The organism is Brucella ciceri (assembly GCF_041930145.1).
GTDB lineage: Bacteria > Pseudomonadota > Alphaproteobacteria > Rhizobiales > Rhizobiaceae > Brucella > Brucella intermedia.
Window position 1 is genome coordinate 53914 of record NZ_JBHEEV010000002.1, and the last position, 115343, is coordinate 169256.

The window sequence follows — 115343 nt, forward strand, 5'->3', positions numbered from 1 at the left end:
TTCCGGCTGAAAAGAAGCAGTTGCAACGCAAGAAGGCTGCTCCGAAGAAGGCTGAAAAGGAAAAAGTGCTGGCGGGCAAGGACGAACCGGCACCCAAAACGACCTCGAAGTCTTCGGCGACCAAGTCCTCGGTGCCGAAGGTGCCGCGCAAGAAATAGTCGGGATAGAAACGGCCCCTCCGGGGCCGTTTTTTCTTGAATCCGTGACGAGCATGGACAAAAACTGAGGTTTTCCTATTCTGGCGGAAGAAACCGGGTGCAACTTGCTTGGACCTTGCTCTAACGTGGCTCCATGCCACCGATTCACCTCAGTCCTCCTGAACATAATCCAGAAGATCAACGCCACATACGATGGTTTCTGCGCGGTTGTATGCGCATTTGCAGCATTCCGGCTCTATTGTTGATGAGTTCATTCATCGGCTTTGCCGGGCTGGCAATCGAAAGCGGAATTACAGTTGTTCAGGCGGTTTTCATGACCCTGACCATCTGGGCTCTTCCGGCCAAGGTCGTTTTGATCGGCGCGATCAGCGCCGGCGTGGCTTTGCCTGCCGCAGCTCTCGCCGTCGGGCTGTCGTCGGTGCGTTTGATGCCTATGGTGGTTGCACTGCTTCCCGAATTGCAGGGTCCGAAGACCCGGAAACTGACGCTGGCGGCCTTGTGTCATTTCGTGGCTGTCACCGCGTGGGTCATGGCCATGGAAGAGTTGCGCAAGATACCGCGTGATATGAGAACCAGTTATTTTGCGGGAATCGGAATGGTGCTGGTGGGAACCAATGCGATCATCGTCGCAATCGTCTATTCGTTATCGACGTCTTTTCCGCCAATCGTTTTTGCTGCACTTTTCATGCTGACGCCGATGTATTTTCTGACATCGCTCTGGCGTTCAGCCAGGGAGCGGGCAGGGCGGGTTGCGATGGTTTCCGGGATCGCTCTGTTTCCCATATTTCATCATCTGGTCCCGGGATATGATCTGCTGATCACGGGTATTCTCGGCGGGCTGATAGCGTTCGGCTTTTATAGGATGCGTCAAATACCAGCAGGAGCGGGTGAATGAACTGGGACAGTTTTTCAACCTGGTGGTGGCCGTTCGTGTTTATCCTGCTGGCGGGAGCGTTGCCGACCTATCTGTTCCGCGTGATGGGAGTGCTGGTTGGCGGGCGGTTACGGGAGGATTCCGAGGCGCTTGTTCTCGTACGATGCATCGCAACCGCGCTGGTTGCAGGCGTTATTGCGCAGCTTATTCTCTATCCCAATGGAGAACTGGCCAACTCGCCGCTGTGGTTGCGCGCTGGTTCCGCCGTAGCAGGATTTGCCGCTTTCATCATGACCGGCAAGCGATTGCTGGTCGGTGTTCTGGTCGCGGAAATCCTGCTGGTGATCGGTCTGCTTACACTTTGAAAGTTTGAGTCATATCAAATTGCTGCGCGGATTTTTTCAGCGTTTGCTGAAAGAACTGCGGCGTCTTCCATCTGTCCCGTATGGGGCTTGAGCGCGACGCCTTCAAAACGCGGGATCACATGGAAATGCAGGTGATAGACGGTCTGGCCGGATGCAGGTTCATTGAATTGCATGACCGTTACCCCATCGGCGTTGAAAGCCGTTTTTACGGCCTGTGCGATTTTTTGCACAACCTGGATAACGTTCGCGAGGGTTTCCGGCTTGGCATCGAGCAGGTTGCGGGAAGGTGCCTTTGGCACGACCAGCGTGTGGCCCGTGCCTTGCGGCATCACATCCATGAAGGCAACGACATCGTCGGTTTCATAAACACGGGTGGATGGAATTTCACCGCGCAGAATCTTGGCGAAGATATTATTGTCGTCGTAGGTAGCGGGCATGCGATTCTCTCCAATGCGGAATGTTTGAATGGATCAGACCGCATCTATTCCTGTTAGGCAAGGTGGATCGGTTCATGCGTCCCTGAATGGGGAGTGTTCATCCAAAGCGCTCTGGATTTGCTCGACTTCGCGACGCTCATGCTCAAGATAATCGCGCACTGCATTCCGAAAACCCTCATGGACAATATAATGCGCCGAATGGGTCGTGACCGGCACATAACCGCGCGCGATTTTATGCTCGCCTTGTGCGCCAGCCTCCACGACACTCAGTTTTCGATCGATGGCAAAATCGATTGCCTGATGATAGCAAACTTCAAAATGCAGGTAGGGATGATCTTCAATGCAGCCCCAGTGCCGGCCGAAGAGCGTGTCACCCCCGATGAAATTGATTGCACCGGCGATATAATGCCCGTTGCGTTTTGCCATGATGAGCAGGATGTCCTCGGCCATGCTTTCGCCGATCAGCGAAAAGAACTGCCTGTTTAGATAGGGCCGCCCCCATTTGCGGCTGCCCGTATCGATGTAGAACGCAAAGAAATCATCCCAGACGGCTTCCGTGAGGTCGCTGCCGGTCAGCCAGTCGATTTCTATGCCGTCCGACAAGGCCTCGCGGCGTTCCTTTTTTAACGCTTTGCGTTTCCGGGATATAAGTTCGCTCAGAAAGTCATCATAGCTTTTAAAGTTGTTGTTTTTAAAGTGAAACTGCTGATCAGTGCGATGGAGAAAGCCTGCGCGCTCCAGTGCGATGATCTCATCGGGCAGTGCAAATGTAACATGCGCGGATGAAACACCGGTCTGGTCCGCCAGTTCCCGCAATCCGCCAGCCAGCGCCAGCCGAACCGTTTCGCTTTCATAAGCGACGTGATTGATCAGGCGCGGGCCGGTAGCTGGTGTGAAAGGCACTGCTGCCTGAAATTTGGGGTAATATCGGCCTCCGGCGCGATCAAAAGCATCCGCCCAGCCGTGGTCGAAGACATATTCGCCCTGGCTATGTCCTTTGAGATAGTTTGGTACCACTCCGATGAGACTGCCCCGATCGTCTTCAAGGCGCAAATGCTTCGGAAGCCAGCCCGCCTTTCGGGAAACCGAGCCCGACTCTTCCAGAGCCAACAGGAAGTTACGGGTAATGAAGGGATTGTAGTTCGCGTCCTGTCGGGAAGCCCCGACAAGACTGCTCCATTCGTCCTTCGTGAATTCGCTGATATTCTCAACGACACGGAGAACGAAGCTTTGCTCATTCCGCGGGTCTTCGTCGTTCACCGCTATTCCTTTGCCGTTATCGCGCATGTTGCGGCGCTCGGCGTGTTGTCGTCAAGCTAACAGGGCGCGTGGATCAAAACCTTCGAACGTGATCTGATCGACATTGAGATCGCTATGCTTCTGCATTTCGCGATCTCGAACGGTCCAACTGATCACCGGCATGTGCAACTTCTTCTGAACGAAAGTGACGAACGGGTTGGGCAGATGATGCACATTATAGGATACGAAGGAAATGCCATGCGCCAGCATGGAGAAATGTCTTTCAAAATCTTCCGTGTGGGTACCTTCGGCGGTAAGCCCTCCCGGGATTCCCGGCGCATCTGCTGCAAAGCGGCGGATCAGGTGGTGATCGAAAGACATGACGGCCGCTTCGCCCTTATAAGACGCCAATTCTTTGGCAACGGCGGCCACCAGACCGTCATCCTTACCTTCTATGCCCTTCAATTCGATGACAAGAGGAACACGGCCATCGACCAGATCAAGCATCTGACGAAGCGTCGGCACGTGATCGGCGGTGCCGCCGACCTTGAGCGCGGTCGCTTCGGCAAGCGTCAAATCGCTGATGTAGCCTTCGCGACCGGCGAGACGCTTCAGCTCGTCATCATGAAAGACGACCACGCCGCCATCACGGGTGAGATGAACATCGCATTCAATGGCGAATCCCGCTTTGGCTGCCGCCTCAAACGCCGAAAGGGTGTTTTCCCAGCGTTCCTTGTTAAGATCGTGCAATCCACGATGAGCGACGGGGCGCTTCTTGATCCAGTCAATGGACGTCATGTCACGCAACCTCGATGATTGCTTCTATTTCGACAGGTGCGTTGAGCGGCAGGCTGGCAACGCCGACTGCGGAGCGGGCATGTTTGCCAGCGTCGCCGAGGACTGCGACGAGGAGATCGGATGCGCCATTGGCAACCAAATGCTGCTCCATAAAGTCGGGCGTTGAAGCCACGAAAGCCGTAATTTTTACAATTCGCTTGATGCGGCCGAGGTCGCCAAGTGCCGCCTTTGCTTGGGCAAGAATGTTGACAGCACAGGCGCGTGCCGCCGCTTGTCCGTGCGCAACTGTCAGCTCGTCTCCGATCTGGCCAGTATGCACCAGCTTGCCGCCTTCGAGTGGAAGCTGGCCAGAAGTGAGCAGCAAAGAGCCGCTTTGGGCAAAAGGAACATAGTTTGCGGCGGGTGCGGCGGCTTCCGGGATGGATATACCCAGATTTTTAAGGCGGCTGTCGATCGTGTCGGTCATTATATTAATCCTTGCTTGCAAAGGTACTTCGCGATCTACCTATAAGCAGAATCGGTGAAGCTTTGGGGAAGGGTGCTTTTTTTGCCTCGCTTCCGCCACGAGTTTTTTTATCATGCTCGTCAACTCATCGGGAGATTCATGTATGCGTTTTTTCAAGAGTGCGGTTGCGGCGAGTGGAACGGCTGCTTGTATATGGGCCGGATTTGCGGTCGCCGCTCATGCGGCCTCGACGGTAACGTTGGTTCCACATCGCGCAGTCTATGATCTGACTCTGGATCGAGCCGATGAAAAATCAGGGATCAGTGGTTTGACCGGCCGCATGGTGTATGAGTTTAACGGATCGGCATGTGAAGGCTACACCACCAATTTCCGTTTCGTGACCCGGATCGATATGGAAGAGCAGCCGCAGCGCGTGACCGACCAGCAGACGACGACGTTCGAAGGAGCGGACGGAAAGAACTTCCGCTTCGTCAACAAGACCTTCGTGGACAAGGAACTGGTCAAGGAAGTGCGTGGCGACGCGAAGCTCGAGGGCGGCAAGACCGTCGTCGAGTTGAGCAAGCCGAAGGAAAACAAGCTTGACCTCAAAGGAACACAATTTCCCACTGGTCATATGGAAGAACTGATCGGCAAGGCGGAAGCCGGGCAGAAGTTCTACCAGACATCGCTGTTTGATGCTTCCGAAGATGCCGACCGGGTGGTTGCAACCACCGTTGTCGTCGGCAAGGAACAGGCGCTGCCGGACGACGAGACCAAGATCATGGGCAAGTTTTCCAAGGATCAGGTCTGGCCGGTAACGATTGCCTATTTCGATGACAAGGAAAAGCAGGACGGCCTGCCCATCTATCGCATCAATTTCAAGCTTTATCGCAATGGAATTACCCGCGACCTTACCATGGATTATGGAGATTTCTCCATGCGGGGAAAACTTGTGAAGCTTGATATCTATGATACGGCAAAACAGGCTGGAACCTGCAAGTAGACGCCTTGGTGGGCATGTTTGTTAGCCCGTTCAGTGCTATATTGTGCAGACGACTTGCATTTTGCGGCGTGATCAGTTAACAGCGCGCCTATTCCACACACGGGATTGGGCTTTTGTCGGGAGAAATCCGGCAAAAACCTCCGGTGGCGAGAAATCGCCTCAGCCCGTGGAGGTTAAACCGGAAAAGGAAAATAAAGATGGCATTGCCTGATTTCAGCATGCGCCAGCTTCTGGAAGCTGGTGTTCACTTCGGCCACCAGACCCACCGCTGGAACCCGAAAATGGCACCATACATCTATGGTGACCGCAACAATATCCACATTCTCGATCTGTCCCAGACCGTTCCTCTGCTGCACAACGCGCTGAAGATCGTTTCGGACACGGTTGCCCGCGGCGGCCGCGTTCTGTTCGTTGGCACGAAGCGTCAGGCTTCGGACATCATTGCCGATGCTGCCAATCGTTCGGCACAGTATTACGTCAATGCACGCTGGCTCGGCGGCATGATGACGAACTGGAAGACGATCTCCAATTCGATCCAGCGTCTGCGCAAGCTCGACGAACTGCTGGCTGGCGAAGCTCAGGGCTTCACCAAGAAGGAACGCCTCAACCTTGAGCGCGAGCGTGAAAAGCTTGACCGCGCCCTCGGCGGTATCAAGGACATGGGCTCGGTCCCGGACCTGATGTTCATCATCGACACCAACAAGGAAGCGATTGCCATTCAGGAAGCCAAGCGTCTTGGTATTCCGGTCGTAGCCGTGATCGATTCGAATTGCGATCCGGACCAGATCGATTACCCGATCCCGGGCAACGATGACGCCGCACGCGCTATCGCCCTGTATTGCGATCTGATTGCCCGCGCTGCCCTCGACGGCATTGCGCGTCAGCAGGGTGCGATGGGCATCGACATCGGTGCACAGGCTGAGGCTCCGGTAGAGCCAGCCCTCGAAGCTCCGGCTGAAGGCGCTTAATCAGCGTATGATTTCATCCATCCGTCATATCTGTGATAGGGCGGGTGGATAATCTCGTTTCATCCCGGTGCGAGATTGTGATTCCTGTAGTGCAACGCTCAGGTCAGGTCGCGATCCAGAAACCAAGCGCCGGTTAAAAGTTGGCACACCCTTTCGGTGTGCCTTCGCTTTCATGAAAGGCGACATCATGAGCATTTCCGCATCTCTCGTCAAAGAACTCCGCGACCTCACCGGCGCCGGCATGATGGACTGCAAGGCAGCACTTGCCGAAACCAATGGCGACATCGACGCTGCCGTTGACTGGCTGCGCGCCAAGGGTATTGCAAAGGCTGACAAGAAAGCTGGCCGCACGGCTGCTGAAGGTCTGGTCGGCGTTGCAGCTTCCGGCAACAAGGCTGTTGTCGTTGAAGTAAACTCCGAAACCGACTTCGTTGCCCGCAACGATGCTTTCCAGGATCTGGTCCGCAAGATCGCCCAGGCTGCTCTGTCGACCGATGGCTCGACCGAAGCTGTGGCCGACGCCAAGATCGATGGCAAGACCGTTACCGAAACGGCAAAGGACGCTGTTGCCACGATCGGTGAAAACATTGGCTTCCGCCGTTCGGCTGCGCTGACCGTTCCGCAGGGCGTTGTCGCGACCTACATTCACAACGGTGTTGCTGATGGCCTCGGCAAGCTGGGCGTTCTCGTTGCAATCGAAACCGCTGGCGATGCAGAAGCTGCAAACGCATTCGGTCGCCAGGTTGCCATGCACGTCGCTGCAATCAACCCGCTGGCTCTGACCGCCGAAGATGTCGACCCGGCTGCTGCCGAGCGCGAAAAGGCGATCTTCATCGAGCAGGCTCGCGAATCCGGCAAGCCGGACAATATCATCGAAAAGATGATCGAAGGCCGCATGCGCAAGTTCTACGAGGAAGTCGTTCTTCTTTCGCAGGCTTTCGTTATCAATCCTGACCTGACGGTTGCAGCTGCCCTCAAGGAAGCTGAAAAGACCATCGGTGCGCCGGCCAAGATCACGGGCTTTGCCCGTATCGCTCTCGGTGAGGGCATCGAAAAGGAAGAAACCGACTTCGCTGCTGAAGTAGCTGCTGCAGCCAAGGGCTGAGCCGGTCGGTTTTTCAGCGCATCTCGCCCGAAAATAGGTTTTCCCTTTTCGGAATGCGTTGATTGCCTGAAAAGGCTTTTGATTACGAAGGGCATCGCGTGACAACGCGGTGCCCTTCGTGTATCGGAACCCGAACACATCCACTTGATCACCATCTGCGGAGAGCATCCAATGCCAGGTCAACCCGCCTACAAACGCGTCCTTTTGAAAGCCTCAGGTGAGGCATTGATGGGCAGCCAGGGCTTTGGCATCGATGTTTCCGTTGCAGACCGTATTGCAAGCGATATCAAGCAGGCACGGTCGCTTGGGGTCGAAGTCGGCGTCGTCATTGGCGGCGGTAATATTTTCCGTGGCGTGGCAGTGGCCTCGAAAGGTGGCGACCGCGTGACGGGCGACCACATGGGAATGCTGGCCACGGTGATCAATTCTCTTGCGCTGCGTACCTCCCTGCACAAGATCGGTGTCGACTCCGTCGTGCTCTCGGCCATCGCCATGCCTGAAATCTGTGAGAGCTTCTCGCAGAGACAGGCTACGGCCTACATGGATGAGGGCAAGGTCGTGATCTTTGCTGGCGGTACTGGAAATCCATTCTTCACGACGGATTCGGCGGCGGCTCTTCGCGCTGCCGAAATCGAGGCGGACGCGCTTTTGAAGGGCACGCAGGTCGACGGAATTTATTCCGCCGACCCGAAGAAAGATCCGAACGCCACGCGTTTCGATCGTCTGACGCACAAGGAAGTTCTCGATCGCGGGCTTGCGGTCATGGATACAGCCGCTGTTGCCCTTGCGCGTGAGAACAACATTCCGATAATAGTCTATTCCATCCATGAAAACGGCGGCTTGGCCGAAATTCTGCAAGGCAAGGGGCGCTGCACGATCGTTTCCGATAATTGATCGGCCCTTGCTGCGTATCGAAGGAGAAAATGCATGAGTGATGCTTTCGACATCAACGACCTGAAACGCCGCATGGAAGGCGCTATCAACTCTTTGAAGCACGATCTTGGTGGCCTGCGCACGGGCCGTGCTTCCGCAAGCTTGCTGGAGCCGATCGTGATTGAAGCCTATGGCTCGACAATGCCGATCAACCAGGTTGCAAATATTACCGTTCCCGAATCGCGCATGCTTTCGGTCTCCGTCTGGGACAAGAGCATGGTGGGCGCCGTGGAACGCGCAATTCGCGATTCAGGCCTCGGCCTCAATCCGATCACCGACGGTACGACGCTGCGCATTCCGCTGCCGGAGTTGAATGAACAGCGCCGCAAGGAACTGGTCAAGATTGCACATCAATACGCCGAGCAGGGCCGCATCGCTGCCCGCCATGTGCGTCGCGACGGCATGGATACGCTGAAAAAGCTGGAGAAAGACAGCCTCATCAGTCAGGATGATAGCCGTGTTCTGTCGGAAAAAGTGCAGAAGCTGACTGACGAAACCATTGCAGAGATGGATAAGATCGTTGCCGTGAAAGAAGGGGAGATCATGCAGGTCTAGGACTTGCATGGTTTTCATTGAAGGAGAGCTTCGCCATGTCCGAACCGCGCCACATCGCCATTATCATGGATGGCAATGGCCGTTGGGCGAAGGCACGCAACTTGCCCCGCAGTGCCGGACATCGGGCAGGTGTGGAAGCTCTTCGCGAGACGGTGCGGGCAGCCGGGGATCGTGGCCTCGGCTACCTGACTTTGTTCGCATTCTCTTCTGAAAACTGGTCGCGCCCGAGTGGAGAGGTGAATGACCTCCTCGGCTTGCTGAAGATTTTCATCCGTCGCGATCTCGCGGAGCTGCACCGCAATAATGTGCGCGTCAGTATCATCGGCGAACGCGAGGAGCTTGCCCCCGATATCAGGACGCTGTTGGTAGAAGCAGAAACGCTTACGCATCGCAATACCGGCCTCAACCTGATCATAGCTTTCAACTACGGTTCCCGCGACGAGATCGTTCGTGCCGTGCGAAGCCTGGCGCGCGACGTTGCCGCTGGCCTGCTTGATCCGGCGTCCATTTCCGCTGAACTGATTTCCGCAAATCTTGATACGGCGGGGATACCCGATCCGGATCTTATCATCCGCACGAGCGGAGAAATGCGGCTGTCGAATTTCCTGCTCTGGCAAGCGGCATATTCGGAATTCCTATTCCTGCCCATTCACTGGCCGGATTTTCGTTCATCGGACCTCGACGCTGCCTATGATGCTTTTCGCCAGCGGGAGCGTCGATTCGGCGGTGTTGAAGTGCGAGCAGGAATTGAAGAACTCGAAGAAGAAATCGCATGCCCTTCGACCAAGGGGGCGGCAGTCTAAAGTGGTTCCTGAGAATCGGAACCACTGAAATGCTCTAGTAAGGCGCAAGCCGGTCCGTCGAAAGGTCTCAATGTCCAATCTGCAAACCCGTATCATTACTGCTATTGTTCTCGGTGCAGCTGCCTTGTGGCTGACATGGATTGGCGGTTTGGGTTTCACGCTGTTTTCGATTGCGATCGGATTGGCCATGTTCCATGAGTGGACCAGCTTGACCGCACCCAAGCAGACCCTTTTTTCTCGAGCATTCGGTTGGGGATGGCTGGTTTTTACGAGTATTCTGCTCGTTATGGACCGCTCTGCGTTGCTGACCATCGGCGTTCTGATAGCGGGCACGCTTATACTTTTGCTCACCCAATGGCGGGCAGGGCGCGGCTGGCCAGCGGCAGGACTATTCTATGCGGGTTTCTCCGCCGTTTCGCTTTCGCTCCTGCGCGGCGACGAACCTTTCGGCTTTACTGCCATTGTTTTTCTTTTCGCTGTGGTCTGGTCCACAGATATCGCAGCCTACTTCAACGGCCGGGCACTGGGTGGGCCGAAGCTGGCGCCGCGCTTCTCGCCGAACAAGACGTGGTCCGGCGCGATCGGTGGCGCCGCTGCCGCGGTGGCCGGTGGCATCCTGGTTGCCTCTCTGGTGGCGGCCCCAGGCAGCTGGCTTGTACCGCTGCTCGCGCTCCTGCTGTCCGTCGTATCGCAGATCGGCGACCTCGCGGAATCATGGGTGAAGCGCCAGTTCGGCGCAAAGGATTCAGGGCGCCTGCTACCAGGACATGGCGGTGTATTGGACCGTGTTGACGGACTCGTAGCTGCTGCCGCACTTTTGTACCTGTTTGGTGCAATTTTCGCCGAGCCAGACGTGCCGTCCGCGATTTACTTCAGTTTCTAAGGGCGCAAGGAATTGTTCAAATTCATTCGGTTTTTTGGCGACCCGCTAGTGTTTTGTAAGGAGCAGTGATTTGCAGGACGCGTTGGCCTTTTTTCTGGGTGGCGAAAGCCTGCTTGTCGGGACCATCATTCCTTTTCTGTTCGTTTTGACCGTTGTGGTCTTTGTCCATGAAATGGGCCACTATCTGGTTGCGCGCTGGTGCGGCATCGGCTCCCAGGCTTTTTCCATCGGTTTTGGGCCCGAATTGATCGGTTTCACGGATAAGCACGGAACGCGATGGAAGATTTCCGCAATCCCGCTTGGCGGCTACGTCAAGTTCATTGGCGATGAGAGTGCCACGAGTTCTCCGGTGGACGTCAATAATGCGAGCCTGAGCGTGGATGAGCAGCGAAGGGCGTTTCACACCCAACCTGTTTGGAAGCGCGCGGCGACGGTCTTTGCCGGACCTGCTTTCAATATTATTCTGACTGTCGTCATCTTCAGTGTGTTCTTCGCGCTTTACGGCCGTCAGATTTCTGATCCGCTTATCGCGGGTGTTCAGCCGGGCAGTCCAGCAGCTGAGGCCGGGTTTGAGGCTGGAGATCGCTTCATCAGCGTCGACGGCGAAAAAATCACCACTTTTTCCGATGTGCAGCGCATCGTATCCGGGCGAGCCGGGGACAAGCTGAATTTCACCGTCGAGCGTGATGGCAAGATGGTTGATCTTCAAGCTGTTCCGGCAATTGTCGAGCGCACCGATCCGCTTGGAAACAAGATCAAGCTTGGTGCTATCGGTGTGGAAACCACTGAAGCTGTAGGCAATTTCCGCCGGATTGAATACGGCCCGCTCGAATCAGTGGCACAAGCTGTCATGGAAACGGGCTATATTATTGGTCGCACCGGAGAGTTTTTTCAGCGCTTTGCGGTCGGCCGTGAGGATAAATGCCAGCTTGGTGGGCCAGTCAAGATTGCCAATATGGCTGGCAAGGCAGCAAGCCAGGGATTTGATTGGCTCATCCAGTTGATGGCGATGTTATCTGTCGGCATCGGGCTTTTGAACCTGTTTCCGCTGCCTCCGCTGGATGGCGGTCATCTGGTTTTCTATGCGGTGGAGGCCATCAAGGGCAGTCCGGTGTCTGCCGCAGCGCAGGATATTTTCTATCGTGCCGGGTTCTTACTTGTTATGGGATTCATGGGGTTCGTACTTTTCAACGACCTGTTTGCCTGCTAGATGACTCTCCGGCTGGCTCAGGTGGTGATCTTGGGGATCGGTGCAGGCTGGAGGTTCCAGCGAGCAAACCGCTATGATGCGTTTCTTCTCCGGCGAGGACCGGGGAAGGTGTTAAACAGAAATGAAGGTTGGGAGTGACTGCTGGAAAAGCTAAGCGATTTGTTTACCATAACACCTAAATCGCGTGGCGCGGATGCCACGCTGGTTGCTTAAGTAAACAGAATTTAACCGTGACGCTTGCTTGTATGGAAAAACCGGGTATGACGGTTGTATCTGTACGTGCTTTTCTGGGTTAATCGCCCCGGGGACAGAAAGAAACGAAGGTTCGGAAAGCCTATGACGGCAAGTTCTAAATTCTTTGGCGCCGCTTCTGCGCTCGCCATGTCAGTGGCTCTTGTGGCTTCGGGTACTGCTGCACTCTCGCTGGCTTCGGTCAATGTTGCCGAGGCTGCTGTCGTTAGCCGTATCGAGGTACGCGGTAATACACGCGTCGACGCGCAGTCCATCCGTGACAATATCGATATTCGTCCGGGCAAGGCCTTCACCAGCGCCGATATTGATGCTGCGGTGAAGCGTCTGTTTGCGATGGGGCTGTTCTCGGATGTCCGCATCAACCAGTCCGGCAGCACCCTCGTCGTCAACGTTACCGAGCGCTCGGTTGTCAACAATGTCCTCTTCCAGGGCAATAAGAAGATCAAGGATCCCGATCTTGCCCGCGCAGTTCAGCTCAAGGCTCGCTCGCCTTACGACGCTGCAACGATGGAAGCGGATGTCGAAGCAATCAAGGGAGCATATGCACATATCGGGCGCAGCGATGCGACTGTGAATGCGCGTACCGTTGATCTCGGCCAGGGCCGTGTAAACGTTGTTTATGAAATCAACGAAGGCTCGCGTACCAAGATTGCGAACGTCGATTTTGTCGGCAATCAGGCTTTCAGTTCCCGTCGTCTGCGTGATGTGATTTCGACCAAGCGTTCGAATCCGCTTTCGTGGCTGACGCGTAACGACGTCTACGACGAAGGTCGTCTTCAGGCCGACGAAGAAACGCTCCGCCGTTTCTATTACAATCGCGGCTATGCGGATTTCCGCGTCATTTCGTCCAATGCTGTGCTCGATCCTTCGACGAACGAATACACGATCACCATCACGGTAGATGAAGGTCAGCGCTATACGTTCGGCAATGTCAGCGTCGAGAGCAACGTGGCTGGTGTCGACGGGCAGGCTCTTGATCATCTGGTCAAGACGCGCTCGGGTAAGCCTTACAGCGCGAAGGAAATCGAGGATTCTGTTCTGGCGGTTACCGAAAATGTCGCTGGAAGCGGTTACGCTTTTGCGAAAGTCGAGCCGCGTGGCGATCGTGATTTCGAAAACCGCACGATCTCGGTCGTTTACAGCGTCGATGAAGGTCCGCGCGCTTACATTCAGCGCATTGAAATCCGCGGCAACGATAAAACCCGCGATTTCGTGATTCGCCGCGAATTCGATGTGAATGAAGGTGATGCCTTCAATCAGGTCATGGTGCAGCGCGCAAAGCGTCGTCTGGAAGCGCTTGATTTCTTCCAGACCGTCAATATTTCGACCGCACCTGGCTCTGAGCCGGATCAGGTCATTCTGGTTGTTGATGTCGTTGAAAAGTCGACCGGTGAATTCTCGATTGGCGGTGGCTATACCACCGGTGGGGAATCACCAGGTGCGCAGGTTGAAGCTGCTATCACCGAGCGTAACTTCCTCGGACGTGGCCAGTATATCCGTATCAGCGCGGGTGCCGGTCAGGACGATATGCGCAATTACGGCCTGTCGTTTACCGAGCCATATTTCCTCGGTTACCGCCTCTCGGCTGGCTTTGACGTTTTCCGTCGTACATACCGCGTAAACGACGACTACGACGTCGAACAGACCGGTGGTACCATCCGTTTCGGCCTGCCGATCACGGATAACTTCTCGGCAGGTATCGCGTATAACCTGGTTCAGGAAAAGTACGATCTTTTCCGGGCGGATGCCGATAACTATTATGCTCCAGCCTTGCTTGAAGCTGCCGAACATAGCCCGTGGTTGCGTTCTTCGATCAGCTATTCGCTGACCTATAACTCCATCGATGACATGAAGAACCCGCATGACGGTCTTTATGGGAAGTTCACGCAGGAGTTTGCTGGTCTGGGTGGTGACGCCAAGTACATCAAGACCACGTTCAAGGGTAACTACTACAAGACGCTTTCTCAGGAAGCCGATATCGTCGGTATGCTGGGCATCGGCGGTGGTTATATCCATGAATTTGGTGATGATGGCGTCCGTATCTTCGACTTGTTCAAGAACAATTCGGACATCATTCGTGGCTTTAAGTTCAATGGTATCGGTCCGTACCAGGATGCTGCGAACGGCAAGCGTTACTGGATGGGCGGTACGACCTACATCAATGGTACGGCTGAAGTTCAGTTCCCGATGCCATTGGTTCCTGAAAGCCTGGGTATCCGTGGCGCCGTGTTCGCAGATGCTGCAACGCTCTATGGCAACGACTCCTCGCAGGGCGGTTCTCCGATCTATGGCGACGACAAGAAGCTTCGTGCTTCGGCAGGTGTCAGCTTGATGTGGGCTTCTCCGTTCGGTCCGCTGCGCTTTGACTATGCGTTCCCGATCGCGAAGGCTGATACCGACAAGGTTCAGAACTTCAACTTCGGTGTTTCGACCAAGTTCTAATAGATTTGCCTTTTCCCGGGGTATAACAACCCCGGGAAAGAAAGTGTTTTGATGGCAGATCCTGTTTTTTTCGCGCCTTCGCGTGAACTCACGATTGGCGATATAGCAGATTTTACCGGTGCAAGACTTCGCGATGCGAAGCTTGCGCCGCGTTCTGTTGCGCGGCTCTCCTCTCTTAAAGATGCAACTGAAGGTTCTCTTGTCTTCGTCGAGGGCAAAAAGAACGCCGATGGACTTTCATCGATCAGTGCGGCCGGGGTTTTGTGTACGGAAGCCGTAGCGGACATAGTACCGTCGCATATAGCTGCATTGGTGACCCGTAATCCTCAGCGAGACTTTGCCTCCGTAGGGCGGATGTTGTTTCCTGCGTCGGTCAGGCCAGTAAGCTGGTTTGGTGAAACAGGTATTTCGTCGGCGGCGATCATTCACCCGACTGCGCATATCGAGGATGGCGCAACCATCGAAGCTGGAGCAGTGATCGGCAAGGGCGTTACCGTTGGTAGCGGTACCCTGGTCGCTTCAACTGCAGTCATTGGGGAAGGTAGCCAGATTGGCCGCAACAGCTATATTGCGCCGGGCGTTACCGTACAATGTGCTTTTATCGGCAACCAAGTTGCGCTTCATCCGGGCGTTCGGATCGGTCAAGATGGTTTCGGCTACGTCCCAGGTCCGGCTGGTCTGGAAAAAGTTCCCCAGCTCGGCAGGGTCATTATTCAGGACAATGTCGAGATCGGCGCAAATACGACGGTGGATCGTGGTTCGTTGAATGACACCGTTATCGGTGAAGGCACCAAGGTCGATAATCTTGTCCAGATCGCACACAATGTGCGGATCGGCCGCTTTTGTATCATTGCCGCACATTGCGGCATCTCCGGCAGCTGCGTTATCGGTGACCAGACGATGCTGGGTGGACGTGTGGGCCTTGCTGACCATTTGATCATCGGTTCGCGCGTGCAGGTTGCTGCGGCGAGTGGCGTTATGAATGACATACCCGATGGTGAGCGCTGGGGCGGTATTCCCGCGCGGCCTATCAAGCAGTGGTTCCGCGATATTGCGAATATCCGCAGCATCGGGCAATCGAGAAAGGAGCAATCCTCTGATGAGTGATGCAAATCAGACCAAGCTGGAAGCAGCAGATATCCAGGACCTTCTGGCAGTGCTGCCGCATCGCTATCCGTTTTTGCTGATTGATCGTATCGTCGACATTGACGGTGACGTCTCTGCGACCGGTATCAAGAATGTGACAATCAATGAGCCGCATTTTACAGGCCATTTTCCTGAAAAGCCGATCATGCCGGGCGTACTGATTGTCGAAGCCATGGCACAAACGGCAGGCGCTATTTCCCTGCTTCAGCGCAAGACCGGGCGCCCGGGCGTGGTCTATTTCATGACTATCGACAATGCGAAATTCCGTCGGCCCGTCATACCGGGTGACAGGCTTTTGCTTCATGTCAAGAAGATCAAGCAACGCGCAAATATCTCCAAATATGAATGCATTGCGGAAGTTGATGGTGTGAAGGTTGCGGAAGCTGAAGTCGCTGCCATGATCAGCACAGCTGAAGAAAACCAGTGAGCATATCAATGAAAGAAACATTTATTCACCCCACCGCTCTCGTAGAGCAGGGCGTGGAACTGGGGCAGGGTGTGTCTGTCGGCCCCTTCTGTCACATTCAGTCTGGCGCCGTCCTTGGCGACAATTCGGAATTGATGAGCCATGTGGTTGTAACGGGCGCGACGACGCTTGGCGAGGCAGCCAAGGTCTATCCGCACGCTGTTCTGGGGTGCGATCCGCAGAACAACAAGCATAAGGGTGGTCCCACCAAGCTGAACATCGGAAAGAACTGCCTGATCCGTGAAGGCGTGACCATGCACAAAGGGTCGGACAGCGCACGGGGATATACTTCGGTTGGCGACAACTGTTCGTTTCTGGCTTACGCTCATGTAGCGCATGATTGCGATATTGGCAATTACGTCACATTTTCCAACAATGTGATGATTGGCGGCCATACGACGATCGGACACCACGCCATTCTGGGCGGTGGCGCCGCTATCCATCAATTCGTGCGTATCGGGCACCACGCTTTCGTAGGTGGCATGGCTGCTGTGGTGAGCGATCTTATCCCATACGGTATGGCGATAGGCGTGCATGCTCATCTTGGCGGATTGAATATCGTCGGCATGAAGCGCTCTGGTATGGAGCGCAAGGAAATTCATAATCTTCGTCATGCTGTCAGGATGCTGTTCGACCGTACAAAGCCGATTCGGGACCGCGCCAAAGACGTTCTAATTGCAATACCGGGCTCCCCGGCTGTCATCGATATGATCGACTTCATCAACGTCGATACCAAGCGTGCCTACTGTACACCTCCGCTTGATGCGGTGCATGGCGGGGCCGGACATGACAGCGGCGAAGATTGAGAAAATCCAGCGTCTCGCAGACTATGCGGGGCGCGTTGCCATTATCGCCGGGAACGGCCTGCTGCCGATCAATGTGGCGGAGGCTCTGGCGACAGCGGGAAAGTCTCCCTTCCTTGTGCCGCTGCGCGGAGAAGCCGACCCGATACTTTACAAGTATGAACATCAGGAAATCTCGATCGTAGAGTTTGCAAAGCTGGTGCGCTCTATGAAAGCTGCGGGAGTGGATCGGGTTGTTCTCGCCGGTGGCGTGACGAGCCGCCCTCATGTCAGCGATTTGAAGCTTGACTGGCCTACGCTGCGGGCGGTGCCTTATGTTCTGCGGGCACTGGGACAGGGCGACGATGCGCTCTTGCGTGCGTTCATAGGGCTGCTGGAATCTTTTGGTTTCAAAGTTGTCGGGGCTCATGAAGTTGTCCCGGATCTGCTTTCCCCATCACCGGCTCAAATTCTGACTCGAGCCGTGCCAGACGCCCGAGAACGCCATAATCTTGAACTTGCGATGGAATCTGCGCTTCGCCTCGGTGATCTCGATGTCGGGCAGGGCGCAATTGCGGTCGGCGGACGTGTGGTGGCTCTCGAAGGAGCGGAAGGCACAGATCAAATGATCGAACGTGTGCGGGAGTTGCGTGCGGCTCGCCGCATACCTCGCCGAGGCGGTGTTCTCGTCAAGATGGCAAAGCCGCAGCAGGATGAAAGAGCCGACCTTCCAACCATCGGGATTTCAACAGTCGAGAATGCCGCCAAAGCGGGATTATCGGGAATAGCGGTTGAGGCAGGCAGGACATTCATTCTAGGCTTCGGTGAAACCATCGCTGCAGCAAACGACAAGGGTCTCTTCATAGAGACAGTCAGTCGCGAGAGAAAGGATGCGCGGACGTGAGCACCAACAGCCGGCCTCTGAAAATAGCAATCGTGGCCGGTGAAGAATCCGGTGATCTTCTTGGTGCTGATCTGATTGATGCACTACGAAATCAGACAGACCGGCTTGTTGATATCGTCGGCGTCGGTGGCGATCACCTTGCGGCCCGGGGCATGAAGTCTTTCTTTGATCCGCACGAAATTGCCCTTATGGGACTGGGAGCAATTCTCAGGAATTTACCGGGGCTGATGCGGCGCATTAGGCAGACCGCGCAACGCATTATTGCGGAGAAGCCAGATTGCGTTCTTCTGATCGATAGTCCCGAGTTCACGCACCGCGTTGCCCAAAGGATCAGAGCAGCGAATGCGTCTATTCCCATTGTAAAATATATAGCGCCGAGTGTGTGGGCCTGGCGACCGCAGCGTGCCCGGGCGATGAAAGCCTATTTTGACCACGTGCTGACCATTCTTCCATTTGAGGTGGAGGTCATGCAAAAGTTGAGTGGACCGAGTGCCACCTATGTCGGGCACCGCCTTTCCAGCTATGAACCGATATTGCAGGCAAGGGCAGAACAAAAAGCACTGGAAGTGCAACGGTCTAATGATTCCCGCAAAACGCTGCTCGTTCTACCAGGGTCTCGCCGTACTGAAATCCAGATGCTGATGGAACCGTTCGGCCAGGCTGTTGGTGAACTTGCTGCCAGAACCGAAAAACTCGATGTGGTTTTGCCGACACTGCCGCGCATCGCGGAAATGGTGCGGGATCTTTCGAAGAATTGGGCGGTCAAACCGCTTATTGTCTTGGGCGATGAGGAAAAGTGGAAAGCTTTTTCCAGGGCCGATGCGGCGCTTGCTGCTTCCGGGACGGTCTCGCTGGAACTGGCTCTCTCACGTATCCCAAGTGTGCTTTCCTATAAGGCGGACTGGTTTGCACGCAAGTTTCTGATGCCTAAGATAACCATCTGGAGCGCGGCTCTGCCGAACATCATAGCCGATGAGCCGGTCGTACCTGAGTATTTCAATGAATTCGTTCGCCCCGGAATGCTTGCTCGCAATCTCGAGCGGCTGATGAAGCCAGGATCGGCACGGCAGGCACAGCTCGACGGGTTCGATAAGGTTGCTTCGATCATGGCTACCGAGCAGCCGTCTGGCGAGATCGGTGCGCGGGTCGTTCTTGAGCTGGCAGGCAAGAGCATTTCCAGTTTAAATTGAATCGGTGGAAGTGTTCTGTCGCAACCCAACATTCGCGCTTTTGCTGGAAATGATTGTGTCCAAGACCTGACTACCTGCTGCGAGCAGGCATGAAAAAAACCCGGCTGTTGCAACCGGGTTTTCTTATGCGGATCTGATATTTATTTGCGCTTTGCGAGCGGTACGTAGTCGCGTTCGGCGGCGCCCGTGTAGAGCTGGCGCGGGCGACCGATCTTCTGCTGCGGATCTTCGATCATTTCCTTCCACTGTGCGACCCAGCCAACGGTACGGGCGAGTGCAAAGAGAACCGTGAACATTTCGGTCGGGAAGCCCAGGGCCTTCAACGTGATGCCGGAATAGAAGTCGATGTTCGGGTAAAGCTTCTTTTCGATGAAGTATTCATCCGTCAGGGCAATCTTTTCCAGTTCCATCGCAACGTCGAGCAACGGATCGTCCTTGATGCCGAGTTCGCCCAGAACTTCATGGCAGGTCTTCTGCATGATCTTGGCGCGCGGATCGTAATTCTTGTAGACGCGGTGACCGAAGCCCATCAGACGGAACGGATCGTTCTTGTCCTTTGCACGGGCGATGAATTCAGGAATGCGGTCGACGGAACCGATCTCAGCCAGCATGTTGAGCGCGGCTTCGTTAGCGCCGCCGTGCGCAGGGCCCCAGAGGCAGGCAACGCCGGCAGCGATACATGCAAATGGATTGGCGCCCGACGAACCGGCAAGGCGCACGGTCGAGGTCGAGGCGTTTTGCTCGTGATCCGCGTGGAGAATGAAGATGCGGTCCATCGCGCGCGCCAGAACCGGATTGACCTTGTAATCCTCGCATGGAACACCAAAGCACATGTGCAGAAAGTTTGACGCGAAATCGAGATCGTTTTTGGGGTACATGAACGGCTGGCCGATATGGTACTTATAGGCCATGGCAGCGAGCGTCGGGACCTTGGCGATCAGACGGATCGACGCAACCATACGCTGATGCGGGTCGGTGATGTCGGTCGAGTCATGATAGAAAGCCGACATCGCGCCGACACAGCCGACCATCACGGCCATAGGATGGGCATCACGGCGGAAGCCCGTAAAGAACTTCGTCATCTGTTCGTGAATCATCGTGTGGCGCGTCACACGATAGTCGAAGTCAGCCTTCTGGGTTGCCGTTGGCAGTTCGCCGTACAGAAGCAGGTAGCAGGTTTCCAGAAAATCGCCGTGTTCGGCAAGCTGATCGATTGGGTAACCGCGATAGAGCAGGGTGCCTTCGTCACCGTCGATGTAGGTGATTTTGGATTCGCACGATGCCGTGGAGGTGAAGCCCGGATCGTAGGTGAACATCTGGGAATTCTTGTAGAGTGGACCAATATCAACGACGTCTGGTCCGACAGTGCCTTGTCGTACAGGCAGGTCGAATGTTTTGCCTTCTAGTGTAAAGCTGGCTGTCCTATCTGACATCGTGTTTCCTTTCATGTCCACTTTGCCGCCCGCACGACGGCAGAATTGTAATCGTCGTTATAATTTGTCTTTTATCTCTTGGAATGGTCCCGCCCCTGTGGGGACCATTAGCGTTCACGCATTATCCTAACGATTTTGCCCGTCAAACTATCCCAAACGGTTCGCGATGCAATGCGTAATTTGAACTATTTACGCCGGTTTTGTCACGTCAGCGTGAATGTTCCCACCTTAACCGATTTGATCGCGAATACGCCCGAGCGACTCCTCACGGCCAAGGACGGAAAGCACGTCGAACACGCCCGGAGAGGTGGCTCGACCGGTCAATGCTGCGCGTAGGGGCTGTGCGATCTTGCCGAGTTTCAGCCCGGTTTTTTCCGCGTGAGTCCTCACGACCGCGTCGAGAGATTCGGCAGTCCATTCGGTTGCAGCTTCCAGATCCGGCAGAACAGACTTGAGTACAGCGCGGCCCTCTTCATTCAGGAGGGAGGCTGCCTTCTCGTCAAGGTCAAGGGGACGAGCAGCGAAGATGAATTTCGATCCGTCAGCCAGTTCCACAAGAGTTTTGGCACGATCCTTCAGGCCGGGCATGGCGGCAAGCAACTGTGCGCGGCGCTTATCGTCCAGCGCATCGGAAATTTCCTTGCCGCCTTCAATCTCCGGAAGAACGGCTATAAGCGCATCATAGAGCGCGTGATCGTCGCTGGCGCGCATATAGACGCCGTTGATCGCCTCCAGCTTCTGAAAATCGAAGCGGGCCGCACCCTTGTTGACGTCCTTGACGTCGAACCATTCGATCATCTGTTCGGTCGACATAATCTCGTCATCGCCGTGACTCCAGCCGAGGCGCACGAGATAGTTGCGCAGGGCCGCGGGCAAATAGCCCATCGCACGGTAGGCATCGACACCCAGAGCGCCGTGACGCTTGGAGAGTTTTGCGCCGTCAGCGCCATGGATCAGCGGGATGTGCGACATCTGTGGCACGTCCCAGTTCATTGCGTTGTAGATGACTGTCTGCCGCGCGGCATTGGTCAGATGATCATCGCCGCGAATGATATGGGTCACACCCATGTCGTGGTCATCGACAACGACTGCATGCATGTAGGTGGGCGTGCCATCGGAACGTAGGATGATGAAATCATCGAGATCCTTGTTCGGGAAGCGGACATCGCCCTGCACGGCATCCTGCACGAGAGTTTCGCCTTCCTGCGGCGCCTTGATGCGAATGACCGGCTTTACGCCTGAGGGTGCTTCTGACGGATCGCGATCACGCCAGCGACCGTCATAGCGCGGTGGACGACCTTCGGCGCGGGCTTTCTCGCGCATTTCTTCCAGTTCTTCCGGCGTTGCATAGCAGTAATATGCCTTGCCAAGAGCAACCAGCTCTTCCGCTACTTCGCGATGGCGAGGCGCGCGCTCGAATTGCGAGATGGCTTCGCCGTCCCAATCCAGCCCCAGCCAGGTCAGTCCATCGAGAATGGCAGCCGTCGCGGCATCGGTAGAACGTTCCCGGTCGGTGTCTTCGATACGCAGCAGCATCTTGCCGCCGTTATGCTTGGCGTAAAGCCAGTTGAACAGGGCAGTGCGCGCACCACCAATGTGCAGATACCCGGTGGGCGAAGGGGCAAAACGGGTAACGACCGGTTTCGGCATGATAGCTCCACTATGTCGTGCGCCATTCCAGAGCAGCGGCGAATGCCGGAGACACAGGCGCGAACTTGAATTCCAATGCCTGCGCGAGGCAACTCGGCAGGTAATCGCGGTTCTTTGTACGAACTCACTCGATTTCGGCTGCGGTTCATGTAGCATAGGCAGCAACGTGCGCAAGGGCTTCGCAACCCTTTCGCACCGATGAGCCGTTGTTCTTTCGGGGTACTTTGGCGGTTTAGGCCAACTTTTGCGGTCAGGCGGGGGCATGACAGGCATCAGGGAAGCGAGCGAGGTAAACGAACGGGCACTTGTCAGAAGCATGCCTGATGGTTCGCTGCGCGCCTTATTTCCGGAGACTTCGCCTCCAGGTGAATTCGAAGTAGACTTACCACCCGTCAAGCCTTCGGGATTGAGCCTGCGTGAACGGCTTTTGTCTATATCTTCGGTCGCAGGCAGCCAGATCAAGGCTGCGATGGAAACAGAAGCCGGACGCGGCGTACTCTTCCTCCTGCTTCCGGTTTTTGCCGGTATTGGCGCGATAATCTATTTCACGCTTTCATTCGAACCTGCGTGGACTCCGCTTCTGTCCATGCTCGCGATTGCCCTCAGCTTGCGAATTGCGACGCGCAAGCATTTTGCGGTTGCCCAGGGCACAACCTTGGCTATCGCTCTGATCGGCGGGCTTATGGTCGGCAAATGGGAAACGGAACGTCGCGCCACGTCGATGTTGGGCTCAGACGTGGCGACGCGTGTGACGGGCCGGGTCGTTGCGCTTGAATATCAGGATAATGGTAGTTGGCGGATAACACTTGAGGTGCTTCAGACCGAGCGCCCCAAGCTTCGATTTCCGCCGAAGCGCGTTCGCATCAATGCCAGAGATATACCGGCGACAACAGCGATTGGCAGCGGATTGTCCGGTTTTGCGCGATTGCGCATTCCGTCTGGCGCCGTCCGCCCTGGAAACTATGATTTCTCTTTTCACGCATATTTCAATGGCATTGGCGCCAACGGGTTCTTTCTTGGGACGCCCAAATTAGCGATTGTTCCCCCGCCAGATGAACTGACAGCGGAAATGTCCCAGTGGATTGCCATGCTACGGGTCCGGGTTTCTGAACGGATCGAGGAAGTGATTGGAGGGGAGGATGGTAGTGTCGCTTCGGCGCTCGTGGCAGGCACCCGCGCCGGGATCAGCGAGCAAACCAACGACGATCTGCGCAAGGCAGGGCTTGCACATATTCTTTCAATCTCGGGTTTGCATATGGCGCTCGCCGCTGGCGTCGTCATGTTGACGCTACGATCCGCCTTCGCGCTGTTTCCCGCTTTCAGCGTCCGGCACCCGGTGAAGAAATACGCGGCTTTTCTCTCCCTACTAAGCTGTACCTTCTACCTTGCCATGTCCGGTGCGGACGTTGCTGCGCAACGAAGCTATGTAATGATTGCGATTATGCTTGGAGCATCACTGGTCGATCGCGCTGCCATCAGCATGCGCAATCTGGCCATAGCGGCGCTCGCGATGATCGCTCTTTCGCCGCATGAGATTTTGGGGCCGAGTTTTCAGATGTCGTTCTCTGCAACCGCTGCGTTGATCGCCGGTTATGCCTGGTGGAGTGAACGCAATGCGAACAGGCGTGTCGGCATAGAGAAGCGTAGGAAGCCTAGCGACGGCTTTGCTCGGCGGATATTAAAGCTAGTCGCGGCAGCGGCAGGCACCTCGCTCATTGCCGGGTTGGCAAGCGGCATTTTCGCCGCCTATCATTTCAACAACACCGCGCCATTGGGATTGGTGGGAAATGTGCTTGCTGAACCCGCAATAGCCTTGCTTGTGATGCCGTTTGCTGTTTTCGGCCTGGTGCTGATGCCTTTGCAGCTTGACTGGGTGCCTCTGCAAATAATGGGCTGGGGCATTTTCGCGGTAAGGCACATTGCTGCCTTCGTCGCTGCCTGGTCGCCGGATGGTAATCCAGGAACCATGCCCGCGCTTACTCTTGTTTTCTGGACCATTGCGCTGGTTCTGGCGGTTGTGCTTTCCACCAGACTGAAGGTACTGGCGCTCCCATTTGTCGTCCTGGGCCTGGTGGTTTTTTTAAGGGAACCATTTCCCGATATCGTCATATCCGAAGATGCCAAGCTGGTAGGCGTCCGATTGGAGGACGGAAGGCTTGCGGTTAATCGAAATCGACCTTCCCAGTTCACAATCGACAATTGGAAAACTGCCTATCTGGTCAAGGAAATGATCCCGCCGCTTTCGGTTAAAAAAGAAGAGCTGGCCGCGTCCGATGGTTTTGAGTGTGTTGAGGGAGTGTGCACGATTACCCTGCGTGATGGTCGCACGCTTGCCTATACTGCAGAACCGGCAATGCAGGAAATTGCGTGCAATATCGGGGATGTGGTCATCCTGGCTGTTCCGGGCAAGGATGCCACATGTCGTCGCTCAACGATTACCAGCATCAGTAAACGCGATCTGGCGCTGAAAGGAGCCGTAGAAATCAGACTTGGACAACAACGCGATGAAAGCCGCTCTCCCAAAGCGGCAACGGGAAAATCGCATGAAACTGCGAGGCTCGACAAGAAGCAGCCGACACCCGATTTGCGTCCGGACGACCGAATTACATACGCTGTTGATGTTCCAAGCCGTCCCTGGCATTTGCATCGCATTCATTCGCGCGCGGCACGCGGCTTGCCCGAACGAGAATACAAGCCCAAATCCGCTTCCACTCGAAACGTAGCAGACTGTTCATCGGGCGCGGACGACGCTACAACGCGCTGCAATTGATTTCGAGCGGTCTCTCGCTTCTATTCAATCCAAACCGCTCGATTCAGTTTTGTCATGCGCATCACCCGAAACCGGTTCCCGCTTTCGGAAGACGTGCTCTAGTAACGGCGGATGAGACCGACGAGCTTCCCCTGTACGCGAACACGGTCAGGGCCGAATATCCTCGTTTCATAAGCGGGATTAGCCGCTTCCAGAGCGATGGAGGCACCCTTACGGCGAAAGCGCTTCAAGGTCGCTTCTTCATCATCGACCAGAGCTACCACGATCTCACCGGGATTTGCGGAATCTCCGCGTTTGATGATCACCGTGTCTCCGTCGAAAATTCCGGCATCGATCATTGAATCCCCTTTGACCTCCAGCGCGTAATGCTCGCCCGCGCCGATCATTTCTGGCGGTAGACTGAGGGAGTGGGTCTGGTTCTGAATGGCGGAGATCGGCACACCCGCAGCTATTCGTCCCATTACCGGTACGGATACCGTAGCCGACGTGTCGTCATTGGTAGCTACAGGGGCAGGGCGAGCTGGTGGAGGGGGTGGCGGCGCTTTGCCAAGACTACCTTCGATCACGCTGGGGGCGAACTTCTTTTGCGCATTGAGCCCAGGAGCGATTGAATCCGGCAACCGCAACACCTCAAGCGCACGCGCCCTGTTGGGCAGGCGGCGGATAAAGCCACGCTCCTCCAGAGCAGTGATCAGACGATGGATACCCGATTTTGAAGCCAGATCGAGCGCTTCCTTCATCTCGTCGAAAGAGGGAGGAATGCCCGTTTCCTTCAGACGTTCGTGAATGAACAGCAGAAGCTCGTGCTGCTTACGGGTCAACATGCGCGACACCCTCCCGGCCAAGAATCGAGAAAAACAAAACCAGAACGAACACTATATGTTCCAGTCTTGTTCTGCAATGGTTTTAAAATCGTTAATGCTAAGAACAAGGAAAGAAGGGATGTTCCAGCGCTGCATTCCCGCCACCGGAGTGAGTGGGGCGACATTCTGAATAATATATATCGCACCGGGGCTTAGGGTGAATTCCTCATGTTCGGATGAGGCGTTGCCGCTATAGCATCAGAACTCGGCAATCATCGCCACTAGCGGCAGCGGGAGCGTTCTCATCCCTGATGATAAGCGCTTTTGAGCGGACGAGGGCGGACAACATGGACGAATCCTGCAACGGAAAAGGCGACGCGACCAGCATTCCATCCGGTCGTGATTCGATGGTAGCCCGGATATAGTCGCGGCGATGATCGTTAGCTGGCAGGGCAACACCCAGCTTCGCCGGACGGATGCCGGCTTCAAGGCTGGTGCCGGCGAGCTTCGCGACAAGCGGCCGGAGAAAAACAAGGCTGCACACCAGGCTGGAAACAGGATTGCCGGGCAAGCCGATAACATGGACGATCTTGCCATTCACCTCGATTCGTCCATGCATCAGCGGTTTGCCAGGCCGCATGGCGATCTTCCAGAAATCGAGGTTGATGCCCAGTTTCTGCAGCGCGCCATGGACAAAGTCCCTGTCACCGACCGAAGCTCCGCCGATTGTGACCAGAACGTCGACGCCGCTTTGCAGGCTATCTTCTATTGCCTGCTCTATTTTAGCGGGATCATCGGGAATGATCCCCTTATCTTGAGAAGTCCCGCCGGCTCGTCTTACGATCTCGGCAATTCCAACACTGTTCGATGCAACGATCTGGTCTTTTCCGGGTATCTCGCCCGGTGCAACAAGCTCATCGCCGGTAGCGATAATGGCTACAGTGGGCTTTTTGAATACGTCGATTTTCGCATTGCCGCTGGCCGCTGCCAGCGACAGTGCAGCGGCATCCAGTTCACGGCCTGATGGAATGACTATATTGCCCGGCGAAAAGTCCAGGCCTGCGCGGCGTATATGCCGTCCCGGTTCCATGCCTTTATGGACGATCAACCGGTTGCCTGAGCGCTCGGTGTGCTCCTGAATGACGATTGTGTCGGTACCGTTGGGAAGCGGCGCGCCGGTGAAAATGCGGACTGCCTGTCCGCTTCTTAATTCGCCTTCGAAGCGATTGCCCGCCGCCGACTCGCCGATGATATCGAACTCGGCAGGATAGGAGATGTTGTCCGGCGCGATCAGGGCATAGCCGTCCATCGCCGAACCGTCAAAAGGCGGCTGCAGAAAATGTGCCAGCACGGGTGTTGCAACGACACGTCCACCAGCATCTGACAATGCGATCTGCTCAGTGCCGTGCGGCTCAGCCGACTTCAGAATGCGGGCCAGTGCTTCATCGACCGGGAGAAGGGACATGGCGTTTCCTCTCGAACTGAATTTCTGCCCCGTCTAAACCATAAAAAACGATTGGCAGAATTGATCCAAAGCAAAGTCAGCAGCATATCTGGAAAAAGCAGTTTATGCCGTCCAGTCGCCTGATTTGCCGCCGCTCTTTTCGATAACGCGAATGCTGCCGATCTCCATATGCTTGTCGACCGCCTTGGCCATATCATAGATCGTGAGGCAGGTAACTGAAACGGCGGTGAGCGCTTCCATTTCTACGCCGGTGCGTCCCTTCAGCCTGGCGAGTGCACGAACGCGCAGGCCGGGCAAAGTGTGGTCCGGTTCGATTTCGACCGCGACTTTGGTCAGCATCAATGGATGGCAGAGGGGAATAAGGTCCGAGGTCTTTTTCGCTGCCATGATGCCAGCCAGACGCGCAGTGCCGATGACATCACCCTTGGCTGCATTGCCTTCCAGAATGAGCGCCAGCGTTTCCGGCTTCATTCTGACCGATCCTTCGGCCACAGCCTGACGTTCTGTCTCGTCCTTGCTCCCAACATCCACCATGTTGGCAGCGCCACTCTGGTCGATATGGGTGAGTTTGGAGACCATCGGTCAGGCCTTGCCGGTCAGAAGTTCGCGGGTCGCCGCTGCAACATCTGCCTTGCGCATCAGGCTTTCTCCGATGAGGAACGTCCCGATCCCCGACTTTTCCAGTCGCAGACAATCTTCGTGTGTGAAGATGCCGCTTTCCCCAACCAGCAAGCGGTCGGAGGGAGCCATTTTCGACAGGCGTTCGGAGACAGCGAGATCGACCTCAAACGTTCGCAAATTGCGGTTGTTGACCCCGAGCAGACGCGACGACAGTTTGAGTGCGCGTTCCATCTCGGTCTCGTCGTGTACTTCGATGAGAGCATCCATACCAAGCTCGAAAGCGGTTTCTTCGAGCGCTTTCGCCAGATCGTCATCGACGCTGGCGAGGATGATCAGGATGCAGTCCGCGCCCCAGCTGCGGGCTTCATGCACCTGATAGGTATCGAACAAAAAGTCTTTGCGAAGTGCCGGCAGGCCACATGCGTTGCGGGACGCCGTCAGAAATTCTGGCGCTCCTTGAAAGGACGGCGCGTCGGTCAGCACGGAAAGACACGCCGCACCACCAGCCTCGTAGGCCTGTGCAAGGACGGGCGGATCGAAATCAGGACGAATAAGGCCTTTCGAAGGGCTCGCCTTCTTGATTTCGGCTATCAGGGCGAATTCCCCAGCCGCGCGTTTCGCTTCCAGTGCCTTGAGAAAACCGCGGGGTGCTTCCTGATCCTGAGCGCGTGCTTTCAGATCTGCCACGCTACGCTCGGCCTTGGCGGCGGCGATTTCGTCGCGTTTGTAAGCCTCTATCTTGCGCAGAATATCGGTAGACATAACTTGATCCTTTCCGTCAGGCGGTGTTGTCGTTCGAAACGGCAATCACCTTCTGCAAAACACCAAGTGCGGCACCGCTGTCGATGGATTGCGTCGCCAGTTCGATGCCTTCTTTCAAATCTTTCGCCTTGCCAGCAATGACGAGCGCCGCGCCCGAATTGAGCAACACGATGTCCCGATAGGCATTTTTATCGCCTTCAAGTACACCCAGCAGAGCCTTGGCGTTCACGGCAGCTTCGCCGCCTTTCAGTTCCGCAGGATCGCAACGGCGAAGCCCGACTTCTTCCGGCGTGATTTCAAAAGTACGGATTTGACCCTTCTCAAGAGCCGCAATCTGCGTTGTGCCTGCGGTGGTCATTTCGTCGAGACCATCGCCATAGACAACCCATGCCGCTTCGGAACCCAGTTCCTTGAGCACTTCGGCCAAAGGTACGAGCCATTGAGGCGCGAATACTCCGACGAGTTGACGCTTGACGCTGGCCGGATTGGAAAGAGGTCCAAGCAGATTGAAGATGGTACGCGTGCCGAGTTCGACCCGTGAAGGGCCGACATGGCGCATGGCGGAATGGTGCATCGGTGCAAACATGAAGCCAAGGCCAGCTTCGGTGATGCTGCGGCCGATCGTGTTTGCACCGGCTTCGATATTGATGCCGAGCGCGGCGAGCGCATCGGCGGCACCTGAACGAGAGGAGAGGGCCCGGTTGCCATGCTTGGCCACAGGGACGCCGGCGCCAGCCACGACAAACGCCGAGCAGCTTGAAACATTGTAGGAGCCGGACTGGTCGCCACCGGTTCCGACGATATCGATTGCATTGTCGGGAGCGGAGACTCCCAGCATGCGGGACCGCATGGAGGCGACAGCACCAGCGATTTCCGGTACTGTTTCACCGCGTACACGCAACGCCATCAGCAATCCACCTATCTGCGATGGCGTCGCCTGGCCAGACATCATGATGTCGAAAGCGGCCCTGGAATCTTCCAGCGAAAGCGGCTCTCCAGCAGCAGCTTTCGCAATATAGGGTTTTAGATCAGCCATTTTGGATGCCCACCGTCCCTAAAACGCCAAAGCGTTGTTGATGACGGTCTGATTTATCTTAACGGGGTACTGCTTCTGCAATTCACCGACGAGCTGTTCAAGGATGTCATCCGAGAGTGATGTCGCCAGATATTTCTGCTGCTGTTCCGGAATGGCTTCCGGGCCAGCTGCGGCAGGTTCGGTAACTTCCGTAACCTTGAACAGGATCTGGGCATCATCCGAAGGTGCGGCAGCGCTGCCAGTGAAACCATTTGCTCCGCGGAAAATCTGCGCTGCGGCAGCGGTTCCGGTATCGGCATCATTGGTGGTGCGGACAACACCGCGCTTGGTTTGCTTTTCGACACCCAGTTCGGAAGCAATCATGTCGAGTGTCGCGCCGCCATCGAGACGCTTCTTCAGTTCTTCCACACGCTGGTTGAGGCGCTTGACGGCTTCTTCGCCCTTCCAGGCAGCCACAACCTTATCCTTGACTTCATCAAGCGTACGGTCACGGGCCGGGGTGATACCATCAACCTGATACCAGAGATAGCCGACATTGCCCATGGTCAGGGCGTCGTTGTCAAAACCCTGATCGGCTTGAAAGGCTGCTGCAAGGAGTGCTTCCGAGTTCGGCAGCTGGACGGGATTGCCGGAAGGATCGTTGCCTTCGGCGTCGACGGCTTCCACGGTGACAGTTTTCAGGCTCAGTTTCTTAGCCACATCTGCCATGGATGCGCCATCGGAGCGTTCCTGCTCGTAGGAGTCATGAATGCCGCTGATGCTGCTTGCTGCGATATTGTTCGCAAGGGTGGTGCGAATTTCGCCTTCAACTTCGGCCAGCGGCTTTACATGAGCCCGTTCGATCTGCGTTACGCGCAGGATGACGGGACCGAAGCTTCCCTTTACGACTGGGCTAACACCATTCTCCGCCAGCGCAAATGCTGCATCGGCCACGGCCTGGTCGGGAATAGCGGATTTTTCGAAGGTGCCGAGCTTCAGGTCGTCTTCGGTTTTGCCCTGTTCCTTACCGATGTCAACGAAGCTCGTTCCAGCGGCAATTTTCTGTTGGGCAACTTCAGCCGCTGCGTCATCGGCAAAGTTCAACTGCTCGATGGCGCGCTTTTCGATTGTACCGAAGCGATCCTTGTTCTTCTCATAATACTCGCTGATTTCATCCTGCGTGACGGCGGAGGGATCGGCAATGTCAGCCGGCTCCAGCTTCACATAGGTTACCTTACGGTATTCCGGCGCCTTGTACTCGTCTTTGTGCGCTTCGAAATAGCTCTTGAGCGCATCGTCGGATGGCGCGGGAACGGCATCGGCCTTTTCCGCCTGAATGGTAACATAGTCGACACTGCGGGTTTCACCCTGATATAGGGCCAACGCCTTCAACGCTGCGTCCGGTAGCTTGATGCCATCCGTGGCCGCTTCCACGATCTGCTGGCGGCGGGCGACTTTGGCGCGGTTGTCGAGATAGTCCTGCGCGCGAATGCCGGATTGACGAAGAACCGCGTCGAACTGAGCGCGATTGAAGTTGCCGCTTGCATCATGGAAAGCCGGATCCTCGCCCGTCAGCCGCGCAATTCCGTCCTTGGAAAGGCCAAGCTGCATGTTACGCGCGCCTTCATCCAGAACAACGCCGGCTGCGAGTTGGGCAAGCACCTGGTTTTCGACGCCGAGCGTTTTTGCCTGTTCGCGCGTCAGGCGCTGGCGGAACTGCTGGGACAGACGCATCATCTGCTGCTCATAGGCAAAGCGATAATCAGTGGCGCTGACTTCAGAGCCCCCGGCCGTCAACGCGGCGTTGCCTGACAGGCCGCCGCGAAAGACATCGGAGATGCCCCAGATCGCAAAGCTCAGTACAAGCAGGCCAAGCAGAAGTTTGGCGACCCAGGATTGAGCGGCGGAACGCAGGCTGTCGAGCATTGGAAACCCTTCAAGAACAAAACGAAGCTCGGCTTTTATGGATAGAGCCAGTCAGGGGATAACCTTAAGCCAGCCCTATATGCAAGGTCTCATTGCAAGTAGGAACCTAAGAACATTTGCATTGCGGCACGAATACGCTTAGTCAGTGGCAAATTTTGGCGCTGATCCGTTTTCGAGGCGTGATCACGCCGGCTGTTTCGAACAGGCGAGGAGAATGAAATGACTCCGGGAATCCGTCCGCTGGTTGCTGGCAACTGGAAGATGAATGGAACGGGAGAATCCCTGACCGAACTGCGTGCGATTGCTGCCGGCCTCAGCTCTGATCTCGGCCGCAAGCTTGATGCAGTGATCTGCGTGCCCGCGACGCTTCTTTCCCGTGCGGCGGAAACGCTCGAAGGTGAGACCGTTGGTCTCGGTGGTCAGGATGCCCACCATAAAGTGTCTGGCGCGCATACGGGCGATGTCTCGGCCGAGATGCTTAGGGAAGCAGGCGCCACACATGTCATTATCGGACATTCCGAGCGCCGAACCGACCATTACGAAAGCAATGAGGTCGTTCGCGCCAAGACCGAAGCCGCCTGGGCCGCGGGACTGATCGCCATCGTGTGCGTCGGCGAGACTGCCGATGAACGCAAAGCAGAGCGCACGCTGGATGTAATCGGCGAGCAGCTTGCCGGTTCCTTACCCGACGGTGTCAATGCGGAGAATACCGTCATCGCTTATGAGCCAGTCTGGGCAATTGGCACAGGCCTGACACCGACGGTGCAGGACGTGCGCGCTGCGCATGCTTTCATGCGTGAGCAGCTGATTGAACGTTTCGGCGCGAAAGGTGCCCATCTTCGGTTGCTTTATGGCGGTTCGGTCAAGCCTTCAAATGCATTGGAATTGCTGGGCGTCGCGGATGTGGACGGCGCGCTTGTCGGCGGTGCGAGCTTGAAGGCGAACGATTTTCTCGCCATATGCGAAACCTATCGTAATTTGTAACCGGCGTCTCACGTCTGTCTATCTTGGTCTCGGGGCTTGGATTATCGGACAATAGCGTGTAAAGAGCCGCTCTAGTTTTAGGGATGTAAAGACCGTAACCCATGCAGACCGTACTCATTGTCATTCACTTGTTGATCGTGCTGGCGCTTGTCGGCGTTGTGCTTATCCAGCGCTCGGAAGGCGGCGGCCTTGGCATTGGCGGTGGTTCGGGGTTCATGACGGCTCGCGGTGCTGCGAACGCGCTGACCCGCACGACGGCCATTCTTGCGATTGGTTTCTTCGCCACGTCGCTTATCCTCGGCATCATGGCTCGCTATGGGGAAAAGCCTACCGACATCCTCAACCGTATTCCGGCAGCAACCGGTAGTCAGACGGCCCCGGCTGGTGGAAACGGCGGCGGTATTCTTAACCAGCTGGGCGGTGAGTCTTCACGCCCGGACGCAAATCAGGCAGCACCTGCGGCTCCAAGCGCCGGTGCGCCGGCAACGCAGCCTGATGCCGCGCAGCCACAGGCTCCGGCTGTTCCGGCCAATCCGGTTCCAAGCTCGCAATAAAACGCGCAGCGTGAATTGAATGCGGAAACCGGCCCTTGCGGCCGGTTTTCTTTTTGTTAACCATCGAGCTGCAAAGTGTTGCAGCTAGGCAATAGGCTGCTCCGAATCGCATTGCAGAACGGTGGCAGCGAATTGAGAACCGGATCGCTTTGCAGTAAGCAGGGCGAAAGTCTGGTCGCAATTAATGCGGCAGGCGTTTCTCCCTTGTGCTTGATTTTTCGGGAACCGAACATGTTTTCACGCCGTATTCTGATGGCAGGTATTGCAAGTCTCTGCATTGGGGCGACTGCTCCGGCATTTGCAGCTTCGCCCGTAAGCGCTGAAGCGCAGCTGAACGAAGCTGCCGCATCCGTTCAGCAGGTAGCGCTTTCAAGCGACACCAAGACCAATCCCGAAAAGCCGAAGAAGAAAAAGGCTTCCAAGAGCGGCAATGCGGTTAAAGCCAGCAAGTACAACATCGATCCCAAGTTTCGGGCGCAGGAAGTAGCATTTACCGGCTATAAGCCCGGCACGATCGTGATCGACCCGAAACAGCGTTTCCTTTATCTCGTTGAAACGTCGTCGACGGCTCGTCGCTACGGCATTGCTGTCGGCAAGCAGGGGTTGGAGTTCAAGGGCACCGGAACAATCAACGCGAAGCGTGAGTGGCCGCGCTGGATTCCGACCAAGGAAATGATCGAGCGCGATCCTGCCCACTATGGTCGCTTCAAGAACGGGATGGATGGTGGTCCGGGCAACCCGCTTGGTTCCCGCGCCCTCTACCTGTTCCAGGGAAACAAGGATACCTATATCCGCATTCACGGCACCGTGCAGCCCTGGACCATCGGAAGCTCGGCTTCGAACGGCTGCTTCCGCATGATCAATGAGGACGTAATGGATCTATATGAGCGCGTCGGTCTTGGCACCGAAGTGGTTGTTCTCTGATCTGTAATTGACTATGTGAAAGTGGCCGGGCTTCGTGGCCCGGCCTTTTCTTTTGCGCATCATCATTTCGGAAGCTGTGGATTTCGAGCTTCGACATGGCTTTATGTGAAGATGGGCGCTAGAGAGTACAAGCGTATTCGCTCCGGGGTTTCTGGCTCCGGTTTTTCTTTGTGCAACGACGATTACCGCCTGGCTCCGGTGAAAAAACACCATCGGGGTGCATTTTTTTGTGGCGGAATCAATCAAGAAAGTCTAACGAGATAAGCCCATGGCGCGATATGTATTCATCACTGGCGGCGTGGTTTCTTCCCTTGGAAAAGGCATAGCTGCCGCAGCTCTGGCTGCACTCCTTCAGGCACGTGGTTACCGCGTGCGTATCCGTAAACTCGACCCTTATCTGAATGTCGATCCCGGCACGATGTCGCCTTACCAGCATGGTGAGGTGTTCGTCACTGACGATGGTGCCGAAACCGACCTTGATCTGGGCCATTACGAGCGGTTCACCGGTCGTCCTGCCAACCAGCAGGACAATATCACGACCGGCCGTATCTACCGCAACATCATCGAAAAGGAACGCCGCGGCGATTATCTTGGCGCGACGGTTCAGGTCATTCCGCATGTGACCGACGAGATCAAGAACTTCGTCCTTGAAGGCAACGAAGATTACGATTTCGTGCTTTGCGAAATCGGCGGCACGGTTGGCGACATCGAGGCCATGCCGTTCCTCGAAGCAATCCGACAGCTCGGCAATGAACTGCCACGCGGAACAGCGGTTTATATCCACCTGACCCTGATGCCTTATATTCCAGCTGCGGGCGAACTGAAGACCAAGCCGACCCAGCATTCTGTCAAGGAACTGCGCTCTATCGGCATTGCTCCGGATATCCTTTTGGTTCGTGCTGATCGCGAGATTCCGGAATCGGAACGGCGCAAGCTTTCATTGTTCTGTAATGTCCGCGAAAGCGCGGTCATTCAGGCGCTCGACGTGGCCACGATCTATGACGTTCCGATTGCCTATCATAAGGAAGGTCTTGATTCGGAAGTCCTGTCTGCATTCGGTATCGATCCGGCTCCAAAGCCACGCATGGATCGCTGGGAAGAAGTTTCCAACCGCCTTCACAATCCGGAAGGCGAAGTGACCATTGCCATTGTCGGCAAATATACGGGTCTCAAGGATGCGTATAAGTCGCTGATTGAAGCGCTTTATCACGGTGGTCTTGCCAATAAGGTGAAGGTCAACCTCGACTGGATCGAGGCGGAAGTCTTCGAAAGCGAAGATCCGGCTCCATATCTGGAAAAGGTTCATGGCATTCTGGTGCCTGGCGGCTTCGGCGAGCGTGGTGCGGAAGGCAAGATACTGGCGGCGAAGTTTGCTCGCGAACGCAAGGTTCCTTACTTCGGCATCTGCTTCGGTATGCAGATGGCCTGCATCGAAGCTGCGCGTAATCTTGTTGGTATCGATAACGCCTCTTCGACCGAATTCGGTCCGACCAAGGAGCCGGTTGTCGGCCTGATGACCGAGTGGCTGAAGGGCAATATGCTTGAAAAGCGTGCGGCGGCGGGTGACCTTGGCGGCACGATGCGCCTTGGCGCATATGAAGCAGCATTGAAGCCGGGCTCGAAGATCGCGGAAATCTATGGCTCGACCGATATTTCCGAGCGCCATCGTCATCGCTATGAAGTCAATATTGACTACAAGGAACGTCTGGAAATTGCCGGGTTGAACTTTGCAGGCATGTCACCGGATGGTGTTCTGCCTGAAACAGTTGAATATCCTGACCATCCTTGGTTTATCGGTGTTCAGTACCATCCCGAACTGAAATCCCGACCGTTCGAACCACATCCGCTCTTCGCTTCCTTTATCGAAGCGGCAATCGAGCAGAGCCGTCTGGTCTAAAACTCTAACGCGCCTTTCGGGGCGCGTTTTCGTTTCGGCATTCAGGATGCGGTCTTGTTTTCAACCTGCGTTTACGCCAGATAAGATGCCGGAAAGCATCCAATATTGAGGTTCACGTCATGGCCGCTGCCAATTCATCCGTAAAAATCGGAAACGTTACTTTTTCAAACAGTGCGCCATTTGCCCTGATCGCAGGTCCATGTCAGATGGAAACGCGTGAACACGCTTTCGAGATGGCAGGACGTCTCAAGGAAATGACCGTCAAACTCGGCATCGGTCTCGTCTACAAGTCGAGCTTCGACAAGGCCAATCGCACCTCCTTGAAGGCAGAGCGCGGTATTGGTCTCGAAAAGGCGCTCGAAGTCTTTGCCGATCTCAAGAAAGAGTTCGGTTTTCCAGTACTGACCGATATCCATACGGAAGAGCAATGTGCCGAAGTTGCTCCCGTGGTTGATGTCCTGCAAATCCCGGCATTCCTCTGCCGTCAGACCGATCTGCTGATCGCTGCGGCAAAGACTGGACGCGTTGTGAACGTGAAGAAGGGCCAGTTTCTGGCGCCGTGGGACATGAAGAATGTTCTTTCCAAGATCACGGAAAGCGGCAATCCCAATGTACTGGCGACAGAACGCGGCGTTTCTTTCGGCTATAATACGCTTGTTTCCGATATGCGTTCCTTGCCGATCATGGCTGGCCTTGGTTCGCCGGTTGTGTTTGATGCGACTCACTCGGTCCAGCAGCCAGGCGGGCAGGGCGGTTCGTCGGGCGGACAGCGCGAGTTTGTTGAAACACTTTCGCGCGCGGCCGTTGCCGTTGGCGTCGCGGGGCTGTTCATCGAAACGCATCAGGACCCCGATAACGCGCCCTCCGATGGTCCCAACATGGTGCCGGTGGATAAGATGCCCGCACTGCTCGAAAAGCTCATGGCTTTCGATCGTATCGCGAAGGGGCTTTAAACAGTTCTCGGAGAATTTAGAAAGGCGGGGGATTTTCCTCCGCCTTTTGTTTCGCTAAGGCTTAGAAACCGGCCCGGTGGATAATCTTTTCTGAAATGTCTGCAAAGTTTCGGGATTATGCGCTAAGAAATGGCCGCATCGGATTTGTTAAGCGCCTCGCGCATATGGCGGGGCAATCTATAGGGAAGGACTGGTTCCTATGACTGCAATCATCGACATCGTCGGTCGCGAAATTCTCGACAGCCGCGGCAACCCGACCGTCGAAGTGGACGTTGTGCTTGAAGATGGCTCTTTCGGACGTGCGGCGGTTCCGTCCGGCGCATCGACTGGCGCACATGAAGCCGTAGAATTGCGCGACGGTGGCGGCCGCTATCTCGGAAAGGGCGTGGAAAAGGCCGTTGAAGCGGTCAACGGCAAGATTTTCGACGCGATTGCCGGCATGGATGCAGAAAGCCAGCTGCTTATCGACCAGACGATGATCGAGCTCGACGGCTCGGCGAATAAAGGCAATCTCGGCGCCAATGCAATTCTGGGTGTTTCGCTTGCCGTTGCCAAGGCTGCAGCCCAGGCAGCCGGTTTGCCGCTTTACCGCTACGTCGGCGGCGCAAACGCCCATGTCCTGCCGGTCCCCATGATGAACATCATCAATGGCGGCGCACATGCCGACAATCCGATCGATTTCCAGGAATTCATGATTCTTCCGGTCGGCGCTTCGTCCGTTCGTGAAGCTGTTCGTTATGGTTCGGAAGTTTTCCACACGCTCAAGAAGCGCCTCAAGGATGCCGGTCACAACACCAATGTGGGTGATGAAGGCGGATTTGCTCCGAATCTGAAGAATGCCCAGGCTGCCCTCGATTTCATCATGGAATCGATTGAGAAGGCTGGCTTCAAGCCGGGTGAAGACATCGCTCTTGGCCTCGATTGCGCGGCAACCGAGTTCTTCAAGGATGGCAACTACGTCTATGAAGGCGAACGGAAGACGCGCGATCCGAAGGCTCAAGCCAAGTATCTTGCCAAGCTCGCCAGCGACTATCCTATCGTCACCATCGAAGACGGTATGGCTGAAGATGACTGGGAAGGCTGGAAATATCTGACCGATCTGATCGGCAACAAGTGCCAGCTCGTTGGCGATGATCTGTTCGTCACCAATTCGGCCCGTCTTCGCGACGGTATCCGCATGGGCGTCGCCAACTCGATTCTCGTGAAGGTCAACCAGATCGGCTCGCTGTCCGAAACGCTTGATGCTGTGGAAACCGCTCATAAGGCCGGCTACACTGCTGTCATGTCGCACCGTTCGGGTGAAACCGAGGACTCTACTATTGCCGATCTCGCAGTTGCCACCAACTGCGGACAGATCAAGACCGGCTCTCTGGCTCGCTCGGACCGTACGGCAAAGTACAACCAGCTTATCCGCATCGAGGAAGAGCTTGGCAAGCAGGCGCGTTATGCTGGTCGCAACGCTCTGAAATTCCTCTAATTTTTCGCAACGAATCATACAAAGGGCGGGCTTCGGTCCGCCTTTTTTCGTTTTGGCTCTATTTGATCCGGATATCGGGTATTTGACCCAATGCAGTTATATTGATATCAATATTATTGCATTGGTGCTCAAGCTGATGAGGGAACGGCTTGCAATTCTGGTAACCGAGCCGTGGGCGGAGCTAGCAACGGGAGAGAGAAGATGGCTTATATTGAAGGATTTGTTGTCGCGGTCCCCAAGGCGAACAAGGAACTCTATCGCAAACATGCTGCCGAAGCGGCTGTATTGTTCAAGGAATTCGGCGTAACGCGCATGGTCGAAGCATGGGGAGACGATGTGCCGGATGGCAAGGTCACCGATTTTCGACGTGCTGTTAAGGCTGAAGCCGACGAGGAGGTTGTGTTCTCCTGGTTCGAATATCCCGACAAGGCAACGCGCGATGCTGCAAACAGCAAGATGATGAGTGACCCGCGCATGAAAGCAATGGGCGACCAGATGCCATTTGATGGCAAGCGCATGATATTTGGCGGCTTTTTCACCATCGTTGATGTCTGATCAGATTAAAGACTTTCTATGAAAACGAGGAAGCGGCTTGTTCTGACGGTGAGCCGCTTTCCTATTCTGGCCGCTCCGCGTCTTTCCGCTTTTTGAGCATACAAAAACGCTGCCCCACTGGCCGTAGCGAGGGTTCTGGTAAATCTCTGTTAAGCAAAATAATGCTTGATGGTGGAATTCGGAATGCTGCCTTTCGCAGGATTCGCCGTGGCTCCGAATATCCGGGAAGGAAGCCGAAATGTGGACCAAGCAGAAGCGTAAATCGATCCGTGGGCGTTTTGTATTGCCTATCCTGACGGCTGCGTTTCTGAGCTACTTTGGCTTTCACGCTTATCATGGCGAGTTCGGTCTTTATTCCCGTATCCAACTGGAAGAGCAGAAAAGCCTTCTGGCCAAGCAGCTCGAACAGGTAACTGCCGATCGCAACGCGCTTGAAAAGCGAGTCACACTTTTACGTGACGGTTCCATCGAAAAGGATATGCTTGACGAGCAGGCCCGCAGGGCGCTTAATCTCTCCCATCCCGATGAAGTGACAATTATCACTTCCCGGGAAGATCGATCGAATTAACTGAAATCCGGTTAATTGTCTTTTTGTGATATGTTTTTAAGGGTTTGGCGACATAGCAGCTATGCTCTGGGCGCATATTGTATCTTGTGGTGCGCCCGTATAACGTCACAATAGAACGACAATTTAGGGAGCGAGAAATGGCACCGAGGGCTAAAAAGGCGCCTGCTAACAAAGCGCAGGCGTCTTCTGTAACTGCACCCAAGGCACCTGCACCTGCGAACTTCGACAAGAAGCAGGAGCTGGACGCTTATCGCGAAATGCTGTTGATCCGGCGTTTCGAAGAAAAGGCCGGACAGCTTTACGGCATGGGCTTCATTGGCGGTTTCTGCCATCTCTACATCGGCCAGGAGGCCGTGGTGGTTGGAATGCAGATGGCGCTGAAGGAAGGTGATCAGGTTATCACCGCCTATCGCGATCATGGTCATATGCTTGCAGCGGGCATGAGCGCGCGCGGCGTCATGGCCGAACTGACCGGACGCCGCAGCGGCCTTTCCAAGGGCAAGGGCGGCTCCATGCACATGTTCTCCAAAGAGAAGCACTTCTACGGTGGTCACGGTATCGTCGGTGCACAGGTTTCGCTCGGCACGGGTCTAGCTTTCGCGAATCGTTACCGCGACAACGACAATGTCACGCTGACCTATTTCGGTGACGGCGCTTCCAATCAGGGGCAGGTCTACGAAAGCTTCAACATGGCATCGCTGTGGAAGCTGCCGGTGGTCTACATCATCGAGAACAACCGCTACGCCATGGGTACATCGGTTTCGCGCTCGTCCGCAGAAACCGATTTCTCGAAACGCGGACTCTCTTTCAATATTCCGGGCATCCAGGTCGACGGTATGGATGTTCGTGCGGTCAAGGCTGCTGCCGACCTGGCTGTAGAATGGACGCGTTCCGGCAAGGGGCCGATCATTCTCGACATGCAGACCTATCGCTATCGCGGTCACTCGATGTCGGACCCGGCCAAGTATCGTTCGAAGGAGGAAGTGCAGAAGATGCGCTCCGAACACGATCCGATCGAGCAGGTCAAGCAGCGTCTGATCGAGAAGGGTTGGGCAACCGAGGAAGAGCTGAAGGAAATCGACAAGGAAGTTCGCGACATTGTCGCCGATTCTGCCGATTTCGCTCAAAACGATCCGGAGCCGGATGCATCCGAGCTCTACACGGATATTCTGCTCTAATTCCAGGAAGGTGTTGTCATGCCTGTAGAAATTCTCATGCCCGCACTTTCCCCAACCATGGAAGAGGGCAAGCTCTCCAAGTGGCTGAAGAAAGAAGGCGACAAGGTTACGTCCGGCGATGTGATCGCTGAAATTGAAACCGACAAGGCGACGATGGAAGTCGAAGCTGTCGATGAAGGCACGATCGGCAAGATCCTTGTCGATGAAGGCACGGAAGGCGTGAAGGTCAATACGCCGATTGCCGTGCTTCTCGGTGATGGGGAAAGCGCTTCCGATATCGGTGTTGCTCCTGCCGCCAAGGCTGAAGCGCCGAAGGCCGAAGCCAAGGAAGAACCCAAGGCTGAAGAAAAGAAGGCCGACGCTATTCCGGCTGCGCCCAAGGCTCCCGCGCTCGAAGTGGCGTCCGATCCAGACATTCCGGCTGGAACCGAAATGGTCTCCACCACGGTTCGCGAAGCGCTTCGCGATGCGATGGCTGAAGAAATGCGCCGTGACCCGAACGTTTTCGTGATGGGTGAAGAAGTTGCCGAATATCAGGGCGCTTACAAGGTAACGCAGGGCCTTCTCGATGAGTTCGGTCCCAAGCGCGTTGTCGATACCCCGATTACCGAGCACGGTTTTGCCGGCGTTGGTGTTGGTGCGGCTTTCGCAGGACTGCGCCCGATCGTTGAATTCATGACTTTCAATTTTGCCATGCAGGCAATTGACCAGATCGTGAACTCCGCTGCCAAGACGCTTTATATGTCCGGCGGGCAGATGGGCGCTCCGATGGTCTTCCGCGGTCCATCCGGTGCGGCTGCGCGCGTTGCTGCCCAGCACTCGCAGTGCTACGCTGCCTGGTACAGCCATATTCCCGGTCTGAAGGTCGTCATGCCGTACACGGCTGCTGACGCCAAGGGCTTGCTGAAGGCTGCTATCCGCGATCCGAATCCGGTGATCTTCCTCGAAAACGAAATTCTTTACGGTCACCATTTCGATGTGCCGAAGCTTGATGATTTCGTTCTGCCGATCGGCAAAGCCCGCATTCACAAGCAGGGCAAGGACGCGACCATCGTTTCGTTCGGTATCGGCATGACCTACGCCGTCAAGGCGGCAGAAGAGCTGGCCGAGCAGGGCATCGATGTCGAAATCATCGATCTGCGCACGATCCGTCCGATGGACATTCCGACTGTCATCGAATCGGTCAAGAAGACTGGCCGACTGGTGACTGTGGAAGAGGGTTTCCCGCAGTCGTCGGTGGGTACGGAAATTGCTACCCGCGTCATGCAGCAGGCTTTCGATTATCTCGATGCGCCGATCCTGACCATTGCCGGTAAGGATGTTCCGATGCCTTACGCGGCAAATCTGGAAAAGCTGGCGCTGCCGACTGTCGCCGAAGTGGTCGAAGCGGTGAAATCCGTTACCTATACCGCTTAAACAGAAAGGGTCTGGACATGCCGATCAATATCACCATGCCAGCGCTTTCTCCGACGATGGAAGAAGGCAATTTGTCGAAGTGGCTGGTCAAGGAAGGCGACAAGATCGCTCCTGGCGATGTCATTGCTGAAATCGAGACCGACAAGGCCACGATGGAAGTGGAAGCCGTGGATGAAGGCACGATTGCCAAGATCGTCGTTCCCGCGGGTTCCGAAGGCGTCAAGGTCAATGCGTTGATCGCCATCCTCGCCGAGGAAGGCGAGGACGCGGCTGCTGCGGCCAAGGGTGCAGCTTCTGCCCCTAAGGCTGAAGGAAAGGCCGAAACTCCGAAGGAAGAGCCAAAGCCAGCTGCCGCTCCTGTGGCAGCCCCTGCACCAGCCAAGGCAGAGCAGCCTGCTGCTGCGAACAAGGGTGACCGGGTGTTTGCGTCGCCGCTCGCGCGTCGCATTGCCAAGGAAACCGGTGTCGATATTGCTGCTGTGAAGGGCACCGGTCCGCATGGACGTGTCGTTCAGCGGGATGTGGAAGCTGCTCTGGCGTCGGGTGGCGTAAAGGCCGCTGCGCCGAAGGCCGAAGCCGTCTCCGCTACCGCTCCAAAGCCGATGTCTGACGATGCCGTTCTCAAGCTCTTTGAGGAAGGCACCTACGAAATCGTTCCTCACGACGGCATGCGCAAGACGATTGCCCGCCGTCTGGTGGAATCGAAGCAGACTGTTCCGCATTTCTATCTGACGATCGATTGTGAACTGGATGCGCTTCTGGCTCTGCGTTCGCAGATCAATGCCGCTGCACCGATGATCAAGACCGAGAAGGGCGAGGTTCCGGCCTACAAGCTTTCCGTCAACGATTTGGTGATCAAGGCTGTTGCTCTTGCGCTGCGTGACATTCCTGAAGCCAATGTCTCCTGGACTGAAGGCGGCATGGTGAAGCATAAGCGTGCGGATGTCGGTGTTGCCGTGTCGATCCCGGGTGGTCTGATTACGCCAATCGTGCGTCAGTCGGAATCGAAGACTCTTTCCGCCATCTCGAATGAGATGAAGGATCTTGCCAAGCGCGCGCGTGACCGCAAGCTCAAGCCCGAGGAATATCAGGGCGGTTCGACCTCCGTTTCCAACCTCGGCATGTTCGGTGTGAAGGACTTTGCCGCTATCATCAATCCGCCGCATGCGACCATTTTCGCAATCGGTGCTGGTGAACAGCGTGCAGTGGTCAAGAACGGTGAAATCAAGGTTGCGACGGTTATGTCCGTAACCCTTTCAACCGACCACCGTGCTGTCGATGGGGCGCTGGCTGCGGAACTTGCACAGGCCTTCAAGCGCCACATCGAAAACCCGATGGGTATGCTGGTCTGATCGATCAACTTCAAGGGCGTCGCGTTCCAATGAACTCGACGCCTGAGGTTTTTTAATGGCTGGACAACTGAACCTACGCCCGGCTCAACGCCGTGAAGCCGCAGAGATCGCCATTCTTGTCGATATCTCGTCGCACGGTTTTGCGTCATGGCTCTGGTACGGGGCCGTTCTCGACGGGCGGACTGAAACGGCCATGGAACGGGGGCGGCAGTATATGCGCGCTGACGGGACCGAAGGCTGGCAGAGCACTACGATTGCCGAATGGGCAGGCGACATTGCCGGACTTTCGATCGGCTTCACACTCGATGACAGTTTGAACGACACCCCGCCGCAGCATCCGGTTCTCGATCAGTTGATCGACCTGCAGCGCAAGGCGATAGGCAACCGTTTCATAGACAGCGTTGGCGTTTATCGGGAGTTTCGCGGCAAAGGAATTGGCCGCGCCCTCGTCGCCAATGAAATCGACCTGGCACGCCGGAACGGTAATCCGGGAATCAGCCTGATAACCGAAAGCCACAACGATGTGGCGCTCTCCCTTTACGGCGCCCATGGTTTCAAGGAAATTGAGCGGCTCGAAGCGATAGAACGCATTGGGCAGGACAAAAGACACGACTGGGTGCTGCTCACCCGTGAAGTGAACTGAGCAAAGGCAGGACAATATGGCCGACATTTACGACGTTATTGTTATCGGCTCGGGCCCGGGTGGCTATGTAACCGCAATCCGCGCTGCGCAGCTTGGCCTCAAGACCGCTATCGTCGAGCGCGAACATCTGGGCGGCATTTGCCTCAACTGGGGCTGTATTCCTACCAAGGCACTGTTGCGCTCGGCGGAAATCCTGCATTTTGGCGAACATGCCAAGGATTACGGCCTCAAGTTGGAAGGTACGATCACACCTGATGTGAAGGCTGTCGTACAGCGCTCGCGCGGTGTTTCGGCCCGACTTAACGGCGGAGTCGGGTTCTTGATGAAGAAGAACAAGATTGATGTGATCTGGGGCGAGGCAAAGCTCGTAAAGGCTGCTTCGGGCAGCAATCCGGTCGAGATTTCGGTCGGGAAGTCGTCAAAGCAGCCGATGCAGCCGCAGAACCCCGTTCCCAAGGGCGTTCTGGGTGAGGGCAACTACAAGGCGAAGCATGTCATCGTCGCTACGGGTGCACGTCCGCGCGCTCTGCCGGGCATTGAGCCGGACGGCAAGCTGATCTGGACCTATTTCGAGGCAATGGTACCGCAGGAATTGCCGAAATCCATGCTTGTGATGGGCTCGGGTGCAATCGGCATCGAGTTTGCCTCTTTCTACAACGACATGGGCGTCGACGTGACGGTCGTGGAGTTGATGCCGCAGATCATGCCTGTTGAGGATGCGGAAATTTCCGCACTCGCTCGCAAGCAGCTTGAAAAGCGCGGCCTGAAGATCATTACCGAGGCCAAGGTTACAAAGGTGGAGAAGGGCGCAAATAATGTGACCGCCCATATCGAGACCAAAGATGGCAAGACGCAGTCGCTAACCGTTGACCGCATGATTTCGGCTGTTGGTGTTCAAGGGAATATTGAAAACCTAGGCCTCGAAGCTCTCGGCGTGAAAACCGACCGGGGATGCGTTGTCATCGACGGTTATGGCAAGACCAATGTGGCGGGCATCTATGCTATCGGCGACGTTGCCGGTCCGCCTATGCTTGCACACAAGGCTGAGCATGAAGGAGTTATCTGTATCGAGAAGATTGCCGGTCTTCCGAACGTGCATCCGCTCGAAAAGAACATGATTCCGGGCTGTACCTATTGTAATCCGCAGGTTGCGTCGGTTGGTCTGACCGAAGCAAAGGCCAAGGAAAAGGGTTACGATATCCGCGTCGGCCGCTATTCCTTTGCCGCAAACGGCAAGGCGATTGCGCTTGGTGAAGACCAGGGACTGGTCAAGACCGTCTTTGACAAGAAGACGGGACAATTGCTCGGTGCCCATATGGTCGGAGCGGAAGTGACCGAACTCATCCAGGGGTTCGTGATCGCCATGAACCTCGAAACCACTGAGGAAGAACTGATGCATTCGGTCTTCCCGCATCCGACGCTTTCGGAAATGATGAAGGAAAGCGTTCTGGACGCTTATGGTCGCGTGCTGAATGCATAAGATGGAGAGACGCTCATTCCGCTGATCGAAAACGGAGGGCCTTGGCGGCGTGCCGCCTGCCCCACCATCAAATGGTGCACCGTCGGAGGACTGGTGCTGGGGTTTGCAGCCGGCACCTTGAGTGTTCTTGGCGGGAACACCATATCGATCAACGGAATGGCCTTGGCCGGCTGGTATGGCGTGTGGATGCTCACCTTAGCGCTGGGGACCGCTGGTTTGGTATTTGGCCTCATATGGGCGTTGGTCTTCCGCGCTCTCGGACTGGCGACGCGGCGATGAGTAGCAAATCGCTCAAGTTGACAGGGTAGAGGGCAGGGATTAGGACCGAACCCAATTTTGAAAGCATTTCAGGTCCATTCTTGAAAATGGCCCGGATAGGCAGGGAAAGCATGGTTACAGTTCTCGATCTGGTGAACCAAGGCAAGCGCGAACGGCATCCAGAAAAGGCGCATCGTCCGGACAATGTTGTCCTGAAGAAGCCGGACTGGATCCGCGTCAAGGCTCCTGTCTCGCGTGGCTATAGCGAAACGCGCGATATCGTTCGCTCGAACAAGCTGGTTACGGTTTGTGAGGAGGCTGGTTGCCCGAATATCGGCGAATGCTGGGAAAAGAAGCACGCCACCTTCATGATCATGGGCGAGATTTGCACACGCGCCTGCGCATTCTGCAATGTCTCGACGGGCATTCCAACCGCACTTGATCCGAATGAACCGGAAAATGTTGCGAAGGCCGTCAAGCAGATGGGCCTGACTCACGTGGTCATTACTTCGGTGGATCGCGACGATCTTGCCGACGGTGGTGCGCAGCATTTCGCGGAAGTTATTCAGGCTATCCGCGAAGCCACGCCTGCGACCACGATCGAAATCCTGACGCCGGATTTCCTGCGCAAGGAAGGCGCTCTTGAAATCGTCGTTAAGGCACGTCCTGACGTTTTCAACCACAATCTGGAAACCGTTCCTTCGAAGTATCTCAAGGTTCGTCCCGGCGCCCGGTACTTCCATTCGATCCGCCTCCTGCAGCGTGTCAAGGAACTCGATCCAACCATTTTCACCAAGTCCGGCATTATGGTTGGCCTTGGCGAAGAGCGGAATGAAATCCTTCAGCTGATGGATGATCTTCGTTCGGCTGACGTGGACTTCATGACCATCGGTCAGTACCTTCAGCCGACCCGCAAGCATCATCCTGTCATTCGCTTCGTGACCCCTGATGAATTCAAGTCGTTCGAAACGATTGGCCGAACGAAGGGCTTCCTGCTGGTCGCGTCCAGCCCGTTGACCCGCTCGTCGCATCATGCTGGCGATGACTTTGCCAAGCTGAGGGCAGCCCGCGAGGCGCAGATCGCAGCCAAGGCCTGAGATCAGACATGCCGCAGTTTACAACCGTCAGGCGGGTGCATCACCGGGCAGAGCAGATGTTCGGCCTCGTAGCGGATGTAGAGAAATATCCGGAATTTCTGCCAATGTGCGAGGCTTTGTCGGTTCGCTCCCGCAAGGAGCGTGACGGCAAGGCCCTTCTCATTGCCGACATGACGGTGGGCTACAAGCTCATACGCGAGACATTTACCAGTCAGGTATTGCTGAAGCCTGAGGATAATGTCATTGATGTTAAGTATCTCGACGGGCCGTTTCGCTATCTCGACAATCGCTGGACCTTTAAACCGGTGGGTGATGGCAGCGAATGTGATGTCGAGTTCTTCATCGATTACGAGTTCAAGAGCCGGACGCTTGGTCTTCTCATGGGAACCATGTTCGATCTAGCTTTCAAGAAGTTTTCCGAAGCTTTCGAGAAACGGGCCGATCAGATTTACGGAACGGCCTGAATGTAGCCCCCGATTTTCGGGGGCGCTGTTTATTGCGCCGTATAACCGCCATCGACCAATATGGACGCGCCGGTGACGAAGGAAGCCTCGTCGCTCGCCAGGAAGAGCACGACGCTGGCAACTTCCTCGGCTCGTCCGAGCCGGCCAATTGGATGCAAGGCTACCAGAGCCTCTTTCTTGTCGTCGGGTATATCCTTGAGCAGCGGTGTGTCGATATAGCCGGGGCAGACTGCATTTACCCGAATGTTCTGCGCTCCATAGTCAATTGCAAGCGTCTGCGTCAGGAGTTTCACGCCTCCCTTTGCTGCCGCATAAGCCGTGACACCAGATTTTCCGACATGACTATGGATGGACCCGCAATTCACGATCACACCGCCGCCTTGCGAACGCATCTGGTCGATGGCGTATTTATCGCAAAGATAGACGCCGGTAAGATTGATATCGATGGTTTTCTGCCATGCAGTTTCGTCCAGTTCATCGATCGGGCCATCTGCGGCGATGCCTGCATTGGCGAACATGATGTCGAGGCGCCCATAGGTTTCGACGGTTTTAGCAATCAGCGCCTGCACGGCTTTCGTGTCGGCCACATCGGTCTTGACGAATAATGCCCGCTCGCTGCCGCCTGCAAGCTCATTGGCCAACTGCTGGCCGTGCTCTGAATAATCGGCGATGACGACATTCGCTCCCTCGCGAATGAAAGCTCGAGCGGTTGCTTCCCCAATGCCGCTTGCCCCACCGGTAACGATTGCCACCTTTCCGTCGAAACGCATCGCCATGTTCTCCTCATATTGACCAAAGACAAAGGTAGGGCGCGGCAGATAAAAGTGTACGCCTCAAGGCTGTCGAAGGTTTTCCAGAACGAGGTCCAATGCAGCAAGAACCGTTGCGTGGCGGATGTCAGCTCTGGTTTTTTGACCGAAACGGCATTCGCGGTGGAGCGTCGTGTAGCCTTTTCGCGCCGAGGCGATGTGAACAAGGCCCACAGGCTTTTCATCGGAGCCCCCACCAGGTCCGGCAACCCCGGTAACAGCCACAGTTACACCGGCGCGGGACCGCGCAAGTGCGCCTTCAGCCATGGAAAGTGCTACTTCCTTCGAAACCGCGCCAAGGCGATTGATCAATTCCAGCGGAACGTCGATCATTTCGGCTTTTGCTTCATTAGAATAGGTGACAAAACCGCGATCCACGACGTCGGATGATCCGGCGATATCGGTCAAGGCTCCGGCTATCAGTCCCCCTGTGCAGGACTCAGCCGTGGCGATCATTACACCGGCGTTGCGGCATGCCTCCAGCACGACAATGGCTTTTTCTTCTGCGATGAGTGCGCTCATTCGGGAACCTCGCCGGGATAGATGACGGTTGCCGTTGCGATTGCTGCGATACCCTCACGACGTCCCACGAAGCCCAGCTTTTCATTGGTCGTGGCTTTGACGGAAACGCGGTCCGCTGCAATGCCCAGCATGTCGCAAAGCACTTCTGTCATTGCTGCGCGATGCGGGCCGATCTTTGGTGCTTCGCTGATAAAGGTAACATCGACATTGGCGATACGACCGCCTGCTTCACGCACGATACTGGCGGCATGTTCGACAAATATGCGGGAAGCCGCACCTTTCCATTGCGGATCGGAAGGAGGGAAATGCGTGCCGATATCGCCGGCTCCCCGTGTTGCAAGCAGGGCGTCGGTCAGCGCATGAAGTCCGACATCGGCATCTGAATGGCCGTTGAGTTTTGCTTCATGGGGGATTTTCACACCGCACAGCGTCACGTGATCGCCGGGTTCAAAAGAATGAACGTCGTAGCCATTGCCGGTGCGAATATCGGGAAACGAAACGTGGTCTTGCCGCAGGCGCTTGTCAGCCATTTCAATATCCTTTGCCCAGGTAAGCTTTGTATTGTCTGCCGATCCTTCGATGATGCGAACAGCAATGCCCTGCCATTCGGCAATGGCGGCATCATCTGTGAAATCAGAACGATTGATTGCGAAGGCCTTTTCATGCGCGTTAAGGATCGGCGCGTAGGGAAACGCTTGTGGTGTTTGCGCCGCAAAAAGACCGGCGCGGGGCACAGTCGTTTTTACGGTTCCGTCCGTAGCCGACTGCTTGAGCGTGTCGGAGACAGCCAATGCGGGCAGAACGCCTTCATCCGGCGCAAGGTTTTCAACGATACGCTTCAACAAGTCCTGACCGACGAACGGCCTCACGCCATCATGGATCATGACATGTTGGGGCGCAGAGTCTTGCAACGCACGGAGACCAAGACGAGTGGATTCCTGCCGGGTGGGGCCGCCGTTCACAACCAGAATATTGCTTCCGTTTTCCGGAAGGGCGCGTTCATAAAGGGCATGATCGTCAGGATGAATCACGACAACGATGCTATCAATCAGCGGGCAGTCGATAAAGACGCGCAAAGTACGGGCAAGCACGGCTTCGCCGCCGATGCGCCGGTACTGTTTCGGCCCCTCGACACTCTGCCCGGCTCGCTCTCCGCGGCCAGCTGCCACAATGACTGCTGCAATCTTTGAAATGGTTGTCGCCTCTGCCAATGGTTGTGTTCCCAAGCCGAATAATGCCTTGCGCGGATAAATGCCAGACGACAATTGATTTATCGTAATCCTGCGCGCGCTTTTCCTTGCGTTGAAAAGTGAGACTGATTAATGTATGTGCTAATCGCACTATGCACATCAAATAGGCATTATTGGTGAGTTTTCTCGATCAACCTTTGAACATCGCCGGTATGGCGCTTGCCAACCGCGTCTTTCTCGCGCCTATGTCGGGCGTTTCGGACCTTCCTTTCCGCAAGCGTGCTGCAGAGGCTGGCGCGGGCATGGTGGTGTCTGAAATGGTCGCCAGCGCCGAACTGTGCAACCGCCACAGGGAAAGTCTTCTGCGCCTTTCCGGAGAAGGGCTTGGAACACACGTTGTGCAACTCGCGGGACGTGAAGCCCATTGGATGGGCGAAGCGGCCAGGATCGCCGAAGGAGAAGGCGCTGATATCATCGATATTAATATGGGCTGTCCAGCCAAGAAAGTGACGGGCGGTTATTCCGGGTCTGCATTGATGCGCGATCTTGATCACGCAATGACGCTTGTGGAGGCCACCGTTAATGCGGTCAAGGTTCCGGTTACGCTCAAGATGCGTCTGGGATGGGATGAGAAAAGCATCAATGCGCCTGAACTCGCAAGGCGGGCGGAAAGCGCCGGTATCGCCATGGTGACTGTGCATGGGCGGACCCGTTGCCAGTTTTATGAAGGCAAGGCGGACTGGGATGCAATTCGCGCCGTTCGCGATGCGGTCAAGATTCCGTTGGTCGCCAACGGAGATGTGGCGTGTCGGGAGGATGCTGAGGAAATTCTGCGCCGTTCCGGGGCGGACGCCGTGATGGTGGGACGTGCTTCTTATGGCCAGCCTTGGTTGGCTGGCGCAATCGCAGGAAGTGATTTTGCCCCAAAGTCGCGAAGTGAAGTTCTCGAATATATTATAAAGCATTACGAAGATATGCTCGACCACTATGGAAGCACGACGGGTGTCCGTCATTCCCGTAAACATCTTGGCTGGTATCTTGATCGTCATGCGGGTGCGGCATGTATGCCTGCCGAGAAAGCGGAAGTTATGACTCAAACCGACCGGCAAGCCGTTATCGATGCTTTGCGCCGTATTTTCACGCGCGAAGTTCCGGAAGTCGCGCTCAAAGAGGTTGCCTGATGCGCGAAAGAACAGAAGCGAACGGCATTCCTTCCGTCGTGCTCGATGCCATTAGCCAGCCGGTCATCATGGTCAGCGCCGAGAATTATATCGCCTATGCCAATCTGGATGCGGAACAATTCTTTCGTTCCGGCTCGTCTATTCTGGCGCGCAACCGACTGGAATCCTTTCTGCCTTTCGGCAGTCCGCTTCTGGCGCTGGTCGATCAGGTTCGCACCAGCCAGATGCCAGTGAATGAATATCGCGTGGATGTTTCGTCGCCGCGTCTTGGAGCCGAACGTATCGTTGATATTTACGTGGCGCCCGTCGCAGAACTGCCGGCAGCGGTGGTCATTCTCTTCAAGGAAAAGACGATGGCCGAAAAGATCGATCGGCAGATGACGCATCGCGGCGCTGCACGGTCGGTGACCGGGCTTGCATCGATGTTGGCCCATGAGATCAAGAACCCGCTTTCTGGTATCCGTGGCGCGGCGCAATTGCTGGAGCAGGTTGTCAGTGACGAGGACCGCGCCCTTGCGCGGCTTATTACTGACGAAACGGATCGGATCGTCTCACTTGTCGACCGCATGGAAGTTTTCTCGGATGAACGTCCGATCGAGCGCTCTGCGGTCAATATTCATGCGGTTCTGGATCATGTGAAGGCAATTGCGAAGAACGGGTTCGCGCGGAAGATTCGTTTCGTGGAAGATTATGATCCGTCGCTCCCGCCGGTCTTCGCCAATCGCGACCAACTCGTGCAGGTTTTTCTCAATTTGCTGAAGAATGCCTCGGAAGCCATCGGTGACCGTGAGGGGGGCGAGATTGTTCTGTCCACGGCCTATCGTCCGGGCATCCGCCTCCAGGTGCCGGGTGCGCGGGACAGGGTGGCGCTGCCTCTCGAGTTCTGCGTGCATGATAATGGTCCGGGAGTGCCGCAGGACATGCTCCCGCATCTGTTCGATCCCTTCGTGACGACGAAGACCAACGGTTCCGGGCTCGGCCTGGCGCTGGTCGCGAAGATCATTGGTGATCATGGCGGCATCATCGAATGCGACAGCCATCCTTCGCGCACGACTTTTCGGGTTTTGATGCCCGCATGGAAAAATACGGCTGGAAATACTGGAGATAACGCATGATCGCAGGACGTCCGTCTGGAACCATATTGGTGGCGGATGACGATGCCGCCATTCGGACAGTGCTGAACCAGGCCTTGTCGCGTGCAGGTTACGATGTGCGCGTGACTTCCAATGCTGCTTCGCTCTGGCGCTGGGTGGCGGCAGGTGACGGGGATCTGGTCATTACCGACGTCAATATGCCCGACGAAAACGCCTTCGACCTTCTCCCGCGCGTCAAGAAGATGCGCCCGGACCTTCCGGTCGTGGTTATGAGTGCGCAGAACACATTCATGACGGCAATCCGGGCCTCCGAGGCGGGAGCATACGAATATCTGCCGAAGCCATTCGATCTGACGGAACTCATCAATATAGCTGGTCGAGCGCTGTCGGAGCCCAAGAACAAGCCCGCCGCAGCCCTTTCCGACGAGCAGGCAGACAACATGCCGCTGGTTGGCCGCTCGCCTGCGATGCAGGAAATCTACCGTTTGCTGGCGCGCATGATGCAGACGGATTTGACCGTCATGGTGACAGGTGAATCCGGTACGGGCAAGGAACTGGTTGCGCGCGCGCTTCACGAATACGGGCGACGTCGAAAAGGACCGTTTGTTGCGATCAATATGGCGGCAATCCCGCGCGATCTGATCGAGTCTGAACTGTTCGGTCATGAGAAGGGCGCTTTCACCGGAGCACAAAACCGCTCGAGCGGCCGCTTCGAGCAGGCAAATGGCGGCACGCTGTTTCTCGATGAGATTGGCGATATGCCAATGGAAGCGCAAACCCGTCTTCTGCGTGTGCTGCAACAGGGCGAGTATATGACAGTCGGCGGACGCACGCCGATCAAGACAGATGTGCGTATTGTTGCTGCAACCAACAAGGATTTGCGGCAGCTGATCGCGCAAGGACTGTTTCGCGAGGATCTCTATTACCGTCTGAATGTCGTACCTCTGCGCCTGCCGCCACTTCGCGAGCGAAGCGAGGACGTAGCCGATCTCGTGCGTCATTTTTTCAAGCGGGCTGCTGAAGAAGGACTGCCGGAGAAACGCATCAGCACTGCTGGTTTGGAAATGATGCGCCGATATCCCTGGCCGGGCAATGTCCGCGAGCTTGAAAATCTCGTGCGAAGGCTCGCGGCGCTTTATCCGCAAGAAGAAATTTCACCCGAAATTATCGAAACGGAGTTGCGAGCCGAGCTTACCAAACCGGATGTGGTTCCAGCAGGTGCCGGAGATATGGAAAATATCTCCATTTCACAGGCTGTCGAGCAGAACATGCAGCGCTATTTTGCGTCTTTCGGTTCCGATTTGCCACCGCCGGGCCTCTATCACAGGGTTCTGGCAGAACTGGAATATCCCCTGATCCTGGCATGCCTTACGGCTACACGGGGAAATCAGATCAAGGCGGCCGATCTTCTGGGGCTGAACCGCAATACGCTGCGCAAGAAAATTCGCGAACTCGGTGTGAATATATATCGCGGAAACAAGGGAAATTAGCGACAATCAGGTGCTGATAACCTATTAACTACGTTATTTAACGGGCGGTTAAGTCTGTTCGGCTACTGTTGGTTGTATGAGAAATCAGCAATCAACACGACACAACAGAACCCGGCGTATTCTTGAACCGGCTGTAAGGAGCGGCATTCTTGCCGCACCGTTGATATTGATGCTTGCCATCGTTGTGATTTTATCCGGAGCAGAGCCGAAACTTTCTGCCATGATCGATCAAACCTTCACCGGTTCGATCAGCCCTATCATCAAGTAATTGTCCGTTGGCCTTGAAGACGGCGCCTGAACCCCTATCCTTTACGGTAGATAAAGGAGAAGATCATGCGTCTTGCCGCTACGACCTTGTTTATTGTTTTATCCGCCGCTGCCGCTTATGCCGCACCGCCACCGGAGGGCTCCAAGCTTTCGGAGATAATCGCAAAAATCGAACAGAAGGCGGATACGGCTTTTATCGATGAAGTCGACTGGAACGATCGCGGATATTATGAGATCGAGTATGTCACCAAGGCCGGCGCCAAGGTGGAGGTCAAAGTCGATCCCAAGACCGGAGAAAATGTCCGGTAGACTTTCGCTTTTGAGTGGGGCCGGCTGGAGCGGGTAGCGGGAATCGAACCCGCGCGTTCAGCTTGGGAAGCTGACAGGCTACCATTACATCATACCCGCAAACTGTAATACATTTCAATAAATTAGCGGCAAATCCGAGGAGGTCGCTTCAGAACGATTTACAGTTGGTTTTGACAACCTATGTTCTCTTTCTGGGCTCGTCAAACTGTTTTGTCGACAGCCTTGGCTTGTCATTCCAATCGATCTCATCGCCTCACGAAACACTACAGCGCCGTGACAAATTTTTCATGACCTGTCCCATTGATATCCGAGTTCGAGGGGCCATCTGCAAATGGCGCTCTCAACCATGCAGCCAGATTGCAGGCTGTTGCAGATGACAGGAAATCCATGGGCAAGACCACAATGCGGCGGGCACTGCTTATAGTAAATCCACATGCCCGAAACGGCAGGGGATACGGTGCGGACATTCGTTCCGCGTTGGAGCAGGGCGGGCTCCAACTCGTCGAGCGAAGCCCGCAAGATGACGAGACGATTTCCGATGTGATCCTTGGGGAAAGAGATTGCGATCTCGTCATCGTTGGTGGTGGCGACGGATCGTTGAATGCTGCGGCCAGAGGATTGATGGAAACGGGACTGCCGCTCGCAATTCTTCCGCTTGGAACCGCAAACGATTTTGCCCGGACCGTCGGCATTCCTGCCGATCCGGTTGAGGCGGCGCGGCGCATTGCTTCTTATGAGGCGCGCCCCATCGATCTTGGCGAGGTGAACGGTCATCTTTACTTCAATGTCGCGAGTATAGGTTTCAGCGCCGAACTGGCACAGCAGCTGAGTTCCGCGGCGAAGAAGAAATGGGGCAAGCTCGGCTACGCGATTGTCGCGGCCCGGATTCTCATGCGTTCGGAGCTATTTACGGCCTATCTGGAACATGACGGCATGACGGAAAAAATCCGTACGTTGCAGGTCTCTGTGGGAAATGGAAAATTCTACGGCGGGGGCATGGCCGTAGAGAAGGATGCCACTGTGGATGACGGTAAACTCGATTTCTACAGCCTGGAAGTCGATCACTGGTGGAAGTTGTTGCGTCTTCTGCCAAGCCTCCGTCGTGGTACGCATTCGAAATGGGATGATGTACGGGCCTTTCCGACAACGGAGGTGGTTGTCCGCACCAAGAAACCTCGCGCCGTCAATACTGACGGGGAGTTGTCGACATGGACGCCCGCCCATTTCCGTCTGCTGCGCAAGGCAATAAAAGTCTATATGCCCGATCCAGCGGCGAGGCCTTGACGCGATTGCGCGAAAAAAGGGCCCGCCTTTTTAGACGGGCCTAATCCATGACGTTAGGTGACTGGCTCGGAGGTCATTTGAGCCGTAGGAATAACGGTTCAAAGGGCCGAACGTTCCACCGTCAAAAGAAAAAATACCAGATAAGCAGCACGAAAATGAGCGGGACGCCCATCAGCCAAAGGATCATTGCTCTGAACATTTGTTTTCTCCTTCCTGTTGAAAATCCAACGTTTCTAATGAACGATTGTTCCATCGGGCAGGATGAACGTGGTGCGGTGGAGTTGAGTAGAAGGGGGGCAACGCGACTCAAATGGGCAGAATTCCGAAAACTTTAATGATCCGTCAATGAATCGGTGACATCACTAAAATCTAAAAAGGCGCAACCAGCGTTTCCGGTTGCGTTTGTTGAGTAACGGGCGTGTGGCGTATGGATTCGAAACGAGGGCTGAAACATTCGGTCAACGGAAAGACGGCTAAGCTGCGAGACAAGCGCGGTTCAGTCGCCTTATTGTCATTCATGGCTATTGCTGTCGCCTTGGCGGGCTGCGCATCGGCACCGCAGCCGAAATCGAAGAGCAAGCGATCCAAGGAATATTTCGCCGAGTCCAAATACGGTGTGAAAGCCAGTCCCCGCGTGGCTTTTGCAAAAGGAAAGCCCTTGCCGCGTGGCGGTGGACGAGATCAGACGGGTCAGCCGTACAAGGTTAAGGGACGCTGGTACTATCCCAAGGAAGACAAGAACTATGTCAAAGTTGGCCATGCCTCTTGGTATGGCGAAGCTTTTCATGGCCGCCTGACGGCGAACGGTGAAGTTTACGACATGGCGCACCTGACCGCTGCGCATCCAACTATGCCATTGCCCAGTTATGCTCGCGTCACCAATCTTGCCAATGGCAACTCGGTCATCGTGCGCGTAAATGATCGGGGTCCATATGAATTCGACCGCGTCATCGATCTTTCCCAGAAAGCTGCCGAAATGCTCGATTACCAGCACCACGGTACAGCGAATGTGAAGGTTGAGTATGTTGGAAGAGCGCCTCTTGACGGGAACGACGACGCATTCCTGATGGCCTCTTACCGTCCCGGAGGTGGTGATGCGATCGGCCAGCCGGCAACTGGCGTCATGATGGCGATGAACGGACCGACGCCTACCTCGCCGAAGTCTCGTGTTCCGATGCCTGTGATGGATGCGGTTCCGGCCTCTGCGCCTATACCTGAAAATTCACCTTTTGCGGTCGATCCTGCCTATGGCGATCCGTCTGGTGGGGCAACTCCGTTGCTGCCGGCAAACGTTCCTGTGCCATCGCATCGTCCGGCAACCAGCTTCGGCGTGGCGAATGCTGCCGGTGTGAGCGGTCTTGCCGGTTATGCCACCGATCGGCTTGCTGTGGCTGCTTATGCTGAGGAGCGTGCGTATGGCAGCATCTTGTCCAAGGATGCGATCTCAAGCGCGTGGAAGCGTCGCCTGGCTGAAGAACATGGAGAATATGTCGAGCTTGGTACTTTCGAAACGCTGGAAGAGGCAAAACAGATTCAGTCATCGCTGCCTCGCTTGACCAGATTCACACTGACCAAGCTTCCGACCGAAACCGGCGCAACCTATGAATTGACGGCGGTGGCGACGAAGGGTGGAAACGACGCCCTGTTGCGCGAGGCCTGGAAGGCTGGTGCAGTGAATGCGTTTGTCGTTCGTCTCGATTGAGCTCACGATGCGGTGATAAGAGCTGCCATATTGATTTTGGTCAGATTCGTTGCGTAAGCTCTAAGACATTGCTCACGTAACGGGGTTCGCATGGGGCTGCTATCAAAAACACTGATATTCGTCCGTGCCGCTGCCGCTGGCATTTCGGTGGCGGTTTTGGTGCCAGCTATTTGTTGGGCAGCCCCTGTTGACGCAGCATTCGTTACGAAAGCGCCGCAGGTGTTGCTCGTAGATGACCGGAGCGGAACGGTGCTCCTCTCCAAGAACGCCAATGTACCGATTCCTCCCGCTTCTCTGGCCAAGCTGATGACGGCTGAAGTGATATTTGAAGCTCTCGAAAAGGGACTTACCACACTCGATACTGCTTATCCCGTCAGCGAGAATGCCTGGAGAACGGGCGGCGCTCCTTCAGGAACGTCTACGATGTTTGCGCGCATCAAATCGTCGCCGACGGTTGCTGATCTGTTGCAGGGAATGATCGTTCAGGCGGCGAATGATGGGGCCATCGTGCTGGCGGAAGGGCTGGCAGGCAGCGAACGCGCTTTTGCAGAGCGGATGAACGACCGGGCGCGGGAGCTTGGCTTGACCGCCTCCAGATTCGTCAACTCCACGGGGTTACCTGCTGAAGGGCAGACGGTTTCTCTCCAGGACCTGGTCAGATTGGCGCAGCATATCCGGACCGCCCATCCTGAATACTATAAATATTATGCTCAACCAGCTTTCACCTGGAACAACATCATGCAACGCAACCGCAATCCATTGCTGCGGCTTGATGTGGGAGCTGACGGTATGGGTACAGGATTTACGGAGGCATCCGGCTTTGCACTCGTCGGGGCTGCTGAGCAGAATGGCCGCAGGCTCTATCTGGCGATGAGCGGCCTTTCCAGCGTCAAGGAGCGTGAGGAGGAAGCAAAGCGGCTCCTGCAATGGGGGATGACGGCATTTGACGATGTGCTGCTGTATCCCGCAAACGAAATTGTAGGTGAAGCGCAGGTTTTCGGAGGTACGCTTGCGCATGTGCCGCTGAAGGTCAAGGACCGTGTCGAGTTGTTGCTGCCCAAGAATGCTCGCGATAGGCTTAAAGCGCGTATTGTCTATAAGGGCCCACTTGATGCCCCCGTTGCCGACGATCAGCAGGTCGGCGTTCTTCAGCTTGAGCTGAATGGAAGCATTCTCCGCGATGTACCTGTTTTTACGGCTCAATCTGTCGATGAGGGAAGCCTTTCAAAGCGCGCCTTGGGGGCGGCGATGGAGCTTTCCACAGGTTGGCTACGGAAATACCTTTAGCCTGCGTCATGCGTAATCCAGGCTCGACCTGATAACCAAAGGCCGATAATAACTTTCACAGAAGTCCATTCGGACATCGATTCAAACATTTGGAAGTTGGCTTGTCAGGATTGTTCATCACATTCGAGGGCGGCGAAGGAGCGGGCAAATCAACGCAAATTGCGTTGCTGGCCAAGCACCTGCGTGCAAACGGCTTCGATCCGGTCATCACACGAGAACCTGGCGGTTCTCCTGGTGCGGAAGCAATTCGTCACGTCATACTGAGCGGCAATGCGGAGAACTACGGTCCGGCGATGGAGGCGCTGCTGTTTGCCGCTGCAAGAGCAGACCATGTGGACCAGCTTATCCGCCCGGCATTGGACGAGGGACGTGTGGTTCTGTGCGACCGCTTCATCGATTCCAGCCGCGCTTATCAGGGCGTTACCGGCAATCTCGACAGCACCTATATGTCCGCAGTGGAACGTATTGCTATCGACGGTATCATGCCAGATATGACGATCATTCTCGATATTCCTGCGGAGAAGGGGTTGTCACGTGCCGGAAAACGGCGCGGCAGCGAAACTGCGGACCGGTTCGAGAAGGAAGATATCGCAGTGCACGAGGCACGGCGGCAGGCCTTTCTCGCAATCGCGGAAGCAGAGCCTCGGCGCTGCAAGGTAATCGACGCCGATCGCCCGCAAGACGCGATCGCGGGCGAGATCGCAAGAGAGATCGATAGTGTTCTAAAGGAAAGGGGGCTGTTGTGATCGAGGAACTCGACGTCCCTAAAGCTCACGATTCGATTGAGGGTGTGCCTGAGCCATCCGCGAGCGATTATGTTTCCGGACACCGCGAGATCAGTGATTTTCTGGCTCAAGCCTATCGTGAGGGGCGCATGCATCACGCGCTGCTCTTTGAAGGTGCGCAGGGCATCGGCAAGGCAACGCTCGCCTTTCACCTCGCAGGCCATATGCTGGCGCATGGCAACAATGGACAGGCGCCGGAACATATTGCCGCTCCGGATTTTGCAAGACCGCTCTGGCGTCAGATTGCGGGCGGCATGCATCCGGCTGTCCTGCATATCAACCGTCCGTTCGATCAGAAGACCGGAAAGTTCAAAACCGGCATCCCGGTGGAGGAAATTCGCCGTGTCACGCATTTTCTGACCAGAACGGCATCGGACCACGCCTGGCGCATCGTGATTGTCGATCCAGCCGACGATATGAACCGCAATGCCGCCAACGCTTTGTTGAAAACGCTGGAAGAGCCTCCCGCACGGGCGCTCTTTATCCTCATTTCCCACTCGTCTGGACGCTTGCTCCCAACAATCCGGTCGCGCTGCCAGAGCATTGGCTTCAAGCCGCTTGACGATAAGGCGCTTACGGACGCCTTGTCTCATGTCGGTCCCGGTGTCGGAATGGACGCCGGTAGGGTAACGGAAACGCTGCTCCAGCGATCGGAAGGCAGTGTGCGCAAGGCACTTTTGCTGGTGGCAAATGGCGGTATCGAAATCTCCGACACGGTCGACACCCTTCTTGAAGGACAGAATTTCGACCTGCCGAAAGCACAGGCGCTTGGCGGCATATTGAATGGCCGCGAGTCGGAAGTTCAGTATGAACTGTTTCGCGACCACCTGCTGGGGCGGGTTGCAGTGGAAGCTCGGCGTCGCGCTGAGGCCGGGCAACTGCATGATGCAGACCGCTGGTCGCGATTCTGGAGCGATCTGTCACGCGAAACCGTGGATGCTGAAACCTACAATCTCGACCGTCGGCAAGCTGTGGTAATCCTTCTGGAAAAAACCCATCGCGCTTTTCGTTCTGGTCTGCCTCCACTTGCGTGACATGGCCGCTGACATGCGTTATGTCACCGCTGACGAATTTTCTTCCGCGTGTGCCTTGTTTTGTTCAGAGTGCGCGCTTCCAAACATCGAAAGACCGGGTCCATAATGAGCCGCGAAAAATATTACATCACCACCGCGATTGCTTATCCCAACGGAAAGCCACACATCGGTCACGCGTATGAACTGATCGCGACCGATGCGATGGCACGTTTTCAGCGACTGAACGGCAAGGATGTTTTCTTTCTGACCGGTACGGACGAACACGGCATCAAGATGCTGCAGAGCGCGCGCAAGGAAGGCATCACGCCGCGCGAGCTTGCCGACCGCAATACGGCTGCGTTCCGGCAGATGGCAGACGTGCTGAACAGTTCCAATGATGATTATATTCGCACTTCGGAAGAGCGCCACTACAAGGCCAGCCAGGCTATCTGGAAAGCGATGGCTGATAATGGCGATATCTACAAGGGTGGATATGCCGGTTGGTATTCTGTGCGTGACGAGGCCTATTACGGTGAAGAGGAAACAGAAGTTCGCGAGGACGGCGTTCGTTACGGCCCGCAGGGGACACCTGTCGAGTGGGTTGAGGAGGAAAGCTATTTCTTCCGTCTCTCATCCTATCAGGACAGGCTGCTCGATCTTTACGAGCAAAACCCCGGCTTCATCATGCCTGCGGAACGTCGCAATGAGATCGTGAGCTTCGTCAAGTCCGGGCTGAAGGACCTGTCGATTTCCCGCACGACCTTCGATTGGGGCATTCCGGTGCCGGGTGACGAAAAGCATGTAATGTATGTCTGGGTCGACGCCCTGACAAACTACGTCACGGCCCTCGGCTATCCGGACACTACGGACGGAAAATGGGGCTATTGGCCTGCCGATGCCCACATCATCGGCAAGGACATCTCTCGCTTCCATGCTGTCTATTGGCCCGCATTCCTGATGTCGGCTGGTATTCCGTTGCCGAAGCGGGTTTTTGCACATGGCTTCCTGTTCAATCGCGGCGAGAAAATGTCGAAGTCGCTCGGCAATGTGATCGATCCGTTCGGTCTCGTTGAGCGCTATGGGCTCGATCAGTTGCGCTACTTCCTGATGCGCGAAGTACCGTTTGGTCAGGACGGCAGCTACAGCCATGACGCTATTGTCAATCGCACCAATGCCGACCTGGCGAATGATCTCGGCAATCTTGCCCAGCGCTCGCTGTCGATGATCGCCAAGAATTGCGAAGGCAAGGTCCCGGTTCCAGGTGAATTCTCGGAAGCTGATAAAGCTATTCTGGACCAGGCCGAGGCGGCGCTGGATACCGCGCGCAAGGCAATGGACGATCAGGCGCTGCATCTGGCGCTCGGTGCGATCTTCGCTGTCGTTGCCGAAGCAAACCGCTATTTTGCGGGGCAGGAGCCCTGGGCGTTGCGGAAGACCGATCCGGCGCGTATGGGAACCGTCCTTTATGTGACCGCGGAAGTGATCCGGCGTGTCGGCATCATGGTACAGCCGTTCATTCCGCAGTCCGCTGAAAAGCTTCTCGACATATTGGCAATTCCTGCCGACAAGCGTCAGTTCTCTGACGTTACGGCAAGCCAACTTGTCGGCGGTGCCGATCTGCCAGCTCCGCAGCCGGTATTCCCGCGTTACGTGGAAACAGAAGAGTAGAACTGAGTTCGATGATGCTTGTCGATAGCCATTTTCATCTCGACTTTGCCGATTTCGAGCCGGAGCGCGATGCTGTTGTGCAGCGCGCGCTCGACGCCGGGATCAAGCGCATGGTGACGATTTCCACGCGGGTCAGGAAATTCGATACGATCCGTGCCATCGCGGAAGCCTATGAGTCCGTCTATTGTTCCGTCGGTACCCATCCCAACAATGCGCATGAAGAACTGGACATTACGGCTGACGATCTCGTGCGCCTTGCGGAACATCCGAAGGTTGTAGCCATAGGCGAGGCAGGTCTCGATTATCACTACGACTACGCTCCGCCGGCAGCGCAGCGTCAAGGTTTTCTCGTTCACATCGAAGCAGCACGTCGGACCCAGTTACCGCTTGTTATACATGCGCGCAGTGCGGACGACGATATGGCTGAAATTCTTGAGCAGGAGATGGAGAAGGGTGCTTTTCAGTTCATTCTCCATTGCTTTTCTTCTGGACGAGCGCTGGCTGAGAAAGGCATTGAACTGGGCGGCTATATTTCCTTTTCCGGCATTTTGACATTCAAGAACTCGCCGGAAATCCGCGAAATAGCATCCATCGTTCCGCGTAACCGCCTGCTGGTGGAAACAGATGCGCCGTTCCTTGCCCCGTTGCCGCATCGCGGCAAGCGCAATGAGCCGTCTTTCGTTCAACATACGGCCGCCATGTTGGCCGAAACGATTGGCGTGAGCAATGACGAGGTTGCGCGTATCACGAGTGATAACGTGTTCAGGCTGTTTTCCAAGATGCCTCGGCCCTCAGAGGAAAATTGAGCGTGAATTTTCCCCGAAACTGCCTGCGCTTTACGCTTCTGGGTTGCGGCTCTTCTCCCGGCGTCCCGCGCATCAATGGCGATTGGGGCAGTTGCGATCCCGAAAACCCAAAGAACAGGCGTCGTCGTGCATCGCTTCTGGTTGAGCGGTTTGACATTGACGGCAAGAGAACAACGGTTGTGATCGATACGGGTCCGGATTTCCGCGCCCAGATGATCGATGCGGGCGCACACAGCCTCGATGCGGCTGTCTACACCCACCCGCACGCGGACCATATTCATGGAATCGACGATCTTCGCACCTACGTCGTCGAAAATCGTCGTCTGATGGATGTTTATGCCAATCGGCTGACGCGTAATCGGCTCTTCGAGGCCTTCGGCTATTGTTTTGAGACACCTGCCGGATCGAGCTATCCGCCGATCCTCAGCATGCACGATATTGCCCCCGAAACACCGTTTTCAATATCGGGCGCGGGCGGTGCAATTCGTTTTGAGCCATTCAGCCAGGTGCACGGCGATATCGAGTCGCTCGGATTTCGCATCGGTTCTGTGGTCTATTGCACCGATGTGAGCGCGTTTCCCGAACAAAGCATCAGCTATTTGGGCGGAGCCGATGTCCTTATAATCGATGCATTGCAATACCGCCCGCATCCAAGCCATTTCTCGCTCAGCGAGGCGCTCGAATGGATTGAGAAGCTGGCGCCCAAGCGCGCCGTTCTTACGCATATGCATGTCCCGCTCGATTATGAGACAGTCATGCGTGAGACACCGGACAATGTGGAGCCCGGATATGATGGACTCCGCTTCGAGGTGCCGATTTAAATTCAGGCGTGTTGGTAAAAAGCAAAAGCCCGCGATGAGATCACCGCGGGCTTTTCGCTTACAACATGTCTGATTTTAGCCAACTGCGCCTTTGGTCGGGAAAGGCATGACGTTGCTACCTTCGATGACTTTGGTAGCCTTGTCTTCAAGCTTGAGACCACCAGCGCGCAGAAGGTCGGTGAAGCGACCGCCGCGTGCGGCAAGCTCATCGAAGCTGCCGCTTTCAACCAGATGTCCCTTGTCCATGAAGAGGACCAGATCGGCCGAGCGAACCGTCGAAAGACGGTGCGCGATGATGAAGGTAGTGCGGTCATGGCTCAGATCGTCCACCGCCTGTTTCACCTTCTCCTCGGTTTCGACGTCAAGCGCACTCGTGGCTTCGTCAAGAACGAGGATGGGCGAATCCTTCAGGATAGCACGCGCAATCGCGAGACGCTGGCGTTCGCCGCCTGAAAGCTGCGAGCCACGTTCGCCGACAACGGTATCGTAGCCATCGCTCTTGGCCAGAATGAAGTCGTGGGCGGCAGCAGCGCGAGCGGCAGCGTGCACTTCTTCAGATGTGGCGTCTTCACGCCCAACGCGGATATTCTCTTCCACAGAGCGATTGAACAGTCCGGCGTCCTGAAAGACCGTCGCAATAGCATGACGCAGGGAGCGACGGCTGACGGTACGCGTATCGGTTCCATCGATGGTGATGCGACCGGCTGCCGGATCGAAGACCCGTTGCAGCAGATTGATGAGCGTGGTCTTGCCCGCGCCGGTCGGGCCGACAATAGCCACCGTCTGCCCCGGCTTGATCTCGAAAGACACGTCATAGACGCCCTGACCGGAGTTCGGAAACTCGAAGGTAACGTTGTCGAAAACGATATCGCCCTTGACCTCGGCGAGGTCCGAAACGTCCTGCGGTTCCTGACGGTCAGCAGTCGCATCTTCCATTTGGAAGAATTCTTCAAGCTTGGCGCGTGCGGTTACGGTCTGATTGATGAAAGCGCTGATCTGATCGAGACGGCCGATCATCAACTGGGCAAAACCGATAAAGGCGATCACGTCGCCGACGCGCATCTGACCCTTGGTGACGAAGTAGGCGCCCAAGACGAGGACAACCACCATCGAGAAGGTCGAGGCCATCCGATTCAGGCCGCTGGCAAGTGCCCACCAGTTGAGAACCGGAAACTGCGCCTTCTCGAGATTCTTGGCATAATTGCGCAGGGATTGCGTTTCCGACGCAATGCGGTTGTAGCTCTGCACGACCGAGACGTTGCTGATCGTATCGCTGACATGCTCGAAAAGCTTGTGGTGGTGCTTTTCGACAGCTGTCTGACCGTCCTTGGTCTTGCGCATGACCAACTGCCCGATCATCACATAGATGACGCCGAGCACGATAAGCACCAGCGACATGCGCATATCCATGTTCATGGCGACAGGAATAAGCGTTGCCAAAGCAACGATTGTCGTCAGATGCTGGCGCATGAATTCGAGCCAGAGGGTGAAAAGCGAGTCCGTTGCGCGGATCAGCGTATGGAGCGCGTTGGATGTGCCGCGCTTCTGGTGCCACGAAAGCGGCATCGTGATGAGACGCTCGTAGGAATCGATCATCACGCCCAAACGGCGGCGGTGTGCGAGACGGTCTGCGCCGCGGGCCACAAAGACGGCGGCAACAATGTTGAAGCCGCCCAGTGCAGCCCACATCGCCAAGGGCGAGAAAATGTCACCCTTGTCGGAGATAGCCTGAATGACCCGACCGAACAGAATTGGTTCGGCAAGTGTGACCAGGGCAACCAGGACGCTGGCCACGCACATGGTTATCGTTGCAGTCTTCTCGACCGCAAGATATTCCATGGCTCGCCAGTAGATTTTGAGCAATGACACTTTCGCACTCCCGCTCGTGTATTCACGGGCTAAATGGTATAGCCCGCTTGTTCTATCAATATCAGATGGCGACAAGAAGTGGCGATTGGGTGTCAAGACCGACCATAAATTAAAAACGTATGTAACCGAGCGTGAAGTTTATGCGTGGAAATCAAACTCTTTGGAGAAAGAGAACCGGTTTCCTTCAAAGCAGCCAAATTTCGGTTTTCGGGAATTCCGCCTAGCAATCCGCGAAACTCGCGTCTATTGAGATGACTAAATGACCGGCGGGCTAGTACACGCCGTATTAGGAAGAGTTGATCGGGTTTCTCCATGGCAGTCGTTGAACAGAAGATTGTGGATACAGGCGAGGCGGGCATGCGGCTCGACCGCTGGTTCAAGGTCCATTATCCAGGCCTGGGTTTCGGTCACCTGCAAAAACTTCTGCGGTCGGGCCAGATCCGTATCGATGGCTCCCGGGCTAAGGCTGATACACGTGTTCAAGCCGGGCAGACTGTTCGCATTCCGCCGCTCGGCGTCGATGAAAAAGCCACTGGACCGGTTACGGCGCGAACAATCCGCAGCCAGCAGGACGGTGATGTGCTTTCGCAGATGCTTCTGTACGAAGACCCGAAAGTGTATGTTTTCAACAAGCCGGCAGGTCTCGCTGTGCAGGGCGGGTCCGGCGTAACGCGACATATCGACGGTATGCTGGAGGCATGGCGCAACAAAAAGGGCGAAAAGCCGCGTCTTGTACACCGCATCGACCGTGACACGTCAGGCGTGCTGGTCGTGGCGCGTACCCGCAGCGCGGCACAGGCGTTAACCGCCGCTTTTCGTGAGCGCGATACCAAGAAGACCTATTGGGCTTTGGTAAAAGGTGTTCCACGCAAGCGCGAGGACAAGATTTCCACGTGGCTGGTCAAGGATCAGACGCCCGACGGTGACAAGATGCGTGTCTGCCAGCATGGCGAACCGGACTCCGATCATGCGGTCTCTTATTATCGCATCATCGAGAAGGCAGGGAACAACCTGACCTGGCTCGAGATGGAACCCTATACCGGCAGAACCCATCAGCTGCGCGTTCATGCGGCTTATATCGGTCATCCAATTATCGGTGATCCAAAATATTTTGAAGCTGACCAGAATTGGGAGTTTCCGGGCGGGATTCAGAAACGGCTGCATCTTCATGCACGCCGCATTCGCATTCCGAACCCGTCGGGCGGCATCATCGATGTGACGGCGCCTTTGCCGCCACACATGGTGCAGTCGTGGAATCTGCTCGGCTTTGACGAGGAAAGCGCGGAAGATTAAAAATGTCAGGCGAAGCGGGGGGATCGTCCGAAGGACGAGTTTCGTTCGATGGGCTGGCCATCATGCTGGTCGTGTTCATCATGTTCAGTTGGGGGCTTAATCAGGTTGCCATCAAGATCGGCAATCAAGGTTTCAACCCTATGCTCATGGCGGCCGGACGTTCTGCGCTCGGCGGCATGTGTGTCTTTCTCTGGTGTTGTTGGCGCCGTATCCCGCTTTTCAAGCGTGATGGCACGCTTGCGGCGGGAATAGCCGCCGGATTGCTGTTCGGCACCGAGTTCGTCCTGATTTTTCTGGCGATGGAGCTGACAAGCGTGGGACGTGTAACGCTCATGATGAATGTCATGCCGTTCTGGGTCGCTATCGGCAGTCATTTCCTTTTAGGTGAACGCATGTCTGTTCGCGCGTTCATCGGCATGTGTATCGCCTTTCTGGGGGTGTTTCTGGTCTTTTCCGATCATGTCAGCCGTCCGGGACCGCATGCAATATATGGCGATATGCTAGCGCTGGTGTCTGGTGTGTTGTGGGGTTTAACCACGCTGGTCATCAAGCGGACCCGGCTTGCCTATACAGCGCCGGAAAAGACACTTCTTTACCAGTTGGTGATTGCGACACTGGTGCCGTTGCCGTTCATTTCGTTGAGTGGCCCGCTGCTTCGCAGCCCAGATGTCTTGTCCATATCAGCCTTCCTGTTTCAGGCGGTATTCGTTGTGGCATTTACCTATCCGCTCTGGTTCTGGATGGTACGCCGATACCCCGTGTCGAAACTTTCAAACTTTGCCTTTCTCACGCCTGCTTTCGGCGTGTTATTGAGCGGCCTCATCCTGAACGAGCCACTGAGCTGGAAAATATTTGCGGCTCTCGCGCTGATCGGTTGCGGACTGATGATTATCAACAAGCCGGCAAAGGTATCCAACGCCCGATGAAACTTGTACTCTTCGATTGCGACGGAACGCTCGTCGACAGCGGTGACTTCATTCACAGATGCATGGCAACCAGTTTTGCCGACGCTGGTCTGGAACCCCCTGCAATCGAGGAAACGCATTCGATCATCGGCCTGTCGTTGCATCTTGCCATTGCGAAGCTGTTGAATCGGGAACCGGACGAGCAGGTCCACTGGCTGACCCAACGCTACAAGGAAAACTTTGTGATGTTGCGACAGGCGCCGGACTTTGCAGAGCCGCTCTATGATGGAATTCTGCCGCTCCTGAGCGAGCTTGGGGCGAGGGATGACCTTCTGCTCGGTATCGTAACTGGCAAGTCCCAGCGCGGCGTCCGCTCTGTTTTCGAACGTCACGGTATAGGGCACCATTTCGTGGTCACGCGTACCGCCGATGACTGTCCGTCGAAGCCGCATCCGGCCATGGTGCTTGAATCCTGTGCTGAAATGGGAATAGAACCCAATCGAACGATTGTTATCGGCGATGCTGTTTATGATATGCAGATGGCACGCTCGGCGGGCGCTATGGCCGCAGGCGTCTCTTGGGGTTATCATCATCGGCAGGGACTGATCGAAGCTGGCGCCCATCATATTCTGGAAGTGCCATCTGAACTCCATGCATTGCTGCAGACTATGGACGAACAGGTCCTCTAGTTGTTTGAGCCTTCCGCCAAATCAGCGATACAGAACTGGATAAATCTATGCGTGATATTCTGAGTGATCTTGAAGCGGGAAAGCAGCTTTCCGACGAGAACCCCATCGTGCGTGCGCAAAAGCAGATGCTGGCGCAACTGCCCAAACGTTTCTACGAGAAAGCAGAAGTAGCCGATGTTGAAGGCGGTTTTGCAGTCCATCTGGACGGTCGTCCGGTCAAGACGCCAGCGCGTAGCCTGCTGAGGTTGCCGACGAAAGCAGCTGCCGAGATCGTGGCGGACGAATTTGCTGCTCAAGAAAAGGTCATCGATCCCGGAAAAATGCCAGCAACGCGTTTGGTCAATACGGCAATCGACGGAATTGCGCAGGACCCGCAGGCGGTTTTCGAGGATATTCTACGTTTTGCGGGTACGGATATGATTTGCTATCGCGCCGACAGTCCGCAGGAACTCGTTTCTCGGCAGACGCAGCAATGGGACCCGCTGATCGATTGGATGCAAGGGCTTGGCGCACGGTTTTCGCTCGCCGAAGGTGTAATGCATATTGAGCAGCCGCGTGAAGCCATAGCAGCCTTTGGTGTGCATCTGTCTGCTTTCAAGGATCCAATCGCACTGGCGGCTCTGCATACGATGACGACACTGACGGGGTCAGCGATTATTGCACTGGCTATAGCAAAAGACGAAGTGACAGCAGAACAAGGCTGGCAGCTGGCCCATATCGATGAGGATTGGACCATCGAACATTGGGGAGCCGATGCGGAAGCAGTGGAGCGCCGCAGGAACCGTGAAATCGAAATGATGATGGCTGCCCGCGTGCTCGCAGCCCTTTAAATAACATATCTATTTCATTGGTCGAACAAAGAAACCCCGGCGTCGCCGGGGTTTCTTTTTTGGGGGGTAGGTAGAAGGCAAAGAACGCGCGGACTACCTGATCCGGCGTCCGCGCATTTTTTTAAACCGAGTAATACATGTCGTACTCGACCGGGTGCGGCGTCGTTTCATAACGCATCACTTCGGCCATCTTGAGTTCGATGAAGCTGTCAATCTGATCGTCGTCGAACACACCGCCGGCCTTGAGGAATTCACGATCCTTGTCGAGCGACTGCAGGGCTTCGCGCAGGGAACCACAGACGGTTGGAATTTTCTTCAGTTCCTTGGCGGGCAGATCGTAAAGATCCTTGTCCATGGCCTGTCCCGGATGAATCTTGTTCTTGATGCCGTCAAGACCAGCCATCAGCAGGGCAGCAAAGCACAGATAAGGGTTGGCAGCCGGGTCAGGGAAGCGGACTTCCAGACGCTTGGACTTCGGCGAGTTGCCAAACGGAATACGGCAGGAGGCCGAACGGTTGCGAGCCGAATAGGCAAGCAGAACCGGAGCTTCATAACCTGGAACCAGGCGCTTGTAGGAGTTGGTTGACGGATTGGTGAATGCGTTCACGGCCTTTGCGTGCTTGATGACGCCGCCAATGAAATAGAGGCAGTTTTCCGACAGGCCAGCATATTCATTGCCAGCGAAGGTCGGCTTGCCTTCTTTCCAGATCGAGAAGTGGACATGCATGCCCGAGCCGTTGTCACCGAAGATAGGCTTCGGCATGAAGGTCGCCGTCTTGCCATAAGCATTGGCAACCTGATGCACGACATACTTGTAGATCTGCATCTTGTCTGCATTGCGCACGAGCGTGTCGAATTTGACGCCGAGTTCGTGCTGGGCAGAAGCCACTTCATGGTGATGCTTTTCGACAGTCACACCCATTTCGGTGAGAACGGTCAGCATTTCCGAGCGCATGTCCTGCGCGCTGTCGATTGGCGGAACCGGGAAATAGCCGCCCTTAACACGCGGACGATGGCCAAGGTTGCCTGTTTCATAATCGGTGTCGTCATTCGACGGAAGTTCAGTCGAATCGAGCTTGAAACCGGTATTGTAGGGGTCGGCCTTGTATTTCACGTCGTCAAAGACGAAGAATTCAGCTTCCGGACCGACATAGACCGTATCGCCGATACCGAGCGACTTCATGTAGGCTTCGGCCTTCTTCGCGGTCGTGCGGGGATCGCGGCCATAGGCCTCGCCCGAAACGGGGTCGAGAATGTCGCAAAGGATGACGAGTGTAGACTGAGCGAAGAACGGATCGATATGGGCGGTCGTCGGGTCCGGCATCAAAACCATGTCGGATTCGTTGATTGCCTTCCAGCCGGCGATGGAAGAGCCGTCGAACATCACGCCGTCGACAAACATGTCTTCGTCGACGAGACCGATATCCATCGTAACGTGCTGCAGCTTACCCTTCGGATCGGTGAAGCGAAGGTCGACAAACTTGATGTCGTTGTCTTTGATTTGTTTCAGAATATCGTTGGCAGTCGTCATATTAATTCCCTGTTTGCACGACGATGGATTGTACGCAGGTATTGTCAGATGGCATCCACGCCGGATTCACCGGTACGGATACGGATAACTTCTTCGATGTTGGAGACGAAAATCTTGCCATCGCCGATGCGTCCCGTCTGGGCAGCCTTGCGGATGGCTTCAATAGCGCTGTCCACGGTTTCGTCTGCGACGATGACTTCAACTTTCACCTTGGGAAGAAAGTCGACGACGTATTCGGCGCCGCGGTAAAGCTCGGTATGACCCTTCTGTCGCCCGAAGCCCTTGGCTTCGATGACAGTGATCCCCTGCAAGCCGACTTCCTGAAGGGCTTCCTTCACTTCATCCAGCTTGAAGGGCTTTATGATGGCTTCGATCTTTTTCATCAGAGAATGGTCTCCGCTCTTCTTCGGAAATGAGCATTGTGCCCGCTTCACCCATAGAGAAGCATGAACTGTGCCAGTTTGAATGGGGTGTGAAAATTTTCTTCCACTTCCTTCATCTGGAGGGAGATTGGCACTAATCGTGTTGCTAGTGCAAGCGCCACTCTGGCGCCGCGCAAGAAAAGCGGTTCTTTCAACTGGATCTTCTGGCTAAAAAATAGTCATTTCGCCTCAAAAGAAGGCAAGCTTGCATAAAGCCCGCTGCCGCGTATTTAATCACTCCAATCACCTATGTTCAAAAGGTACGCGATGTACGAGTTGCTGACCCCGAAGGAAATGGCAGAAGCGGATCGCCAGACGATAAAGGCTGGTATCAAGGATGGCTTTTCGCTGATGTTGGCGGCAGGACGTGCCGTCGCGGAGGTTGCCCAAGGGATGTTCGCCCGCAATTCGCCAGTCGCGGTTCTATGCGGCCCCGGCAATAATGGTGGTGACGGCTATGTCGCGGCCCAACTTCTGCTGGAAGCCGGTCTGGAGGTCATATGTTTTGCATCGGCTCCTCCGCAAAAAGGTTCGGATGCCATGCGCGCATCGCTTTTTTACAAGGGGCCTGTCTCGAATCTGGGTGAGTTTTCAGCCGTCAGTTTTGGGGGCGTGATCGATGCTTTATTCGGTGCCGGGCTCGCCCGCGATATTAATGGATCCGAAGCCGTTGCGATTGATGCGCTGAACAGTTTGGACGTGCCTGTGGTGGCTGTTGATTTGCCTAGCGGCGTATCGGGTGAGACCGGAGAAGTTCTGGGAACAGCGATCCGGGCGCGCGCCACAGTTACTTTCTTTCGAAAGAAGCCCGGCCATCTGCTGCAGCCGGGAAGGGCGCATTGCGGGGTGCTTCACGTCGCGGATATCGGCATTCCCGATCATATACTTGCAGCCATCGAGCCCCACACTTTTGAAAATGCTCCCGAGCTTTGGGAAGGTGCCCTTCCTGTGCTGGGCGTTGAAACTTATAAATATAGTCGCGGCCACGCAGCCGTGTTTTCGGGTGGCCCTCATTCGACTGGCGCTGCGCGTCTTTCGGCTCTCGCCGCAGCACGCATTGGGGCAGGGGCGGTTACGCTTTTATCTCCGCCCGATGCGATGGCGATTAATGCTGCCAATCTGACCAGCATCATGGTTCGCGAAACCCGCAGCTTGAAGGATGTTCGGCAGTTTTTCGCCGAGCGCAAGGTTGCAGCGGCGGTCCTCGGTCCGGGCTACGGGAATCCAGCATTTGCGCGTGAGCACGCACTATTTCTCGCCGATGGCGGACTAGAGGGATACCACGGAGTGGTCCTCGATGCTGACGGAATCACGGCCTTTGAGCAGAATCCAAACGAGCTTTTCGATCGTCGGCAGGATGCCCCGTCGTCACTTGTGCTGACGCCGCATGAAGGCGAGTTTCGACGGCTTTTTCCCGATATTGCAAGGGCTGCGGTCTCGAAAATTGAAAAGGCGCGTGAGGCCGCAAAGCGTGCCAACGCTATCATTGTATATAAAGGGCCTGATAGCGTGATTGCGGAACCCGGCGGGGTGGCCGTGGTCAACGCCAATGGAACTCCTTTGCTTGCAACGGCAGGATCAGGCGATGTTCTGACCGGAATTGTTTGCGGCCTGCTTGCGCAGGGCATGCCCGCATTCGCGGGAGCCTGTGCTGCTGTGTGGATACATGCCGACGCAGCCCGCCGTTTCGGTCATGGGCTTATCGCCGAAGATTTGCCCGCTCAACTGCCAGCCGTCCTGTCGGCGCTGGCCCGAGCCTCCCGAAATTAGCGGCGGGACGAGCGACTGTTTCCGGTGCCGACATCGACGCTAATGCTGCCCGAAATCGACACGTCGGTATTGCCGACACGAAAATTTCTCCAGTCGCCGCTTTGTGCCTGATCCGGTTCAGGAGCGGGTGGTGGAGCGGCCACGATTGGTTTTTGCGGTTGCACGCCGGGCAAACCCGGTGATCCATCATCCGCAGACGCCGTTGATAATGCGGCTAAGAAAATCGCGCCCGATACTAGAATCCGCAGCGTAGACATTTTCTGCTTCCCGTTACACTGGATCGGTTACGGCAGCGATAAGTTCGCCAGCCATTTCGAGAGTGAACTCGTCAAAATGCGAGATGACGCGGCTAGGACCATAATGATGCACGGGCAGATCAGTATATCCGAAATCGACCGCAACAACTGGGATGCCAGCCGCTTTCGCAGTGTCGATGTCGGTGCGGCTGTCGCCAACCATTATGGCCCGTTCGCGATTGCCACCTGCACGTGCGATGGTGTCAGTAAGGTGACGCGGATCGGGTTTACGATAAGCGAATGTATCTGCCCCGCAGATCGCTGCAAATCGCGTGGCTTCGCCCATCGAAGTCAGGAGTTTTACCGACAGGGCCTCGAATTTGTTCGTGCAGACCGCCAGTTCGTAACCGCTCGCGGAGAAGCGGTCCATTGCGTCCAGTACGCCTGGAAAGAAAGTGGAATGCCCCGGCATATTATTCGCATAATGTTCCCGGAACTCTTCTACGAGGTTATCGAGTTGCGCTTCGTCAGCCTGTTTCTGCTGCGCGGCGAATGCGCGTTCGATCATGACGCGTCCGCCTTGTCCCACGAATTTGCGCAACGATTCACGGTCGGCTGTTTTCAGTCCGGATATCGCCAGGCAGTGATTGAGGCTATCGAGAAGGTCTGGTGCTGTATCGACGATGGTTCCGTCGAGATCGAAAACGATGATGGGCTTGGGATTAGCAGCAGACATTAGCTTCTCGTATGTGAAAATAGGGAATAGAGAACTCCTATCTGATTGTCGTCCCCGGCTCAACCTCGCGATCAGATTTGCTTAAAATCCGAAATTCTGCGTCATAGTTCGAATAGAAGCTTTGTTGCGCCGCGCCCGCATGCTAGAGGCGAACCGGATGACAATGAGAATCCGCTGGGATTTCGGGGAACTTGGTATGGATGAAGCTCGCAAGTTAAAAATTGCAGCCGCCGCAGAAGCACTCACACACGTCAAGGACGGAATGCGTCTGGGAATCGGTACCGGTTCAACTGCCGAGGAGTTTGTGCGACTGCTTGCTGAAAAGGGAAGTGGCGGCTTCAAGATCATTGGCGTGCCCACTTCCGAACGTACCGCCAAGCTTTGTGAGGAACTCGGAGTTCCGCTTACAACGCTTGACGAAACGCCCCATCTCGATCTCACGGTTGACGGTGCGGACGAAGTCGATACCAATCTCTCGCTCATCAAGGGTGGTGGTGGGGCGCTTCTTCGTGAAAAGATCGTTGCTGCCGCCTCTGATGCAATGATCGTCATTGCCGACAGCTCCAAGGTGGTCGAGACGCTCGGACGTTTTCCTCTGCCCGTGGAAGTCAACCGCTTCGGTCTTGGCGCGACCTTACGCGCTATCGAGGAAGCAGCTGCAAAGTGTGGCCTTGCAGGCCCGCTGGCACTGCGTTTAAAAGATGGCTCACCCTTCGTAACAGATGGTGGGCATTATATCGTGGATGCATCTTTTGGCCGCATTCCCGATCCAAAGACACTATCTGACGCTCTCTTCGCAATTCCAGGCGTTGTCGAGCACGGACTTTTCATCGGACTCGCGCGTGCGGCAGTGATTGCCGGCAACGACGGCATCCGCACCATGAACCGGTCTTGAACTGATTGAACGGAGTACTGACTTATGATCCCGGCAACTGGCTTTCGCCGTCTGATTGCACCGTTTTCCGCGCTCGTACTGATGTCGGGCATTCACGCAGCATCGGCACAGGAAATCTCTGAAGCTCATCTGGAAGCTGCCCGCGCTGCTATTTCTGCAATTAATGCCACCGAGCAGTTCGACGAAATTCTTCCGAATGCGGCGCGCTCCCTGAAGGGCGAGCTGATTCAGAAGGACCCGAATCTGGAAGCCCTCATCACCAAGACAGTCGATGACAAGGCTTTGGCTCTTGCTTCCCGCCGCGCAGATCTCGAAACCGAATCCGCTCGCGCTTACGCGAAGGCTTTTTCGGAAGACGAACTGAAGGCTATCGCAGCATTCTATACGTCGTCTGCAGGCAAGAAGCTTTTGTCGGAAGGCCCGATTGTAACACGTGAAGTCGTCAAGGCCGCCAATATCTGGCAGAACGGCATCGCCCGCGATCTGGCAACCAGCGTGGCAGAAGTTCTGGCCGCACAGGCAGGCGCCGCTGCCGCTCCGGCGCAGCCTGCACAGCAGTAATTTTAGCGGTAACACGGAATTTGAAAGCCCGGTCACTTGGCCGGGCTTTTTCTTTTGCCTACATATCGGCCAACCTAATGTTTTTGGAGAATCCCATGTCCGGCTTCGATTATGATCTTTTTGTTATCGGCGGCGGGTCCGGCGGGGTCCGGGCTGCTCGCCTTGCCGGAGCGATGGGTAAGAAAGTCGCCCTTGCTGAAGAGTATCGCATGGGCGGAACTTGCGTTATCCGTGGGTGCGTCCCGAAGAAGCTGTTTGTCTATGCCTCGCAGTTCCCCGAACATTTCGAAGATGCTGCTGGTTACGGCTGGAATGTTGGTGCGTCGACATTCGACTGGAAAAAGCTGATCGATGCCAAGGACAAGGAGATTGCACGGCTAGAGGGGCTCTACACCAAGGGGCTCCAGAATTCTGAGGTCGAGATTTTCGCCAGCCGTGCCGAACTGATCGATGAGCATACCGTCGAACTGAAGGCGGAGGGGCGCCGCATAACGGCCGACCAGATATTGATTGCGACGGGCGGTCATCCAACGATGCCGGAAACCATGCCGGGCCATGAATATTGCATCAGTTCCAATGAAGCGTTCCATCTCGCCGAGTTGCCGAAAGCGATCGCCATCGCAGGTGGCGGTTATATCGCTGTTGAGTTCGCGAACATATTCCATGGTCTTGGCGTCGAGACCACGCTCGTCTATCGCGGCAAGGAAATTCTCTCCCGTTTCGATCCCGACTTGCGCCATCTCTTGCACGAAACCATGGAAGCAAAGGGCATCCGTATCATTTGCGAAGCGGTTTTCGAGAAAATAGAGAAGCAGTCCGACGGCAACCTGAAGATTTCGCTGAATAATGGCGACACGTTGGAAGTCGGTCAGGCAATGATGGCTATCGGGCGCAAAGCCAACACGACTGGTCTCGGTCTGGAGAGGGCCGGTGTAAAGACGGATGAGCTGGGCGCCATTCTTGTGGATGATTACTCACGCACCAATATCGCGAATATATGGGCAGTGGGCGACGTTACGAACCGTGTCCAGCTGACGCCCGTGGCAATCCATGAAGCAATGTGCTTTCTCGAGACAGCCTTCAAGGACAATCCGACGAAGCCGGATCATGAACTGATCGCGACGGCCGTCTTCTCGCAGCCGGAAATCGGTACTGTCGGCCTGCCCGAAGATGAGGCTGCGAAGAAGTATCCGGAGCTTGAAGTCTACAGAGCACTGTTCCGTCCGATGAAGAACACGCTTTCCGGTCGAAACGAGAAAATGCTGATGAAGCTCATCGTGGATGCAGCAAGCCGCCGTGTGATCGGCGCCCATATCATGGGGCCGGATGCTGGTGAAATGGCCCAGCTTCTGGGCATTTCGCTCAAGGCTGGCGCGACCAAGGATGACTTCAATCGCACGATGGCGGTTCATCCGACTGCGGCCGAAGAACTGGTCACCATGTACAAGCCGACCTATCGGGTTGTGAATGGTGAGAAAGTCGATGGATAAATCTTTCGCAGCCGGTTTCTTCGGTTAACGAATATTGCTGGCATAAAGTTTCAGCCTGCATTATATCAGCGCGATCACGCACGCCGGTTTTCCGGGATATGCTGTCATCTTTGTCAGATGGGGCTGTCCGTTAAGGAATTCCGGCTTTCGTGCAAGGAGGATATAATCCGAGAGAAATCGAGCGGATAGAAGCAAACAGGTGCTCAAATGACGAAGAACTGGACCCCGCATTCCTGGAGAAGCAAACCGATCAAGCAAGTGCCGTTTTATCCGGACGCACAGGCTCTGAACGACGTTGAGGCCCGTCTTCGTACCTATCCGCCGCTGGTTTTTGCAGGTGAAGCGCGCAAGCTCAAGCAGCAGTTGGCCGAGGTTGCGGAGGGCAAGGCATTTCTGCTTCAGGGCGGTGATTGCGCCGAAAGTTTTGCGGAACACGGCGCGGACAATATCCGCGACTTTTTCCGTGTGTTCCTTCAGATGGCCGTCGTGCTTACATTTGGCGCATCGAAGCCTGTTGTGAAGGTTGGCCGTATCGCTGGTCAGTTCGCCAAGCCGCGTTCGTCCGACATGGAAACGCTGAATGGCGTAGAACTGCCATCTTACCGTGGTGACATCATCAACGGGATCGAATTTGATTCAGCTTCGCGCACACCCGATCCTCAGCGGCAGGACATGGCATACCGTCAGTCGGCGGCGACGCTCAATCTGCTGCGCGCTTTCGCTCAGGGCGGCTACGCAAATCTGGAGAACGTTCACCAGTGGATGCTCGGCTTCGTCGGCAAAAGCCCACAGGCAGAACGCTATGCAGCTTTGGCCCAGCGTATTTCCGAAACCATGAACTTCATGCGTGCAATCGGGATTACGGCTGACAGCAATCATTCGTTGCGCGAAACCGATTTCTACACCAGCCATGAAGCGCTGCTTCTTGGGTATGAGGAAGCGCTGACCCGTGTCGACTCGACCTCTGGGGATTGGTATGGCACGTCCGGTCACATGATCTGGATCGGCGACCGCACCCGCCAGGCCGATCACGCGCATATTGAATACTGCCGCGGCATCAAGAATCCGCTTGGTCTCAAATGCGGCCCGTCTTTGCAGCCGGATGATCTCATCCGCCTGATCGATCTTCTGAATCCCGAAAATGAAGCAGGTCGCCTGACGCTGATTGCGCGCTTTGGTTACGATAAGGTCGGCGATCACCTGCCGCAGCTTATTCGTGCTGTCGAGAAGGAAGGCCGTAAGGTCGTATGGTCATGCGACCCCATGCACGGCAACACGATCACCGCTGGCGGCTACAAGACCCGTCCGTTCGACCGTATCCTCAAGGAAGTGGAATCTTTCTTCGCGATCCATCGTGCCGAAGGCACGCATCCGGGCGGCATCCATGTCGAAATGACCGGTAAGAACGTAACGGAATGCACAGGCGGCGCACGTGCGATCTCGGCCGAGGATCTGCATGATCGCTACCATACGCATTGCGACCCACGTTTGAACGCCGATCAGGCGCTGGAACTGGCGTTTCTGCTGGCTGAACTCCTCAAGAAGGAGCGCGATGCTGGAACTGCCCAACTGGCGGAAATCGCCTGATCCTGCAAAGATAGTGCGTTTTGATGTTGAGCATCAAAACGCACATCCATTATTATCTTCTAAATACTATTAAAATTACTTGCTCATGCATTCATTGTATTTTTGATCTATACATTGTGCATGTATGGGGCTTTTCTCGAACGGTTTGCACTGTATGGTGGCGTATTTCACGCAGGATTGTGATTTGCTGTCGGCGAATTGCTGCCCTTCATTGGAGTAGCTTTTTTCGACGGAAAGAATTGTCAATGTGGAAACGAATGTAACAAATAATGCTTTTTTAAACATAAATCTTTCCTTGAAGTTGACATTCAATACATACGAAACTTTGTAGTTTTGATATACTCCAAAAATATTCCGGCAACTATTTTGATGGTAGGTTGCTGTTAGCTGATTATATTTTCCCTATTTAGATGTAATTACTTATGTAATCGAAGCAACATCGAGGGTGCACGCCTATGGGCAGGTAACGTGGCGATTTCGATCTCCACCCTGTTGCTTTTCAGGAAAACTCGCCTATTGATTGCCGTGACCGATCATATTGGGGGTATTCATGCAGCGCATTTTTCTGGCTTTTCTCAACTCCATGCGGGCACTGAAATATCTCGCGGGACATGAAAAGGCCGTCCAACAGGAATTGGTGCTGTTTCTTCTGTCGTTGCCGGTGGCGTACTTTCTTGCTCCGACCTGGCTCGCTTTCCTCTTCATGGTCGGCTCGATCCTGTTTCTTCTCCTCGTGGAAGTATTGAACACCGGTATCGAGGCGACTTGTGATGCCGTTTCCCGGGATTTTCACAAGGAGATCCAGATTGCAAAGGACTGCGGGTCGCTTGCTGTCCTGATCTCCATTGTGTTCGTCGTTGCCGTCTGGGGCTACATTCTCGCCAATACCTATCTGGCCTGACAAACAAAACGTTGATTGATTGCATCCGTTGCATTTGCTTGCCCAAGCGCGCTAAAGCTTGGACATGTTAGCCTCTCACGAGAATCTCGCCATGCTCCGTATTGCCGTTGCGCAGCTCAATCCCGTCATGGGTGATATCGCCGGAAATCTGGCAAAGGCACGTGCCGCGCGCGCTGAAGCCGCCAGAATGCAAGCCGATCTCATTCTTTTTACGGAATTGTTCATCTCAGGTTATCCGCCGGAAGATCTGGTTCTGAAACCATCTTTTCTTGCTGCGTGCGAAAAGGCTGTTCGTGATTTGGCGAACGATACCGCTGACGGAGGGCCAGGCGTCATTATTGGTACGCCGCTCAGTCGTGAAAGTGGTCTGCATAACTCCATTGCCGTTCTGGATGGCGGCGAGGTTATTGCGGAACGTTTCAAGGTGGATCTACCGAATTATGGCGAGTTTGACGAGAAGCGGGTATTTCAGTCCGGCCCGATGCCGGGCCCGGTCAACTTCCGTGGCGTTCGCATCGGAATACCGATCTGTGAAGACATTTGGGGTGAACTCGGTGTAGCTGAAACGCTGGCGGAGAGCGGCGCCGAGATTTTGCTTGTGCCGAATGGTTCGCCCTATCACCGCGCCAAGATGGATCGGCGTCATCAGGTGGTTCTCAAGCAGGTGATCGAAACCGAATTACCGATGGTCTACGCCAATCAGGTCGGCGGGCAGGATGAGTTGGTCTTCGATGGTGGATCGTTCGCCTTCAACGCAGACCGGTCGCTCTGTTTGCAAATGCCGCAGTTTGCGGAGCAAATCGTACTCACCGTATGGCATAGGAACAATGATGGCTGGCGCTGCGAAGAGGGCGAGAAAGCTAATCTTCCAGAAGGACTCGAAGCTGATTATTCCGCCTGCATGCTCGGTTTGCGGGATTATGTGAACAAGAATGGTTTCAAGGATGTGGTGCTTGGGCTTTCGGGCGGCATCGACTCGGCAATCTGTGCGGCACTGGGGGTAGACGCCCTGGGCAAGGATCGCGTGCGCTGCATCATGCTGCCTTACCGCTATACATCCGACGAATCGCTGAAAGACGCAGCTGACTGTGCAAAAGCGCTCGGTGTTCGGTACGATGTTGTGCCGATCGCTGCACCAGTCGAAGGCTTTCTTGAAGCGTTGCATCCGCTGTTCTCGGGAACCGAAAGCGGTGTCACCGAAGAAAACCTGCAGAGCCGCGCACGTGGAACCATTCTGATGGCGGTTTCGAACAAGTTCGGTTCGATGGTTGTTACGACGGGTAACAAGTCCGAAATGTCGGTGGGCTATGCCACGCTTTATGGCGACATGAACGGCGGGTTCAACCCGATCAAGGACGTCTACAAGATGCAGGTCTATGCAATGTCGGAATGGCGTAACAACCATGTGCCCACTGGTGCGCTTGGACCATCAGGAGAAGTGATCCCGCAAAATATCATTTCCAAGGCGCCATCGGCCGAACTGCGCGAAAACCAGACCGATCAGGACAGTCTGCCGCCTTACCCGGTTCTGGACGACATCCTTGAATGCCTTGTCGAAAACGAAATGAGCAACACCGAGATCGCTGCACGAGGGCATCCGCTCGAAACAGTCCAGCGGATTGAACATCTGCTCTATCTGGCTGAATACAAGCGCCGCCAGTCGGCGCCCGGTGTAAAAATTACCAAGAAGAATTTCGGACGCGATCGCCGCTACCCTATAACGAACCGCTTCCGCGACCGCTGAAAGACAATAAAATGACTGTGACCGTTCGTTTTGCTCCGTCACCGACGGGCTATATTCATATTGGCAATACGCGTACAGCGCTGTCAAACTGGCTTTTTGCGCAGAAGAATGGCGGCAAGTTCATTCTGCGCTATGACGACACCGATGTTGAACGCTCCCGGGACGAGTATGCGCAGGCAATTGCAGTCGATCTTGATTGGCTGGGCGTCAAACCGGATCGCGTGGAGTATCAGTCGAAACGTTTCGATGTCTACGGCAGGGCGGTCGAAAAGCTGAAGCAGGCCGGGTTGCTTTATGCCTGCTACGAAACGGCGGATGAGCTCGAGCGTCGTCGTAAGCTTCGTCTCGCGCGTCGCTTGCCACCCGTTTATGGTCGCGAAGGCTTGAAGCTCACGGACGAAGAGAAAGCAGCCTTCCAAGCCGAGGGGCGCAAGCCGCATTGGCGTTTCCTGCTGCCAAATTTCGATGCCGATCCTTTTAACACCAGGCGTACTGAGGTGCATTGGGACGATCTGGTCCGCGGCCCGCAGACGGTGGATCTTGCCTCGATGTCCGATCCGGTACTGGTGCGCGAGGATGGCACCTACCTCTATACGCTGCCGTCTGTGGTCGATGATATTGATCTCGGCATCACCCACATTATTCGTGGTGATGACCACGTGACCAATACAGGTGTGCAGATCGCGATTTTCGAAGCTCTTGGTGCCAAAGCGCCCGTTTTTGGTCACCACAATCTCCTGACGACGATTTCAGGTGAGGGGCTTTCAAAGAGAACCGGAGCTCTATCGGTAGGATCGTTGCGCGAAGCTGGATTCGAGCCTATGGCAGTAGCTTCGCTTGCTGTTCTGATCGGCACATCGGAAAGTGTTTCGGCTTCCCCAAATATGGAAAGCCTGGCTGAGCGATTCGATCTGGCTTCGATATCGAAGTCGTCGGCGAAATTTGACCCCGCGGAACTCGATACGCTCAATCGCGCCCTGCTGCACGAGATGCCGTTTTCAGAAGCCAAGTTGCGCTTGGCGGCATTGGGTATTTCCGGCGACAAGGCCGAACCCTTCTGGCTCGCGGTACGGGGAAATCTCGACCGCTTCAAGGATGCGGCTCATTGGTGGTCTATCGTTGATGGCGAGTTGCCAGAAACACCGGCTTTCTCGGAAGAAGATCGCGCTTTCCTGAGAGAGGCTTTCACTCTTCTGCCGGCAGCGCCCTGGGATCATCAAACCTGGAAAATCTGGGCTGATTCCGTGAAGGCAGCAACAGGTCGCAAGGGCAAGAATCTTTTCATGCCGCTACGCCTGGCACTCACGGGGCAGGCGCATGGTCCGGAGTTGGCTGACTTGCTAGTGCTGATTGGTCCGGAAAGAACTCTGAGCCGACGACCCTGACTTTTGTGTTTGCGGTATAGGCGCGCTCAGCAAGCGGGGTGGATGTGACCGGCGCAACATAGGTCGGTGCGTTTGACGTTTGCGTTATCGGGGAGGGCTTATAGTTCACTTCCTCGGCTTTGACGGGAGCGACCGTTTCATAGATCGGTAATGTAACCGTGGCGACGGACTTAGTGATCGGCTTGGCGGGGGTCTTGATCTTCCGCTGCGGAACGTAGGCAGCTTTCGGCTGAACTTTCTTGGGGACGACGACCCAGGAGGCTTTGCATGATTTGACATGCTTGGACGGCGATGGGCGTCCGGCAAGTGCCATATTCAACTCGTGAACGCGCTCGTGCATGGTTCTTGTTTCCGCTGTCAGCCGATCCATCTTTGTCAGCAATTTGGTGCACTGGGCTGATTTTGCCGCTGGAGCAAACAAACTTCCCAGGCAACGATCCTGAGTTGCTGTCTTTCGCAAAACCGAGAGATTGGTTTCGTTTCGATCCAGAAGTGACTGGGTAATGAGAAGTTGCTTTCTAAGCTGCTTCTGTTCCTTGGGCGAGCACAATTCTGCCGGAGGTACCGTCGTGCAGCCGGCCAACGCTCCCGAAAATATCAAAAGTACTGAGTAAAACAAATTTCTATTAGAACACTGTGAAATAATAGACATGATTTCCTCGTGTGTGATAGCGATGAAAACATGTTTGAAGAATATAGTAAATTAAATATTAATGGCGAGTATACCTAAATATACTCGCCACCAACTATACTTATATTAAGTAATTCTAACTTAGTTTTGGATGATTAACCTCTTTTGCGAAGAGTTTCTCCGGATTTCTGCAAAGCCTCAACCACAGCCAGAGCGGTCATATTGACAACGCCACGTGAGGTGACGGAAGGGGTCAGAATATGAGCCGGCCGAGCTGCTCCAAGCAGAATTGGCCCCACATGCAGCGCGTCTGTAACCATCTTGACCACATTCAGCGTAATGTTTGCAGCGTCGAGGTTTGGGAACACGAGAAGGTTGGCTTCACCTTTCAGACGCGAGTTCGGGAAAACGCGGTCGCGAAGGGCCTGCGAGAGTGCTGAATCGCCATGCATTTCACCATCAGACTCAAGTTCAGGCGCCTTTTCGGCGAGAATTGCCGCTGCTTCGCGCATTTTTTCCGCGCTTGCTGATTCTTTCGATCCGAAATTCGAATGCGAAACCAGAGCCGCTTTCGGTTCGATACCGAAGCGGCTGATTTCTTTAGCGGCAAGAATTGCCATTTCGGCGACTTCGTTCGCGCTCGGTTCGACGTTGACATAAGTGTCTGTGAGGAACAGCGCGCCGCGTTGCGAGATGAGCAGGCTCAAAGCGGAATAGTCGCGGATGCCGGGAACCTTGCCGATAATCTGGCGCACGACACGAAGGTGGCGTTCGAAGCGGCCTTCAAGACCGCAGATCATGGCGTCCGCTTCGTCACGCATGACGGCCAGGGCGGCAATCGCGGTCGAATTCGTACGTACGATGGTGCGCGCGGCTTCCGGCGTGACGCCCTGTCTGCCAGTATAGGACAGATAGAGATCGACGTAGTCGCGATAGCGCGGGTCGTCTTCGGGATTGATGAGTTCGAAATCCGTTCCCGGACGGATTTTCAGGCCGTAGCGGCGCAGGCGCGTTTCGATAACCTGCGGACGACCGACGAGGATCGGAGCGGCGACGCGCTCTTCGATCACAACCTGGGCTGCACGCAACACGCGTTCATCTTCGCCATCGGCATAAATTACGCGCTTCGGCTTTTCCTGTGCGCGAGCCGCGGCAAAGACCGGCTTCATGATGAGGCCGGACCGGAAAACGAAGCGATTGAGGCGATCGAGATAAGCTTCCATGTCTTCGATCGGGCGCGTCGCCACGCCTGTTTCCATGGCGGCCTTGGCCACTGCCGGGGCGATGCGGAGAATCAGGCGCTGATCGAATGGCGAGGGGATGATATAGTCGGGTCCGAAAGTGGGCGTATCGCCGGAATAAGCGCGTGCGGCGACATCGGAAGGCTCTTCGCGGGCGAGTGCGGCAATCGCGCGAACCGCCGCGAGCTTCATTTCTTCGTTGATTGCAGTGGCACCGACATCGAGCGCGCCACGGAAGATATATGGGAAGCAGAGGACGTTGTTGACCTGGTTCGGATAATCCGAACGTCCGGTGCAGATCATGGCGTCGGCGCGGGCAGCACGGGCCTCTTCCGGCATAATTTCCGGCTTCGGGTTGGCGAGTGCCATGATGAGAGGCTTTTCGGCCATCTGCTTGAGAAGTTCGGGCTTCAGCACGCCAGCGGCCGAAAGGCCAAGGAACACATCGGCTCCGCCGATAACGTCCGCCAGAACGCGCGCGTCGGTCTTTTGGGCGTAAACTTCCTTCCAGCGATCCATCAGCGTGTTACGGCCTTCGTAGACGACACCTTCGAGATCGCAGACCCAGATGTTTTCGCGCTTTGCACCGAGATTGACGAGCAGATTAAGGCAGGCAAGGGCCGCTGCACCTGCTCCGGAGGTGACAATCTTGGCGTCGCTGATTTTCTTGCCAGCGAGTTCCAGGCCGTTCAGCACTGCGGAAGCGACGATAATCGCCGTGCCGTGCTGGTCGTCATGGAAGACAGGGATGTTCATTTTTGCGCGAAGCTGCTCTTCAACTTCGAAGCACTCGGGAGCCTTGATATCTTCAAGATTGATGCCGCCGAAAGTCGGCTCCAGGGCAGCGACTACATCGACGATGCGATCGATTTCGTGCGCGTCGATTTCGATATCGAACACGTCGATATCGGCAAACTTTTTGAAAAGGACGGCCTTGCCTTCCATGACCGGCTTGGAAGCAAGTGCACCGATATTGCCAAGGCCAAGAACCGCAGTGCCGTTCGATACGACGGCGACGAGGTTCCCCCGGGCGGTGTATTCGGCAGCCGTTGCAGGGTCTTCGTGGATCGCGAGGCAGGGAGCGGCTACACCGGGCGAATAGGCGAGCGCCAGATCTCGCTGGTTGCCAAGGGGCTTTGTCGCCTGAATTTCCAGCTTTCCGGGCTTCGGATAACGGTGAAAGAACAAGGCTGCTTCATCGAAATCCGAACGGGAAGTGGAAGGTGTTTTCTTGGTCATGGTCGCATCGCTTTCCAAAATCTCTTGTGCAGGGCAAAAGCTTGTTTGCACGTGGAGGAAACGGTGACATCCCGTTTCTGCACGCAGCTTTCGCTCACAACTTCCGCACGCTGGGCCATTATTGTTCTTAGTCTATCGGCTCAAGTCTCAGTAGGCCCGTTTTCGAGAATGAGTTTTTCCAAATTGCAGATCTATCGTTTGGTGCTGTTAAAACGCACTCTGATAAGCGCCGCCATCGATAACGAGATTCTGCCCGGTAATGAACCCGGAATGTTCCGAGCAAAGGAAGGCGCATGCCTGCCCAAATTCCTTCGGCTGGCCAATTCGCCCGGCAGGAATTGCCGACGCTCGCTTCGCAGCTTCCGCATCGGGCGTTGTGCCATTCTTCTGGGCGGAAAATGCAAAGCCGCTGCGAAGCCGGTCTGTGTCGAAAGCGCCGGGGAGAATGTTGTTGATCGTCACGTTGGAGGCTGCGACCGTCCGGGCGACACCCGCGAGAAACGCGGTGAGACCGGCACGAGCCCCGGATGAAAGATCGAGACCAGGAATAGGCGCGTATACAGACGTCGATGTGATGTTGACGATACGACCGAACCGGCGCTCGACCATTCCGTCGATCACTGCTTTGATCAACTCCAGAGGAGTAACCATATTCTGCGTTACACCTCGAAGGATCGCATCGCGGTCGAGAAGGCGGAAATCCTTGAAGGCCGGTCCGCCGTTATTGTTGACGAGAATGTCAGGCGCGGGACAGGCGGAGAGCAGTTCAGCCTGTCCTTCAGCGGTGGATACATCCGCGGCAACAGCGTCAACCCTTACATTAAATGCCTGCCGAATTGCTTTCGCGGTTTCTGCGAGGGTTTGCTCATTTCGCCCATTGAGAACCAGGTCGCACCCGGCTTCGGCGAGTGCCTCTGCACAGGCTCGTCCGAGCCCCTTGCTGGAAGCGCACACAATTGCTTTTCGACCTTTCAGGCCCAAATCCACGGCTTCATCCTCGCAATTCATTCAGTTTTCAAGACATGCCACCAAGCAAGCAGTCTGATCAACCGGATTCTGGTTCATCGGCTCATATGTCCACCTTTTAGGTCAGAAACCGTGTTACACGAGAACAAAATTTGGTGAGTTCCGCTATTCAAGCGGAGGCGTAAACTCTGCCCTTGGCCGTATCAGCGATCCATTATCCGCCTGTTCCAGCGCATGAGCGAGCCACCCCGCGATACGCGCGAGCGCAAACAACAACAGTGGCGCATCTGACGGCAGGCCATAGATTTCAGTCACTGCGGCGAGGGCGAAATCGACATTCGGTTTCTCACCTAGAATGTCTGCAGCGGATTGTTCAAGATCGCGATAAGGCGCGGGCAGTTCCAGATGTTTCAGCAGGGCGGAAGCACGGATATCCCCGGTTTCGCCGTAAAGCGGATGGCCGAACAAATGAAACTGGGCACCTTGCCTGAGCAAGTCCTTGATGGTGGCTTCGGCGCCTATCTGGCGGGCTTGTGCGATGATTGTCGTTGCGGCAGTTGCGGCACGTCCATGTCGCGGGCCGATCAATGTAGATAACCCGGCGAGAACTGCTGCGGAAAGTGGCGCTCCTGTCGAGGCCGCAACGCGGGTGCCAAATGCTGATGCGTTGAGCTCGTGATCGGCCAGAAGCACCAGTACGCGCCGGATCACATCGCTCGCCCGCGGCTTTTGCCAGGCTGACGCAATGCGTTCATGCATAGGGGCGCTGGATGAGGGAACGTCAAGGATCGTATTGTGGAATAACTGCAGCAGAGCGAAAGCCTCTTGCTGCAGGATTGCCGTGGAACGTCCGGAACTGGGCAGATCATTCGCTGCCCGAATGGCAAAGACGGTAAACAGCCTTTCCAACGGGGAAGATTGTGACTGATGTCTGCTTAGCTTCGTCTCGTCGAGATTGCTGGCACTCGTATCGAAATTCATTTGCCATAGCAGAGCGGCCACTTCTTCCAAGGTTGCTGTTTCGGACAGTTCGACCGCGTCACGACCGCGATAGAGCAGGCGACCGTCGACAATGGTCGAAATGCCCGAACGCATGATGGGAAGCCCCCAACGAATAGTATCGGCAGCAACAACGCTGTCTCTTTTACGACCGGGACGCCTCTCGGCCAATCGATGAACGTCGTCCGATCTGTAGAGGCTGCGTCTGGGGTCGTCGGGCAGCGGCTTGGAACGAATGCGGCCGCGGCTGACGTTGGCATAAAGGGTTTGCGGCTTTGTCTGAAGAATGGAAAGCGCTTCCTCCGCTGTGAGCCAGTTCATTATTGCTCCCAACATTGATCGATTTCATCAAGATTGACGTCAATTATACTTGGAACCAATGTCGAAAGGCAAACAAGGAGAAATACCATGAATAGCGGACTTGAAGATGTGGTTGCTGCCGAAACCGTGCTGTCTGATGTTGATGGGCTTGCAGGCAGGCTGGTCATCCGCGGTCGATCGCTGGATGATCTGGTTCCCCACAGCAGCGTCGAAGATGGAATTGAACTTTTGTGGGACGGATTCTTCGAACAACTCCCGACAGGAGAAGAGCTTCAGAAGGCGCTCGGCGAAGCCCGCTTGCAGGTATTTCATCACACGGATGCGCTTGATGACGCACTGATGGAATTGTCGCCGCTGGAAGCACTGCGTGCCTTGATGGCTCGCATCCCGGACGAGGACGATTTGACAGCCGCCTTGCATCTAATGGCCGCACCGGCGGTTTTCACAACCGCAATTTTGCGTGAACGCAAGGGGCGGCGCCCCATCCGCCCTGATCCCACACTGCCGCATAGTGCGGACATACTCCGCATGATGAATGCCGGAATGCCTGACGAAGTGGAAGTTGCCGGGCTGGATACTTATCTCATGGCGGTTTGCGATCATGGATTGAATGCCTCGACATTCGCCGCCCGCGTCGTGGCATCGACGCGTGCCGGCCTGACTTCTTCCCTGCTCGCCGCAATCAGTGCGTTGAAAGGGCCGTTACACGGTGGAGCTCCAGGGCCGGTACTCGATATGCTTGATGCCATTGGCAGGCCCGATAATGCAGAGTGGTGGCTTGAATCGGCAATTGCCGACGGAGAAAGGTTGATGGGCTTCGGCCATCGGGTCTATCGTGTGCGCGACCCGCGTGCTGACGCCCTGAAAGGCGCCTTGAAGCGTATCGAATCCCTTGGGCATGAGCGTGGAAAACACCGGGTTGAGTTGGCGGAGGCCGTGGAAAAGGCAGCCATAGCAATTCTCAGGCGCCACAAGCCGGATCGGGCTCTCGAAACCAATGTCGAGTTCTATACCGCCCTTTTGCTTGAGCAACTAGGTTTCCCTCGCGAGGCATTCACCTGCGTCTTTGCAATGGGCAGAACCATGGGGTGGATAGCTCACTGCCGAGAGCAGATCGCGACCAACAAGCTCATTCGTCCGCAATCGCGTTATGTTGGTCCAAAGGTGGAGCTCGTAGCTTGAAACATAGTCAGCGCATTCGAAGCTGTGTGAAGTTGCTCATCGCACCATAAAAACAGCTGTCATATCGCTGTGACAGGAATCGGGTTTTCTGCGCTCAGATCAGGTTGCCATTGAAGGGGACAACCAATGAGCGCAGATGCTCCACAGCCCAGAAAACTCCGAACGCTCTTCATTTCGGATGTGCATCTCGGTTCAAAAGCAGCACAGGCTGAACTGCTTTTGGATTTTCTCCGTTATCATGAAGCGGAGACAATCTATCTCGTAGGGGATATTGTCGATGGATGGCGCCTGCGGCGCAATTGGCATTGGCCGCAGGAACATAATGATGTCGTCCAGAAGCTGCTTCGCAAAAGCCGCAAGGGCGCGAATATCATCTACATCGCCGGCAACCACGACGAATTCCTGCGAAATTTCCAGGGAACGCATTTCGGCGGCATCGAAGTGATGAACCGGGCGATTCATGAGACGGCGGACGGCCGCAAGTTTCTGGTCATCCATGGCGACCAGTTCGATGTAGTTGTCCGCAATGCTCGCTTCATCGCTTATCTCGGCGATTGGGCATATGACAGTGCAATCTGGATAAACACAGTGATGAGCCGTGTCCGCTCGCTTTTCGGATTGCGCTACTGGTCATTTTCGGCCTGGGCGAAATTCCGGGTCAAGAAGGCGGTCAATTTTATCGGCCAGTTCGAGAATGTGGTTTCTGAAGAAGCGCAGCGTATTGGTGTCGACGGAGTGATCTGCGGTCATATCCATCATGCGACGATCGAAAGCATGAATGGCGTCGAATACATCAACACGGGCGACTGGGTGGAAAGCTGCACCGCTGTGATCGAACATTTCGACGGTCGGATGGAACTTGTCGAATGGACCGAACGCCGTGACCACCGCCCGAAGGCAGGACGCGTCAATTCCGACAGCGAAGAGTATGACGAGGGCAGGATAATCCAACTGCCGCGCACCGTTCGCGAATTGGCGAACCTTCGCCGATGAAGAAAATCGTCATCGTCACCGACGCCTGGCATCCACAAGTCAACGGCGTCGTGCGCACGCTGACCAAGTGTCATGATCTGATGATCGAACGGGGATATGACGTCACTGTCGTATCCCCATTAGACTACAGATCAGTTCCGTGTCCGACATACCCGGAAATCCGGCTGGCCTTGACGACACCGGGCGCGCTCAAGCGGCGCTTAAAAACCATGCAGCCGGATTTCGTGCATATTGCGACTGAAGGCCCGCTTGGATTTATGGCTCGACGTGCCTGTCTGAAAATGGGGTGGTCCTTCACGACGAGTTTCCACACACGGTTTCCAGAATATCTGCAGGAACGCTTTCCGGTCCCTCCGAGTTGGACCTACGCATTCCTTCGGCGTTTCCATAATGCGGCCCGGCACACGCTCGTGCCTACCCAATCCATACTGGATGACCTCAAGGCCCGTGGCTTTACGCAACTGGATCTCTGGACGCGCGGTGTCGACCGGACATTGTTCTATCCCCGACCCGAGGTGCTGAAGGAACTGCCCCGACCGGTTTTTATCTGCGTGGGACGAGTCGCGGCAGAAAAGAACCTGCCTGCATTTCTGGAACTCGATCTTCCCGGCACAAAGCTGATTGTCGGAGACGGCCCCTCCCTTAATGATCTGCAGGCGCGGTTTCCAGAAGCGGTGTTCGTCGGGAAACGCGAAGGCGAAGCGCTGGCCCAGACTTATGCCGCGGCCGACGTGTTTGTCTTTCCTAGCCGAACGGACACGTTCGGTCTCGTTTTGCTTGAAGCGATTGCATCCGGCCTGCCCGTCGCAGCTTATCCGGTGCCCGGATCACGAGATGTTGTCGGTGTTACCGGTGCAGGCGTTCTTTCCGAAGACCTAGGCAAGGCATGCTTGGCCGCCCTGGAGATGGAGCCGTTTGAGCCTGCAACAGTGCTCAAACAATTCACCTGGGATGCCTGCGCCGATATCTTTGAAAGTGCGCTCGCTCCAGTCAACGGGGCAGGGAGCGAGAGCTATCGACGCGCAGATCAGCCCCAGACGGCAGCTTCCGGCGGATAGACCAGAGCGCCTTCATAACGCAGGCCGGGATTACGGTCATGGGCCAGAAGCAGCGGTCCATCTAGGTCGACCACATTGGCTTTCTGGGCAAGCAGGACTGCCGGCGCCATACCGAGCGAGGTGCCGACCATGCAGCCGACCATGATCTCAAGCCCCAGGTCAATCGCCTTGTCCCGCATGATGAGGCCTTCCGTCAGCCCTCCCGCTTTATCGAGCTTGATGTTGACTGCGTCATAGCGTTTGGCAAGTTCTTCAAGGCCCACCGACGTATGAACGCTCTCATCGGCGCATATGGTGACCGGTCGTTCGATTTCACTGAGAATCTGATCGTTGTCGGCTGGCAAGGGCTGTTCGATAAGGACGACGCCTGCTGCGGCCGCGGCGCGCATGTTCTCGGCAATATTGTCGGCTGTCCATCCCTCGTTCGCATCGATGATGATCCGGCTGTTCGGAGCAGCATCTGCGACGGCGCGGATTTTCTCGATATCGTTTTCACCGCCCATTTTCACCTTGATAAGAGGATAATGGGCGACTTTTGCCGCTGATTCCGCCATTTCGGAAGGCGTGCCGAGCGAAACGGTGATTGCCGTTTCAAGTGGGCGTGGCGGCATACCGAGCATATCGGCAACGCTTTTGCCCGATTGCTTTGCTTCGAGGTCCCATAGAGCGCAATCGACTGCGTTGCGTGCAGCTCCGGCAGGCATCAAATTCTGAATATCCTGCCGCGTCGCGCCGTTCTCGATAGCGGAGCGGACGGCCTCGATCTGGGCGCTTACGCTTTCGATACTCTCGCCATAGCGTGCATAAGGAACGCATTCGCCACGTCCTTGACGAGAACCGTTGCTGATCGCACACACAACAACAGTGGCCTCTGTCTTGGAGCCTCTGGAGATTGTGAATTTTCCGGCGATGGGATAGCGTTCTACAGTGATATTCAAGGTATTGTGCATAGAGATGCCCTCTGGGACGCAGTATTTCGGTCGTTCAACGACTCGTATATGAGGTAGGCCATGTTGACCGACACTGCCGACAAAGCAAGAGCCACCGACAACTCTGCGCCGAAGATTGATCTGGCGGAGCACGACGGCGTGCGCCATATACGGATGAACGGTCGCTGGGTATCGCAGAGCGTCAATCTTGTCGATGACAAGGTGCGCCGCCTGGAGAAGGCGGACAAGAGAGAAGCCACGATCATTGATATTTCTGGCGTGTCCGGTCTCGATACGGCAGGCGCCTGGCTCATTGAACGCTTGCGGCAGCGTCTTGTCGCGCAGCAAGTGGAAGTGCAGCTGGAAGGTGTGCGTCAATCCTGGCTTCCTCTGATGGAGGAAGTAGGGCAGGCCGTCGAGCGTACCCTGGACATCCCACGCCAGAAGAAACCGTTCTTCCTTATTTCATTTCTGGCCGCGCTGGGCGGTGGCGTTGTTTCCTTGGGTCGTGACTTCAAGATGGCGATGCACATTCTTGGTGCCACGATCCGTGGAGCCCAGTTGAAATACGGACGCGGTAGCGGCATCCCCTTCGCTGCGATTGTCACGCAGATGGACCGTATGGGGGTGGGGGCAATTCCCATCATCATTCTGATGTCGACGATTGTCGGTGCAATCATTGCCCAGCAGGGTGCGTTTCAGTTGCGCTATTTCGGCGCTGAAATCTTTGTCGTCGATCTGGTCGGCATTCTGGTGTTGCGTGAGCTCGGCGTACTTCTGACGGCTATCATGATCGCGGGGCGCTCAGGAAGCGCCATTACTGCCGAGATCGGCTCCATGAAAATGCGTGAGGAGACCGACGCTCTTACGGTCATAGGTCTCAATCCGGTCGGCGTTCTGGTCTTTCCACGTCTCGTGGCGCTGGTCATAGTGCTGCCATTGCTCACCATCGTTTCCGATCTCGCCGCGCTGATTGGGGCAGGTGGTGTTGCCTGGTTTTATTCCAATATTTCGCCAGATGCATTCATCAGTCGCCTGCATGACGCCGTGGCGCTGAACACTTATTTTGCAGGTCTTATCAAGGCCCCGTTCATGGCGATGATCATCGGAATTCTCGCTTCGGTAGAAGGTATGAAGGTTGGAGGCAGCGCGGAATCACTGGGCCGTCGCGTGACTGCTTCCGTTGTGAAGGCAATCTTCGTGGTTATTGTCGTGGATGGTCTGTTCGCAATGTTCTATGCGGCTATCAATTTTTAAATGCAGCTTATGTTCTTTATTTTTAATGGGTTCTTTGAGACACAGTTGCACAGAAAATTGAACCCTCAATCCTGTTCACTGGTTCAGTCCGAAGCCAAGCTCAGCTAAAGAATGGTTATGGAGAACGGCATCGACCATCGGTCGCAACCGCAGGATGAAGACATTCGCCAGACGGCCGTGCCGATGATCTCGGTGCGCGACGTAACGGTTTCGTTCGGTCGCCAGACGGTGCTCGATAAGTTGTCTCTCGAGATTTATCGGGGGGAGGTGCTCGGTTTTATCGGCCCTTCCGGTTCGGGCAAATCCGTCTTGATGCGAACCATTCTTGGTCTCAATAAAAAGCAGACCGGGGAAATCGAAATTCTCGGCCGCAATATTGATCAGTTGAATGAGCTGGAAAAGATGTCCATCGATATGCGCATGGGCGTTCTGTTTCAGCATGGGGCGTTGTTTTCAGCATTGAACGTTCTTGAAAACATTCAGGTTCCGATGCGCGAGTATCTTGACCTATCACCGAATCTGATGGACGAGCTGGCGCGGCTGAAAATCGATCTGGTCGGCTTGAAGCCGGACACAGCGGAAAAATTTCCATCCGAGCTCTCGGGCGGCATGATCAAGCGCGCTGCACTGGCACGCGCGCTGGCCTTGGACCCAGACATCTTGTTTCTTGATGAGCCCACATCGGGACTGGACCCCATTGGTGCAGCCGAATTCGATGACCTGATCGCCAATCTGCGGGATACGATGGGGCTGACCGTCTATATGGTCACGCATGATCTCGATAGTCTTTTTGCAATCTGCGATCGGATTGCTGTGCTTGGGGGCAAGAAGGTGCTCGTCAGCGGCACTATTGAAGACATGCTGACGGTGGACGATCCGTGGGTTAAATCCTATTTTCGGGGCAAGCGTGCGCGCCAGATCGATCCGTCGGCGCCAACGAGACGGCGGCCCGGCAGCCGCTTGCAGACTGGATAAGATATGGAAACTAAAGCCAATTACGTACTGGTGGGTGTCTTTACGCTGATCGTCAGCCTATTGGCTTTCGCTTTCGTGTTCTGGATCGCCCGTTTTGGCGAAGCACGCGATTCTCTGGAACTTGACGTTCGTATTCCAGGTTCGGTCACCGGCCTTTCGATCGGAAGCCAGGTTCTGTTCAACGGTATCAAGGTTGGCGATGTACGGGCGCTGCATCTGGATGAAACCAATCCCGAAATGGTTATCGTCAAGACCCGCGTCAACGCGACCACGCCTATTACTCGCTCAACGGCAGCAACTCTTGGTTTTCAGGGGCTGACAGGACAGGCCTATATCGAACTAAAGGGCGGCCGCCTCAATGAGCCCAATCTTCTGACAGAGGCTGCGAAGGTAGACAGTGTTGCCCGCATTGATGCCGATCCATCCTCAATCAACAATCTTCTCGCAACTGCGCAGGATATCGCTGCACGCGCAAATTCGGTGCTCGGTCAGTTGGAAGGCTTTGTGAAGGATGCGCGCGGCCCACTGACAGATACCATCAACAATACGAAGACGTTCACCGACGCTCTGGCGAAGAATGCCAACATCATTGAGGAACTCGGCCAGAATACCGGCAATATCAACCAGATCGTCACCGACGCCAAGGACATGATGGCTCGCTTGAATGCCGCGTCTGTGCGCGTCGATGCCATCCTGGCCAAGACCGACAAGCTTTTGTCCAGCGATGACAAGGATGGCGTTGTTGCCCAAGCGAAGGCAACATTGGAGTCCATCCGGCAGACGTCAGACAATCTCGACAAGCGACTGGGACCTATTGCGGACAATCTGCAGCGTTTTTCCGGACAGGGACTGCGGGATGTCCAGTCCGTCGTGGTTGACAGCCGCCGTTCCATTCAGCGCATAGAACAAGCTATCACCGATCTTGAGCGAAATCCCCAGCGTCTTATCTTTGGCGGTCAGGGGAATGTACCTCGGTACGACGGGAGGACGCGTCATTGAATTTCAAAACCGGCTTTAATGATATGAAATCACGTCGCGTTGTTCTCCGCACCGCTTCGGTTCCTTTTATTTTTGGCCTGCTTCTTGCGGGCTGCGGGACGACAACACCGCTCGACACGTTCAATCTGTCTGCGCCCCAGCCCGGTGTGACTTCACCGAGCCGCAAAAATGTGCAGTTGCTGGTTCCGACGCCAACAGCTCTCAAGGCGCTTGATAGCGAGAATATAGTCGTCAGTTCCGCAACGGGTTCCATCGAATATCTGAAGGGCGCTCAATGGGGCGACAGGCTGACAAATATCGTGCAGTCTCGTCTGGTGCAAGCCTATGAGAATACCGGTGTATTTGGCGGGATTGGCCGTCCGGGAGACGGACTGGCAATCAACTATCAGATCCTCACCGATCTTCGAATGTTCGGCATTCAGGCCTATGCCTCGCCAAAGCTCGCAGTTGTCGAGCTGGCCGTGAGGCTGATGAACGATAAGAACGGGGAGGTTCGTGCGACCCGTGTTTTCCGTACGGCCATTCCCGTCGGCGGCGCGACGAATGCAGCTTATGTGAAGGCGCTCGACGCCGCCTTTGAACGGACTGCCAGCGAAATCGTGAACTGGACGGTAACGACGCTCTGAACCGGCGAAAGTTGATTGATGAGGAGGGCCGGCGATTAGAGCGGTTCCTGTTCTAACAGAATCGCCGGAACCGCTCTAACTATTTGTTCTATCGCATTATCCAACGCAAAACCGTTTCACACTTTTGCTGGAAATGCTCTAGTCGCTGGCCTTTTTTATGGATTGACGCAGCCTGTTGCTGGCCGATAGCCCAACCAACAAAAAACGCGGCCCGAAGGCCGCGTTTTTTCATTTCCGTTTCTTAGCGGAGGCGACCGCTTGCGTGAGCAAGCATTGTGTAGACTTTGCCGGTATCTGAGGTGAGGTAAGTCCGCGTTACCATGTTGTCACGGTCGTTGCGGGCGACGTCCTCGAGAAGACGCTGGAAGTCGTCCATGTAGCGGTCCACGGCGCGGCGGAATTCGCCATCCGTCTGATACTTGCGCTTGATATCGTCAAAGGTCTGCTGACCTTTCAGCGTATAGAGGCGACGGGTAAAGACGTTCCGCTCACCACGACGATAGCGGTCCCACAGTTCCACAGAAGCTTCATGGTCGATAGCGCGCGCAATATCCACCGATAGCGAGTTCAGCGATTCAACGACATGGCTTGGCGAGCGAGGCGTTGCTGTCGGCTGTGCCTTGGGCTGCGCGGCCTCTTCTTCCTCACGGGATGCGCGGGCAAGGAGATCAGACACCCAACCACGCGGCTTTTCCGGTTGCGCAGCTTCGGATGATGCAGGCTGCGCCTTCGGCGCTTCGTAGACGCGCTGACGGAGAGCGACATCTGCCTGCGCCACAGGCGCCTGAACGGGAGCCGGACGAGCTGCAGCGGGTGTAGGACGCGAGACCGGGCGATCTGCACGGCTTTCGCCGACATCTACCAGGCGACCGGACTTGTTGACGATTTCGGCCAGTTCCTTGAGCGCATTGATCTGCTCGCTCACGGCCTTGCGCATTGCCGTCGTTGTTTCCTTTGCCTCAGCAGGCATATCGAGAACGCCGCGCTTCAGTTCACCACGGGTCGTGTTGAGCTCGTTGCGGATTTCGCTGGCCGTTCGACGGATGTCGTCGGTTGCCGCAGAGAACTTCTGTGCAGCCTGTTCGACGATTTCCGAAACGCTTTCGCGCATTTTTTCGGCAGAAGAGCGGGTCTGGCCTTCGGCGCGCTGGAATGCAGATGCCACCAGCTCTTCGAAGGATTGCATCAGCTTTTCCACGCCTTCCGACTTCTCGACCAGGCCGGACGCCAGCTTGTCAAGCGCCTGATGGCGATCTTCAAGCGTGCTGACGAGGCCGTTTTGAGCCGAATTGATCATTTCGGAAGCCGAGGAAAGAACCTTTCCATGCTCTTCGAAGCGGTCGGCGATGTCTGCAATCTGAGACAGCGTGCTGTCCGAGATGGCCCGCAAAGTACCGATATTGCCGTCGATCAGGCCTGTGGAGGCCTGGAACATCTGCGCGGCGCGGTTGGTGTTCTCGACAAAGCTCGATGTCGTGTCGACAAGGCGACCATCGATGTCGGTAAGATTGCGCGTCGCTGCATCGATCAGCTTGCCCAACTCGCCGTTCGATGCGGCGAGACGGTCGATCAGTTCGCTGACATTATCGGAAAGTCCGGTTTTGGCCTGCTGGACAGCAGCAATTGTTTCTGCAGTCCGGCTCGCGAGTGCATTGACCAATGCGGCATTTTCCGAACGAAGTCTGTCGGTTGCGGCATGCGTTGCTTCTTCAAGTTGTTGTGCCAGCCCACGACCGCTATCAGCGAGCCGCTGCACGAGCGGCTCTGCCGTATCGTTGAGAATCTTGGTGATTTCCTGCGAACGGGCAGCAAGAACGGCGTTGAGTTCGCGGGTGCGTTCTTCCAGCGTAACCGCAGTCGTGTCGGTTACCTGTGCGATACGTGCTTCGACGGAGCCGAGTTCCATCGTGATACGTGAACCGATGTCGCCCAGACGGGTAGCGATTGCATCGGCACGTTCTGCAAGACGGGTTTCGGTGCCAGCGAGATTGTCGGCAACGCTGGCCGAGAAGGATTCGCTGTGACCAGCGAGCGTCTCACTCGTCTTGGACGCCGTATCTGCGATACGAGCCTCAATCGTGCTGAGTTCGCTGGTGAGGCGGTTTTCGATTGCTTCAAGCCCGCTGGCGATGGCATTGGCGCGTTCGCTGAGACGGCTCTCTGTTCCAGCCAGATTGTCGGCGACGCTGGCCGCAAAGGCCTCGCTGTGACCGGCAAGCGTTTCACTGGTTCTGCTGGCCGTATTGGCGATGCGGGCTTCGATCGAGCCCAACTCGCCAGTGAGGCGGCTTTCGATCTCGCCGAGGCGACCGGCAATCGCATCGGCGCGGTCGCCGAGGCGGGCTTCCGTGCCAGACAGGTTATCGATCAGGCGTGCGCTGAATGCCTCACCGAAACCGTCCAAAGCTTCACCGGCCTTGGCTGCTTCAGCTGAAAGCGTGCTTGCTGCTTCGCCGATCTTTTCACGTAGCGTGCCTGCAACGATGCCGGCGCTTTGTTCCAGTGCCCGACGGACATTGTCGACGCCGATGGTGAGCGCCTTTTCCATCGTCTGGGTGCGTTCTTCGATAATGCCGGTCTGGCCTTCGAAAGCGCGGCTGATAGCGGAGCTGCTGTCGGCAATTGCATTGTGCAGGTTGGCCGTGCGCTGTTCCAGAATGTCGCTGTGATCCTGAAGCGTCTGGCTCAGCGAGGCGGTGCTTTCGCTCAGCGTCGAGCGGATTTCGGCGGCACGGGTTTCAATCGTGCGCTCATGACCGTCAAGAATACCGGAAAGGGCATTGTTGTGGTCGTTCAGGACGGTATGCAGACCGCTCGTGCGTTCCTCGACCTGACGGATATGCTCACCCAATGTTGCGACGAACGTGTCGCGGCTGGCGCCGATGGACGCGTTCATGCTGCTGGCGCGCTCATCGAGAATACGCGCGAGCGTATCCTGGTTGTCGGCGATAAGTGCCTGAAGCGAATTTACGCGTTCGTCGAAGGTGCGGGCGAGAACTTCGCGATTTTCGTTGAAGTTATCCCGCATTGCGGCCGCGCGCTCATCCATCAATTGAGCAAGCATGGCCTGGTTGCCTGCAATGATGCCATGAAGCGTGGAGGCGCGTTCTTCGAGCGAACGGCTGTGATCTGCGAAGCTCGCATCGAGCAGAGCAGAGTGGCTTTCCATTGTCTGGCGCAGCGCGTGGGTCCGCTCTTCCAGAATTGCCGCATGGTTGTCGGCAACAGAATTGAGCGCCGATGCACTCGCGTTAACGGCATTTTCGATGTCACTTGTGCGTGCCGCAAGCGTGTTGGCGTGTCCGCGGATAACGGCGGAAACCCGTTCGGTTTCGCCTTCCAGCGATGCAGCGAGAACATCGCGGCTTTCGGCAAGCTTGCCGGCAAAGGCATCCGCCTTTTCGCCGAGGATGTTGCCGACGCTTTCGCCGATAGACGTCAGATCTTCACCGATCTTGGTCTTGGTTTCATCGATCATCGTGCTGAGCGAAGCGCGACCGCTGGAGAAAGTCTCTGCGATTTCGCGGGTACGGGCGATGAGATTTTCATTAATCTGACGAGAACGGGTCTCGAGAGCCGCGTTGAGTTTTTCAGTGCTGCTGTCGAGTGCATGTGCGCGAGCTTCGAATTCGGACAGAAGCGACCGGCCGCGCTCGGAAAGTGTGCTTTCGAGGTTGGCGAGGCGAGTGTCGAATTCGCTGACCATGGACTGCGTTGCGCCGCCGAGCAGATTGGCGATACCGCTCGTACGTTCGTCCAGAGCCTCAGCCAGACGGTCGGATACAGTGCGGGATTGCTCATCAAGTGTCGCGATACGCGTGTCCAGCAGGTTGGCAAAGGCTTCACCGGAAGTCGTGATGCGCGAGCCTATGTCTCCGGTGCGGGTTTCGATGGCTTCGGCAATAGCGCCGCCGCTTTCATTGATGCTGCCGATCAGGCGTTCGCCAGATTCGGTGAGCAGGGTGCTCAACTGTTGGGAGGCAGAAAGAACATTGTCGCGGATGATGTTGGAAGCGCTCGAAAGTTCTTCCTTGAGCTGTTCGTGCGCACCCGAGATCGACGAACGCACGCGCTCGGCATGGCTGACGACAGCTTCACGCTCGTTGCCGAGATCGCTGACCAGCGAACGAATGCGAACTTCATTATCGCTATAGGCGCGTTCCAGCTGATTGACTTCGGACTGGACAAGCGTTTCCAACTCGACGGCCCGCGCCAATGTGCGTTCGATACCTTCGTTCATGGCGGCGACTTCGCGACGCACAGCCTGTCCAAGAGTAGAAACGCGATCACCGGAAACGGCTTCCGGCTGCAGTAGCCGCATGGCAGCTTCCGACATGCTGCGTGCAGCCAGATGCATTTCCTGAGCACGCTTTACGAGCTGCGCAAATCCCCAGAACATGGCGACGGGCAAGGCTACACCAGCCACGACGCCGAGACCGGCGGGCGAAGTGAAGAAGTCCTTGGTGGCCTGCATGCTCGAGAAGACATCAGGATTGATGGCCTTGCTCAGCGCAACACCGCCAGCAGCCCAAAGCACGCTGATTGCGGTCGTGGTCCAGAACAGCTTCGACGAGTTTTCGGTCACGCGGCGTGGAGCTGCGATTATTGCTTTTTCACTGCGGGAATCGTCGTTTGCTGGCGTGAAGGTAGAGGAGGCGACATTGGCAGTCGTCGCGACAGACGGAGCGGAAACAGGCTTGCTGACCGGCTCTGGCGTGGGTGCTGCTGACTTCGAGGTATTGGCCGGCTTGTGCTGCACATTGGCCACGGCTTGCGCCACGGGACCTGCAGCTTTCACGACCGGCGGAACCGGTGGCGCCGCAGGCGTCGCAATCACCGAGGCTGTGGTGATGGTAGCGGCTTTTGCAGCGGTTTCCACTGGAGAAACGGCAGCGGGCTCAGCCGTTTTGGTCTTCTGTTCGGCAACCAGTTCTTCAGCCGCGCGCGAAATCTGCTCTTCCAGATCATCGACCGAGAAGCCTTCATCGAAGGCACTCAAGTCCATATCCATATCAAGATCGTCACCGAAATCGATATCGAGTGCCTGTTCCAGTGCCTTTTCAACCTCAAGGTCGAGCTTCTGTGCCTTGGATTTGGAAGCCATTGTTCGCCTACCTCGTACTCATTACTGCGACGGCCGGACCATGAAAGAGCCGTTACAAAACTTTCTCCGCCATTTTGCATCGTATCGGGTCGTGCCTGTTAAGGAAATAGGCGTCTTTTGCCGATACCTAAAACTTTAAATACAAGGTTAACGGAAACCGGCTCAATTCGTGAAAATTCGACATTTCCGGCCTTCTGGCATTTACCAGCAAGTTGTGGAAATTGATCTGAACCATTGGGACTGCCTGAAAGAGCACCGCAAGTTTATTAACAAAAATACTCTCTTTGCGTGCAAAGCCTATCGCAGTCCGCTCCATGATTGCATCGTGTCGGCTCGGGATTCTATCCGTTCTTTCTCACAATCATTGCTTCTTATCATATGATGCACTTTTGGCTGACGGCAAGGAAGAGGTTTACGGTCGTGAACGCAACTGTCGGATTTGCCAGGCGAGGAAACCTTCAATCGACGCACGGCATATTGGCGCAGTTGCGGACAAGTGCGCGGTCAAGGTTGAAACTGTTTCCAGAACGCCGTATCTGCGATTTCGAGTTTATTTGCGTTTTCAAGCCGGGATGGTGCGAACGCTGAAGACAAAGATCGCGTGAAATTTGCGCGTTTCAAGGAATTAAAATGACGAAGATCGTATTCGTATCCGCTGACGGCGCGACCCGAACCGAAGTCGAAGCCGACAACGGGTCCAGCGTGATGGAAGCTGCCATTCGCAATGGCATTCCTGGCATCGATGCGGAATGTGGCGGCGCTTGCGCCTGTGCAACCTGCCATGTCTATGTTGACGAGGATTGGACGGACACTGTCGGTGGGCCGGACGCGATGGAAGAGGACATGCTGGATTTCGCTTATGAGGTCCGCCCGACCTCGCGTCTCTCATGTCAGATCCGGGTGTCGGACGATCTTGAGGGCCTGGTCGTACAGGTGCCAGAACGCCAGAACTAGGCTTTTAAAGAAGTAGGGATGCGATGGGTGATGAGCCGCAGAACGATATTGTTATTATCGGCTCCGGACCCGTCGCACTCTTTTCCGTCTTCCAGCTTGGGCTTTTTGGTTTCAAGTGCCATCTCATAGAAGCCTGTGATCGGCCCGGCGGTCAATGCACGGCACTCTATGCTGACAAGCCGATCTATGACGTACCCGGATTTCCCGAAATCATGGGCGAGGAGCTCGTTGAACGGCTTCTCAGGCAGATCGAGCCGTATAATCCGGTTTTTCATTTCAAGAAGATTGCAGACAGCATCTCTGCCGATGAATACGGTGTGACCATCAATACTTGCGATGGTGAAAAGTTCTACGCCCGCGCTGTGGTGGTTGCTTCCGGTCTCGGCGCGTTTACCGGTAATGGGCAGGTTATCCGTCCTGACCCGCTTGCAAAGCTTTCACTGTTGAAAACGGGTAATATGCTGGCTGTAAGTTCGGAGACCTTCAGAACTTCGAGTCCGAAGGTCTATGCCATCGGGGATGCCTGTCATTATCCGGGCAAACTGAAACTGATCCTGTCGGGGTTTCACGAAGCCGCTTTGATGACGCAGGCCGTACGACGGGAATTGGCCTAGCTTCGGTTCGCTATTTGGAAGCCTGCTGGGCGCGCTCCATGCGATAGGTCAGCAAGCGCGCGAAACGATCTTCGAAATTGATTGTCTCAACCCGGTCGAACCGCTGCTGCTCCTTGTCATGTGCTTCCATGAGGCGGGCTGTTATTTTGTCTATGTCAGCGCGCAGCACCACGCAATCCGTGCGGCTGCGCAGACCACGTATTTCCCGTTCCATCCGGCTCGCAAAGCTCCGGGCGATCACGATGTGGCTTTCTTCATGCCGACGAATATCCTGCACCAGCGTATCCCAGATCAACGCGAGTTCCGGCGTAGCCTTGCGACGCTGCTTCCAGCGGGGCAGGGAGACCTTTGCGTGAACATTCACGTAAACATCCTGCACCTTGCAGTCTTTTCCGGGTGCACGACCATAGCGCACTTTCGCGTCGAAACGGATTTCAGCGGCACCGGGGTGATGCCGGCCTGTCTTCTTGAGGAAGGGGCCGCTACGGGAAAGCGCCTTGTCGAGGTCCGCCGCCGTTTTGCCGCTTACGGTGTAATAGCTGAATTCGCGAAAGATCGACGCGGCCTCGGCCTGGGGAGCTACCATGGCAAGAACTGCACCGAGAGCCAGAACCTTCTTTCTCAAATTCATGTCCTGGCACCTCTTTCTAAAACCAGTAGGAAATTCGCTTTTTGCTGCCACAAGCATGGCATGCAATCGTCAAGAGAACTATAACGCCCTTCACAAAATGACTTCAGGCGAGGTTGGTTGCAACCTCGCCGCAATGAAAAGTAGCACGGAGAATGGCACAGGAACATTTCGCTATGACGAAAGAATGGCACCTCGCGCATGGACGAAGCATCCATGTGGGGACTAAGGCCATTATCATGGGCATACTAAATGTCACGCCCGACTCTTTTTCCGATGGCGGCCAACATGAAGAGTTGGAAAAGGCCCTTGAAGCGGCTGGCCAGATGCTCGCCGACGGAGCGACAATCATCGATGTTGGAGGGGAATCGACCCGTCCCGGAGCCGCCGCCGTCGATGCCGAAACTGAAATCGCACGCGTTATCCCCGTCATCGAGGCATTGGCAAGGAGATTTGATTGCATCATCTCCATCGATACTTACCGCGCTGCAACGGCGCAGGCCGCGGTCAATGCCGGAGCACATATCGTCAATGACGTCTGGGGGCTCCAGCGCGAACCGGAAATTGCTCATGTAGCTAGATACAGCGGCGCGGGACTGGTCATCATGCACACCAGCAGGGATCGCCCCGTTCTTGCCGATGTCATTGAAGATCAGTTCTCGTTCCTCAATGTCTCGCTGGATATAGCGAAAGACGCAGGTATTGAAGAATCCCGCATCGTGCTCGATCCGGGGTTCGGCTTCGGCAAGAACAAGGATGAAGACGTTGCGCTTTTGGCCAGGGTGGATGAACTTCAAAAACTCGGGTTTCCGTTGCTGGTCGGTACATCGCGCAAACGTTTTATTGGCGGTATGACGGGAAGGGATATTCCGCTTGACCGTGATATAGGAACTGCGGCAACGTCGGTCGCACTGCGTTTGGCAGGTGCCGACATCTTCCGTGTTCACAATGTCGCTTTTAATAGAGACGCACTTGCCGTTGCAGATGATATCCTGCAATCAAGACGCAGCGAAAACAGGAAGTGAAGCCGTGTATACGATCCGAATGATGAATTGCGCGTTCTTTGCGCACCACGGCGTTTTCGATGAAGAGCATAAGCTCGGCCAGCGTTTTTATGTCGATGCCATTCTCGATGTCGATCCCGGCAACGCGCTGGAAAACGACGATATTGACGGCACTGTGCATTACGGTATCGCATTCGCCGTCATTCAGGACATTATCACCGGGCGCCAGCGCTATCTGATCGAAACGCTGGCACTCGACGTTGCAAAAGCGCTCGCCGCCCGGTTTCCGCAGGTAAAGCGCGCGGAAATCACCGTACGCAAGCCGAACGCGCCAGTACCGGGTGTCCTGGACCATGTTGAAGTGACCGTGGTCTATCCGCAGTGAACACGAGCAAATCTTACCGCGCCTGGCTGGGGCTCGGCGGAAATATCGACGATCCAGTTGCCTCGATGGGCAAGGCCTTGCGCATGCTGGATGCAAGGGCCGACACGAATATCGTCGCCGTTTCGGCAGTTTATCGCACGCCGCCATGGGGCAAGACGGACCAGGCGTGGTTTCACAATGCCTGCGCCGAAGTCGAAACTTCGTTGCAGCCATTGGAGTTGATTGCGACCTGTCTCGATGTTGAACGCTCTTTAAAGCGTGTCAGGCTGGAGAGATGGGGACCGCGCATTGTCGATATAGATATACTGGCAATGCAGGATGAAGCGGGCAGGGCTGTCATTATGACTGACGCCGCTCTGGTATTGCCGCATCCACGTATGCACGAGCGCGCTTTCGTGCTCGTGCCGCTGAACGATATCGCGCCTTCTCTCGAAATCGGAGGCAAGACGATTGCCGACTGGAATGCCGGGATCGAACAGTCTGGAATAGAAAAAGCCCGCACGGATGCGGGCTGGTGGCGGGAATAGGGTCGGCTCAGTTCTTGGCGATGCTACCGACAGCGATATTATCGACGCGCTTCAAATTCATGCCGATGACTGGAACCAGCTCCTTGTCGACGCGAACGGAAACCGTCACGTTCATCGTGTTCGGATCAGAGATGCGCGCCAGCATCGCACCGTTGAGCTGCTTGCGGTTCAGGCCGAAGACGACCTTGTTGCCGCTGACTGAACCCGATGTAACGTCAAGCCCCTTGCCTTCGGCGCCGTCGTTGAACTTCCCGGAATAAGCCGAGCCAACGCGTGTAACGGTGGCCTTCATCGGTTGCGAGAAAACGCCGACGCGGCAAGTGCCATCCAGCGTCATTCCAATGCTTTCATCCGGCGTCGATCCAGCGAGATTACAAACGAACTTCGTGCCTTTGTATTTTCCGGCAACGATTTCGCCCGGGCCGGACCATTGGCCTTCGATGGTTTGAAAGAACTGCTTGTCCTTGTCGGCGGCCAGAACCGGCGCGGCAGAAAATGACACGGGCAGCAGCGTCAGGCAGGCGGCGATGCAATTCTTCATATTCAGCTCTGTCCCGGATTCACGACCTTGATTGGACGTCATTCCTAATCGTTGTTTTTCAGCATGTCACGACCAAAACTGGCCGCACCTCGCAAACCGTCGGATATTCCGAGGCTGCCAAAAGCCGATTGAAGGAGAAGGGCACGGATTGAAGGGGAGTGTGCCGATACACCGGATCGCTCGATTCTGGCGCAGATTTCTATCTGCCATAATCGGCGGGAATGGTTAATGCTTCGGAAATAAACTGCTATTTTCCAGAAGGCTTCTTATCGGTGCGTTCACCGCTGATCCTTGCAAGATCGCCAATAAAGTCGCCGATACCGGGCCGTTTTTCCGCATTGAACGGGAATGGACGCACTACATCCATAGCTGCAATTCCGATGCGTGCCGTCATCAGCCCGTTGACCACGCCCTCGCCGAGTTTGGCCGACAAGCGGGAGGCAAGACCATGGCCGACAAGCTGTTGGATCACACTGTCTCCCATGGCCAGCGTGCCCGTCACGGCCAGATGAGCGATGACCCGGCGGGCAAGTTTAAGGAAACCCAATGTCCCGGGCCGACCGCCGTAGAGTTGTGAAAGCCTGCGGATCAGCCGGGCTGATTCAAAAATGACATATCCGATATCGACCAGCGCCCGCGGGCTGATCGCAGTGACAATCGAAACGCGTTTGGACGCATTCAGAATGAGTGCGCGCGCCTCCCGGTCGAGGGGGCGGAGAATTTCCGTTTCGGCAAGCTGGATCAGATTTCGCCCGTCAATGATATCGTCCGTGAGACCATCCAGAAGCTGTCGTCCGCGCGCAGTTTCAGGCAAGCTCGCCGCAATGGAGCGCAGTGCATCCACGGCCTTTCTGGCCGCCGCCATATCGTCACGCTCAGCTGCATCTGCCGCGTCCTTGCGAAGATGCTGCACTGAAGCGAGGCGGCGGAGTGCTGCCAGTTCGCGAACGACGATGGCGATAAAGGCGGCAAGCGCAATTATAGCGACGCCCAAGGCGGTCCAGCCCAACCAGTCAGCGCGCGAAAACAGTGCCCGAATGAGGTCTTCAATCCAGATGCCGACGGCGAAGGAAACAAGTAAGCCGAGCGCGCCGAACAGTATTTTGCTGAGGGACCAGCCCTTGCGTTCGGGCGCTTCATAGGATGGGTCGAGGATCTCCAGTTCGGCTGCCTCGTCGTCGCTCAAGGCGAAAACATCCGGTTGCGCGATAACCGCATCAAGGTCACGGACCGCGCGGGGACGGCGGGGCGCTTCATCCACCGTCTCGGGATGGATTGTGGGCTGATTTACCGTGAATGAAGCCGGTCTACGTGGTGTCTTCTCAGTCATGCGAGACGATCCCCAATCAGAAACTGCAAGGCGCGATCCAGCCTTATATGAGGCAGGGAAAGTGTCAGTCCTTCGGCGGTACGTTCAAGCCGCGGAGGGCGAAAACGGACGAAACGGATGGCCGGATCATCCTGCGCAAAGGACTTTTCAAAGATCGCATTGGGATTCTTCGGTAAATCTCCGGGAAATATGGCTGTTTCGGTTTCACCATCGAACACCTCCCCGTCGATCTTCTCGCCCTCCAATGGGGTTCCCACGATGACCGGGAGAGTTTCCTTGCCCTGTGTCACGGTTGCCTCGCGGGTCGCGCGGACCGCAGCCATTGCGAGGACATCAATATCAGCGCCGGAAAAATCGGCTCGCTCTATCGCTCGCTCGACCAGACGCCGCACGATGGCTTGTAGGCGGTCATGACTTTCATGGTGCAGATGATCGGCTTTCGTTGCCGCAACAAGGATACGCCCGATCCGGCGCTGGATCAGGCCCGTCAGCAGATTGGCGCGCCCCGGCCGGAAACACGACAAAATATCGGTGAGCGCGCGTTCCAGATCGGCCACGACGGCGCCGCCGGCGTTCATCGCCTGCATGGCATCGATCAGCACGATCTGCCGATCGAGCCGGGCAATATGCTCGCGAAAGAATGGCTTGATGACGTAGGTTTTATAGGCTTCGTAACGCCGTTCCATCATTGCGCCCAGCGAGCCGGCCCTCAGATCGTCCGGTTTCAGGTTTGGAAGCGGAGCGAACGTCAGCGCGGGTGAGCCCTCAAGGTCTCCCGGCATCAGGAAGCGTCCCGGCGGCAGGGTGGATAATGCGCGCTCATCGGCTTTGCCAGCACGCAAATACGCCGTGAAACTTCTGGCGAGGCGCTGGGCCGTCAGTTCGTCTGCTTTTTCAGAAGGGTCAACGAGAGCGGCTTCGCTAATCCACTGCTGGGCCAGATCCTTGTGTGTTGGTTCATGGGCCAGAGCAAAGGAGTCCGCACTGAATTCCGCATAAGATTTGCCAAGCAGAGGCAAATCGAGCAGCCATTCGCCCGGGTAATCGACAATATCAACCGAGAGCTTGCCCGGTGACAACCAACGTCCCCAGGCGGAAGCGGATTCATATTCGATCGTGAGGCGCAGTTGCGAGATGGCGCGGGTGGAGTCCGGCCAGATACGCTCATCGATCAATGCCGACAGATGTTCTTCATATTGAAAGCGGGGAACAGCATCGTCCGGTTGCGGTTCGAGCAGGGCTCGTGAAATGCGGCCCGATTTGTAGGCTTCGAACATCGGGAGCCTGCCGCCATGCAGCATGTTGTGAACGAGAGCCGTGATGAAGACCGTCTTTCCGGCGCGCGACAGACCCGTCACGCCGAGCCGCAATGATGGAGACAAAATCCCGGTCGCACGATCTGCCAGCGTATCCAATGCGATCTTCGCTTCGTCGCCAATACTTGTCAGCTTAGCCAATTAATCCTCGCCCAATTCACTGATCTGTCAGCGGTATAGATAGGGTGGCCCCAGCGGCCTTGGCAAGGAAAGCCGGTTGCTTCGCGGAAAATCTACTGGGGCAGTATGAAGCTTTCCAGATAACCAGCGCCGCGCTCAAGATCGGTGAGGGAGGCGGGAAACGTGATTTTGGCCAGCGCGGCAGTAGGAAAGCCAGCGCGCAGTTTCAGAAGGCTATCTTTGTTGCCATCGCTACATAAGGCGAGTGCCAGATCTTCGATACTGGGATTATGTCCTACAAGCATCAGCGTTGCCGCGTCACCGTGTTTGCGTATGGCTTGCATGTAGTCAGCTGCGCCGCCGCTATAGATCGTATCGTCGACGATGGTTTCGATCTCGATACCCAAACGTTCAATAATGCCGAACGCAGTTTCTCGCGTTCTGCACGAACCGGAAAGAACCACCCGATCGGGATAAAGCTCGGTTGACTTCATAGCCCTTGCGAGCCGGTCGAGTGCAGCTTTGCCTTCCTGATCAAGAGGACGATCGAAGTCCTTCATTCCCGGTCTGGCCCACACGGCTTTCGCGTGTCTTAGAAGAAGCAAGCGACTCATCTGTAACGTTCCAAGCTGTGTTTCTCCTGCATTTTTCGCCATAATCCGAGAGCGAATGAACGCTCCGGTTGCCTATTCTCCCGATTTTTTGATGGCTGTCAGCATTATTTACAGGTCCCATTTGCCTAATTATTGAGCTTCAGGAACTTCTCCCGGGGGAGAGTGGTTTCGACTGAAAAGATACCGGTGTTTTCCGCAATTGATTGAAGTTATTCTGAAAGTGGCAAGAGCAAATTTTTGCGTTCAGTTCTATGTTGCACCATTTTTACGCATAATCATACAAAATTGATGCACTAAAAAGTAGTGAAGTACGCTTGTTTGATGTTGTGTCCTTGTTGCTATGGAACTATATAACCGCTCGCGTCTCCTAGATGTGGGGTAATTCAGAATGAGTGAATTGATTGACCTTGACTATAGGCCCACTGAAGACGAGCCGTTCATGAACGAGCGGCAGAAGTCTTATTTCCGTGCGAAACTGATCGCATGGAAGAACGATATTCTGCGTGAAGCGCGCGAAACGCTTGAGGCGCTGCAGCAGGAAAATGCCAACCATCCCGACCTGGCGGACAGGGCATCCTCCGAAACGGATCGGGCAATCGAGCTGCGAGCTCGCGACAGACAGCGCAAACTGATCTCAAAAATCGACGCGGCCCTGAGCCGCATTGATGAAGGAACATACGGTTTCTGCGAAGAAACGGGAGAACCTATCAGCTTGAAGCGGCTTGATGCGCGTCCGATCGCTACGCTTTCAATCGAAGCACAGGAGCGTCATGAGCGTCGAGAAAAAGTCTATCGCGACGACTAGTGCGCCTTCCGGAACGTGTGAAACAGAGCGTCGATCTAATTCAATCTGATCGTAATATGCTCTAGGTCCGAGACGGTTTGAAAATTATAGGCTGCGGTTTCCGCAGCCTATTTTCTTTTATCGATATGACTTCGGCGGGAAATCAGTCCCGGCGGATTCCATCCTTGGTCAATTCACCGAGGAGCTTTTCCATTTCGTCCTCGATATCGTCCTTTGTCTTGTCTTCGAGCCCATCGTCGGTTGCCGAAATCTCAAGCGAACTCAGAAGCTCATTCTCGAAGAACTCGGTATCGAATGAGGCCGCTTCCTTGCTCTCCTTGCTGGTAGAGCTCTGCGAATTGATGTCTGCGGTGATGGCGTCCTGCAATGCATTGCCGAGGTCCGCCAGATCATCAGCGGGCGGTTCTGTCGAAACTGGCTCGGATACCGCCGGCTTTGACGCCGCAATCGGGATATCAGGTTCGATGCGCTTCGGTTCGGAAGGCGTGGAGAATGCTGGCGCTGCTGTTGTGGATACCATGGGACCCGTTACGTCGAGCGATGGAGATTTGTCCGCGACCGTTGTTTCACGCTCAGGAACGATACTGCCGAGATTTGCCGAGGCGACCGACGTAACGGCAGCAACGCCGGTAGCGGTGACACCACCTGAGGAGGTTGAACTCACCACTCCGCGCGAAACCTGGCTTAATGGATAGGCCGGGTGGGCGCGTGTTGACTGTGGCTGTGCCTGCGCGGGGCGGGGCGGCAATACTGTGCGCGGTTGCGGTGGATAATTCGGCGCGGGCCGTGGTTGTGGTCGAGCCTGCACCGGCTGAGCGGGTTTCGGCTCGACAGGCGATTGCGACGAGTGTGACGCCGCAGCCGGAGCCTGGGGCGGAACACGAACCGGCGTAGCAGCCTGGGGGGCCGGTTCTTCTCGTGCTGGCTCGGGTTTGCGGTAAGCCGGTGTTTCGATTGCGGAACTGATCTGGATCGCTTCGTCCTTCTCGTTCGCCGGAGGCGTCTGCAGCGACAGAGCAGGGGTCTTTTCATTGGTCAGCACTTCGTGCTGCTTGAAGCGTTCGATGTGCTCCGGTTCTATCCGAGAAGGCTGCGCCCGCGCATGGGCCCGCGATTCCATGACGATATTCTGCTCCACCACAACGTCCGTGGGGCCGCCGATGAGCAACAGATGCTCCACATCGTCACGGCGAATAAGGACCAGCTTGCGCCTGCTGTCGACTGCCGCCGCATCCATCACGGAGAGCCGCGGTTGCCGCGTACGTCCGTTGGATACGTAAGTACCGCCGCTGAAACGGCGGATAATACTGAGAACAACGAAAATTCCGCAAAGAATGATCGCAAATATTAGGATGAAGCCGACAATATTAGCCGCGCTCTCTCCAACGATGCCGCTGAGCCATTCCTTCATGCGGATACCCTCTTATACAATAAACGAAAACCTGCGATGAATGGAGACTGCGCTTCCCCCGACACTCCACATCATCGCGTTGTTCATACAGTAGTTGAATTTCTAAGCCTTGGGAATGTTTCTTGGGAATGCGAGAAATATATGATCCCCAGGCAAAACAGTGCAAAAAAGTCCAATTTGCACCGTTTCAGTGCAGCAATGCTTGTACTGCTCGCCGAATAAAGCATTCTGCGAATCGGGTATACCCTGACATATCGGCTTTGCGGTCCCACGCGATAGCCGAACCGCGCGGAAAAGTGCATTCGAGAAAATCGGATATGCAGATGATTGAAATGAGGTCTTGGCTGATCAAGAAGATGCACGGCACTCTGATGCCCGCTCATGTTCAGCCACGCAACATGAAAGGGCAACTGGCTTGATGTCGCGACAGACGGACAATGCCTACCCGAAACCGCTCGTCATGCCCAAGCGCAATCGCAGTGGTGCCCTTCGCCTCCTGATCGTAGGCATATTGCTGACGGTTGCAGCCATCGCCTATTTTGTGTTTCGAGACCAGTTGGGAGATGGATTTGCCCTCATTCTGATGGGCATTCTGTCAATGGTCGGCGTATTCTATCTTTTCGGCGCAGTGACAGGCCTCATTCAATTCAGCCAGAAGAACGGCGAGCAGGACCTCGCGCATTCCTTCATGGATTCGCAGCCGGAAGGGACAGTCATTTCCGACGCGCGCGGCCAGATCGTCTATGCCAACCAGGCTTATGCCATGATGACCGGCGTGGCGAATGCCGAAGGCGTTCGCTCGCTCGACAATGTGCTGACGGCGGAACCGGCTGCATCTGACGCTATTTACCGTCTGACGAATGCCGTGCGTGATGGCTTGTCGGCGCAGGAGGAAGTGCGCCTTTCGGGCGGTCTTTCCCGCGAGGGACGTGGTTCACTGGCACCGGTCTGGTATCGCATCAAGGCACGTCCCATTGAAGCAGGGCAGGAATTCAAAAGTCCGCTCGTCGCGTGGCAGATTGCCGATATTTCCGATGAGCGTGCCGAGCAGGAGCGCTTCTTTCAGGAACTGCAGGAAGCGATCAATCATCTCGATCATGCGCCGGCTGGCTTCTTTTCGGCTGATCCTTCGGGCCGGATTATCTATCTCAATGCGACCCTCGCCGAATGGCTCGGAGTCGACCTGACACAATTCACGCCGGGATCGTTGACGCTCAATGACATTGTGGCCGGCAGCGGAATGGCGCTCATCAAGGCGGTGAAGGCTGAGCCAGGTACAAGCCGGAATACCGTCATTGATCTGGATCTTATCAAGCGCAACGGGCAGAGCCTTGCCGTCCGGTTCTATCATCGTGTTCAGGCCGCGCGCGACGGAACGCGCGGCACGAGCCGCACCATCGTTCTTGATCGTGCGGAGGGTGAAGATTCATCAATGGCGCTGCGCTCCGCCGAAGTGCGTTTCACGCGCTTCTTCAATTCGGCTCCGATGGCAATCGCTGCGGTTGATTCCGCCGGACATATATTGCGCACCAATGCGCGTTTCCTTGATATTTTCGCGCCTGTCGTTGATCGCGATGCGATTGACGGAAATGCGAAGCTTGAGATCGTCGTGCATGAGCGTGACCGCGAGACTTTCAACAGGGCGCTTGCGGCTGCCTTTGCAGGACAGGCAAGCATTTCGCCGGTCGATACAGTGCTGCCGGGCAATGAAGAGCGGCATATCCGCTTCTACATGAGCCCCGTAACCGACCTGGGTGGCGAGCGCGCCGAGGAAGCTGCGATTATCTCTGCCGTTGAGACGACCGAGCAAAAAGCCCTCGAAAACCAGATGGCACAGAGCCAGAAGATGCAGGCCGTTGGCCAGCTTGCAGGCGGCATCGCGCATGACTTCAATAATGTGCTCACTGCCATCATCATGTCGTCGGATTTGCTGCTGACCAATCACCGCGCGTCTGATCCGTCTTTCCCAGACATCATGAACATCAAGCAGAACGCCAATCGGGCCGCCTCGCTTGTGCGCCAGTTGCTAGCATTCTCCCGCCGTCAGACGCTGCGTCCGGAAGTGCTCGACCTGACGGACGTTCTGGCGGACTTGCGCATGCTTCTGGCACGTCTGGTTGGCAAGGACATCGAGCTGAAAATCGATCATGGTCGCGATCTATGGTCGGTCAAGGCCGATCTCGGGCAGTTCGAACAGGTTGCGGTCAATCTGGCGGTGAATGCACGCGATGCCATGCCGGAAGGCGGTGAAATTACGCTGCGCACCCGCAATGTGCCGATGCAGGAAGCCGCGAAGCTTCATTATCGCGATCTGCCGGAGGCGGATTATGTAGTCTTCGAAGTTGAAGACACAGGAACGGGCATACCCGCAGACGTGCTTGAAAAGATTTTTGAGCCGTTCTTCACCACGAAGGAAGTGGGCAAGGGCACCGGCCTTGGCTTGTCGATGGTCTATGGCATCATCAAGCAGACCGGTGGCTTCATCTATTGTGATTCCGAAGTAGGAAAAGGCACGACGTTCAAAATCTTCCTGCCGCGCCACATTGAGGAAAAACGCGCAGATGATGCGCCTGTCGTCGTGAAGGAAAAGAAGGTGGAGAAAGCCACCGATCTTTCCGGTTCCGCGACGGTTCTTCTGGTGGAAGACGAGGATGCAGTCCGCATGGGCGGAGTGCGTGCACTCCAGTCGCGCGGCTACACGGTGCATGAAGCCGCGTCCGGTGTCGAAGCGCTTGAAGTGATGGAAGAGCTGGGCGGCGAGGTGGATATTGTCGTTTCGGACGTGGTCATGCCCGAAATGGACGGCCCGACATTGCTGCGTGAACTGCGCAAGACGCATCCGGATATAAAGTTCATCTTTGTATCGGGTTACGCTGAGGACGCCTTTGCACGTAATCTTCCCGCGGACGCCAAGTTCGGATTCTTGCCAAAGCCGTTCTCGCTCAAGCAATTGGCAACGACAGTTAAGGAAATGCTGGAGAAGCAGGATTAATGCTTCGTTGGCTTTGAACATGAAGGGCAATATAGCCATTCTCGGAGGCGGGCCATCGGGTTTGATGGCCGCCGAAAGACTATCCGCTCTGGGCCACCGGGTGACGGTTTACGAGCAGATGCCCACGGTTGGCCGCAAGTTTCTGCTTGCCGGAAAGTCCGGCCTGAACATCACGCATTCAGAAGATTTTACAGCTTTCGCCAAACGGTTCGGCTCAAGCAGCGAGCTTATCTTGCCAGCCTTGACGGCCTTTGGTCCTATCCAGTTGCGCAAGTGGGCGGATGAATTGGGGGCCGACACGTTCGTCGGCTCTTCTGGCCGTGTTTTCCCCAAGGCAATGAAGGCATCGCCGCTTTTACGCGCCTGGGTAAAACGTCTCGAAGATCAGGGCGTTCGTATTCTTACCCGGCATCGCTGGCTTGGTTTCGAGGGCAATGGCCTGCGAATTGAAAAGCCGGATGGCGTTGAAGTCATCACATGCGACGCTGCGCTCTTTGCCTTTGGCGGCGGAAGCTGGCCGAAACTCGGTTCGAACGGGGCCTGGATCGACGAATTTCGACGCAAGGCAATCGACATAGCGCCGTTTCGCTCAGCCAATTGCGGTTTTGATGTCGTGTGGAGCGATTTCTTTGCCCAGCGTTTCGCCGGTGAACCGGTAAAGTCTGTCACAGCCACGTCTCATGCAGGCACGACACAAGGCGAGTTCGTCATTACCCGAGGCGGTGTCGAGGGGAGCCTCATCTACGCGCATTCCGCAGCCCTGCGCGACAGCTTGGAGGAAAACGCGCAGACGTTCCTGACCCTCGATCTTGCGCCGGGACGAACTGTCGAGCGCTTGGAAAGCGATATTGCCCGGCAGGATGCAAAGCTGAGTTTTGGAAACCTGTTGCGCAAGGCAGCGGGGCTTACAGGCGTAAAAGCCGCGCTCGTGACCGAGTTTACACGTGACAGAAGTCCGAAAGCGCTGGCCTCCACCATCAAGGCGCTCTCCATTCCGCTTATTCGTCCGCGCCCGCTTGCGGAAGCGATTTCGTCGGCTGGCGGCATTCGGTGGCATGAAATCGATGGGCACTACATGCTGCCGAAGTTTCCCGGCGTTTTCGTTTCCGGAGAAATGATCGATTGGGAGGCGCCCACTGGCGGGTATCTTCTGACTGCCTGTTTCGCGATGGGCCGTGCGGCGGCCGATGGAATCGACGTATGGATCAAGGCTGGCAACACGCTTGACGCGAGGTGACCCGATCTGGCTTCTTCAAGTGGAAATCAGCATAGCCGGATATGCGATGTGCTCACTACAGGATAAGCTG

The 115343-nt window shown here is 55.7% G+C and carries 104 protein-coding genes and 1 tRNA gene (1 of these 105 running past the window's edge); 72 read left to right on the forward strand and 33 right to left on the reverse strand.

Annotated elements, in window-relative coordinates; translation table 11 throughout:
* The 3 genes from clpA to JNC63_RS03460 form a co-directional block, all read left to right on the forward strand.
* Positions 1-158: the 3' portion of an ATP-dependent Clp protease ATP-binding subunit ClpA gene (gene clpA / locus JNC63_RS03450; RefSeq protein WP_063882173.1), read on the forward strand. The gene continues 2317 nt to the left of window position 1, outside the view; only the last 158 of its 2475 coding nucleotides appear in the window; its start codon lies beyond the left edge, outside the window; it ends in the stop codon at positions 156-158.
* Between the two features lie 244 nt (positions 159-402).
* Positions 403-1053 carry an AzlC family ABC transporter permease gene (locus tag JNC63_RS03455; protein ID WP_245670686.1) on the forward strand — a complete coding sequence of 217 codons (651 nt, stop codon included), beginning with the start codon at positions 403-405 and terminating at the stop codon, positions 1051-1053.
* Complete coding sequence (locus tag JNC63_RS03460; protein WP_063882176.1) at positions 1050-1397, forward strand: AzlD domain-containing protein; 348 nt, start codon at positions 1050-1052, stop codon at positions 1395-1397. The genes JNC63_RS03455 and JNC63_RS03460 overlap by 4 nt, the downstream gene beginning before the upstream one ends.
* A gap of 14 nt (positions 1398-1411) precedes the next feature.
* On the opposite strand, the gene JNC63_RS03465 is transcribed toward JNC63_RS03460, so the two are convergent.
* The 4 genes from JNC63_RS03465 to JNC63_RS03480 all read right to left on the reverse strand — a co-directional run bounded on the left by JNC63_RS03465 (position 1412) and on the right by JNC63_RS03480 (position 4337).
* Complete coding sequence (locus JNC63_RS03465; RefSeq protein ID WP_006466958.1) at positions 1412-1834, reverse strand: HIT family protein; 423 nt, start codon at positions 1832-1834, stop codon at positions 1412-1414.
* A 72-nt stretch (positions 1835-1906) separates the two neighbouring features.
* Positions 1907-3094 (reverse strand): GNAT family N-acetyltransferase, encoded by a 1188-nt coding sequence (locus JNC63_RS03470; RefSeq protein ID WP_081255565.1) that lies wholly within the window; start codon positions 3092-3094, stop codon positions 1907-1909.
* Between the two features lie 51 nt (positions 3095-3145).
* Complete coding sequence (locus JNC63_RS03475; RefSeq protein ID WP_374846118.1) at positions 3146-3871, reverse strand: glycerophosphodiester phosphodiesterase; 726 nt, start codon at positions 3869-3871, stop codon at positions 3146-3148.
* A 1-nt stretch (position 3872) separates the two neighbouring features.
* Positions 3873-4337, reverse strand: coding sequence for a RidA family protein (locus tag JNC63_RS03480; protein WP_063882181.1), 465 nt, complete (start codon positions 4335-4337; stop codon positions 3873-3875).
* A 142-nt stretch (positions 4338-4479) separates the two neighbouring features.
* Here JNC63_RS03480 and eipB point away from each other — a divergent pair, with 142 nt between their 5' ends.
* The 14 genes from eipB to lpxB all read left to right on the forward strand — a co-directional run bounded on the left by eipB (position 4480) and on the right by lpxB (position 18958).
* Entirely contained in the window at positions 4480-5319 is an 840-nt protein-coding gene (gene eipB, locus JNC63_RS03485; RefSeq protein ID WP_063882183.1) for a cell envelope integrity protein EipB, read from the forward strand.
* 197 nt (positions 5320-5516) lie between these two features.
* Positions 5517-6287 (forward strand): 30S ribosomal protein S2, encoded by a 771-nt coding sequence (rpsB, locus tag JNC63_RS03490; protein WP_006466952.1) that lies wholly within the window; start codon positions 5517-5519, stop codon positions 6285-6287.
* Between the two features lie 187 nt (positions 6288-6474).
* Positions 6475-7392, forward strand: a complete 918-nt coding sequence (gene tsf, locus JNC63_RS03495) for a translation elongation factor Ts (protein ID WP_006471614.1) — start codon at positions 6475-6477, stop codon at positions 7390-7392.
* A 171-nt stretch (positions 7393-7563) separates the two neighbouring features.
* Complete coding sequence (pyrH, locus tag JNC63_RS03500; protein WP_006471613.1) at positions 7564-8286, forward strand: UMP kinase; 723 nt, start codon at positions 7564-7566, stop codon at positions 8284-8286.
* A gap of 33 nt (positions 8287-8319) precedes the next feature.
* Positions 8320-8880, forward strand: a complete 561-nt coding sequence (gene frr, locus JNC63_RS03505) for a ribosome recycling factor (protein WP_006466949.1) — start codon at positions 8320-8322, stop codon at positions 8878-8880.
* 35 nt (positions 8881-8915) lie between these two features.
* Positions 8916-9683, forward strand: a complete 768-nt coding sequence (locus JNC63_RS03510) for an isoprenyl transferase (RefSeq protein ID WP_063882185.1) — start codon at positions 8916-8918, stop codon at positions 9681-9683.
* A gap of 70 nt (positions 9684-9753) precedes the next feature.
* Positions 9754-10566, forward strand: a complete 813-nt coding sequence (locus JNC63_RS03515; RefSeq protein ID WP_374846119.1) for a phosphatidate cytidylyltransferase — start codon at positions 9754-9756, stop codon at positions 10564-10566.
* 70 nt (positions 10567-10636) lie between these two features.
* Complete coding sequence (gene rseP / locus JNC63_RS03520) at positions 10637-11776, forward strand: RIP metalloprotease RseP (protein ID WP_063882188.1); 1140 nt, start codon at positions 10637-10639, stop codon at positions 11774-11776.
* A gap of 336 nt (positions 11777-12112) precedes the next feature.
* Positions 12113-14470, forward strand: coding sequence for an outer membrane protein assembly factor BamA (gene bamA, locus JNC63_RS03525; RefSeq protein WP_063882190.1), 2358 nt, complete (start codon positions 12113-12115; stop codon positions 14468-14470).
* 51 nt (positions 14471-14521) lie between these two features.
* On the forward strand, positions 14522-15577 hold the full coding sequence (gene lpxD, locus JNC63_RS03530; RefSeq protein WP_006471609.1) for a UDP-3-O-(3-hydroxymyristoyl)glucosamine N-acyltransferase: 1056 nt from the start codon (positions 14522-14524) through the stop codon (positions 15575-15577).
* Positions 15570-16043 carry a 3-hydroxyacyl-ACP dehydratase FabZ gene (gene fabZ, locus JNC63_RS03535; RefSeq protein ID WP_006466942.1) on the forward strand — a complete coding sequence of 158 codons (474 nt, stop codon included), beginning with the start codon at positions 15570-15572 and terminating at the stop codon, positions 16041-16043. The genes lpxD and fabZ overlap by 8 nt, the downstream gene beginning before the upstream one ends.
* A gap of 8 nt (positions 16044-16051) precedes the next feature.
* A complete protein-coding gene (gene lpxA / locus JNC63_RS03540) occupies positions 16052-16888 on the forward strand; it encodes an acyl-ACP--UDP-N-acetylglucosamine O-acyltransferase (protein ID WP_063882192.1) in 837 nt (278 codons plus the stop codon).
* Positions 16869-17768 carry an LpxI family protein gene (locus JNC63_RS03545; RefSeq protein ID WP_063882193.1) on the forward strand — a complete coding sequence of 300 codons (900 nt, stop codon included), beginning with the start codon at positions 16869-16871 and terminating at the stop codon, positions 17766-17768. The genes lpxA and JNC63_RS03545 overlap by 20 nt, the downstream gene beginning before the upstream one ends.
* Complete coding sequence (gene lpxB, locus JNC63_RS03550) at positions 17765-18958, forward strand: lipid-A-disaccharide synthase (protein ID WP_063882195.1); 1194 nt, start codon at positions 17765-17767, stop codon at positions 18956-18958. The genes JNC63_RS03545 and lpxB overlap by 4 nt, the downstream gene beginning before the upstream one ends.
* A 140-nt stretch (positions 18959-19098) precedes the next feature.
* Here the strand turns inward: lpxB and gltA are convergent, their stop codons facing one another.
* Both gltA and gltX (JNC63_RS03560) read right to left on the reverse strand, forming a co-directional pair.
* Positions 19099-20391 (reverse strand): citrate synthase, encoded by a 1293-nt coding sequence (gene gltA / locus JNC63_RS03555; RefSeq protein WP_022570157.1) that lies wholly within the window; start codon positions 20389-20391, stop codon positions 19099-19101.
* 228 nt (positions 20392-20619) lie between these two features.
* Complete coding sequence (gene gltX / locus JNC63_RS03560) at positions 20620-22041, reverse strand: glutamate--tRNA ligase (RefSeq protein WP_063882196.1); 1422 nt, start codon at positions 22039-22041, stop codon at positions 20620-20622.
* 262 nt (positions 22042-22303) lie between these two features.
* On the opposite strand from gltX (JNC63_RS03560), the gene JNC63_RS03565 reads away from it, so the two are divergent.
* Entirely contained in the window at positions 22304-24811 is a 2508-nt protein-coding gene (locus JNC63_RS03565) for a ComEC/Rec2 family competence protein (RefSeq protein WP_063882198.1), read from the forward strand.
* 98 nt (positions 24812-24909) lie between these two features.
* Here JNC63_RS03565 and lexA read toward each other — a convergent pair whose 3' ends face one another.
* The 6 genes from lexA to JNC63_RS03595 all read right to left on the reverse strand — a co-directional run bounded on the left by lexA (position 24910) and on the right by JNC63_RS03595 (position 31403).
* Positions 24910-25635, reverse strand: a complete 726-nt coding sequence (gene lexA / locus JNC63_RS03570; protein ID WP_006470537.1) for a transcriptional repressor LexA — start codon at positions 25633-25635, stop codon at positions 24910-24912.
* A 229-nt stretch (positions 25636-25864) separates the two neighbouring features.
* Positions 25865-27079 (reverse strand): molybdopterin molybdotransferase MoeA, encoded by a 1215-nt coding sequence (locus tag JNC63_RS03575; RefSeq protein ID WP_063882199.1) that lies wholly within the window; start codon positions 27077-27079, stop codon positions 25865-25867.
* Between the two features lie 102 nt (positions 27080-27181).
* A complete protein-coding gene (gene moaC, locus JNC63_RS03580) occupies positions 27182-27658 on the reverse strand; it encodes a cyclic pyranopterin monophosphate synthase MoaC (RefSeq protein WP_063882201.1) in 477 nt (158 codons plus the stop codon).
* Between the two features lie 3 nt (positions 27659-27661).
* Entirely contained in the window at positions 27662-28462 is an 801-nt protein-coding gene (trpC, locus tag JNC63_RS03585; protein WP_063882203.1) for an indole-3-glycerol phosphate synthase TrpC, read from the reverse strand.
* 16 nt (positions 28463-28478) lie between these two features.
* The gene (gene trpD, locus JNC63_RS03590) at positions 28479-29498 is read right to left on the reverse strand and encodes an anthranilate phosphoribosyltransferase (RefSeq protein ID WP_063882205.1); all 1020 of its coding nucleotides are present in this window, start codon (positions 29496-29498) and stop codon (positions 28479-28481) included.
* Between the two features lie 18 nt (positions 29499-29516).
* Positions 29517-31403 carry a peptidyl-prolyl cis-trans isomerase gene (locus tag JNC63_RS03595; RefSeq protein WP_063882207.1) on the reverse strand — a complete coding sequence of 629 codons (1887 nt, stop codon included), beginning with the start codon at positions 31401-31403 and terminating at the stop codon, positions 29517-29519.
* Positions 31404-31622: 219 nt separating this feature from the next.
* Here JNC63_RS03595 and tpiA point away from each other — a divergent pair, with 219 nt between their 5' ends.
* The 15 genes from tpiA to JNC63_RS03670 all read left to right on the forward strand — a co-directional run bounded on the left by tpiA (position 31623) and on the right by JNC63_RS03670 (position 47203).
* A complete protein-coding gene (gene tpiA, locus JNC63_RS03600) occupies positions 31623-32387 on the forward strand; it encodes a triose-phosphate isomerase (RefSeq protein ID WP_006466929.1) in 765 nt (254 codons plus the stop codon).
* 101 nt (positions 32388-32488) lie between these two features.
* Positions 32489-32941: a preprotein translocase subunit SecG gene (gene secG, locus JNC63_RS03605; protein WP_063882209.1), complete on the forward strand. Its 453-nt coding sequence runs from the start codon at positions 32489-32491 to the stop codon at positions 32939-32941.
* Positions 32942-33172: 231 nt separating this feature from the next.
* A complete protein-coding gene (locus JNC63_RS03610) occupies positions 33173-33865 on the forward strand; it encodes a L,D-transpeptidase (RefSeq protein ID WP_063882211.1) in 693 nt (230 codons plus the stop codon).
* 268 nt (positions 33866-34133) lie between these two features.
* On the forward strand, positions 34134-35762 hold the full coding sequence (pyrG, locus tag JNC63_RS03615; RefSeq protein ID WP_063882214.1) for a CTP synthase: 1629 nt from the start codon (positions 34134-34136) through the stop codon (positions 35760-35762).
* 119 nt (positions 35763-35881) lie between these two features.
* Positions 35882-36715 carry a 3-deoxy-8-phosphooctulonate synthase gene (gene kdsA, locus JNC63_RS03620; RefSeq protein ID WP_063882216.1) on the forward strand — a complete coding sequence of 278 codons (834 nt, stop codon included), beginning with the start codon at positions 35882-35884 and terminating at the stop codon, positions 36713-36715.
* A gap of 199 nt (positions 36716-36914) precedes the next feature.
* Complete coding sequence (gene eno, locus JNC63_RS03625; protein WP_021585221.1) at positions 36915-38192, forward strand: phosphopyruvate hydratase; 1278 nt, start codon at positions 36915-36917, stop codon at positions 38190-38192.
* 201 nt (positions 38193-38393) lie between these two features.
* Positions 38394-38747: a DUF1428 domain-containing protein gene (locus JNC63_RS03630; RefSeq protein ID WP_063882218.1), complete on the forward strand. Its 354-nt coding sequence runs from the start codon at positions 38394-38396 to the stop codon at positions 38745-38747.
* A 238-nt stretch (positions 38748-38985) separates the two neighbouring features.
* Positions 38986-39315, forward strand: coding sequence for an FtsB family cell division protein (locus JNC63_RS03635; RefSeq protein ID WP_021585219.1), 330 nt, complete (start codon positions 38986-38988; stop codon positions 39313-39315).
* Between the two features lie 137 nt (positions 39316-39452).
* The gene (gene pdhA / locus JNC63_RS03640; protein ID WP_063882220.1) at positions 39453-40493 is read left to right on the forward strand and encodes a pyruvate dehydrogenase (acetyl-transferring) E1 component subunit alpha; all 1041 of its coding nucleotides are present in this window, start codon (positions 39453-39455) and stop codon (positions 40491-40493) included.
* 18 nt (positions 40494-40511) lie between these two features.
* The gene (locus JNC63_RS03645; RefSeq protein ID WP_063882222.1) at positions 40512-41909 is read left to right on the forward strand and encodes a pyruvate dehydrogenase complex E1 component subunit beta; all 1398 of its coding nucleotides are present in this window, start codon (positions 40512-40514) and stop codon (positions 41907-41909) included.
* Between the two features lie 17 nt (positions 41910-41926).
* The gene (locus JNC63_RS03650; RefSeq protein WP_063882224.1) at positions 41927-43261 is read left to right on the forward strand and encodes a pyruvate dehydrogenase complex dihydrolipoamide acetyltransferase; all 1335 of its coding nucleotides are present in this window, start codon (positions 41927-41929) and stop codon (positions 43259-43261) included.
* 55 nt (positions 43262-43316) lie between these two features.
* Positions 43317-43904, forward strand: coding sequence for a GNAT family N-acetyltransferase (locus JNC63_RS03655; RefSeq protein WP_063882225.1), 588 nt, complete (start codon positions 43317-43319; stop codon positions 43902-43904).
* Positions 43905-43920: 16 nt separating this feature from the next.
* Complete coding sequence (gene lpdA, locus JNC63_RS03660; RefSeq protein WP_063882227.1) at positions 43921-45384, forward strand: dihydrolipoyl dehydrogenase; 1464 nt, start codon at positions 43921-43923, stop codon at positions 45382-45384.
* 389 nt (positions 45385-45773) lie between these two features.
* Positions 45774-46739, forward strand: a complete 966-nt coding sequence (lipA, locus tag JNC63_RS03665) for a lipoyl synthase (RefSeq protein WP_063882230.1) — start codon at positions 45774-45776, stop codon at positions 46737-46739.
* An 8-nt stretch (positions 46740-46747) separates the two neighbouring features.
* Positions 46748-47203 carry a type II toxin-antitoxin system RatA family toxin gene (locus JNC63_RS03670; RefSeq protein ID WP_063882231.1) on the forward strand — a complete coding sequence of 152 codons (456 nt, stop codon included), beginning with the start codon at positions 46748-46750 and terminating at the stop codon, positions 47201-47203.
* A gap of 29 nt (positions 47204-47232) precedes the next feature.
* Here JNC63_RS03670 and JNC63_RS03675 read toward each other — a convergent pair whose 3' ends face one another.
* From JNC63_RS03675 to JNC63_RS03685, 3 genes are all read right to left on the reverse strand, one after another.
* Positions 47233-47973 (reverse strand): SDR family NAD(P)-dependent oxidoreductase, encoded by a 741-nt coding sequence (locus tag JNC63_RS03675; RefSeq protein ID WP_063882403.1) that lies wholly within the window; start codon positions 47971-47973, stop codon positions 47233-47235.
* Between the two features lie 63 nt (positions 47974-48036).
* Positions 48037-48534, reverse strand: a complete 498-nt coding sequence (locus JNC63_RS03680; protein WP_063882233.1) for a CinA family protein — start codon at positions 48532-48534, stop codon at positions 48037-48039.
* Positions 48531-49760: a bifunctional 2-C-methyl-D-erythritol 4-phosphate cytidylyltransferase/2-C-methyl-D-erythritol 2,4-cyclodiphosphate synthase gene (locus tag JNC63_RS03685; protein WP_063882405.1), complete on the reverse strand. Its 1230-nt coding sequence runs from the start codon at positions 49758-49760 to the stop codon at positions 48531-48533. The genes JNC63_RS03680 and JNC63_RS03685 overlap by 4 nt, the downstream gene beginning before the upstream one ends.
* Before the next feature lie 140 nt (positions 49761-49900).
* Here JNC63_RS03685 and dusB point away from each other — a divergent pair, with 140 nt between their 5' ends.
* The 4 genes from dusB (at position 49901) to JNC63_RS03705 (ending at position 54065) form a co-directional block, all read left to right on the forward strand.
* Complete coding sequence (dusB, locus tag JNC63_RS03690) at positions 49901-50905, forward strand: tRNA dihydrouridine synthase DusB (protein WP_171053456.1); 1005 nt, start codon at positions 49901-49903, stop codon at positions 50903-50905.
* A complete protein-coding gene (locus JNC63_RS03695) occupies positions 50905-52020 on the forward strand; it encodes a two-component system sensor histidine kinase NtrB (RefSeq protein WP_063882237.1) in 1116 nt (371 codons plus the stop codon). Before dusB ends, JNC63_RS03695 begins: the two co-directional genes overlap by 1 nt.
* The gene (gene ntrC / locus JNC63_RS03700; RefSeq protein WP_021585207.1) at positions 52017-53489 is read left to right on the forward strand and encodes a nitrogen regulation protein NR(I); all 1473 of its coding nucleotides are present in this window, start codon (positions 52017-52019) and stop codon (positions 53487-53489) included. The genes JNC63_RS03695 and ntrC overlap by 4 nt, the downstream gene beginning before the upstream one ends.
* 333 nt (positions 53490-53822) lie before the next feature.
* On the forward strand, positions 53823-54065 hold the full coding sequence (locus JNC63_RS03705) for a PepSY domain-containing protein (protein ID WP_063882239.1): 243 nt from the start codon (positions 53823-53825) through the stop codon (positions 54063-54065).
* Between the two features lie 25 nt (positions 54066-54090).
* Here the strand turns inward: JNC63_RS03705 and JNC63_RS03710 are convergent.
* Positions 54091-54164: transfer RNA gene (locus JNC63_RS03710), tRNA-Gly, on the reverse strand.
* Positions 54165-54452: 288 nt separating this feature from the next.
* Here JNC63_RS03710 and JNC63_RS03715 point away from each other — a divergent pair.
* The 8 genes from JNC63_RS03715 to JNC63_RS03750 all read left to right on the forward strand — a co-directional run bounded on the left by JNC63_RS03715 (position 54453) and on the right by JNC63_RS03750 (position 63431).
* A complete protein-coding gene (locus tag JNC63_RS03715; RefSeq protein WP_063882241.1) occupies positions 54453-55349 on the forward strand; it encodes a lipid kinase in 897 nt (298 codons plus the stop codon).
* A 427-nt stretch (positions 55350-55776) separates the two neighbouring features.
* Positions 55777-57051 (forward strand): septal ring lytic transglycosylase RlpA family protein, encoded by a 1275-nt coding sequence (locus JNC63_RS03720; protein ID WP_063882243.1) that lies wholly within the window; start codon positions 55777-55779, stop codon positions 57049-57051.
* Positions 57052-57141: 90 nt separating this feature from the next.
* On the forward strand, positions 57142-58338 hold the full coding sequence (locus JNC63_RS03725; protein ID WP_063882245.1) for a D-alanyl-D-alanine carboxypeptidase family protein: 1197 nt from the start codon (positions 57142-57144) through the stop codon (positions 58336-58338).
* 101 nt (positions 58339-58439) lie between these two features.
* Positions 58440-59084 carry a dTMP kinase gene (gene tmk, locus JNC63_RS03730; protein WP_063882246.1) on the forward strand — a complete coding sequence of 215 codons (645 nt, stop codon included), beginning with the start codon at positions 58440-58442 and terminating at the stop codon, positions 59082-59084.
* Positions 59081-60157, forward strand: a complete 1077-nt coding sequence (locus JNC63_RS03735; RefSeq protein WP_063882248.1) for a DNA polymerase III subunit delta' — start codon at positions 59081-59083, stop codon at positions 60155-60157. The genes tmk and JNC63_RS03735 overlap by 4 nt, the downstream gene beginning before the upstream one ends.
* A gap of 105 nt (positions 60158-60262) precedes the next feature.
* Positions 60263-61804, forward strand: a complete 1542-nt coding sequence (metG, locus tag JNC63_RS03740) for a methionine--tRNA ligase (RefSeq protein WP_063882251.1) — start codon at positions 60263-60265, stop codon at positions 61802-61804.
* A gap of 14 nt (positions 61805-61818) precedes the next feature.
* Positions 61819-62610: a TatD family hydrolase gene (locus JNC63_RS03745; RefSeq protein WP_063882407.1), complete on the forward strand. Its 792-nt coding sequence runs from the start codon at positions 61819-61821 to the stop codon at positions 62608-62610.
* 2 nt (positions 62611-62612) lie between these two features.
* Positions 62613-63431 carry an MBL fold metallo-hydrolase gene (locus JNC63_RS03750; protein ID WP_100651948.1) on the forward strand — a complete coding sequence of 273 codons (819 nt, stop codon included), beginning with the start codon at positions 62613-62615 and terminating at the stop codon, positions 63429-63431.
* A gap of 75 nt (positions 63432-63506) precedes the next feature.
* Here JNC63_RS03750 and JNC63_RS03755 read toward each other — a convergent pair whose 3' ends face one another.
* Positions 63507-65300 (reverse strand): glucan ABC transporter ATP-binding protein/ permease, encoded by a 1794-nt coding sequence (locus tag JNC63_RS03755; protein WP_063882255.1) that lies wholly within the window; start codon positions 65298-65300, stop codon positions 63507-63509.
* A gap of 312 nt (positions 65301-65612) precedes the next feature.
* Between JNC63_RS03755 and JNC63_RS03760 the strand changes: the two genes are divergently transcribed.
* The 4 genes from JNC63_RS03760 to JNC63_RS03775 are packed head-to-tail and all read left to right on the forward strand — an operon-like array spanning position 65613 to position 69017.
* Complete coding sequence (locus tag JNC63_RS03760) at positions 65613-66593, forward strand: RluA family pseudouridine synthase (protein ID WP_063882257.1); 981 nt, start codon at positions 65613-65615, stop codon at positions 66591-66593.
* Positions 66594-66595: 2 nt separating this feature from the next.
* Entirely contained in the window at positions 66596-67519 is a 924-nt protein-coding gene (locus JNC63_RS03765; RefSeq protein WP_063882259.1) for a DMT family transporter, read from the forward strand.
* A complete protein-coding gene (locus JNC63_RS03770) occupies positions 67516-68187 on the forward strand; it encodes an HAD-IA family hydrolase (RefSeq protein WP_063882261.1) in 672 nt (223 codons plus the stop codon). The genes JNC63_RS03765 and JNC63_RS03770 overlap by 4 nt, the downstream gene beginning before the upstream one ends.
* 47 nt (positions 68188-68234) lie before the next feature.
* On the forward strand, positions 68235-69017 hold the full coding sequence (locus JNC63_RS03775; RefSeq protein WP_063882263.1) for an ATP12 family chaperone protein: 783 nt from the start codon (positions 68235-68237) through the stop codon (positions 69015-69017).
* 121 nt (positions 69018-69138) lie between these two features.
* Here the strand turns inward: JNC63_RS03775 and glnA are convergent, their stop codons facing one another.
* Together glnA and JNC63_RS03785 are read right to left on the reverse strand one after the other, a co-directional pair.
* A complete protein-coding gene (gene glnA, locus JNC63_RS03780; RefSeq protein ID WP_006466891.1) occupies positions 69139-70548 on the reverse strand; it encodes a type I glutamate--ammonia ligase in 1410 nt (469 codons plus the stop codon).
* A gap of 44 nt (positions 70549-70592) precedes the next feature.
* Positions 70593-70931: a P-II family nitrogen regulator gene (locus JNC63_RS03785; protein ID WP_002964122.1), complete on the reverse strand. Its 339-nt coding sequence runs from the start codon at positions 70929-70931 to the stop codon at positions 70593-70595.
* 306 nt (positions 70932-71237) lie between these two features.
* Here JNC63_RS03785 and JNC63_RS03790 point away from each other — a divergent pair, with 306 nt between their 5' ends.
* The gene (locus JNC63_RS03790) at positions 71238-72740 is read left to right on the forward strand and encodes an NAD(P)H-hydrate dehydratase (RefSeq protein WP_063882265.1); all 1503 of its coding nucleotides are present in this window, start codon (positions 71238-71240) and stop codon (positions 72738-72740) included.
* Here JNC63_RS03790 and JNC63_RS03795 read toward each other — a convergent pair.
* Together JNC63_RS03795 and JNC63_RS03800 are read right to left on the reverse strand one after the other, a co-directional pair.
* The gene (locus JNC63_RS03795) at positions 72737-72997 is read right to left on the reverse strand and encodes a hypothetical protein (RefSeq protein WP_100651947.1); all 261 of its coding nucleotides are present in this window, start codon (positions 72995-72997) and stop codon (positions 72737-72739) included. The two genes, JNC63_RS03790 and JNC63_RS03795, sit on opposite strands and share 4 nt — an antisense overlap.
* A 13-nt stretch (positions 72998-73010) precedes the next feature.
* Entirely contained in the window at positions 73011-73712 is a 702-nt protein-coding gene (locus JNC63_RS03800; RefSeq protein ID WP_063882266.1) for an HAD family hydrolase, read from the reverse strand.
* 196 nt (positions 73713-73908) lie between these two features.
* Here JNC63_RS03800 and rpiA point away from each other — a divergent pair, with 196 nt between their 5' ends.
* The 7 genes from rpiA (at position 73909) to gltX (JNC63_RS03835) (ending at position 82275) form a co-directional block, all read left to right on the forward strand.
* Entirely contained in the window at positions 73909-74607 is a 699-nt protein-coding gene (rpiA, locus tag JNC63_RS03805; protein ID WP_063882408.1) for a ribose-5-phosphate isomerase RpiA, read from the forward strand.
* Between the two features lie 24 nt (positions 74608-74631).
* A complete protein-coding gene (locus tag JNC63_RS03810) occupies positions 74632-75168 on the forward strand; it encodes a DUF2059 domain-containing protein (protein ID WP_006466887.1) in 537 nt (178 codons plus the stop codon).
* A 95-nt stretch (positions 75169-75263) separates the two neighbouring features.
* On the forward strand, positions 75264-76658 hold the full coding sequence (gene gor, locus JNC63_RS03815) for a glutathione-disulfide reductase (protein WP_063882268.1): 1395 nt from the start codon (positions 75264-75266) through the stop codon (positions 76656-76658).
* Positions 76659-76865: 207 nt separating this feature from the next.
* Positions 76866-78245: a class II 3-deoxy-7-phosphoheptulonate synthase gene (locus JNC63_RS03820; protein WP_021585187.1), complete on the forward strand. Its 1380-nt coding sequence runs from the start codon at positions 76866-76868 to the stop codon at positions 78243-78245.
* Positions 78246-78795: 550 nt separating this feature from the next.
* Complete coding sequence (locus JNC63_RS03825; protein ID WP_006470514.1) at positions 78796-79146, forward strand: diacylglycerol kinase; 351 nt, start codon at positions 78796-78798, stop codon at positions 79144-79146.
* 64 nt (positions 79147-79210) lie between these two features.
* Positions 79211-80890 carry an NAD+ synthase gene (locus tag JNC63_RS03830; protein ID WP_063882272.1) on the forward strand — a complete coding sequence of 560 codons (1680 nt, stop codon included), beginning with the start codon at positions 79211-79213 and terminating at the stop codon, positions 80888-80890.
* 11 nt (positions 80891-80901) lie between these two features.
* Positions 80902-82275 carry a glutamate--tRNA ligase gene (gene gltX, locus JNC63_RS03835; RefSeq protein ID WP_063882273.1) on the forward strand — a complete coding sequence of 458 codons (1374 nt, stop codon included), beginning with the start codon at positions 80902-80904 and terminating at the stop codon, positions 82273-82275.
* Here the strand turns inward: gltX (JNC63_RS03835) and JNC63_RS03840 are convergent.
* The 4 genes from JNC63_RS03840 to JNC63_RS03855 form a co-directional block, all read right to left on the reverse strand.
* Complete coding sequence (locus JNC63_RS03840; protein WP_081255557.1) at positions 82193-82927, reverse strand: hypothetical protein; 735 nt, start codon at positions 82925-82927, stop codon at positions 82193-82195. The two genes, gltX (JNC63_RS03835) and JNC63_RS03840, sit on opposite strands and share 83 nt — an antisense overlap.
* Before the next feature lie 134 nt (positions 82928-83061).
* Positions 83062-85386, reverse strand: coding sequence for an NADP-dependent malic enzyme (locus JNC63_RS03845; protein ID WP_006470512.1), 2325 nt, complete (start codon positions 85384-85386; stop codon positions 83062-83064).
* Positions 85387-85593: 207 nt separating this feature from the next.
* Positions 85594-86373: an SDR family oxidoreductase gene (locus tag JNC63_RS03850; protein WP_063882410.1), complete on the reverse strand. Its 780-nt coding sequence runs from the start codon at positions 86371-86373 to the stop codon at positions 85594-85596.
* 144 nt (positions 86374-86517) lie between these two features.
* On the reverse strand, positions 86518-87672 hold the full coding sequence (locus JNC63_RS03855; protein ID WP_063882275.1) for a citrate synthase: 1155 nt from the start codon (positions 87670-87672) through the stop codon (positions 86518-86520).
* An 87-nt stretch (positions 87673-87759) separates the two neighbouring features.
* On the opposite strand from JNC63_RS03855, the gene JNC63_RS03860 reads away from it, so the two are divergent.
* The 3 genes from JNC63_RS03860 (at position 87760) to JNC63_RS03870 (ending at position 90905) form a co-directional block, all read left to right on the forward strand.
* A complete protein-coding gene (locus JNC63_RS03860; protein WP_063882278.1) occupies positions 87760-88854 on the forward strand; it encodes a citrate synthase/methylcitrate synthase in 1095 nt (364 codons plus the stop codon).
* Positions 88855-88980: 126 nt separating this feature from the next.
* Complete coding sequence (locus tag JNC63_RS03865) at positions 88981-89847, forward strand: UDP-2,3-diacylglucosamine diphosphatase (protein WP_063882280.1); 867 nt, start codon at positions 88981-88983, stop codon at positions 89845-89847.
* Positions 89844-90905: a glycosyltransferase family 4 protein gene (locus JNC63_RS03870; RefSeq protein ID WP_063882282.1), complete on the forward strand. Its 1062-nt coding sequence runs from the start codon at positions 89844-89846 to the stop codon at positions 90903-90905. Before JNC63_RS03865 ends, JNC63_RS03870 begins: the two co-directional genes overlap by 4 nt.
* Here the strand turns inward: JNC63_RS03870 and dgcA are convergent.
* Positions 90875-91855 carry an N-acetyl-D-Glu racemase DgcA gene (gene dgcA / locus JNC63_RS03875; RefSeq protein ID WP_063882284.1) on the reverse strand — a complete coding sequence of 327 codons (981 nt, stop codon included), beginning with the start codon at positions 91853-91855 and terminating at the stop codon, positions 90875-90877. The genes JNC63_RS03870 and dgcA overlap by 31 nt on opposite strands.
* Positions 91856-91915: 60 nt before the next feature.
* Here dgcA and JNC63_RS03880 point away from each other — a divergent pair, with 60 nt between their 5' ends.
* The 4 genes from JNC63_RS03880 (at position 91916) to JNC63_RS03895 (ending at position 95691) form a co-directional block, all read left to right on the forward strand.
* Positions 91916-93091 carry an ABC transporter permease gene (locus tag JNC63_RS03880; RefSeq protein ID WP_063882286.1) on the forward strand — a complete coding sequence of 392 codons (1176 nt, stop codon included), beginning with the start codon at positions 91916-91918 and terminating at the stop codon, positions 93089-93091.
* 111 nt (positions 93092-93202) lie between these two features.
* The gene (locus JNC63_RS03885; protein WP_063882288.1) at positions 93203-94066 is read left to right on the forward strand and encodes an ABC transporter ATP-binding protein; all 864 of its coding nucleotides are present in this window, start codon (positions 93203-93205) and stop codon (positions 94064-94066) included.
* Between the two features lie 3 nt (positions 94067-94069).
* Entirely contained in the window at positions 94070-95065 is a 996-nt protein-coding gene (locus tag JNC63_RS03890; protein ID WP_063882290.1) for an MlaD family protein, read from the forward strand.
* Positions 95066-95088: 23 nt separating this feature from the next.
* Positions 95089-95691: an ABC-type transport auxiliary lipoprotein family protein gene (locus JNC63_RS03895; RefSeq protein WP_063882412.1), complete on the forward strand. Its 603-nt coding sequence runs from the start codon at positions 95089-95091 to the stop codon at positions 95689-95691.
* Positions 95692-95932: 241 nt separating this feature from the next.
* Here JNC63_RS03895 and JNC63_RS03900 read toward each other — a convergent pair whose 3' ends face one another.
* Positions 95933-100795, reverse strand: coding sequence for an apolipoprotein A-IV repeat region-like domain-containing protein (locus JNC63_RS03900; protein ID WP_374846120.1), 4863 nt, complete (start codon positions 100793-100795; stop codon positions 95933-95935).
* Positions 100796-101425: 630 nt separating this feature from the next.
* Here JNC63_RS03900 and JNC63_RS03905 point away from each other — a divergent pair.
* Entirely contained in the window at positions 101426-101749 is a 324-nt protein-coding gene (locus JNC63_RS03905) for a 2Fe-2S iron-sulfur cluster-binding protein (protein WP_021585170.1), read from the forward strand.
* 23 nt (positions 101750-101772) lie between these two features.
* The gene (locus JNC63_RS03910) at positions 101773-102363 is read left to right on the forward strand and encodes an NAD(P)/FAD-dependent oxidoreductase (protein WP_063882300.1); all 591 of its coding nucleotides are present in this window, start codon (positions 101773-101775) and stop codon (positions 102361-102363) included.
* A 10-nt stretch (positions 102364-102373) separates the two neighbouring features.
* Here JNC63_RS03910 and JNC63_RS03915 read toward each other — a convergent pair whose 3' ends face one another.
* Positions 102374-102994 carry a DUF922 domain-containing Zn-dependent protease gene (locus JNC63_RS03915; protein ID WP_063882302.1) on the reverse strand — a complete coding sequence of 207 codons (621 nt, stop codon included), beginning with the start codon at positions 102992-102994 and terminating at the stop codon, positions 102374-102376.
* Between the two features lie 173 nt (positions 102995-103167).
* Here JNC63_RS03915 and folP point away from each other — a divergent pair, with 173 nt between their 5' ends.
* The 3 genes from folP to folK all read left to right on the forward strand — a co-directional run bounded on the left by folP (position 103168) and on the right by folK (position 104907).
* A complete protein-coding gene (gene folP / locus JNC63_RS03920) occupies positions 103168-104016 on the forward strand; it encodes a dihydropteroate synthase (protein ID WP_063882414.1) in 849 nt (282 codons plus the stop codon).
* Between the two features lie 4 nt (positions 104017-104020).
* On the forward strand, positions 104021-104380 hold the full coding sequence (gene folB / locus JNC63_RS03925) for a dihydroneopterin aldolase (protein WP_006470502.1): 360 nt from the start codon (positions 104021-104023) through the stop codon (positions 104378-104380).
* 65 nt (positions 104381-104445) lie between these two features.
* Entirely contained in the window at positions 104446-104907 is a 462-nt protein-coding gene (folK, locus tag JNC63_RS03930; protein ID WP_245670692.1) for a 2-amino-4-hydroxy-6-hydroxymethyldihydropteridine diphosphokinase, read from the forward strand.
* Between the two features lie 7 nt (positions 104908-104914).
* On the opposite strand, the gene JNC63_RS03935 is transcribed toward folK, so the two are convergent.
* The 4 genes from JNC63_RS03935 to JNC63_RS03950 all read right to left on the reverse strand — a co-directional run bounded on the left by JNC63_RS03935 (position 104915) and on the right by JNC63_RS03950 (position 108828).
* The gene (locus JNC63_RS03935) at positions 104915-105448 is read right to left on the reverse strand and encodes a hypothetical protein (RefSeq protein ID WP_063882415.1); all 534 of its coding nucleotides are present in this window, start codon (positions 105446-105448) and stop codon (positions 104915-104917) included.
* Positions 105449-105695: 247 nt separating this feature from the next.
* Positions 105696-106778, reverse strand: coding sequence for a YcjF family protein (locus JNC63_RS03940; protein ID WP_100651945.1), 1083 nt, complete (start codon positions 106776-106778; stop codon positions 105696-105698).
* Positions 106775-108235 (reverse strand): YcjX family GTP-binding protein, encoded by a 1461-nt coding sequence (locus JNC63_RS03945; RefSeq protein ID WP_100651944.1) that lies wholly within the window; start codon positions 108233-108235, stop codon positions 106775-106777. Before JNC63_RS03945 ends, JNC63_RS03940 begins: the two co-directional genes overlap by 4 nt.
* A 92-nt stretch (positions 108236-108327) precedes the next feature.
* Positions 108328-108828 (reverse strand): SixA phosphatase family protein, encoded by a 501-nt coding sequence (locus JNC63_RS03950; RefSeq protein ID WP_063882309.1) that lies wholly within the window; start codon positions 108826-108828, stop codon positions 108328-108330.
* A 388-nt stretch (positions 108829-109216) separates the two neighbouring features.
* On the opposite strand from JNC63_RS03950, the gene dksA reads away from it, so the two are divergent.
* Positions 109217-109633: an RNA polymerase-binding protein DksA gene (gene dksA, locus JNC63_RS03955; RefSeq protein ID WP_006466858.1), complete on the forward strand. Its 417-nt coding sequence runs from the start codon at positions 109217-109219 to the stop codon at positions 109631-109633.
* Between the two features lie 142 nt (positions 109634-109775).
* Here the strand turns inward: dksA and JNC63_RS03960 are convergent, their stop codons facing one another.
* Positions 109776-111044 carry a flagellar biosynthetic protein FliO gene (locus JNC63_RS03960; RefSeq protein ID WP_063882311.1) on the reverse strand — a complete coding sequence of 423 codons (1269 nt, stop codon included), beginning with the start codon at positions 111042-111044 and terminating at the stop codon, positions 109776-109778.
* 418 nt (positions 111045-111462) lie between these two features.
* Between JNC63_RS03960 and cckA the strand changes: the two genes are divergently transcribed.
* The gene (cckA, locus tag JNC63_RS03965) at positions 111463-114036 is read left to right on the forward strand and encodes a cell cycle histidine kinase CckA (protein ID WP_100651943.1); all 2574 of its coding nucleotides are present in this window, start codon (positions 111463-111465) and stop codon (positions 114034-114036) included.
* Between the two features lie 19 nt (positions 114037-114055).
* Complete coding sequence (locus tag JNC63_RS03970) at positions 114056-115273, forward strand: TIGR03862 family flavoprotein (RefSeq protein ID WP_063882315.1); 1218 nt, start codon at positions 114056-114058, stop codon at positions 115271-115273.
* The last annotated feature ends 70 nt before the right edge of the window (positions 115274-115343 follow it).

Excerpts from the sequence above, each read along its gene's own strand:
- JNC63_RS03455 (WP_245670686.1), top strand. The coding sequence starts at position 403 with ATGAGTTCATTCATCGGCTTTGCCGGGCTGGCAATCGAAAGCGGAATT.
- JNC63_RS03460 (WP_063882176.1), top strand. The coding sequence starts at position 1,050 with ATGAACTGGGACAGTTTTTCAACCTGGTGGTGGCCGTTCGTGTTTATC.
- JNC63_RS03465 (WP_006466958.1), bottom strand. The coding sequence starts at position 1,834 with ATGCCCGCTACCTACGACGACAATAATATCTTCGCCAAGATTCTGCGC.
- JNC63_RS03475 (WP_374846118.1), bottom strand. The coding sequence starts at position 3,871 with ATGACGTCCATTGACTGGATCAAGAAGCGCCCCGTCGCTCATCGTGGA.
- JNC63_RS03480 (WP_063882181.1), bottom strand. The coding sequence starts at position 4,337 with ATGACCGACACGATCGACAGCCGCCTTAAAAATCTGGGTATATCCATC.
- eipB (WP_063882183.1), top strand. The coding sequence starts at position 4,480 with ATGCGTTTTTTCAAGAGTGCGGTTGCGGCGAGTGGAACGGCTGCTTGT.
- rpsB (WP_006466952.1), top strand. The coding sequence starts at position 5,517 with ATGGCATTGCCTGATTTCAGCATGCGCCAGCTTCTGGAAGCTGGTGTT.
- tsf (WP_006471614.1), top strand. The coding sequence starts at position 6,475 with ATGAGCATTTCCGCATCTCTCGTCAAAGAACTCCGCGACCTCACCGGC.
- pyrH (WP_006471613.1), top strand. The coding sequence starts at position 7,564 with ATGCCAGGTCAACCCGCCTACAAACGCGTCCTTTTGAAAGCCTCAGGT.
- frr (WP_006466949.1), top strand. The coding sequence starts at position 8,320 with ATGAGTGATGCTTTCGACATCAACGACCTGAAACGCCGCATGGAAGGC.
- JNC63_RS03510 (WP_063882185.1), top strand. The coding sequence starts at position 8,916 with ATGTCCGAACCGCGCCACATCGCCATTATCATGGATGGCAATGGCCGT.
- JNC63_RS03515 (WP_374846119.1), top strand. The coding sequence starts at position 9,754 with ATGTCCAATCTGCAAACCCGTATCATTACTGCTATTGTTCTCGGTGCA.
- bamA (WP_063882190.1), top strand. The coding sequence starts at position 12,113 with ATGACGGCAAGTTCTAAATTCTTTGGCGCCGCTTCTGCGCTCGCCATG.
- lpxD (WP_006471609.1), top strand. The coding sequence starts at position 14,522 with ATGGCAGATCCTGTTTTTTTCGCGCCTTCGCGTGAACTCACGATTGGC.
- fabZ (WP_006466942.1), top strand. The coding sequence starts at position 15,570 with ATGAGTGATGCAAATCAGACCAAGCTGGAAGCAGCAGATATCCAGGAC.
- lpxA (WP_063882192.1), top strand. The coding sequence starts at position 16,052 with ATGAAAGAAACATTTATTCACCCCACCGCTCTCGTAGAGCAGGGCGTG.
- JNC63_RS03545 (WP_063882193.1), top strand. The coding sequence starts at position 16,869 with ATGACAGCGGCGAAGATTGAGAAAATCCAGCGTCTCGCAGACTATGCG.
- gltA (WP_022570157.1), bottom strand. The coding sequence starts at position 20,391 with ATGTCAGATAGGACAGCCAGCTTTACACTAGAAGGCAAAACATTCGAC.
- gltX (WP_063882196.1), bottom strand. The coding sequence starts at position 22,041 with ATGCCGAAACCGGTCGTTACCCGTTTTGCCCCTTCGCCCACCGGGTAT.
- JNC63_RS03565 (WP_063882198.1), top strand. The coding sequence starts at position 22,304 with ATGACAGGCATCAGGGAAGCGAGCGAGGTAAACGAACGGGCACTTGTC.
- lexA (WP_006470537.1), bottom strand. The coding sequence starts at position 25,635 with ATGTTGACCCGTAAGCAGCACGAGCTTCTGCTGTTCATTCACGAACGT.
- JNC63_RS03575 (WP_063882199.1), bottom strand. The coding sequence starts at position 27,079 with ATGTCCCTTCTCCCGGTCGATGAAGCACTGGCCCGCATTCTGAAGTCG.
- moaC (WP_063882201.1), bottom strand. The coding sequence starts at position 27,658 with ATGGTCTCCAAACTCACCCATATCGACCAGAGTGGCGCTGCCAACATG.
- trpC (WP_063882203.1), bottom strand. The coding sequence starts at position 28,462 with ATGTCTACCGATATTCTGCGCAAGATAGAGGCTTACAAACGCGACGAA.
- trpD (WP_063882205.1), bottom strand. The coding sequence starts at position 29,498 with ATGGCTGATCTAAAACCCTATATTGCGAAAGCTGCTGCTGGAGAGCCG.
- JNC63_RS03595 (WP_063882207.1), bottom strand. The coding sequence starts at position 31,403 with ATGCTCGACAGCCTGCGTTCCGCCGCTCAATCCTGGGTCGCCAAACTT.
- tpiA (WP_006466929.1), top strand. The coding sequence starts at position 31,623 with ATGACTCCGGGAATCCGTCCGCTGGTTGCTGGCAACTGGAAGATGAAT.
- secG (WP_063882209.1), top strand. The coding sequence starts at position 32,489 with ATGCAGACCGTACTCATTGTCATTCACTTGTTGATCGTGCTGGCGCTT.
- JNC63_RS03610 (WP_063882211.1), top strand. The coding sequence starts at position 33,173 with ATGTTTTCACGCCGTATTCTGATGGCAGGTATTGCAAGTCTCTGCATT.
- pyrG (WP_063882214.1), top strand. The coding sequence starts at position 34,134 with ATGGCGCGATATGTATTCATCACTGGCGGCGTGGTTTCTTCCCTTGGA.
- kdsA (WP_063882216.1), top strand. The coding sequence starts at position 35,882 with ATGGCCGCTGCCAATTCATCCGTAAAAATCGGAAACGTTACTTTTTCA.
- eno (WP_021585221.1), top strand. The coding sequence starts at position 36,915 with ATGACTGCAATCATCGACATCGTCGGTCGCGAAATTCTCGACAGCCGC.
- JNC63_RS03630 (WP_063882218.1), top strand. The coding sequence starts at position 38,394 with ATGGCTTATATTGAAGGATTTGTTGTCGCGGTCCCCAAGGCGAACAAG.
- JNC63_RS03635 (WP_021585219.1), top strand. The coding sequence starts at position 38,986 with ATGTGGACCAAGCAGAAGCGTAAATCGATCCGTGGGCGTTTTGTATTG.
- pdhA (WP_063882220.1), top strand. The coding sequence starts at position 39,453 with ATGGCACCGAGGGCTAAAAAGGCGCCTGCTAACAAAGCGCAGGCGTCT.
- JNC63_RS03645 (WP_063882222.1), top strand. The coding sequence starts at position 40,512 with ATGCCTGTAGAAATTCTCATGCCCGCACTTTCCCCAACCATGGAAGAG.
- JNC63_RS03650 (WP_063882224.1), top strand. The coding sequence starts at position 41,927 with ATGCCGATCAATATCACCATGCCAGCGCTTTCTCCGACGATGGAAGAA.
- JNC63_RS03655 (WP_063882225.1), top strand. The coding sequence starts at position 43,317 with ATGGCTGGACAACTGAACCTACGCCCGGCTCAACGCCGTGAAGCCGCA.
- lpdA (WP_063882227.1), top strand. The coding sequence starts at position 43,921 with ATGGCCGACATTTACGACGTTATTGTTATCGGCTCGGGCCCGGGTGGC.
- lipA (WP_063882230.1), top strand. The coding sequence starts at position 45,774 with ATGGTTACAGTTCTCGATCTGGTGAACCAAGGCAAGCGCGAACGGCAT.
- JNC63_RS03670 (WP_063882231.1), top strand. The coding sequence starts at position 46,748 with ATGCCGCAGTTTACAACCGTCAGGCGGGTGCATCACCGGGCAGAGCAG.
- JNC63_RS03675 (WP_063882403.1), bottom strand. The coding sequence starts at position 47,973 with ATGCGTTTCGACGGAAAGGTGGCAATCGTTACCGGTGGGGCAAGCGGC.
- JNC63_RS03680 (WP_063882233.1), bottom strand. The coding sequence starts at position 48,534 with ATGAGCGCACTCATCGCAGAAGAAAAAGCCATTGTCGTGCTGGAGGCA.
- JNC63_RS03695 (WP_063882237.1), top strand. The coding sequence starts at position 50,905 with ATGCGCGAAAGAACAGAAGCGAACGGCATTCCTTCCGTCGTGCTCGAT.
- ntrC (WP_021585207.1), top strand. The coding sequence starts at position 52,017 with ATGATCGCAGGACGTCCGTCTGGAACCATATTGGTGGCGGATGACGAT.
- JNC63_RS03705 (WP_063882239.1), top strand. The coding sequence starts at position 53,823 with ATGCGTCTTGCCGCTACGACCTTGTTTATTGTTTTATCCGCCGCTGCC.
- JNC63_RS03715 (WP_063882241.1), top strand. The coding sequence starts at position 54,453 with ATGGGCAAGACCACAATGCGGCGGGCACTGCTTATAGTAAATCCACAT.
- JNC63_RS03720 (WP_063882243.1), top strand. The coding sequence starts at position 55,777 with ATGGATTCGAAACGAGGGCTGAAACATTCGGTCAACGGAAAGACGGCT.
- JNC63_RS03725 (WP_063882245.1), top strand. The coding sequence starts at position 57,142 with ATGGGGCTGCTATCAAAAACACTGATATTCGTCCGTGCCGCTGCCGCT.
- metG (WP_063882251.1), top strand. The coding sequence starts at position 60,263 with ATGAGCCGCGAAAAATATTACATCACCACCGCGATTGCTTATCCCAAC.
- JNC63_RS03745 (WP_063882407.1), top strand. The coding sequence starts at position 61,819 with ATGCTTGTCGATAGCCATTTTCATCTCGACTTTGCCGATTTCGAGCCG.
- JNC63_RS03760 (WP_063882257.1), top strand. The coding sequence starts at position 65,613 with ATGGCAGTCGTTGAACAGAAGATTGTGGATACAGGCGAGGCGGGCATG.
- JNC63_RS03765 (WP_063882259.1), top strand. The coding sequence starts at position 66,596 with ATGTCAGGCGAAGCGGGGGGATCGTCCGAAGGACGAGTTTCGTTCGAT.
- JNC63_RS03770 (WP_063882261.1), top strand. The coding sequence starts at position 67,516 with ATGAAACTTGTACTCTTCGATTGCGACGGAACGCTCGTCGACAGCGGT.
- JNC63_RS03775 (WP_063882263.1), top strand. The coding sequence starts at position 68,235 with ATGCGTGATATTCTGAGTGATCTTGAAGCGGGAAAGCAGCTTTCCGAC.
- glnA (WP_006466891.1), bottom strand. The coding sequence starts at position 70,548 with ATGACGACTGCCAACGATATTCTGAAACAAATCAAAGACAACGACATC.
- JNC63_RS03785 (WP_002964122.1), bottom strand. The coding sequence starts at position 70,931 with ATGAAAAAGATCGAAGCCATCATAAAGCCCTTCAAGCTGGATGAAGTG.
- JNC63_RS03790 (WP_063882265.1), top strand. The coding sequence starts at position 71,238 with ATGTACGAGTTGCTGACCCCGAAGGAAATGGCAGAAGCGGATCGCCAG.
- JNC63_RS03795 (WP_100651947.1), bottom strand. The coding sequence starts at position 72,997 with ATGTCTACGCTGCGGATTCTAGTATCGGGCGCGATTTTCTTAGCCGCA.
- JNC63_RS03800 (WP_063882266.1), bottom strand. The coding sequence starts at position 73,712 with ATGTCTGCTGCTAATCCCAAGCCCATCATCGTTTTCGATCTCGACGGA.
- rpiA (WP_063882408.1), top strand. The coding sequence starts at position 73,909 with ATGGATGAAGCTCGCAAGTTAAAAATTGCAGCCGCCGCAGAAGCACTC.
- JNC63_RS03810 (WP_006466887.1), top strand. The coding sequence starts at position 74,632 with ATGATCCCGGCAACTGGCTTTCGCCGTCTGATTGCACCGTTTTCCGCG.
- gor (WP_063882268.1), top strand. The coding sequence starts at position 75,264 with ATGTCCGGCTTCGATTATGATCTTTTTGTTATCGGCGGCGGGTCCGGC.
- JNC63_RS03820 (WP_021585187.1), top strand. The coding sequence starts at position 76,866 with ATGACGAAGAACTGGACCCCGCATTCCTGGAGAAGCAAACCGATCAAG.
- JNC63_RS03825 (WP_006470514.1), top strand. The coding sequence starts at position 78,796 with ATGCAGCGCATTTTTCTGGCTTTTCTCAACTCCATGCGGGCACTGAAA.
- JNC63_RS03830 (WP_063882272.1), top strand. The coding sequence starts at position 79,211 with ATGTTAGCCTCTCACGAGAATCTCGCCATGCTCCGTATTGCCGTTGCG.
- gltX (WP_063882273.1), top strand. The coding sequence starts at position 80,902 with ATGACTGTGACCGTTCGTTTTGCTCCGTCACCGACGGGCTATATTCAT.
- JNC63_RS03840 (WP_081255557.1), bottom strand. The coding sequence starts at position 82,927 with ATGTCTATTATTTCACAGTGTTCTAATAGAAATTTGTTTTACTCAGTA.
- JNC63_RS03845 (WP_006470512.1), bottom strand. The coding sequence starts at position 85,386 with ATGACCAAGAAAACACCTTCCACTTCCCGTTCGGATTTCGATGAAGCA.
- JNC63_RS03855 (WP_063882275.1), bottom strand. The coding sequence starts at position 87,672 with ATGAACTGGCTCACAGCGGAGGAAGCGCTTTCCATTCTTCAGACAAAG.
- JNC63_RS03860 (WP_063882278.1), top strand. The coding sequence starts at position 87,760 with ATGAATAGCGGACTTGAAGATGTGGTTGCTGCCGAAACCGTGCTGTCT.
- JNC63_RS03865 (WP_063882280.1), top strand. The coding sequence starts at position 88,981 with ATGAGCGCAGATGCTCCACAGCCCAGAAAACTCCGAACGCTCTTCATT.
- JNC63_RS03870 (WP_063882282.1), top strand. The coding sequence starts at position 89,844 with ATGAAGAAAATCGTCATCGTCACCGACGCCTGGCATCCACAAGTCAAC.
- dgcA (WP_063882284.1), bottom strand. The coding sequence starts at position 91,855 with ATGCACAATACCTTGAATATCACTGTAGAACGCTATCCCATCGCCGGA.
- JNC63_RS03880 (WP_063882286.1), top strand. The coding sequence starts at position 91,916 with ATGTTGACCGACACTGCCGACAAAGCAAGAGCCACCGACAACTCTGCG.
- JNC63_RS03885 (WP_063882288.1), top strand. The coding sequence starts at position 93,203 with ATGGTTATGGAGAACGGCATCGACCATCGGTCGCAACCGCAGGATGAA.
- JNC63_RS03890 (WP_063882290.1), top strand. The coding sequence starts at position 94,070 with ATGGAAACTAAAGCCAATTACGTACTGGTGGGTGTCTTTACGCTGATC.
- JNC63_RS03895 (WP_063882412.1), top strand. The coding sequence starts at position 95,089 with ATGAAATCACGTCGCGTTGTTCTCCGCACCGCTTCGGTTCCTTTTATT.
- JNC63_RS03900 (WP_374846120.1), bottom strand. The coding sequence starts at position 100,795 with ATGGCTTCCAAATCCAAGGCACAGAAGCTCGACCTTGAGGTTGAAAAG.
- JNC63_RS03905 (WP_021585170.1), top strand. The coding sequence starts at position 101,426 with ATGACGAAGATCGTATTCGTATCCGCTGACGGCGCGACCCGAACCGAA.
- JNC63_RS03910 (WP_063882300.1), top strand. The coding sequence starts at position 101,773 with ATGGGTGATGAGCCGCAGAACGATATTGTTATTATCGGCTCCGGACCC.
- JNC63_RS03915 (WP_063882302.1), bottom strand. The coding sequence starts at position 102,994 with ATGAATTTGAGAAAGAAGGTTCTGGCTCTCGGTGCAGTTCTTGCCATG.
- folP (WP_063882414.1), top strand. The coding sequence starts at position 103,168 with ATGACGAAAGAATGGCACCTCGCGCATGGACGAAGCATCCATGTGGGG.
- folK (WP_245670692.1), top strand. The coding sequence starts at position 104,446 with ATGGGCAAGGCCTTGCGCATGCTGGATGCAAGGGCCGACACGAATATC.
- JNC63_RS03935 (WP_063882415.1), bottom strand. The coding sequence starts at position 105,448 with ATGAAGAATTGCATCGCCGCCTGCCTGACGCTGCTGCCCGTGTCATTT.
- JNC63_RS03940 (WP_100651945.1), bottom strand. The coding sequence starts at position 106,778 with ATGACTGAGAAGACACCACGTAGACCGGCTTCATTCACGGTAAATCAG.
- JNC63_RS03950 (WP_063882309.1), bottom strand. The coding sequence starts at position 108,828 with ATGAGTCGCTTGCTTCTTCTAAGACACGCGAAAGCCGTGTGGGCCAGA.
- dksA (WP_006466858.1), top strand. The coding sequence starts at position 109,217 with ATGAGTGAATTGATTGACCTTGACTATAGGCCCACTGAAGACGAGCCG.
- JNC63_RS03960 (WP_063882311.1), bottom strand. The coding sequence starts at position 111,044 with ATGAAGGAATGGCTCAGCGGCATCGTTGGAGAGAGCGCGGCTAATATT.
- cckA (WP_100651943.1), top strand. The coding sequence starts at position 111,463 with ATGTCGCGACAGACGGACAATGCCTACCCGAAACCGCTCGTCATGCCC.
- JNC63_RS03970 (WP_063882315.1), top strand. The coding sequence starts at position 114,056 with ATGAAGGGCAATATAGCCATTCTCGGAGGCGGGCCATCGGGTTTGATG.